Annotated in this window: 113 protein-coding genes and 1 tRNA gene (2 of these 114 running past the window's edge); 62 read left to right on the forward strand and 52 right to left on the reverse strand. The window is 70.7% G+C overall.

Features of this window, described 5'->3' with window-relative positions; all coding sequences use genetic code 11:
• Both FM051_RS33540 and FM051_RS33545 read left to right on the forward strand, forming a co-directional pair.
• Nucleotides 1–579: the final stretch of an MFS transporter gene (locus FM051_RS33540; protein WP_158850501.1), read on the forward strand. It extends 645 nt beyond the left edge of the window; 579 of the gene's 1224 nt are visible here — the last part of the coding sequence; its start codon lies beyond the left edge, outside the window; its stop codon occupies nt 577–579.
• Nucleotides 580–595: 16 nt separating this feature from the next.
• On the forward strand, nt 596–1381 hold the full coding sequence (locus FM051_RS33545; protein WP_238412834.1) for an SDR family NAD(P)-dependent oxidoreductase: 786 nt from the start codon (nt 596–598) through the stop codon (nt 1379–1381).
• A gap of 304 nt (nt 1382–1685) precedes the next feature.
• On the opposite strand, the gene FM051_RS52225 is transcribed toward FM051_RS33545, so the two are convergent.
• Nucleotides 1686–2048 (reverse strand): hypothetical protein, encoded by a 363-nt coding sequence (locus FM051_RS52225; RefSeq protein WP_158850505.1) that lies wholly within the window; start codon nt 2046–2048, stop codon nt 1686–1688.
• A gap of 13 nt (nt 2049–2061) precedes the next feature.
• Nucleotides 2062–2409, reverse strand: coding sequence for a hypothetical protein (locus FM051_RS33555; protein ID WP_238412835.1), 348 nt, complete (start codon nt 2407–2409; stop codon nt 2062–2064).
• Nucleotides 2410–2661: 252 nt separating this feature from the next.
• On the opposite strand from FM051_RS33555, the gene FM051_RS33560 reads away from it, so the two are divergent.
• The 3 genes from FM051_RS33560 (at nt 2662) to FM051_RS33570 (ending at nt 5282) form a co-directional block, all read left to right on the forward strand.
• The gene (locus FM051_RS33560) at nt 2662–3984 is read left to right on the forward strand and encodes a helix-turn-helix domain-containing protein (protein WP_238412836.1); all 1323 of its coding nucleotides are present in this window, start codon (nt 2662–2664) and stop codon (nt 3982–3984) included.
• 19 nt (nt 3985–4003) lie between these two features.
• Nucleotides 4004–4894, forward strand: a complete 891-nt coding sequence (locus FM051_RS33565; RefSeq protein WP_158850737.1) for a phosphotransferase family protein — start codon at nt 4004–4006, stop codon at nt 4892–4894.
• Between the two features lie 67 nt (nt 4895–4961).
• Nucleotides 4962–5282 (forward strand): hypothetical protein, encoded by a 321-nt coding sequence (locus FM051_RS33570; protein WP_238412837.1) that lies wholly within the window; start codon nt 4962–4964, stop codon nt 5280–5282.
• Nucleotides 5283–5537: 255 nt separating this feature from the next.
• Here the strand turns inward: FM051_RS33570 and FM051_RS33575 are convergent, their stop codons facing one another.
• The 6 genes from FM051_RS33575 to FM051_RS33600 all read right to left on the reverse strand — a co-directional run bounded on the left by FM051_RS33575 (nt 5538) and on the right by FM051_RS33600 (nt 10295).
• Entirely contained in the window at nt 5538–6332 is a 795-nt protein-coding gene (locus FM051_RS33575) for a CHAP domain-containing protein (RefSeq protein ID WP_158850509.1), read from the reverse strand.
• Nucleotides 6333–6371: 39 nt separating this feature from the next.
• Nucleotides 6372–7274 (reverse strand): hypothetical protein, encoded by a 903-nt coding sequence (locus tag FM051_RS33580; protein ID WP_158850511.1) that lies wholly within the window; start codon nt 7272–7274, stop codon nt 6372–6374.
• Between the two features lie 123 nt (nt 7275–7397).
• Complete coding sequence (locus FM051_RS33585; protein WP_158850513.1) at nt 7398–8420, reverse strand: copper resistance D family protein; 1023 nt, start codon at nt 8418–8420, stop codon at nt 7398–7400.
• Nucleotides 8417–8971, reverse strand: a complete 555-nt coding sequence (locus FM051_RS33590; protein ID WP_158850515.1) for a copper resistance CopC family protein — start codon at nt 8969–8971, stop codon at nt 8417–8419. Before FM051_RS33590 ends, FM051_RS33585 begins: the two co-directional genes overlap by 4 nt.
• Nucleotides 8968–9723, reverse strand: a complete 756-nt coding sequence (locus FM051_RS33595) for a YcnI family copper-binding membrane protein (protein ID WP_158850517.1) — start codon at nt 9721–9723, stop codon at nt 8968–8970. Before FM051_RS33595 ends, FM051_RS33590 begins: the two co-directional genes overlap by 4 nt.
• Nucleotides 9724–9770: 47 nt before the next feature.
• A complete protein-coding gene (locus FM051_RS33600; RefSeq protein WP_158850519.1) occupies nt 9771–10295 on the reverse strand; it encodes a hypothetical protein in 525 nt (174 codons plus the stop codon).
• Nucleotides 10296–10421: 126 nt separating this feature from the next.
• Here FM051_RS33600 and FM051_RS33605 point away from each other — a divergent pair, with 126 nt between their 5' ends.
• Nucleotides 10422–12056, forward strand: coding sequence for a BCCT family transporter (locus FM051_RS33605; RefSeq protein WP_238412855.1), 1635 nt, complete (start codon nt 10422–10424; stop codon nt 12054–12056).
• On the opposite strand, the gene FM051_RS33610 is transcribed toward FM051_RS33605, so the two are convergent.
• On the reverse strand, nt 12037–12468 hold the full coding sequence (locus tag FM051_RS33610; protein WP_158850523.1) for a DUF6474 family protein: 432 nt from the start codon (nt 12466–12468) through the stop codon (nt 12037–12039). The genes FM051_RS33605 and FM051_RS33610 overlap by 20 nt on opposite strands.
• A gap of 104 nt (nt 12469–12572) precedes the next feature.
• On the opposite strand from FM051_RS33610, the gene FM051_RS33615 reads away from it, so the two are divergent.
• Entirely contained in the window at nt 12573–14207 is a 1635-nt protein-coding gene (locus FM051_RS33615) for a TM0106 family RecB-like putative nuclease (RefSeq protein ID WP_158850525.1), read from the forward strand.
• Between the two features lie 52 nt (nt 14208–14259).
• Here the strand turns inward: FM051_RS33615 and FM051_RS33620 are convergent, their stop codons facing one another.
• A complete protein-coding gene (locus tag FM051_RS33620; RefSeq protein WP_158850527.1) occupies nt 14260–15012 on the reverse strand; it encodes an SDR family NAD(P)-dependent oxidoreductase in 753 nt (250 codons plus the stop codon).
• Nucleotides 15013–15293: 281 nt separating this feature from the next.
• Between FM051_RS33620 and FM051_RS33625 the strand changes: the two genes are divergently transcribed.
• Together FM051_RS33625 and FM051_RS33630 are read left to right on the forward strand one after the other, a co-directional pair.
• A complete protein-coding gene (locus FM051_RS33625) occupies nt 15294–16598 on the forward strand; it encodes a UDP-glucose dehydrogenase family protein (RefSeq protein ID WP_158850529.1) in 1305 nt (434 codons plus the stop codon).
• Nucleotides 16599–16674: 76 nt separating this feature from the next.
• The gene (locus FM051_RS33630; RefSeq protein WP_158850531.1) at nt 16675–18465 is read left to right on the forward strand and encodes a gamma-glutamyltransferase family protein; all 1791 of its coding nucleotides are present in this window, start codon (nt 16675–16677) and stop codon (nt 18463–18465) included.
• Between the two features lie 158 nt (nt 18466–18623).
• Here FM051_RS33630 and FM051_RS33635 read toward each other — a convergent pair whose 3' ends face one another.
• The gene (locus FM051_RS33635; protein WP_158850533.1) at nt 18624–18950 is read right to left on the reverse strand and encodes a hypothetical protein; all 327 of its coding nucleotides are present in this window, start codon (nt 18948–18950) and stop codon (nt 18624–18626) included.
• A 65-nt stretch (nt 18951–19015) separates the two neighbouring features.
• A complete protein-coding gene (locus tag FM051_RS33640; RefSeq protein WP_158850535.1) occupies nt 19016–19273 on the reverse strand; it encodes a hypothetical protein in 258 nt (85 codons plus the stop codon).
• A 99-nt stretch (nt 19274–19372) separates the two neighbouring features.
• On the opposite strand from FM051_RS33640, the gene FM051_RS33645 reads away from it, so the two are divergent.
• From FM051_RS33645 to FM051_RS33660, 4 genes are all read left to right on the forward strand, one after another.
• The gene (locus tag FM051_RS33645; protein ID WP_158850537.1) at nt 19373–20191 is read left to right on the forward strand and encodes a helix-turn-helix domain-containing protein; all 819 of its coding nucleotides are present in this window, start codon (nt 19373–19375) and stop codon (nt 20189–20191) included.
• A 16-nt stretch (nt 20192–20207) separates the two neighbouring features.
• Entirely contained in the window at nt 20208–20384 is a 177-nt protein-coding gene (locus FM051_RS33650; RefSeq protein ID WP_158850539.1) for a DUF397 domain-containing protein, read from the forward strand.
• 64 nt (nt 20385–20448) lie between these two features.
• Nucleotides 20449–21351: a sensor histidine kinase gene (locus tag FM051_RS33655; protein ID WP_158850541.1), complete on the forward strand. Its 903-nt coding sequence runs from the start codon at nt 20449–20451 to the stop codon at nt 21349–21351.
• Nucleotides 21248–21907 (forward strand): response regulator transcription factor, encoded by a 660-nt coding sequence (locus tag FM051_RS33660; protein WP_158850543.1) that lies wholly within the window; start codon nt 21248–21250, stop codon nt 21905–21907. Before FM051_RS33655 ends, FM051_RS33660 begins: the two co-directional genes overlap by 104 nt.
• A gap of 127 nt (nt 21908–22034) precedes the next feature.
• Here the strand turns inward: FM051_RS33660 and FM051_RS33665 are convergent, their stop codons facing one another.
• The gene (locus FM051_RS33665; RefSeq protein ID WP_077010558.1) at nt 22035–22409 is read right to left on the reverse strand and encodes a hypothetical protein; all 375 of its coding nucleotides are present in this window, start codon (nt 22407–22409) and stop codon (nt 22035–22037) included.
• A 364-nt stretch (nt 22410–22773) separates the two neighbouring features.
• Between FM051_RS33665 and FM051_RS33670 the strand changes: the two genes are divergently transcribed.
• Nucleotides 22774–24066, forward strand: coding sequence for an alginate O-acetyltransferase AlgX-related protein (locus FM051_RS33670; RefSeq protein WP_158850545.1), 1293 nt, complete (start codon nt 22774–22776; stop codon nt 24064–24066).
• Between the two features lie 265 nt (nt 24067–24331).
• Here FM051_RS33670 and FM051_RS52230 read toward each other — a convergent pair whose 3' ends face one another.
• The 6 genes from FM051_RS52230 to FM051_RS33700 form a co-directional block, all read right to left on the reverse strand.
• Complete coding sequence (locus FM051_RS52230) at nt 24332–25990, reverse strand: acyltransferase family protein (RefSeq protein WP_238412838.1); 1659 nt, start codon at nt 25988–25990, stop codon at nt 24332–24334.
• Between the two features lie 138 nt (nt 25991–26128).
• Nucleotides 26129–27232 (reverse strand): acyltransferase family protein, encoded by a 1104-nt coding sequence (locus FM051_RS33680; RefSeq protein ID WP_158850547.1) that lies wholly within the window; start codon nt 27230–27232, stop codon nt 26129–26131.
• Complete coding sequence (locus FM051_RS33685) at nt 27229–28197, reverse strand: hypothetical protein (protein ID WP_158850549.1); 969 nt, start codon at nt 28195–28197, stop codon at nt 27229–27231. Before FM051_RS33685 ends, FM051_RS33680 begins: the two co-directional genes overlap by 4 nt.
• On the reverse strand, nt 28190–28828 hold the full coding sequence (locus tag FM051_RS33690) for a hypothetical protein (RefSeq protein ID WP_158850551.1): 639 nt from the start codon (nt 28826–28828) through the stop codon (nt 28190–28192). Before FM051_RS33690 ends, FM051_RS33685 begins: the two co-directional genes overlap by 8 nt.
• Nucleotides 28829–28925: 97 nt before the next feature.
• Nucleotides 28926–32651, reverse strand: coding sequence for an FkbM family methyltransferase (locus FM051_RS33695; protein ID WP_158850553.1), 3726 nt, complete (start codon nt 32649–32651; stop codon nt 28926–28928).
• Nucleotides 32644–33756 (reverse strand): hypothetical protein, encoded by a 1113-nt coding sequence (locus FM051_RS33700; RefSeq protein WP_158850555.1) that lies wholly within the window; start codon nt 33754–33756, stop codon nt 32644–32646. The genes FM051_RS33695 and FM051_RS33700 overlap by 8 nt, the downstream gene beginning before the upstream one ends.
• A gap of 149 nt (nt 33757–33905) precedes the next feature.
• On the opposite strand from FM051_RS33700, the gene msrA reads away from it, so the two are divergent.
• Together msrA and FM051_RS33710 are read left to right on the forward strand one after the other, a co-directional pair.
• Complete coding sequence (gene msrA / locus FM051_RS33705) at nt 33906–34589, forward strand: peptide-methionine (S)-S-oxide reductase MsrA (protein ID WP_158850557.1); 684 nt, start codon at nt 33906–33908, stop codon at nt 34587–34589.
• A 604-nt stretch (nt 34590–35193) separates the two neighbouring features.
• Nucleotides 35194–36135 carry a glycoside hydrolase family 6 protein gene (locus FM051_RS33710; RefSeq protein ID WP_158850559.1) on the forward strand — a complete coding sequence of 314 codons (942 nt, stop codon included), beginning with the start codon at nt 35194–35196 and terminating at the stop codon, nt 36133–36135.
• Between the two features lie 138 nt (nt 36136–36273).
• Here FM051_RS33710 and FM051_RS33715 read toward each other — a convergent pair whose 3' ends face one another.
• The 5 genes from FM051_RS33715 to FM051_RS33735 form a co-directional block, all read right to left on the reverse strand.
• Entirely contained in the window at nt 36274–36795 is a 522-nt protein-coding gene (locus FM051_RS33715; protein WP_158850560.1) for a hypothetical protein, read from the reverse strand.
• A gap of 158 nt (nt 36796–36953) precedes the next feature.
• Complete coding sequence (locus tag FM051_RS53350) at nt 36954–37358, reverse strand: hypothetical protein (RefSeq protein ID WP_158850561.1); 405 nt, start codon at nt 37356–37358, stop codon at nt 36954–36956.
• Nucleotides 37359–37501: 143 nt separating this feature from the next.
• Nucleotides 37502–37927, reverse strand: a complete 426-nt coding sequence (locus tag FM051_RS33725) for an OsmC family peroxiredoxin (protein ID WP_158850562.1) — start codon at nt 37925–37927, stop codon at nt 37502–37504.
• A 131-nt stretch (nt 37928–38058) separates the two neighbouring features.
• A tRNA-Gly gene (locus FM051_RS33730) sits at nt 38059–38131 on the reverse strand.
• Nucleotides 38132–38144: 13 nt separating this feature from the next.
• Nucleotides 38145–38555, reverse strand: coding sequence for a DUF7674 family protein (locus FM051_RS33735; protein WP_158850563.1), 411 nt, complete (start codon nt 38553–38555; stop codon nt 38145–38147).
• A gap of 206 nt (nt 38556–38761) precedes the next feature.
• Here FM051_RS33735 and FM051_RS33740 point away from each other — a divergent pair, with 206 nt between their 5' ends.
• The 5 genes from FM051_RS33740 to FM051_RS33755 all read left to right on the forward strand — a co-directional run bounded on the left by FM051_RS33740 (nt 38762) and on the right by FM051_RS33755 (nt 43395).
• Complete coding sequence (locus tag FM051_RS33740) at nt 38762–40132, forward strand: sigma-70 family RNA polymerase sigma factor (RefSeq protein WP_238412839.1); 1371 nt, start codon at nt 38762–38764, stop codon at nt 40130–40132.
• Between the two features lie 86 nt (nt 40133–40218).
• Nucleotides 40219–40653, forward strand: a complete 435-nt coding sequence (locus tag FM051_RS33745) for a DUF983 domain-containing protein (RefSeq protein WP_158850564.1) — start codon at nt 40219–40221, stop codon at nt 40651–40653.
• Between the two features lie 27 nt (nt 40654–40680).
• Nucleotides 40681–41544, forward strand: a complete 864-nt coding sequence (locus FM051_RS33750) for a DNA-formamidopyrimidine glycosylase family protein (RefSeq protein ID WP_158850565.1) — start codon at nt 40681–40683, stop codon at nt 41542–41544.
• A gap of 294 nt (nt 41545–41838) precedes the next feature.
• Nucleotides 41839–41961 (forward strand): hypothetical protein, encoded by a 123-nt coding sequence (locus FM051_RS53355; protein ID WP_274383819.1) that lies wholly within the window; start codon nt 41839–41841, stop codon nt 41959–41961.
• 174 nt (nt 41962–42135) lie between these two features.
• Complete coding sequence (locus tag FM051_RS33755) at nt 42136–43395, forward strand: sensor histidine kinase (RefSeq protein WP_158850743.1); 1260 nt, start codon at nt 42136–42138, stop codon at nt 43393–43395.
• Nucleotides 43396–43415: 20 nt separating this feature from the next.
• Here FM051_RS33755 and FM051_RS50840 read toward each other — a convergent pair whose 3' ends face one another.
• On the reverse strand, nt 43416–43583 hold the full coding sequence (locus FM051_RS50840) for a hypothetical protein (protein ID WP_202919154.1): 168 nt from the start codon (nt 43581–43583) through the stop codon (nt 43416–43418).
• Nucleotides 43584–43636: 53 nt separating this feature from the next.
• Here FM051_RS50840 and FM051_RS33760 point away from each other — a divergent pair, with 53 nt between their 5' ends.
• The 8 genes from FM051_RS33760 to FM051_RS33795 all read left to right on the forward strand — a co-directional run bounded on the left by FM051_RS33760 (nt 43637) and on the right by FM051_RS33795 (nt 51393).
• Nucleotides 43637–44503, forward strand: a complete 867-nt coding sequence (locus tag FM051_RS33760) for a S49 family peptidase (RefSeq protein ID WP_158850566.1) — start codon at nt 43637–43639, stop codon at nt 44501–44503.
• Between the two features lie 63 nt (nt 44504–44566).
• Nucleotides 44567–45436 carry a LytR/AlgR family response regulator transcription factor gene (locus FM051_RS33765; protein ID WP_420803644.1) on the forward strand — a complete coding sequence of 290 codons (870 nt, stop codon included), beginning with the start codon at nt 44567–44569 and terminating at the stop codon, nt 45434–45436.
• On the forward strand, nt 45433–45873 hold the full coding sequence (locus tag FM051_RS33770; RefSeq protein WP_158850570.1) for a hypothetical protein: 441 nt from the start codon (nt 45433–45435) through the stop codon (nt 45871–45873). The genes FM051_RS33765 and FM051_RS33770 overlap by 4 nt, the downstream gene beginning before the upstream one ends.
• Before the next feature lie 35 nt (nt 45874–45908).
• Nucleotides 45909–47678: a sodium/solute symporter gene (locus FM051_RS33775; RefSeq protein ID WP_420803647.1), complete on the forward strand. Its 1770-nt coding sequence runs from the start codon at nt 45909–45911 to the stop codon at nt 47676–47678.
• Between the two features lie 405 nt (nt 47679–48083).
• Nucleotides 48084–48434, forward strand: coding sequence for a DUF485 domain-containing protein (locus FM051_RS33780; protein WP_158850574.1), 351 nt, complete (start codon nt 48084–48086; stop codon nt 48432–48434).
• On the forward strand, nt 48431–50017 hold the full coding sequence (locus FM051_RS33785; protein ID WP_158850576.1) for a solute symporter family protein: 1587 nt from the start codon (nt 48431–48433) through the stop codon (nt 50015–50017). The genes FM051_RS33780 and FM051_RS33785 overlap by 4 nt, the downstream gene beginning before the upstream one ends.
• Nucleotides 50018–50144: 127 nt before the next feature.
• Nucleotides 50145–50483: a rhodanese-like domain-containing protein gene (locus tag FM051_RS33790; protein WP_158850578.1), complete on the forward strand. Its 339-nt coding sequence runs from the start codon at nt 50145–50147 to the stop codon at nt 50481–50483.
• A gap of 1 nt (nt 50484) precedes the next feature.
• On the forward strand, nt 50485–51393 hold the full coding sequence (locus tag FM051_RS33795) for a DUF4328 domain-containing protein (protein WP_158850580.1): 909 nt from the start codon (nt 50485–50487) through the stop codon (nt 51391–51393).
• A gap of 73 nt (nt 51394–51466) precedes the next feature.
• Here the strand turns inward: FM051_RS33795 and FM051_RS33800 are convergent, their stop codons facing one another.
• Nucleotides 51467–51712 carry a hypothetical protein gene (locus FM051_RS33800; protein WP_162470764.1) on the reverse strand — a complete coding sequence of 82 codons (246 nt, stop codon included), beginning with the start codon at nt 51710–51712 and terminating at the stop codon, nt 51467–51469.
• Nucleotides 51713–51749: 37 nt separating this feature from the next.
• Here FM051_RS33800 and FM051_RS33805 point away from each other — a divergent pair, with 37 nt between their 5' ends.
• The 3 genes from FM051_RS33805 to FM051_RS33815 are packed head-to-tail and all read left to right on the forward strand — an operon-like array spanning nt 51750 to nt 53693.
• Nucleotides 51750–52553 (forward strand): Scr1 family TA system antitoxin-like transcriptional regulator, encoded by an 804-nt coding sequence (locus tag FM051_RS33805; RefSeq protein ID WP_238412840.1) that lies wholly within the window; start codon nt 51750–51752, stop codon nt 52551–52553.
• Nucleotides 52475–52642 carry a DUF397 domain-containing protein gene (locus FM051_RS33810; protein WP_238412841.1) on the forward strand — a complete coding sequence of 56 codons (168 nt, stop codon included), beginning with the start codon at nt 52475–52477 and terminating at the stop codon, nt 52640–52642. The genes FM051_RS33805 and FM051_RS33810 overlap by 79 nt, the downstream gene beginning before the upstream one ends.
• Before the next feature lie 25 nt (nt 52643–52667).
• A complete protein-coding gene (locus FM051_RS33815) occupies nt 52668–53693 on the forward strand; it encodes a glycerophosphodiester phosphodiesterase (protein WP_158850584.1) in 1026 nt (341 codons plus the stop codon).
• A gap of 7 nt (nt 53694–53700) precedes the next feature.
• Here the strand turns inward: FM051_RS33815 and FM051_RS33820 are convergent, their stop codons facing one another.
• Entirely contained in the window at nt 53701–54933 is a 1233-nt protein-coding gene (locus FM051_RS33820; RefSeq protein WP_158850586.1) for a cytochrome P450, read from the reverse strand.
• Nucleotides 54934–55027: 94 nt separating this feature from the next.
• On the opposite strand from FM051_RS33820, the gene FM051_RS33825 reads away from it, so the two are divergent.
• From FM051_RS33825 to FM051_RS33850, 6 genes are all read left to right on the forward strand, one after another.
• Complete coding sequence (locus FM051_RS33825; protein WP_202919156.1) at nt 55028–55735, forward strand: glycerophosphodiester phosphodiesterase family protein; 708 nt, start codon at nt 55028–55030, stop codon at nt 55733–55735.
• A gap of 15 nt (nt 55736–55750) precedes the next feature.
• Nucleotides 55751–56722 (forward strand): DUF5926 family protein, encoded by a 972-nt coding sequence (locus FM051_RS33830; protein ID WP_158850590.1) that lies wholly within the window; start codon nt 55751–55753, stop codon nt 56720–56722.
• Between the two features lie 60 nt (nt 56723–56782).
• Nucleotides 56783–57106: a DUF952 domain-containing protein gene (locus tag FM051_RS33835; RefSeq protein WP_158850592.1), complete on the forward strand. Its 324-nt coding sequence runs from the start codon at nt 56783–56785 to the stop codon at nt 57104–57106.
• 151 nt (nt 57107–57257) lie between these two features.
• Nucleotides 57258–57782 (forward strand): SigE family RNA polymerase sigma factor, encoded by a 525-nt coding sequence (locus FM051_RS33840; RefSeq protein WP_158850594.1) that lies wholly within the window; start codon nt 57258–57260, stop codon nt 57780–57782.
• Nucleotides 57779–58453 carry a hypothetical protein gene (locus FM051_RS33845; RefSeq protein ID WP_158850596.1) on the forward strand — a complete coding sequence of 225 codons (675 nt, stop codon included), beginning with the start codon at nt 57779–57781 and terminating at the stop codon, nt 58451–58453. The genes FM051_RS33840 and FM051_RS33845 overlap by 4 nt, the downstream gene beginning before the upstream one ends.
• Nucleotides 58453–58959, forward strand: coding sequence for a hypothetical protein (locus tag FM051_RS33850; RefSeq protein WP_158850598.1), 507 nt, complete (start codon nt 58453–58455; stop codon nt 58957–58959). Before FM051_RS33845 ends, FM051_RS33850 begins: the two co-directional genes overlap by 1 nt.
• A gap of 62 nt (nt 58960–59021) precedes the next feature.
• Here the strand turns inward: FM051_RS33850 and FM051_RS33855 are convergent, their stop codons facing one another.
• Complete coding sequence (locus tag FM051_RS33855) at nt 59022–59585, reverse strand: ferritin (protein WP_158850600.1); 564 nt, start codon at nt 59583–59585, stop codon at nt 59022–59024.
• A 106-nt stretch (nt 59586–59691) separates the two neighbouring features.
• Nucleotides 59692–60945 carry an arginine deiminase gene (locus FM051_RS33860; RefSeq protein ID WP_420803645.1) on the reverse strand — a complete coding sequence of 418 codons (1254 nt, stop codon included), beginning with the start codon at nt 60943–60945 and terminating at the stop codon, nt 59692–59694.
• 199 nt (nt 60946–61144) lie between these two features.
• Between FM051_RS33860 and FM051_RS33865 the strand changes: the two genes are divergently transcribed.
• Both FM051_RS33865 and FM051_RS33870 read left to right on the forward strand, forming a co-directional pair.
• Nucleotides 61145–61504: a hypothetical protein gene (locus tag FM051_RS33865; protein WP_158850602.1), complete on the forward strand. Its 360-nt coding sequence runs from the start codon at nt 61145–61147 to the stop codon at nt 61502–61504.
• 1 nt (nt 61505) lies between these two features.
• A complete protein-coding gene (locus FM051_RS33870) occupies nt 61506–63569 on the forward strand; it encodes a caspase, EACC1-associated type (RefSeq protein WP_158850604.1) in 2064 nt (687 codons plus the stop codon).
• A gap of 86 nt (nt 63570–63655) precedes the next feature.
• Here FM051_RS33870 and FM051_RS33875 read toward each other — a convergent pair whose 3' ends face one another.
• Complete coding sequence (locus FM051_RS33875) at nt 63656–64426, reverse strand: CPBP family intramembrane glutamic endopeptidase (protein ID WP_238412842.1); 771 nt, start codon at nt 64424–64426, stop codon at nt 63656–63658.
• 42 nt (nt 64427–64468) lie between these two features.
• On the reverse strand, nt 64469–65227 hold the full coding sequence (locus FM051_RS33880) for a DUF2470 domain-containing protein (protein WP_158850606.1): 759 nt from the start codon (nt 65225–65227) through the stop codon (nt 64469–64471).
• A gap of 259 nt (nt 65228–65486) precedes the next feature.
• Here FM051_RS33880 and FM051_RS33885 point away from each other — a divergent pair, with 259 nt between their 5' ends.
• On the forward strand, nt 65487–65960 hold the full coding sequence (locus tag FM051_RS33885; protein ID WP_238412843.1) for a hypothetical protein: 474 nt from the start codon (nt 65487–65489) through the stop codon (nt 65958–65960).
• Nucleotides 65961–66020: 60 nt separating this feature from the next.
• Nucleotides 66021–66485 (forward strand): hypothetical protein, encoded by a 465-nt coding sequence (locus FM051_RS33890; protein ID WP_158850608.1) that lies wholly within the window; start codon nt 66021–66023, stop codon nt 66483–66485.
• A gap of 58 nt (nt 66486–66543) precedes the next feature.
• Here FM051_RS33890 and FM051_RS33895 read toward each other — a convergent pair whose 3' ends face one another.
• From FM051_RS33895 to FM051_RS33920, 6 genes are read right to left on the reverse strand one after another with little or no spacing between them, the layout of a single operon-like run.
• Nucleotides 66544–67722 carry a VWA domain-containing protein gene (locus FM051_RS33895; RefSeq protein WP_238412844.1) on the reverse strand — a complete coding sequence of 393 codons (1179 nt, stop codon included), beginning with the start codon at nt 67720–67722 and terminating at the stop codon, nt 66544–66546.
• Between the two features lie 52 nt (nt 67723–67774).
• Nucleotides 67775–69982 carry a DUF5682 family protein gene (locus FM051_RS33900; protein WP_158850610.1) on the reverse strand — a complete coding sequence of 736 codons (2208 nt, stop codon included), beginning with the start codon at nt 69980–69982 and terminating at the stop codon, nt 67775–67777.
• Nucleotides 69982–71070: an ATP-binding protein gene (locus FM051_RS33905; RefSeq protein WP_158850612.1), complete on the reverse strand. Its 1089-nt coding sequence runs from the start codon at nt 71068–71070 to the stop codon at nt 69982–69984. Before FM051_RS33905 ends, FM051_RS33900 begins: the two co-directional genes overlap by 1 nt.
• Complete coding sequence (locus FM051_RS33910) at nt 71067–72494, reverse strand: DUF5691 domain-containing protein (protein ID WP_158850614.1); 1428 nt, start codon at nt 72492–72494, stop codon at nt 71067–71069. Before FM051_RS33910 ends, FM051_RS33905 begins: the two co-directional genes overlap by 4 nt.
• Nucleotides 72491–73768: an SWIM zinc finger family protein gene (locus FM051_RS33915; protein WP_158850616.1), complete on the reverse strand. Its 1278-nt coding sequence runs from the start codon at nt 73766–73768 to the stop codon at nt 72491–72493. Before FM051_RS33915 ends, FM051_RS33910 begins: the two co-directional genes overlap by 4 nt.
• Before the next feature lie 39 nt (nt 73769–73807).
• Nucleotides 73808–74983 carry a homogentisate 1,2-dioxygenase gene (locus tag FM051_RS33920; protein ID WP_158850618.1) on the reverse strand — a complete coding sequence of 392 codons (1176 nt, stop codon included), beginning with the start codon at nt 74981–74983 and terminating at the stop codon, nt 73808–73810.
• Nucleotides 74984–75051: 68 nt separating this feature from the next.
• Between FM051_RS33920 and FM051_RS33925 the strand changes: the two genes are divergently transcribed.
• From FM051_RS33925 to FM051_RS33935, 3 genes are read left to right on the forward strand one after another with little or no spacing between them, the layout of a single operon-like run.
• Complete coding sequence (locus tag FM051_RS33925) at nt 75052–75918, forward strand: hypothetical protein (RefSeq protein WP_274383821.1); 867 nt, start codon at nt 75052–75054, stop codon at nt 75916–75918.
• Nucleotides 75915–77090, forward strand: coding sequence for a fumarylacetoacetate hydrolase family protein (locus FM051_RS33930; RefSeq protein ID WP_158850620.1), 1176 nt, complete (start codon nt 75915–75917; stop codon nt 77088–77090). Before FM051_RS33925 ends, FM051_RS33930 begins: the two co-directional genes overlap by 4 nt.
• Before the next feature lie 4 nt (nt 77091–77094).
• Nucleotides 77095–77763, forward strand: a complete 669-nt coding sequence (locus tag FM051_RS33935) for an IclR family transcriptional regulator (protein ID WP_158850623.1) — start codon at nt 77095–77097, stop codon at nt 77761–77763.
• Between the two features lie 24 nt (nt 77764–77787).
• Here the strand turns inward: FM051_RS33935 and FM051_RS33940 are convergent, their stop codons facing one another.
• Nucleotides 77788–78378 (reverse strand): TetR/AcrR family transcriptional regulator, encoded by a 591-nt coding sequence (locus FM051_RS33940; RefSeq protein WP_158850625.1) that lies wholly within the window; start codon nt 78376–78378, stop codon nt 77788–77790.
• A gap of 78 nt (nt 78379–78456) precedes the next feature.
• Between FM051_RS33940 and FM051_RS33945 the strand changes: the two genes are divergently transcribed.
• A complete protein-coding gene (locus FM051_RS33945) occupies nt 78457–78849 on the forward strand; it encodes a nuclear transport factor 2 family protein (RefSeq protein ID WP_158850626.1) in 393 nt (130 codons plus the stop codon).
• On the opposite strand, the gene FM051_RS33950 is transcribed toward FM051_RS33945, so the two are convergent.
• A complete protein-coding gene (locus FM051_RS33950; RefSeq protein ID WP_158850627.1) occupies nt 78846–79445 on the reverse strand; it encodes a TMEM165/GDT1 family protein in 600 nt (199 codons plus the stop codon). The genes FM051_RS33945 and FM051_RS33950 overlap by 4 nt on opposite strands.
• Before the next feature lie 354 nt (nt 79446–79799).
• Between FM051_RS33950 and FM051_RS33955 the strand changes: the two genes are divergently transcribed.
• The 5 genes from FM051_RS33955 (at nt 79800) to FM051_RS33975 (ending at nt 87680) form a co-directional block, all read left to right on the forward strand.
• Nucleotides 79800–81302 (forward strand): cytochrome ubiquinol oxidase subunit I, encoded by a 1503-nt coding sequence (locus FM051_RS33955; RefSeq protein ID WP_158850628.1) that lies wholly within the window; start codon nt 79800–79802, stop codon nt 81300–81302.
• Between the two features lie 11 nt (nt 81303–81313).
• Nucleotides 81314–82315, forward strand: a complete 1002-nt coding sequence (cydB, locus tag FM051_RS33960; RefSeq protein ID WP_158850629.1) for a cytochrome d ubiquinol oxidase subunit II — start codon at nt 81314–81316, stop codon at nt 82313–82315.
• Nucleotides 82312–85407 carry a thiol reductant ABC exporter subunit CydC gene (gene cydC / locus FM051_RS33965; RefSeq protein WP_158850630.1) on the forward strand — a complete coding sequence of 1032 codons (3096 nt, stop codon included), beginning with the start codon at nt 82312–82314 and terminating at the stop codon, nt 85405–85407. The genes cydB and cydC overlap by 4 nt, the downstream gene beginning before the upstream one ends.
• A gap of 11 nt (nt 85408–85418) precedes the next feature.
• Entirely contained in the window at nt 85419–86540 is a 1122-nt protein-coding gene (locus FM051_RS33970; RefSeq protein WP_158850631.1) for a GAF domain-containing sensor histidine kinase, read from the forward strand.
• A 333-nt stretch (nt 86541–86873) separates the two neighbouring features.
• Nucleotides 86874–87680 (forward strand): endonuclease/exonuclease/phosphatase family protein, encoded by an 807-nt coding sequence (locus tag FM051_RS33975; RefSeq protein WP_158850633.1) that lies wholly within the window; start codon nt 86874–86876, stop codon nt 87678–87680.
• Nucleotides 87681–87734: 54 nt separating this feature from the next.
• Here the strand turns inward: FM051_RS33975 and FM051_RS33980 are convergent, their stop codons facing one another.
• On the reverse strand, nt 87735–88364 hold the full coding sequence (locus FM051_RS33980; protein ID WP_202919158.1) for a response regulator: 630 nt from the start codon (nt 88362–88364) through the stop codon (nt 87735–87737).
• A 60-nt stretch (nt 88365–88424) separates the two neighbouring features.
• On the opposite strand from FM051_RS33980, the gene FM051_RS33985 reads away from it, so the two are divergent.
• A complete protein-coding gene (locus tag FM051_RS33985; RefSeq protein ID WP_158850635.1) occupies nt 88425–88907 on the forward strand; it encodes a GNAT family N-acetyltransferase in 483 nt (160 codons plus the stop codon).
• Nucleotides 88908–88989: 82 nt separating this feature from the next.
• Here FM051_RS33985 and FM051_RS33990 read toward each other — a convergent pair whose 3' ends face one another.
• Entirely contained in the window at nt 88990–89592 is a 603-nt protein-coding gene (locus FM051_RS33990) for a macro domain-containing protein (RefSeq protein ID WP_158850637.1), read from the reverse strand.
• A 114-nt stretch (nt 89593–89706) separates the two neighbouring features.
• On the opposite strand from FM051_RS33990, the gene pheA reads away from it, so the two are divergent.
• Both pheA and FM051_RS34000 read left to right on the forward strand, forming a co-directional pair.
• Nucleotides 89707–90600, forward strand: a complete 894-nt coding sequence (gene pheA / locus FM051_RS33995) for a prephenate dehydratase (protein WP_158850639.1) — start codon at nt 89707–89709, stop codon at nt 90598–90600.
• A complete protein-coding gene (locus FM051_RS34000; RefSeq protein WP_158850641.1) occupies nt 90597–91211 on the forward strand; it encodes a histidine phosphatase family protein in 615 nt (204 codons plus the stop codon). The genes pheA and FM051_RS34000 overlap by 4 nt, the downstream gene beginning before the upstream one ends.
• A gap of 52 nt (nt 91212–91263) precedes the next feature.
• On the opposite strand, the gene FM051_RS34005 is transcribed toward FM051_RS34000, so the two are convergent.
• Complete coding sequence (locus FM051_RS34005) at nt 91264–91614, reverse strand: metallopeptidase family protein (protein ID WP_158850643.1); 351 nt, start codon at nt 91612–91614, stop codon at nt 91264–91266.
• A gap of 4 nt (nt 91615–91618) precedes the next feature.
• A complete protein-coding gene (locus FM051_RS34010; protein ID WP_238412845.1) occupies nt 91619–92689 on the reverse strand; it encodes a septum formation family protein in 1071 nt (356 codons plus the stop codon).
• A gap of 336 nt (nt 92690–93025) precedes the next feature.
• Here FM051_RS34010 and FM051_RS34015 point away from each other — a divergent pair, with 336 nt between their 5' ends.
• The 5 genes from FM051_RS34015 (at nt 93026) to FM051_RS34035 (ending at nt 99122) form a co-directional block, all read left to right on the forward strand.
• Nucleotides 93026–93511 (forward strand): hypothetical protein, encoded by a 486-nt coding sequence (locus tag FM051_RS34015; protein ID WP_238412846.1) that lies wholly within the window; start codon nt 93026–93028, stop codon nt 93509–93511.
• The gene (locus FM051_RS34020; protein ID WP_158850647.1) at nt 93512–94675 is read left to right on the forward strand and encodes a glutathionylspermidine synthase family protein; all 1164 of its coding nucleotides are present in this window, start codon (nt 93512–93514) and stop codon (nt 94673–94675) included. It begins immediately after the preceding gene.
• A 91-nt stretch (nt 94676–94766) separates the two neighbouring features.
• Entirely contained in the window at nt 94767–95219 is a 453-nt protein-coding gene (locus tag FM051_RS34025) for a DUF350 domain-containing protein (RefSeq protein ID WP_158850649.1), read from the forward strand.
• Nucleotides 95220–95376: 157 nt separating this feature from the next.
• Nucleotides 95377–98043: an HAD family hydrolase gene (locus FM051_RS34030; RefSeq protein ID WP_238412847.1), complete on the forward strand. Its 2667-nt coding sequence runs from the start codon at nt 95377–95379 to the stop codon at nt 98041–98043.
• Nucleotides 98040–99122, forward strand: a complete 1083-nt coding sequence (locus FM051_RS34035; RefSeq protein WP_238412848.1) for a class I SAM-dependent methyltransferase — start codon at nt 98040–98042, stop codon at nt 99120–99122. The genes FM051_RS34030 and FM051_RS34035 overlap by 4 nt, the downstream gene beginning before the upstream one ends.
• Before the next feature lie 219 nt (nt 99123–99341).
• Here FM051_RS34035 and FM051_RS34040 read toward each other — a convergent pair whose 3' ends face one another.
• Entirely contained in the window at nt 99342–100883 is a 1542-nt protein-coding gene (locus FM051_RS34040; RefSeq protein WP_158850651.1) for a DUF2142 domain-containing protein, read from the reverse strand.
• A 131-nt stretch (nt 100884–101014) separates the two neighbouring features.
• Here FM051_RS34040 and FM051_RS34045 point away from each other — a divergent pair, with 131 nt between their 5' ends.
• Both FM051_RS34045 and FM051_RS34050 read left to right on the forward strand, forming a co-directional pair.
• Nucleotides 101015–102214, forward strand: coding sequence for a glycosyltransferase family 2 protein (locus FM051_RS34045; RefSeq protein ID WP_158850653.1), 1200 nt, complete (start codon nt 101015–101017; stop codon nt 102212–102214).
• A 90-nt stretch (nt 102215–102304) separates the two neighbouring features.
• Nucleotides 102305–102901: a class I SAM-dependent methyltransferase gene (locus FM051_RS34050; RefSeq protein WP_158850661.1), complete on the forward strand. Its 597-nt coding sequence runs from the start codon at nt 102305–102307 to the stop codon at nt 102899–102901.
• A 187-nt stretch (nt 102902–103088) separates the two neighbouring features.
• On the opposite strand, the gene FM051_RS34055 is transcribed toward FM051_RS34050, so the two are convergent.
• Nucleotides 103089–104240 carry a glycosyltransferase family 4 protein gene (locus FM051_RS34055; RefSeq protein WP_158850663.1) on the reverse strand — a complete coding sequence of 384 codons (1152 nt, stop codon included), beginning with the start codon at nt 104238–104240 and terminating at the stop codon, nt 103089–103091.
• Between the two features lie 403 nt (nt 104241–104643).
• Here FM051_RS34055 and serS point away from each other — a divergent pair, with 403 nt between their 5' ends.
• Nucleotides 104644–105894, forward strand: a complete 1251-nt coding sequence (gene serS, locus FM051_RS34060) for a serine--tRNA ligase (RefSeq protein WP_158850665.1) — start codon at nt 104644–104646, stop codon at nt 105892–105894.
• Nucleotides 105895–105916: 22 nt separating this feature from the next.
• Here the strand turns inward: serS and lhgO are convergent, their stop codons facing one another.
• The 7 genes from lhgO to FM051_RS34095 all read right to left on the reverse strand — a co-directional run.
• Complete coding sequence (gene lhgO / locus FM051_RS34065; protein ID WP_158850667.1) at nt 105917–107104, reverse strand: L-2-hydroxyglutarate oxidase; 1188 nt, start codon at nt 107102–107104, stop codon at nt 105917–105919.
• A 50-nt stretch (nt 107105–107154) separates the two neighbouring features.
• Nucleotides 107155–108075, reverse strand: a complete 921-nt coding sequence (locus FM051_RS34070; RefSeq protein WP_158850669.1) for an NAD-dependent epimerase/dehydratase family protein — start codon at nt 108073–108075, stop codon at nt 107155–107157.
• Nucleotides 108059–109093 carry a GDP-mannose 4,6-dehydratase gene (gene gmd, locus FM051_RS34075; RefSeq protein ID WP_158850671.1) on the reverse strand — a complete coding sequence of 345 codons (1035 nt, stop codon included), beginning with the start codon at nt 109091–109093 and terminating at the stop codon, nt 108059–108061. The genes FM051_RS34070 and gmd overlap by 17 nt, the downstream gene beginning before the upstream one ends.
• 78 nt (nt 109094–109171) lie before the next feature.
• Nucleotides 109172–110422 (reverse strand): lipopolysaccharide biosynthesis protein, encoded by a 1251-nt coding sequence (locus FM051_RS34080; protein WP_158850673.1) that lies wholly within the window; start codon nt 110420–110422, stop codon nt 109172–109174.
• Nucleotides 110419–111513, reverse strand: a complete 1095-nt coding sequence (locus FM051_RS34085) for a glycosyltransferase family 4 protein (protein WP_158850675.1) — start codon at nt 111511–111513, stop codon at nt 110419–110421. The genes FM051_RS34080 and FM051_RS34085 overlap by 4 nt, the downstream gene beginning before the upstream one ends.
• Before the next feature lie 5 nt (nt 111514–111518).
• Nucleotides 111519–112697: a glycosyltransferase family 4 protein gene (locus tag FM051_RS34090; RefSeq protein ID WP_158850677.1), complete on the reverse strand. Its 1179-nt coding sequence runs from the start codon at nt 112695–112697 to the stop codon at nt 111519–111521.
• 195 nt (nt 112698–112892) lie between these two features.
• Nucleotides 112893–113694, reverse strand: the 3' portion of a protein-coding gene (locus FM051_RS34095) for an LLM class flavin-dependent oxidoreductase (protein WP_158850679.1). The gene runs 83 nt beyond the window's last position; 802 of the gene's 885 nt are visible here — the last part of the coding sequence; the start codon falls outside the window, past its right edge; the stop codon is at nt 112893–112895.

A 113694-nucleotide genomic window follows, 5' to 3' on the forward strand; every position in this document is an offset into this window, starting at 1 on the left:
TGGGTGTCACCGCGGAAGCACCCGGACTTCGCCTGGGCGTGGGGTGCGCACTTCATGATCAACCTGGGTAACGCGTTCGGGACGCTGTACCTGCTGTACTTCCTCGACGACGTCGTGCGGCACCCGTCACCCGAGGACGGCCTGCTGGTGTTGATGCTGCTCTACGGGGTCGCGCTGGCGATCGGCGCGTTCGTCGTCGGCGCACACTCGGACCGGTCCGGTCGGCGGAAGCCGTACGTGCTGATGTCGGCCGGCGTGATGGCGGTGGCGGCGCTGCTGCTCGTCGCCTGGCCCACGTGGACGGCGGCGCTGATCGCGGCGCCGTTGCTCGGGGTCGGGTTCGGCGGGTACTGGGCGGTGGCGCTGGCGCTGTTGACGCAGGTCCTGCCCGCCGCGTCGGACCGCGCCAAGGACCTCGGCGTGCTGAACATCGCCAACGCGCTGCCCCAGGTGCTGGCGCCGTTGCTGACCACGTTCGTGCTGGCGTCACTCGGCGGGTACCGGGGGTTGTTCGCCGTGTCCGCGATCGCCACGCTGTGCGCGGCGGTGCTGGTGACCCGGGTTCGATCGGTGGCTTAGGGGGAGTTCGTTGCGGTTGGCGGGTAAGACGGTCGTGGTGACCGGTGCGTCGCAGGGCATCGGTGCGGCGACGGCCCTGACGCTCGCGGGGCGTGGTTCGGTTGTCGTGCTCGTGGCGCGCAGCGGTGAAGCGCTGGATGAGCAGGTCGAACGGATCACGGCGACCGGCGGGCGTGCGGTCGCGGTACCGGCGGATCTCGCGGACGTCGACCAGATCCACGCGCTTGCCGAACGGGTGGTCGCGGAGGTCGGCGTGCCGGACGTGCTGGTCAACAACGCCGGTGTCGGCCGCTGGTTGTTCCTGGACGACACCCCGTCGCCCGAGCTGGCCGGGATGATCGCCCTGCCGTTCACCGCGGCACTGCACCTGACCAGGGAGTTCCTGCCGGGGATGCGGGCGCGCGGCTCCGGCCGGGTGGTCAACGTGAACTCGCCGGTGTCCCGCCTGCCGATCCCGGGCGCGACCGGGTACGCGGCGGCCCGTTACGCGTTGCGCGGGATGACGGCGGCATTGCGGCTGGACCTGCGCGGCACCGGGATCGGGGTGAGCGAGGTCGTGCCGGGCAAGGTGAGCAGCCGGTACTTCGCCAACAACCCCGGCGCGGAAGAGCGGATCCCCGCCGTGGCCAGGCTCATCCCGACGGTGACGCCGGACGACGTGGCGGCGAAGATCGCGTGGGCGGTCGAGCGGGAACGGGACGAAGTGGTCTTCCCGTGGCAGCTCAAGGCGTTCGAACTCGGCGGCCGGCTCTTCCCCGGCCTGACCGGCTACCTCAGCTGGCGCACCGGCACCCACCGCTGAGCCCGAGCCGCTGAGTCCCGGCCGCTGACTTCGCGAAACGACGCGAAACGACGCGAAACGGCCCCGATGTCCGCGCGGGAGGTGCGGACATCGGGGCCGAAGTGGTGCCCGCGGACCAGTGTCGGTCGGGGAGGGAAGGTGTGCACAACACCGGCCCGCGGATGTCTGTGTGTAGTTGTCGTGCGGTTTTAGCTGGCCGGCGGTCCGTTCGTCGCGGTCGGGGGTTCGCACGTCCCGGACCGCCGGCCAGTAGGCGGGAGCTCGACCTCGTCGCGTCGGGGGAACGACAGGTCGGGGCCGCCCGTTAGCGGGCTCGAGCCACCACTCCTCGTCGCGTCCGGGTGACAGGAGGAGTCACCGGCGCCGATCGGAGGTGTCGAGCCGGGCGCGGGGCCAAACCGCCCGCGACCAGGTGTTCGTACGCGGCGCGCCACACCGAGCACGGGCTCTTCTGCTGCCGCCACCGACCGGAGCACTCGGGGCAATTGCCCTTTTCATCCGGTTCGTGCGCGGCGAGCAGTGCCCGCCAACCCTCGGTCAGCCGAGGGAGCTCGGAACGTGCCACCGACAGGAGGGACGGGGCGTCGGCCTCGTTGGCCAGCTCTGTGAGCAGGTCCAACCGCTCCCACACCGCGTTGCGAAGAACTTGTCCGAGGATCTCGTCCACCGAAACGTCACCGTCACCTTTCCGCCTGCTCGGCGGCCTCACGTAGCGCGGCCCTGAGTTGTACGAGTTGGTCGGCCGAAAGGACCGCCGTCTCACCCGGCGGACCGACCAGGACCACACGGCCCTGGTCGACCAGCACGGTGAGGCAGCGCTCCCGGTCGACCACGTCGCTGCAGCGAATACGCCACCAACGACGCTGCCCGGTCGTGCCGCGCCATCCGGAGCCGAGGTCGGTCGACTCCTGGATAGACAGGGAAGCCGGAGTGGAGTCGACCGTGGTGACGGCAGGCGCTGCCGGTCCACCAGTGGTGGTCACCGCCCGCTCGATCAGATCCACAGCCAAGTTCCTCTCCGTGCTCACTCGCTTACCGGAACCTAGATTGCGATGATTCAACCCGGATCGGGACGTCATAGCGCTGGCCGGTGGCCGTTCCACGGTAAGCGGTCAGTGGAGTTCGGCAGGGCCGATCAGCCCCGCCGATCGGTACTTCTCGCAGTCGGGGGAGTGCCCCTACTCTGCCGTTGACGCCCAAAGGACTGTGAGGGGGCGCAATTGAACACCATCGGTTCGCCAAGCTCTCCTGTTACACCAGACGTCTGGGACCAGCAGGAGATGCGGGACGCGCTTGCCCGACGAGAGATCAGTGCGGTCTACCGCCTGCTCCGACGGCACGGCGTCTCGCAACGCCAGATCGCGGCGTTGACGGGCCAGTCGCAGTCCGAAGTCTCGGAGATCCTCAAGGGACGTCAGGTCATGGCCTACGACGTCCTGGCCCGGATCGCCCAGGGCTTGGGTGTACCGAGGGGGTACATGGGTCTCGCCTACGACGAGGCCACGGCAGTGAGGGTGGCCGCCACGGCGGAGGCCCCCCATTCTGAGGAGGACGAGTCGGTGAAGCGAAGGAAGTTCCTCGCGCACGCCGCCGCCATCACCGTCGGCGCGGCCGTGTTCGGTACGGACTCCGGGTCTTGGGCTTCATCGCCCGCGCAGACTCCGGCCCCTGGCCGCATCGGCATGACCGACGTCCGACAGGTCGAAGCGGCTACCAGGGCCTTGCGTACGTTGGACTACCAGTACGGCGGCGGCTCCTGCCGCGACGCGGTCGTGGCCCAGCTCTCGTGGGGCCAGCAGATGCTCGGCGCGAACGCCACCGACCTGGTCAAGGAGCGGCTCTACGTCGCGCTCGCAGACCTGCACAACCTGGCCGGCTGGACCTCGTTCGACACCGGCTTGTACGACTCGGCCCGCAACCACTTCGGCCAGGCCCTCGGGCTCGCGAAGCAGGGGCGCAAGGAAGAGCTCGTGGCGAACATCCTGTACCGGATGGGTCGCGTCTACCTGCACCAGAACGCCCCGGACGACGCGCTGAAGGTGTTCCAGCTCGGCCAGCTGGCCGCGCAGAACTCCGGCTCGGAACTCGCCGTCGGCATCCTGTGCGCCAACGAGGCGTGGGCCTACGCGAAGATGGGTTCCGACGACCAGGCGTTGAAGCTGCTCGGCCGCGCGCGCGACGAGTTCGCCCGCGCGAACATCAGCGAGGCGCCCGCCTGGGCGAAGTTCTTCGACGCCAACGACCTGTCCGCGATGATCGGCACGGTGCACACCGAGCTGGCGCAGACCGTGGACGCGAAGTACACCCGCACCGCGGTGCCCGCGCTGACCAAGGCCATCGGCGGTTACGGCGAGGACATGACCCGGAGCCGGTCGTTCAACCTCACCTCCCTGTCGATCAACCACCTGCTGGACGGCGACATCGACCACGGCGCCCGCCTCGGCCGCCAGGCGATCGAGCTGTCCGAGGGCCTCAAGTCGGTCCGCACGAAGGACCGGATGAAGCCGCTCCAGCACGAGGCGGAGAAGCGCCGCAACAACCCCGACGCCCGTGAGCTCGCCGAACGCCTTGCCAAGTTCACCGGCAACGACAGCGCGGCCTGAGCCGCGGGGGGTCGGGCTCCTGAACGGCAGGTTCACCCCGGCCGCGTTGACCGCCGTGCTCCAGCGGCTGTGCGCTCAACTGGGGTTGACGCACCACGGCGCGCGGCTCGTGAAGTTCACCAGCAACGCCGTGTTCGACCTGCCCGTCGACCGGGTCGTGGTCCGGATCGTCGGTTCGATGAACCTGCGCCACCGGGCGCAGAAGGTGGTCGAGGTCGCGCGGTGGCTCGCCTCGCACGACGTGCCGGCCGTTCGGCTGGTCGAGGACGTGCCCCAGCCGTTGGCCGTGGGCGAACACCTGGCCACCGTGTGGCACACGGTGCCGTCCGGCGGCAGGCCTGTCGACGGCCGTGACCTGGGGCGGGTGTTGCGCCAGGTGCACGCGCTGCCCGTGCCGGAGTTCGAGTTGCCGCGGTGGGCGCCGTTGGACGACGTCCGGCGGCGGATCGCCGACGCCGAGGAGCTGTCCGCGCCGGACCGCCGGTTCCTGGAGGACCGGTGCGCCGAGGTGGACCGGGACCTGGCCGGCCTGCGGGCCGTGCTGCCGCTGGGCGTGGTGCACGGCGACGCGCACCTGGGCAACCTGATCCCCAGCCCGGACGGCCCGGTGATCTGCGATTTCGACTCCACCAGCCTCGGGCCGCGCGAGTGGGACCTGAGCACCCTGCCGGTCGGCGTCGCCCGCTTCGGCCACCCCGTCGAGTGGTACCGGCAGCTGGCCGACGAGTACGGCTTCGACGTCACCCGGTGGGCCGGTTTCCCGGTGTTGCGCGAGGTCAGGGAGCTGAAGCTGACCACGAGCGTGCTGCCGATCATGCGCAGCCACCCCGACGTGCGGGACGAGCTGCACCGCCGGCTCAAGGCGCTCCGCGCGAACGACACCACGACCCGCTGGGCCCCATACCGCTGAACTAAGGGGTGTGGGAGAACGAACCGGTAACACCCGTCGCGCGTCCAACGAATGAGGCATCGACGGGATGCGTGACGGGTCGGGCGAGGTGCGCGTGGTGGGGAACCTGCTGGGTGTGAAGCGACGCCGGGTGAGGCGTGCCATGAAGGCCGCCCGGATGTTGGACGAGGTCGTGGACACGCAGCTGCCGCTCTTGGCGTCCTTCGACGAGCAGCGCCGCCGCCGTTCCGCGAACTACCTGGCCGAACTGGTGAAGCTGGCCCAGGACTACCGGTACTTCGCCAACGGTTGGATCGACGCCAAGGAGCTCGAACGGCGGGGCCAGGACGCGATGTCGGAACTCACCCGACTGCGTGAAGACCCTTCCGCCCGACTGGTCACCGACTAGGACGTTCGGCGCAGCTCGTCGCACCGAACGGACCACTCACCGACACCTGGCCGCGCCAGGCGCCCCTCTCCCAGGCCTGCACCGCGTAGTCGTGAAAGCTCTTCGGTTCGCGTCCGGTGACCTGCGCCACAGTGTCGGTCGGTTCGGTTGGGCTCGACGCGTTCCACCTCGTGCTTGGTGACCCCGGTGATCACGGCCGGCTCGGGCCGCGTCCGGTGGTGCACCGGACGCGGCCCGTGGCCAGGTGTCGCAGGATCAGCCGATGACGCCGGGGGACACGGACACCTGGGCCTCCGAGAGGATGACCGGACCCTCGGGTTCGACCTGGCCGGGCTTGGTGTCCTGGGTCTTCTTCTTGGACTTGGGCTCCTGCGTCTTCTTCTCCGCCGACTTCTTGCCGGGGTTCTTCTTGTCCGGCTCGGCGGACTTCTTCGGCTTCGCGTTCTTCTTCTCGACCGGCGAGGAGTAACCGGTCACCTGCGACTTCTTCGGGTCGATCGTGATCTTCCGGATCTTGTCGCCGCTGTTGCCCGAGATCACCGTGATCTTGCCGGTCTTCTTGTTGACCTTGGTGACGATGCCGACGTGGTCGTTGTCGAAGTTCTTGTCGTTGAGCCGGTAGGTCACGGCGTCACCGGGCTTCACGTTCTTGACGCCCGCGCCGCTCTTCCACGTCTTGTTCTTCTGGCCGTAGTCGCGGAAGCTCTTGGCCGCGGAGTTGACGCTGTCGGTCTTCGCGCCGCCCTTGTTCCACACGTACTTCGCGAAATCCGCGCACCACGCCTGGCACTTCCCACCCGGGCTGTAGGAGTTGCAGTTCTCGCCGGTTTCCCGGTTGCGGTCGCTCTTCATCTCGTTCTCGGCCGCCTCCACGATCTTGCGGCGGGTTTCGTCGTCGGCCGGCGTGGTCGTCTTCTTGGCGGCGACGAGTTCCGGCGCGGCGGACATCGGGCCGTTTTCCGTCGACATGCCGAGCAAGGCCACGCCGACCACCGCGGCGGTGGCGACGAGAATGCGGGTGACCGTGTTCTTGAGCAGGGTCGATTGCACTGGATCTCCTTGTGTGCGGACCTTTTCGGGCGAACGGGCTCAGACGCCCGCGGGCAGGATCGTGAACGGGCAGTCGGTGTCCGGGACGCTCGGGACGAAGGGCTCCGACGGCTCCACCGGCAGGATCCTGATCGGCTCGGTGTCCACCGGGAGGGTGGGTTCGACCGGCTCGACCGGCAGGGTGGGCAGCACCGGACGCGTCGGCTCGACGGGCTCGATCGGCGCGATCGGCTCGACCGGTGCGACCGGTGCGACCGGTGCGACGGGTTCAACGGGCTCGTAGGGCAGCGTCGGGACGACCGGCGGCATCGGATCGGTCGGCTCGTACGGCGTCCCGTACGGCTGCGGCGCCTCGTACGGGGTGGGCTCGGACTCCGTGTACAGCTCGACCGGCTCGGCGGGCTCCGGTGCGGTGGTGGGCTCGGGCGCGGCGGGCGTCTCGACCGGGGCCTGCTGCTGGGGCTGGTCGGCCATGACCTCGACCGCCTGCGGCGTCTGGGGCTCCGGGGCCTCGGTGGGCTCCTGCTCGGCGGGCGCGGTGTCCTCGGCCGGCTCCTCCGACTCCTGCGGCTCCTCCGACTCTTCCGGCTGGGACTCTTCGGGCTGCGACTCTTCCGGCTGCTCCGACTCCTCCGGCTGGTCAGCGGGCACGGACTCGGCGGGCGTCGAGTCCGACGGCGCGGGCGACTCCGGGTCCTGCTCCGGATCCAGCTCCGGGTCCTGCGGCTCGTCGATCAGGTCCGTCGGCGCCTCCGCCACGGGCGGCTCGGCGACGGTCGACTCACCGCCCTGCTGGTGGCCCAGCAGGAACGCCGCCACCAGGGCCACCCCGAACGCGGCGAACACGAGCCACGTCTTCGCCGGGTTCGCCCGCGCCGGCGTCTTCGCCGGGTGTTCACGCGACGGCGCCGTACGGCGGCCGTGGATTTGTCGGCGTGGCATCGGAGGCCCTCTTTCTGGTCGGAATCGCTGGACCAGAGGCAAGCCGTCCGAACAGGGGGCCGACAAGAGATCAAGGTGACCGGGACAGTCCCGCACGCCCCGACAGAGCAGTCGGCGCCCGCGTCAGGCGACGGGGGCGCGGGAGAGGATTACCGCCAGGCCGAACGCGATACCCATGATGGTCAGCTCCACCGCCGCCCAGCCGACGATCGCCGTCGTCTTGTGCTGCGCGATGTGCGGGAGCAGGCGCCAGCGGATGTTCGCGCCCAAAGCCGCCAAGAGCCCGGCGCACACGACTTTACCCAGCAGGACCAAGCCGTACGACGTGCTGAAAATCGAACCCGGCAGCCCGACGACCGGGTTCAGCGCCAGTTCCAGCAAACCGTTGAACAATCCGGTCACCGACACCAGGATCAGCGCCACGGTCGCGAGTTTCGAGAACTTCGGCAAAGCCTCGGCCAGCAATCCGCGCCGGTGGGCCACCAACACCACCAACGCCGCCAGACCGCCCGTCCACGCCGCCGCACCGAGAATGTGCAGCTCCATCGAGATCATCGAGTAGTCGTGGTACTTCCAGTTCGACGCGTGACCGGTCACCGGCAACGGCAGCAGGCCGAACATCGCGATCAGGATCCGCAACTCCGCCGGCACCGATTCGCCCCGGCGCACCGCCATCACGCCGACCCACAGGTACACCAGCGCGCACACCGCGCTGAACAAAAGCCCTTGGCCGGCACCGACGCGTTGCACGTAATCCACGACCATCGGCATGGTCAGGTTCGCGTCCGGTCGCGTCTCGTAAGCACGGATCACGATCGACAGCAACGCGGTGAACGCCCACACCGCCGCCGCGATCACCGCGGCCGGCCGCGCGATCCGCATCACCGGTTCGGTGAGCGCCGGCCGGCTGAACCCGAGCAGTTTCGGCAACAGCGACAGACCCACGACGATCGTCGCGGCCAGGTCCAGCAGCGTCCGCACCAACGGGTGGGCGAACCGGACCACCACCCCCGGGTCGGCCACGCCCACCGCTTCCGGTGTGGTGGACAGACCCAGGCCCAGGAACACGCCGACGGCTCCGCCTGCCAGCAGGCCGCCGACGATCCAGTACCTGTTCGTGGAGGTGGTGGTCCGGTTCACCGTCATCGCCTGGTGTTCTCCTTGGCCCCGCCGCGCAGGGCGAGGAACGCGCCGCCGCCCAACAGCACGGCGGCCGCCGCGATCCACACCCAGATGGGCACGCCACCACCGCCGGACGGGTCCGCCGCCGAATCGACCGCGGCCGACGACGTCGCCGGCGCGGGCGTGCCGTTGCCCGCCTTGGTGAGGGTGAACTTGAGCGAACCCGTGACCGGGTGCCCGTCCGCCGAGAGGACCCGGTAGCCGATCGTGTACTCGGCGGCCGGTCCCAGCGGGCGGACCGGGAAGACGACGCTGTTGTTCGTGACCGTCGGCTCGCCGTCCGCTTCCCAGCGCGTGCCCTCAGGGCCGTTGACGACGATCGTGTTGAACTTCTCCCCGGCCTGCACGGGCTGGTCGAAGGTCAGCGTGATCGCCGTCGGCGCGGTCTCCAGCTGCGACCCGTCCTTCGGATCGCTGCTGATCAGCACGTTGTGCGCGAACGCCGGTGTGGCCGTGCCGAGCACGACCGCGCCCGCGACGAGGCTGGTCAGCAGCAGCGAGACGACGCGCCTCATGCCGTCGGCTTGCCCGCGCGACGGGACCGCAGCACGGTGCCCGCACCCAACCCGAGACCCAGCGCGCCGACCGCGAGACCGGCGCCGCCCAGCCAGCGGGCGGTGTCGTCGGTGGACGCCGCCGCCGTGCTGTGGCTGTGGTCCACGTTGGCGACCGCCGTGGCGGTGCCGTGGTCGTCGCCGCCCGTCTTCGCGACCAGGTTCAGCACGGGCGCGGGGCGTTCCGGCTCCTCGGCGCCCTCGGCGGGCGGCGGGGCGTTCCAGTCGACGACCTCACCGCTGTCGTAGGTCTGCTTGGTCGGCAGGACCAGCTTGTCGGTGTTGTCCGGCAGCGGCCCGATGGACAGGTCGAACTCGTTGAACTGCCCCGGCTCGATGCGGGTGCCCGCGTCCGCGGTCCACGTGACGGTGCGGACGGTCTCGGTGACGTCGCGGCCGTGGCTCTTGACCGGCGTGGCCAGCTTCTCCTTGATCGCCTCGACCTTCCAGCCGGGCGTCGGCTTGGTGCTGACCGACGCGAGCGGGTACTCGGCGGGCAGGGTCAGTTCGAGCTTCACCGTGCCCGCGTCGGGGCGTTCGTTGGGCACGCGCAGCGTGACCTTGGTGTACCCGCTTTGCACGGCGTCCTTCGGCGTGGACGCGGTGACGTGCGCGAACGCCAGGCCGGCGGTGCTCAGCGCGAGGATTCCGGCGGTCGCGAGCACGGCGCCGCCCTTGGCGAGCGTGCGCACGCCAAATTGATTTGTCGACATGAAGTTGTTGGCTCCTGAAACCTGAGTGTGTCGGGGGACTCGGGTGATCAGGAACGAGGAGGACCACGGCGACCGTGCACCCGCCGCAACAGCACGTCGACCAGCGTGTTCGCGGACGGCGCCGGGATGAGCGCCCACAGCGCCCCGGTCGGCACGACGGGCGCGAGCGGCGGCGGCAACAGCCGGGAGACGGCCGTGACCAGCGCGTGCAGCGTGGCGTCCGCCCTGGCCAGCAGCAGGCCGGTGAGCAGCGCGGCGACCACGTGCGCGGCGGTCATGGCGGTCGGGCTGAACCCGAGGCCGGGGCCGTCGGCGGTGTGGTGGCCGAGGTTGAGCAGCGAGTGCTGCCCGAGTTGGGCGACGCCGAGCGTGGCCAGGATCGTCCACGGGCGGCGTCCGCGATCGGCGACGGCGGTGCCCGCGAACGCGATGAGCAAAGTCAGCGGCAGAGCCGGCGCGAACTCGGAGACCTCACCACCCGCGACGCCGTGCGCGGTGACGCTGAGTGCGGCGGACGTGACGGCCAGCAGCACGGCCCGCGCGAAGCGGGTCGGGGCAGGCCGTCTGGTCACAACCCAGAGCGTAGGAGGTCGCAGCTCACACGTGTGAGACCCCACGGTTAAGTATGAGTTTGGCGTACTCCGATCGGGGGTACGGGCTGATCCGTGACGACCGAGAGTGAACCTGTAAACGAATCCCTGCCAGGTGATCCCAAAACCGACCGTCCAGGCCGAACCGACCACGTCGTGTTCGGCGCCGCCGCAGCCATCACGCTCGCGTTCGCCGGCTGGGGCATCTTCGGCACGGCGTCCCTCGCCACCGCCTCCGCGACCGCCCTGAACTGGGTGATCGGAAATCTGGGCTGGGCCTTCGTGCTCACCGCGTCCGGGTTCGTGGTGTTCGCCCTGTGGCTCGCGGTGAGCCGCTACGGCCGCATCCCGCTCGGCCGCGACGACGAGCCGCCGGAGTTCCGCACGGTCTCGTGGGTGGCGATGATGTTCAGCGCGGGCATGGGCATCGGCCTCATGTTCTACGGTGTGAACGAACCGCTGTCGCACTTCGTGACCCCGCCGCCCGGCACCGTCGACGGCGGCACGGACCAGGCGGTGCAGACCGCGATGGCCACCACCCTGTTCCACTGGACGCTGCACCCGTGGGCGATCTACGCGGTCGTCGGCCTGGCCATCGCCTACGGCAGCTTCCGGCGCGGTCGCAGCCAGCTGATCAGCGCGGCGTTCGCACCCCTGCTCGGGCGGCGCCGGGTCGAGGGCGCGGCCGGCCGGGCGATCGACGTGCTGGCGATCTTCGCCACCCTGTTCGGGTCGGCCACCTCGCTCGGCCTCGGCGCGTTGCAGATCGGCAGCGGCCTGGAGGTCGCGGGCTGGCTGGGCGAGGTCGGCAACGGGGTGCTGGTCGGCATCATCGCCGTGCTGACCGTGGTGTTCGTCGCGTCGGCGGTGTCCGGCGTGGCCAAGGGCATCCAGTGGCTGTCGAACACCAACATGGTGCTGGCCCTGGTGCTCGCCGCGTTCGTGTTCGTGGTCGGGCCGACGGTGTTCGTGCTGAACCTGGTGCCCGCCGCGATCGGCGACTACTTCCGCGAGCTGGCCGACATGGCGGGCCGCACCGCCGCCTCCGGTGGTGACGCGACCGAGACGTGGCTGTCCGGCTGGACGATCTTCTACTGGGCGTGGTGGATCTCGTGGACGCCGTTCGTCGGCATGTTCATCGCCCGGATCAGCCGCGGCCGCACGATCCGGCAGTTCGTCGCGGGCGTGATCGGCGTGCCCAGCCTGGTGAGCCTGGGCTGGTTCTGCGTGTTCGGCGGCACGGCGATCTTCCTGCAGCGGTCCGGCACGGACCTGGCGGGCACGTCCTCACCGGAGGGGCAGCTGTTCGGGCTGCTCGACCACTACCCGCTGGCGGCCGTCGCCGGAGTGGTGGTCATGTCGCTGGTGGCGATCTTCTTCGTGTCCGGCGCGGACGCCGCGTCCGTGGTGATGGGCACGCTGTCGCAGCGCGGCTCGATCCGGCCGTCGAAGGGCGTCGTCGTGTTCTGGGGCGTGCTCATGGGCGTCGTCGCGGCGGTGATGTTGCTGGTCGGCGGTTCGAGCGGGCTGACCGGGCTGCAGAACCTGACGATCATCGCCGCGCTGCCGTTCATGGTGGTCATGGTGGGGCTGTGCGTGTCGCTGGCCCGCGACCTGCGCAGCGATCCGCTGATCCGGCGCGAGGAACGCGTCGCCGAGGTGATGGAGGAGGTCACCGCGCAGTACGGACCCGAGGAGACCGCCTACCGGGCGGTCGAGCAGCTCACACGCCGAGGCGTTTGAGCAGGTCCGCTTCCAACGCGTCCAGATCGGTCGAGACGGCGCGGTGTGCGGCTTTGCGCCGTGGTGCGGGCATGCGTTCGGACGCCCGCACCGCGGCCAACAGCTGCGCCAGCCGCTTCTCGGTGCTCTCGACGTAGGTCCGCTCGGTCTCCCGCAACTGGTCGAGCGCCTCGCTGAACCCGGCGATCCGGGCGTGCAGGCTCGCGCCCTTGCCCGAGTACCGCGTCAGCTCGTCCACCGGCACACCGAGCCGTGCGGCCCGGTAGTGGTCGTAGCGGTCGCTCAGGAGTGCGGCGGCACGTGCCGCGATCGGCGCCACCACCGGGATCAACGCCGGCGCCAGCACCTTGGCCACGCCGACGAGGTTCTTCGCCCTGCCGGGGGTGAACCCCTTGCTCTTCTCACGCGCCATGGCCGTACCTCCTGGGCAGACCCTAGAGCCGTTCCGGGAAAAGATCGACTCGACTCCGCGAGGTTGCCGGTACAACTGCCCACCCGTCGTCATACGCTGCACTGGTGACTTCCCAGGTGCAGCTCGACGCCGGTGTGGTCACTCGTTGCCGGCGGCGGGTGCACCTCGAACACGATCCGACCATGCGCGACGTGCCCAGACTGCCGCCGGACCCCACCGGTCAGCAGCGCAAGGCCGACGCGAACGAACACCGGCGCACGGTCGCCACCGCGTTGGGCCGGGCCGCCGGATCCGACCTGATGGAGATCCCGCAGGACGTCCCGGCGGCCGATCGCGAACGCGTGACGGCCGCCGCGATGCAGGCCGGTGTGCCGTTCATCTGGGGCGCCGCCCTGCCGCGCGACCCGCTCGGCGGCCGACGCGGCGGCATCGACCTGCTGGTGAAGGAGACCACCGGGTACGTGCCGGTGCTCGTGGTCCGGCACAAGGTCAGCGACCCCGGGCAGGGCGCGCGCACGTCACCGCTGTCCTACCCGCTGCCGGGCAACGCGCGCGTCGACCCGCTGCGCAAGGTCCGGCCCCAGCCCCGCGACCAGCTCCGGTTGGCGCACGCGCAACGCCAGCTCCAGGCGTCCGGCTTCGCCGCGCGCGGCCGTGCGACCGGAGGCGTGATCGGCATGGACGCCGACGTCGTCGTGTGGCACGACCTGGAAGCCCCGACCTGGCCGGGCGGCAAGACCGCGCTCTCCGAGTACGACACCCGGTTCTCCGACCGGCTGGCCGTGGCGGCGGCCGCCGCCACCGGCGCCGACCCGCTGGCCCGCGCCTCCCGCATCGTGGAGTGCCGCAGCTGCCCGTGGTGGACGGTGTGCGAAACCGACCTGAAGGCCGCACGGGACGTCAGCCTCGTCGTGCGCGGTGAGGACGCCGTGGCGCTGCGCAAGGTCGGCGTCGGCACGGTCGACGACCTGGCCGCGCTCGACCCGGACGAGCAGGTGATCCCGCTGGTCGGGATGCTGCACGCGGACGCCGTCATCCTCGCCCGCGCCTGGCTGCGCGACCTGACCGTGGTCCGGCGGGTGTCGAGGATGGACGTGCCGCGCGCCGACGTCGAGGTCGACGTGGACATGGAGAGCTTCGGCGACCTCGGCGCGTACATGTGGGGCTGCTGGCTGTCCGGGCAGGACGTCGGCGAGGAGCACGGCTACCGGGCGTTCGCCACCTGGGACCCGCTGCCCTGCGCGGACGAGGCCCGGTCGTTCGCCGAGTTCTGGGGCTGGCTCACCGGCATCCGGCTGCGGGCCCGTGCGCGCGGCCTGTCGTTCAAGGCCTACTGCTACAACGAGCTCGCGGAGAACCGCTGGCTGCTCGGGTCGGCCGAGCGGTTCAAGGGGCAGCCCGGCATCCCGACCGTGGCGCAGGTGCGGGAGTTCATCTCGTCCGACTCGTGGGTCGACCTGTTCGGCATCGTGCAGGAGCAGTTCCTGTGCGCCCACGGCAAGGGCCTGAAGACGATCGCCCCGGTCGCCGGGTTCCGCTGGCGCGACCCCGAGGCGGGCGGTGAGAACTCGATGCGCTGGTACCGCGACGCGGTGGGCATGGACGGCCAACCGCCGAACCCCGCCCAACGCCGACGGCTGCTGGAGTACAACGAGGACGACGTCCGCGCCACCCACACCCTGAGGGTGTGGATGACCTCGGACGCCATGGACGACCTACCGTTCGCCGGCGATCTGTGACACGGCCGCTGCTCCGCAGACGGCGATCCAGCGCCGGACTTCTTGAGGCGGTCTACCTCGGCGCCATCCTCAGGGCTCCATCCATGCGGATGACCTCGCCGTTCAGGTAGTCGTGCTCGACGATCGACACGGCCAGCCGCGCGTACTCCTCCGGCTGCGCCAGCCGCTTCGGGAACGGCACGCCCGCCGCGAGACCCGCCCGGAACTCGTCCGACACGGTCGCCAGCATCGGCGTGTCCACGATGCCCGGCGCGATCGTCATGACCCGCACCCCGACCGACGACAGGTCACGCGCCGCCGGCAGCGTCATCCCGACCACCGCGGCCTTCGACGCCGCGTACGCCACCTGCCCGATCTGCCCGTCGAACGCCGCGATCGACGCCGTGTTGACCACGACGCCCCGCTGCCCGTGCTCCAACGCCTCGGTCTCGCCCATCGCCGTCGACGCCAGCCGCAGCACGTTGAACGTGCCCACCAGGTTGACGTCGATGACCTTCCGGTACAGGTCGAGCGGGTGCGGGCCGGACTTGCCGACCGTCCGCGCCGACGGGGCGATACCCGCGCAGTTCACCGCGATCCGCAGCGGCGACCCGGAGCCGGCGGCCGTGTCGACGGCGGCCTGGACGTCCTGCTCCGAGGTCACGTCCGCGGCCAGGTAGGTGACGCCCTCGACCTCCGGGGCGTTCTCGATCGAGAGGTCCAGCGCGAACACCGCCGCACCACGTGCCGCCAGTGCCCGCGCGGTCGCGTTGCCCAGACCGGACGCGCCGCCGGTGACGATCGCCGTGGTACCCGAGATCTCCATACATCCTCCTGTCCTGGGGACAGGAGGTTAACGGTCGTTCAGCCCCCGGTGCTCGGAGAAGTGGAGCAATGCGACCAACGGCACGGCCGCCAGCAGCGCCAACCCCACGAACAGCAGTGAGAACAAGACGAGTTCCATACCCACGACCTTGCCCCTGTCCCGCCGAAACCGCGTCCGCCGCGAGAGGTGTTTCCACGTACACCCAGGGGACTACCCACCTCACTCTCCGCATACAGCTGTTGTTTGACCCACGGCAAACTTCGGCTGACACCGTCACCAGCATGTTCGTCCGACGGATCGCGGTCGTGGGAACCGGTTACGTGGGCCTGACGACGGGGGCGTGCCTCGCCTCCCTCGGTCATCGGGTCGTGTGCGCCGACGTGGACGCGCTGAAGGTCGCCCGGCTGCGCGCCGGGCAGGTCGACATCCTCGAACCAGGTCTCGCCGACCTGGTCGTGGCAGGCCAGTCCGCGGGTCGGCTGGAATTCGTGGAAGGGGCGCGGCACGCCGTGGCCGACGCCGAGGTGGTGTTCCTGTGCCTGCCGACGCCCATGGGCGCGGGTGGCGCGGCGGACCTGAGCGCGGTCGAGGCGGTGGCTCAAGAGATCCGCGACGTCCTTCCTTACGGCGCGGTCGTCGTGTGCAAGTCCACCGTGCCGGTCGGGACGTCCCTCAGAGTCGCGGCCTTGCTGGGGCGGGACGACGTCGCCGTCGTCTCCAACCCCGAGTTCCTGCGCGAGGGCAGTGCCGTGCGCGACTTCCTGCACCCCGACCGGATCGTCGTCGGCTCGGACTCGCCGCAGGCCGCCGAACGCGTCGGGGCGCTGTTCACCAAACTCGGCGCGCCCACCGTGCTCATGGACGCGGCCAGCGCCGAGATGGTCAAGTACGCGGCCAACTGCTTCCTGGCGATGAAGCTGTCCTACGTCAACGCGGTCGCCGAGCTGTGCGAACTGGTCGGCGCGGACGTCACGTCGGTGACCGAGGGCATGGGGTACGACCGGCGCATCGGCCAGTCGTTCCTGAAGCCCGGACCCGGCTGGGGCGGGTCGTGCCTGCCCAAGGACACGCACGCCATGGTGCGGATCGCGGACGCCGTCGGCGTCGACTTCTCGCTGATCAAGGCCACCATCGAGACGAACGCGCGGCAGCAGCAGCGGGTCGTGGAGAAGGTCCGGCGGGCCGTCGGGTCGTTGGCCGGGGCGCGGATCGGTGTGCTCGGGCTGGCGTTCAAGGCGGGTACCAACGACCTGCGCGACTCGCCCGCGTTGGCGGTGGCGGAGCTGCTGGCGTTCGAGGGCGCGGAGCTGGTCGCCTACGACCCGCAGATCACCCGGCCGTTGGTGGGGATGACGGTGGTCGACTCGCCTTACACGGCGGTGCGCGGGGCGGACGCCGTGGTGCTGCTGACCGAGTGGCCGGAGTTCCGGACGCTGGACTGGGCGCTGGTGGCGTCCGCGATGTCCGGTTCGACCGTTCTGGACACGCGCAACCACCTCGATCCGGACGCGTTGGCGCGGGCCGGCCTGGTGCTGCACGGGCTGGGACGTGACCTCCGGGTGCCCCTGCCCGACGAGGCGGCGTGAGGGTTCAGCCGAGCTTCGGCACACAGTCTCGTTAGCAGGGGTAACAAAAACGGGTGCGTGCACGTAGGTTGGCGAAATGTTCACCACCCGTCCTGAACTAGTCGGCACGCACGGAATGGTCGCGTCCACGCACTGGCTCGCCTCCAGCACGGGCATGGCGGTCCTGGAGGACGGCGGCAACGCGTTCGACGCGGCGGTCGCCGTCGGTTTCGTGCTGCAAGTGGTGGAGCCGCACCTCAACGGGCCCGGCGGCGAGGTGCCCGTGGTGTTCGCGGCGGCCGGCGAGTCCGTGCCGCGGGTGCTGTGCGGACAAGGTGTGGCTCCGGCCGGCGCGACGATCTCGCACTACCGGTCGCTCGGGCTGGACCTCGTGCCGGGCAGCGGGCTGCTGGCGGCGACCGTGCCGGGCGCGTGGGACGGCTGGCTGACGTTGCTGCGCGACTACGGCACCAAGACGTTGCGCGAGGTGCTGGGGTACGCGATCGGGTACGCGCGGGACGGGTTCCCGCTGTTGGAGCGGGTGTCGTTCACGATCTCGACGGTGGCCGACCTGTTCCGGGACCACTGGACGTCGTCGGCGGCGCTGTGGTTGCCGGGTGGGACGCCGCCGGAGGCCGGGGCGCGGTTCCGCAACCCCAAGCTGGCGGACACGTGGGAGTGGTTGCTGGCCGCCGCGGAGGCCGCCGGGTCTTCTCGTGAGGCGCAGATCGAGGCCGGGCGGCGGGCGTGGTCGCAGGGGTTCGTCGCGGCGCAGGTGGAGGAGTTCTCCCGGATCGCGCACCGGGACGATTCGGGCGCCGATCACGCGGGCGTGTTGACCGGTGAGGACATGGCGTCGTGGGAGGCGACCTACGAGGACGCCGTGTCGGTGGACTTCGGGTCGTGGAGCGTGGTGAAGCCCGGGGCGTGGACGCAGGGGCCGGTGCTGTTGCAGCAGCTGCTGCTGTTGGAGGGGTTCGCGGATCGTTTGTCCTATGTGGACGGCGTGCCTACGGCGGAGACCGTGCACCTGGCGGTGGAGTGCGCCAAGCTCGCGTTCGCCGATCGGGAGGCTTGGTACGGGGACAGCGGTGACGTGCCGTTGGACGTACTTCTTTCGAGGGAGTACGCGGACGAGCGGCGGCAACTCGTTGCCGATCATGCTTCACTCGAACTGCGACCCGGATCACCCCAACGCATGGACATCCGGCTCCCGGGGCACGTTTTGCGCGGTCCGAGCGTTGCGAGCCAAAAAGACGGCGGCGGCGCGCTCGGCGAACCGACCGTCTCCGGCACGGGTGCGGTCAGGGGAGACACGGTCCACGTGGACGTGGTCGACCGCTGGGGGAACATCGTGTCCGCGACCCCGTCCGGCGGCTGGCTGCAGTCGTCGCCGACCATCCCGTCGCTGGGCTTCTGCCTGGGCAGCCGGGCGCAGATGTTCTGGCTGGACGAGGGCCTGCCGAACTCCCTCGCCCCCGGCAAGCGCCCCCGGATCACCCTGTCCCCGACCCTCGCCCTGCACGACGGCCTGCCCGCGATGGCCTTCGGCACCCCGGGCGGCGACCAGCAGGACCAGTGGCAGCTCGGGTTCTGGCTGGCGCACACCGTCGGCGGCATGAACCTGCAGGCCGCGATCGATTCGCCGATGTGGCACAGCAACGCGTTCCCGAGCTCGTTCTACCCCCGGTCGTGGACGCCCGGCGAGGTGGTGATCGAGTCCCGCTTCGGCGGCATGGACGAACTGCGCGAACGCGGCCACACCGTCGTGGACGCCGGCCCCTGGACCCTCGGCCGGATGTCGGCCGTGGCGCGCGACTCCCGCGACGGCCTCCTCCGCGCCGCCGCCAACCCGCGCGGCGCCCAGGGCTACGCCGTCGGGCGTTGAGAGCTGGGCCATCGGGCGCTGAGAACCGGCCCAGGGCTACGCCGTCAGGCGGCCGTCGGGCGGTGAAGCTGGTGGTTGGAAACGTTGAGAGCCGGTGGTTGGAACGGCCCCGGCCCGAGGGGGAGGGGCCGGGGCCGTTCCGGCTCGGGGGTGGCTCGTCAGGAGCCCAGGCTGAGGCCGGTCTCCACGGTCGGCACGTGCCTGGCCGTCTCCCGCAAGAGGTCGCGGACGGGGCCCTTGAGGGTCCGGGCCAGCGACTTGGGGTCGTCGGGGTCCAGCTCGAAGCGGCTGACGTGGCCGGCCAGTTCCTCGGTGTCGACGCGGACGAGGTCGCCGACGGTGGCGACCTTGCCCGGCTCGGTGTCGATCTCCGGCCTGATCTCCGCGCCGGCGTCGGCGGCCTGCGCCGTGCCACCGAGGCCCAGCATGACGGCGGTGCTGCCGAGGGTGACCGCGACCCCTGCGATGGTCTTCCTGACGTTCATGGGCGGGAAAGTTGCGCAATCGGCGGGTCCGGGACAAGCTCGCTAACTCGTGCGGGTGGGATAGTTCACCCGCTCCAGTGGAGTCCTACCGTGCAGACCCGCGTCGGACCCCGCCACACGGCCACCGAGTACACGCCCTGCGGAGCCTTCGCCCGAGCCAGGAACTCCTCCGCGCAGCCCCGCGTGTACCGCGCCTTCCACTCCTTGCCGCGCTCGATGTACCAGCCGTGGTCGTCCACAGTTTCGACGTGCTCGCACACCAGCGAGCCGTTGCCCTGACGCCGGAAGTACTCGATCCGGTGCAGGTAAGCCGTGTCCGTCATGGAGTCACGGTCCGCGGCGGAAGCCCCGGTTGGGATTCTCATCCGCTGCTTCCACCGCCGTAGCGTTGCGCGGTCAGGTGATCACAGGAGGTGGTGCGGGTGAGCAGGAACGAGCCGACCCATCGCATGCGCAGGCTCGGCGAGGTGCTGCGGGAACTCCGCCAACGCGCCGGTCTTTCGCAGCAGGAAGCGGCCGACCGGTTGAACTACGACCACCGCAAGATCAGCCGGATAGAGAAGGGCCAGAAGCCGGACTACCACGGCATGCGCGCCATGCTCGACACGTACAGCGTCCCGGTCTCCCAGTGGGAGCCCTACATGGAGATGTACGCGCGGGCGTTGGAGAAGGGCTGGTGGTCCAAGTACGACCTGGACGATCAGGGCTACATCAGCCTGGAGCACGACGCCTCGAAGGTCTGCGACTACCAGATCGCCTACGTGCCCGGCCTGCTCCAGACCCCCGACTACATCCGAGGCGTGTTCACCGCTGCGCGGGTGCAGCGGTCGAAGAGGTGGATCGCGAACCAGATCGAAGTGCGGCTGCTCAGGCAGGAGCGGCTGCTGGGCGACGAACCGCTGCAACTGCACGCGATCGTTCTGGAGAGCGCACTCGCCCAGGCGTCGCATGCGCAGTTGTTGCACCTCGTAGAGCGCCAGCGGTTGCCCAACGTGACGCTCCAGGTCCTGTCGCACGCGGCAGGGTTCAACGAAGGGCAGTACGGGGCGTACACGCTGCTCGACTTCCCGGCGAAGGCCGACCGATCAGTGCTGTACGTCGAGCACGCCGCCGGCTCGCAACACATCGAGGATCCGTCGAAGGTCAAGGTTGCTAGGCTCACTTTCACCCACCTCTCGAAGTTGGCGTTGACCCCCGTGGAGTCCGCCGAGTGGATTGGGAGGCTGGCCGCTGATCGATAGAGATCGAGGTGTCACCGTGTGGCGCAAGAGCAGCCGTAGCAACGGAGGCGGCAACGGCAACTGTGTGGAGGTCGCCCTGGCGGGCCGCTCGGCGCGGGTCCGCGACTCGAAGAACCCTGGCGGGGCCACCGTGGCGCTCCCCGATTGGGCGGGCTTCCTGGCGGCGGTCAAGAACGGTGCGTACGACAGCTGACGTACGGGCGTGAACCGCCTTTGAGCCGACGCTGACCTGCGCCGGACTCCCGTACCGTCATCCCATGGCGTGGTTGGCGTGGGTCTGGTTCGCGGCGACGTTCGTGCCGCTGATCTGGCGCAAGCGCTTCCCCGTCGCCGTCATCGCGGTGACCGGGGCGTCCACCTGGCTCTACTACATCACCGGCCACTGGGGTCCGCTGATCGCCGCACCCGCCATCGCCGTGCTCTCCCTGCGCCGCACCCGGGTCGTCGAACAGCGGAGCCGCCAGGTGGAAGAAGAACGGCTGCGGATCGCGCGTGAGGTCCACGACGTCGTCGCGCACAGCCTCGCCATGATCAACGTCCAGGCCGGCGTCGCCGCGCACGTCGCAGACCGCCGTCCCGAAGAGGCCGTCAAAGCCCTCAAGGCGATCAAAGAAGCCAGCGGCCACGCGTTGGACGACCTGCGGGCGACCCTCGGCGTGCTGCGAACCGGGGAGGGCACCACGCCGGTGCCGAGCCTGGACCGGCTCGACGAGCTGGTGAAACCGGTGCCGCACGCGAGGGTCGTCGGCACGCCGGGCACGCTGCCGGCCTCGGTCGACGCCGCCGCGTACCGGGTGGTGCAGGAGGCGTTGACCAACGCGATGCGGTACGCGCCGAACGCGTCCGAGATCGTCATCTCGTTCGAGCAGACCGAGGACGCCCTGGTCCTCACCATCACCGACGACGGCGCCGACGACGGCGACCAGCCGCCGCAGGGCGCGGGCACCGGCATCCGGGGTATGCGGGAACGGGTGGAAGCGCTCGGCGGCACGCTGGAAGCGGGACCGTCACCCCAGGGCTTCACAGTCAGGGCAGTCCTACCGTGGGAGGTTCGTGGTGATCAGGGTGGTGCTGGCCGACGATCAGGCGTTGGTGCGCGCGGGTTTCCGCCTGCTGCTCGACACCGAGGACGGGTTCGAGGTCGTCGGCGAGGCCGGTGACGGTGCGGAGGCCGTTCGGCAGGCCCACGAGCACCGGCCGGACGTCGTCGTGATGGACATCCGGATGCCGGGGACCGACGGTCTCGTCGCCACCCGGCAGATCTGCGCCGAGCTGCCGGACGTGAAGGTCCTCGTCCTGACGACCTTCAACGTGGACGAGTACGTCTTCGAGGCGTTGCGCAGCGGCGCGTCCGGTTTCCTGCTCAAGGACACCGACCCGGTCGAGCTGCTGCACGCCCTCACCGTGGTCGCGGAGGGTGAGGCACTCCTCGCACCGAGTGTCACCCGGAAGTTGATCGAGGAGTTCGCGAACCGACCGGAGCACCGCCGTCCGGACCCGAAGGCCCTCCGCGAGCTGACCGCGCGCGAGCGCGAGATCCTGGCTCTCGTGGCCGCCGGTATGTCGAACGAGGAGATCGCCGAGCACCTGGTGATCAGTCCGGCGACATCGCGTACTCACGTCAGTCGCGTCATGACGAAGCTCGGTGCGCGGGACCGGGCACAACTCGTGGTGCTCGCCTACGAATCAGGATTGGTCTCCCCGAAGCGAGGGTGAATATTCACGGTTGAACACGGATTGGCATCAACGAAACATTGCGAAAACTGACAAAAATTACGGACAGTGACCAAACGCCGATACCCGCCGCATTATGTGTGCGGCGGGTGACGTTAACGGCACGTGTCTAGGCGATAGCGCCCGGCGGGATCTTCAGCTTGAACGGCAGCGTCGTCACGACCGCGAGGTCCGATGCCGTCCGCTTCATCAACGACGGCGCGTTGCGCGTGCCGGGCTCCGGCAGGTCGAGCAGCCGGTCCACGGCTTCGACCAGCGGTCCTTCGTAAATCCACACGGCCTGGGCGGCGCGCTGGCTGTCCCGGACGGCCGGCAACCGGCCCGCGCGGGCCTCGGTCTCGGACCAGAACAGGATCGAGTCGATGAACCCTCTGCGCTGCTTGAACGCCATGATGCGGTCGAGCTGCCCGTCCTCGTCCCGGAGGTGGAGGAACTGGAAGCCGCTTTCGCGCAGCTCGATGACCTTGCTGAGTGCGAGATCCATGACGCACCTACCTCTGTTCTGAGGTCCCCATCAGGCACAGGCCCGTTCGACCCGGAAATGATCGTACGGCAAGTGGACAAGCCACCATAGGGACTAGACCGGCGGGGCGGTCTCAATACGCGGCTCGCCACCGTCGGATTTCGATACGGATCGCAGGACCCGAACGGTTCGCACTAAAAACGCCAGTGCCCCCAAAGTGACCAGACTCACAGTGGGCCACATCCCGTTCCTCCGGTGCGTCGCGTGCCTTGTCACCATGAAGACGTCCACCACGCGTGCTGGGTTGCACTCGCCACACCTCGTGAATCCCCACCTTGAGGTGAACCTCGAACAGGTGACTCGTCCGCCGGCTACGCTGTCCGGCGTGAGCATCGACCCGCCCAAGAGCCTCCCGGCGGTGCCCGAGTCGTTGCTTCCCCGCGAGCACGCCCTCTACCGGCCTCGGCACAGCAGCCGCCAGCGCACCGCGCTGACCCTCGCCGTCCTCTTCCTCTGCGCGCCGGCCCTGCTGCTCATCGTCGGCGTGCGGCCGGCGGAGTTCGAGAACCGCAAGCTCGCCGCGTTCCCGTCGATCACCGACGGCTGGGGCTTCTTCACCGGGCTCAACTCGTGGGCCAACGACCACATCCCGTTCCGGGACAAGGCGGTCGCCGCGGCCGGCGGCATCAGCCTCGGCCTGTTCGGCGAACGTCCGCCGGTCGTCACCCAGCCCCCGCAGGGCACGCCGGGCGGCCCGATCCCGCTGCCGCCGAAGGACCCGTCGCTCGACCAGCCCGAGCCGACCGCGTACGTGCGGGCGCTGGAGGGCAAGGACGACTGGCTCTACCTCGGGTTCGACATCGAGGACGCGTGCGAGCCGACGTTGAAGACCGACGAGGTGTTCAACCGGCTGGCGCGGCTGCGGCAGGTGGTGGAGGCGTCCGGTCGGCAGTTCGTGCTGACCATCGCGCCGAACAAGAGCACGATGATGCCCGAGTACCTGCCGTCGCGGTACTACGGGAAGGTCTGCTTCGAGCGGGCGAGCGAGTACTTCTGGGACCGGGTCGTGAGCAAGACCGGCGCGCTCGACGTGCGTTCGGGGATGCGTGAGGCGGCGAAGCAGGTCGGCGCGCCGGTGTACACGAAGTACGACAGCCACTGGACGCACGCCGGTGGTCTGGTGATGGCGCGTGGGGTGGCGGAGGCCGTCAAGCCGGGCGGGACCGGGAGCTGGAAGGTCGATCCGTCGTCGAAGGTGGAGCGGCAGGGCGACCTGGCGCCGTTGCTCGGGCGGGTGGAGAAGGAACAGCTCCAGGCGTACGAGGTCAAGCCGGACGGGTCCACGGTGCGCAGCCGTGCGGTGAATGGTGATTCGAAGCAGCCGCAGCGGTTCACCCAGCCGGCGGCCGAGGGCGTGGTGAACGCCAAGGTGGCCATGCTGGGCGACTCGTTCCTGTTCTACGTCGCGCAGTACGTGGTGGCGGGGTTCAGCGACATCACGTTGCAGCACGTGGACGGTGCCGTGGCCGATGCACACGCGGTCGGCCGGATGCTCGCGGCCAACGACGTCGTGATCCTGGAGGCGGCCGAGCGCAACCTGGTCGGCGGCATCAACCCGATGCTCGACACCAAGGTCATCGACGCCATCGCCGAGGAACTGGCCAAGGCCCCCCGCTGACCGGTCCAGCCGGCCGACCCGCACCTCCCGAACGTTCAACTCGGGTGTCCTGAACGTAGGACACACCCACCGCGAACGTAGGACACACGCGTTCTGAACGTAGGACTCTCGCGAGAGTCGAACGTTCGCATGCCGAGAGTCGAACACTCGGGGAGGCCGAGTTCAACGCTCAGGTTTCGGTCGCGCGCTCCTGAGTGTTGAACTCACGGCACTTGAGCGTTCGACTCTCGCTACCTGGAGGTTCGACTCTCGCGGGGAGTTGGGGTCAGGGGTGGTGGGGGTTGCGTTCGCGGGCGTGGTCGGCGAGTAGGGAGGCGACGGTTACGGCGGTGCCGCTGTCTTCCAGGCGTCTGCGGCGGCGGGGTGGTTCGGTGCCGTTCGGTTCGTCTTCGTCGTTGACCACTGGGATGTGTTGGGTCAGCTCTTCGGGTGGTGGCGGGGGTGCGGGGGCGGGAGTGCGCGCGGGGGCGGGCTGTGGCGGGGGTGGTGGGAGCGGCATGGGGCGGCGGGTGCGTGGTGGCGGCACGTCCGACCGGGGTTGGGGGGCGTTTGGCCGGGGTTGGGAGGCGGTTGGCCGGGGTTGGGGGCCGGTTGGCCGGGGTTGGGGGCCGGTTGGGCGGGGTTGGGGCAGGGCTGCTCGGATCACCGGGATGGCGGTGGTCGTCTCTTCGCCGGCGGTTGGGCGCTGGGGCGAGGGGGCGTCGTCGAGGTCGTCGTCCTGCTCGTCGTCCCAGCTGTCGTCCCAGTCGTCGTCCGACGGCTCCAGGTCGGGGTCGACGTCCGGGCCCATCGCGGCCTCGACTTCGGCTTCCAGCTCGGCGTCCACCTCCGCCTCCGGCTCGACGGGCTCGGGGGCCGGCTTCGGGGCGGCACGGCGGGCCAGGCGGCGCGCCAGGACGTGGCTCGGCTTCTCCACGTACCGGTAGCTCAGCTCCACCACGCCGAACGTCACCGCCACCGCGATCGGCATGGCCGCGAACAGCGGCACCGCCGGTCGCAGCAGGTCGAGCACCGCGAACCCGACCACGCCGTGCAGCAGGTAGATCGAGTAGCTGCGCTCCGACAACCCCACCCAGATCCGCCGCTCCACCAGCCGGGGCTCGGCGAACATCCCCATCAGGAAGCACAGCACCGCGAACGCCAGCGCCAGGTTGTACGACGTGTCCCCGCGCCCGAAGTCCCGGTGCTCCGCCAACACGTACAGAGACCAGGCCAGACCGACGAACACCCCGCCCAGCCACAGCGGCACCTGCTTGGTCGTCGTCGCCCAGATGATCTGGCCGATGAGCGGGATCACCAGGTACGACACGTTCACCGCGAACAGGAACCACGACGCGCCGAACTGACGGGCGCTCATCATCACCACGAAGATGAAGACCAGCTGGATCGAGATGGCCATCCACGGCATGCGCCGCAGCACCGGCAGCAGCGCGATGAGCAGCATGTAGAAGATGATCTCGACCACGAGCGTCCACGCCACGCCGACCAGCACGATCTGCGGCACCATCAGGTAGTTGATCACCAGCGCGTTGGTGATCACGGTCCACCACGTGACGATCGGTTCCTTGCTGCCCGCCAGCGAGTCGACGCCGAGCAGGATCACGCCCGCCGTCAGCAGCACGACGAACGTCATCGGCACGTACACCCGCACCAAGCGGTTGAGGCCGAACCCGCGGGCGCCCTGGCGCAGCGCGACCGGCGTCACCACGTACCCGCTGACCAGGAAGAAGAACGGCACCGCGACCTGACCGATGCCCTGGAGCCCCATGTGCATCGGATCACTGGTCAGCCCGTCGACGAAGTCGACGACGGGCGTCGGACCCACCTCGCGCTTGGCGACCCACTGCTCAGCCAGGTGGCTGTAGAAAACCAGCAGCGCGGCGAGCCCGCGGCCGATGTCGATGAACGCGATGCGGGTCTTCACGCCGGGCTCCCGCCCGGTCGCTGAACTCCGGCCGTCCAGGGGCTCTACCCTTCCAATAACCGCCAGCCAATAACCGCCAGTTCCGGGCGTATGGTAACGAACGGTCGTCGTTCGTGTCCTCGTTGTGACTCAACTCGACTAACCCGTTCGCTCGCGCCGCTCCCACCTGCGGATGGCCCGGTTGGCGGGCATCTCGACCAGACGGTGCAGCACTTCCGCCGCCAACGCGGTCATCACCAGCCCCATCACCGCCACCAGGGTGCGGTCCAGGTGGGGCATCAGGGTGTCGTACAGGGGGTACATCGCGCTCAGGTGCACCAGGTAGATCGCGTACGTCCGCTTCGCCCAGCCGCGGATGAACGCCGACCGGCTCACCGGCCCGCTCGCGGACACCAGCAGCACGGTCAGCAGCACGGCGAACAGCAGCGTGCGCGGCACCGCGTCGCCCTGGAACGTGTAGCCGCCGACCTTGTCCTGCCAGACGAACAGCATGAAGTGCACCGAGCCGATGGCCGTGCCCGCGACCGGGTGCACCTTGCCGGAGTGCACCAGCGAGATCAGCTGCCCGATGCACAGCACCGACAGGTACACGCCGAACTCGCCGAGCATGCGGCCCATGACCGTGTCCGCGCCCCTGGTGAGCAGCAGCACGGTGAAGCACAGCGGCGCGAGGGCCAGCGGCGGGATCCACGGGCGCTTGCGCAGGATCGGGATGGTCAGCGCGACGTAGCAGTAGAAGACGATCTGCACCTGCAGCGTCCACGTCACCGCGACCAGCGCGACCTGCGGCGTCTGGAAGAAGTTGACCAGGAACATGCCGCTGATCAGGTCACCGACACTCAGGTCGCTCTCGCGGGCCGAGGACACCCGGAACCCGAGGTTGATCAGGATCCACACGATGATCGTGACGACCCACAGCAGCGGCACGAGCCGCACCACGCGGCGGCGGAGGAACTGCACCGGGCGTTCACGGTTCGCCACGTGCGTCACCACGACGCCGCTGACCACCAGGAACAGCGCGACGCCGAAGAACGACAGGCGCGGGTTGAGGTGCAGCGGCTCGACGACGCCGCGTTCCACCGCGGTCGCCAGCCAGAACTCCTGCTGGTTCAACGCGAACCAGGCGACCAGGTGCGTGAGCACGACCGCGCACGACGCGACGACCCGCAGCAGGTCGAGCCCGTGCAGGTAGCCGGTGCCCTTGGCGGCGACCTCGGGCCGTTCCAGCGTGGTCGCCGTCATGCCACCTTCTCCAGACCCCGGTGCAGGCCTTCCGCCGCCGCGCCCGCGCACAGCGTCCCGACCAGCAGGGCGAGCACCAGCGGAACGCCCTGGGCCAGCACACCGGTCACCGCGTACCCGACAACCGGGATGAACACGTACAGCGGCACCGCCCGGCTGCTCAGCCAGCGCACCGGCCGGGTCGCCGCGATCGCCGCGCCGCGCGGCAGCGCGATCAGGAACACCAGCAGCGCGAGCACGCCGCCGAGCGGGTGCCAGTACCCGGCCAGTTCGGGCGCCATCCGGTCGGCCACCACCAGCAGCGCCACCGCGACAAAGCCGAGCCCGACGCCGTGCGCCGCCGTCAACCGCCCGGCGCGCACCAGCCAGGCCACCTGGCCGAGCGCGATCAACGGCCCGAGCCCGGCGACCAACCCGAGCAGCCGCAACACATCCGGCCCGCCCGCGTCGGTCGCCCAACCTCCGACCATCACCAGCACACAGATGATCTCCAGCTGCACGAGCACCGCGACCCACGGCGCGCTCCGCTCCAACGGCCGCAGCCCGACCACCAGCAGCACCGCCAACACGACCGCCGCGACCGGTGTCGTCACCGCCGCGTCCGTCAACGGCTCCGCGCCGGCCAGCAGGAGCAGCGCACCCACCGCCACCGCGCACACCACCGCCGGCACGACCCGGCGCAGCAGCCGGGCCGCCACCGACCACCGGTCGACGCCGGCGATCGCGTGCCCGGCGGCCATGAGCAGCAGAGCCGTGCCGAGGAAACCGAAGTCCTCGCCCAGCCCGGTCGGCTGGTTGACCCAGCTCCGGACCGCGACGATCGCGTCGGCCGGGTACCCGTGCCGGCTCGGCCACAGGCCGAACAGGTAGCTGTAGGCGAGCAGGCACACGGCGGCGGCGGTCACCACGCGCACACCGGGCAGGGTCGTGCCGCCCGCTTCGACGGGCGTCGCGGTCTCAGCCATCGGCGGGCAGCACCTTCAACTGCGCGGCCAGGATCGGCCCGAACCGGGACATGAGGTCGACCGACTTGGCGTTCAGCTGGACCCGCACCAGCAGGTCGCCGTGCACGTAGTGGGCGCGGACCGTGGCCCGCGCCGCGGGATCGCGGTCCGGCCGCACGGCCGTCTGCGCCACCCGTGTGACGCCTTGCTCGGGCGGGTGACGAGTCAGGCTGAGCGCGAACTGGAACGCGTCCAACCGGTCGGCGGCGCGCAGCGCGGCGTCCCGGTCGGCCATCCGGACCACCGCGACGAGCACCTGGCCCTCGGGCCGCTTCGACGACACGGTCAACCGCGCCGCACCCGCGCCCTCCTGGTTGTAGGCGGCCACCTCGGAGTCGTTGAGGAACTTGAGCGCCAGCAGGTCCGAGAACGCGCGCACGTGGTCGTAGGACTCGGTGCCCGCGTCGAAGTCCGCGAGCGCCAACGGGTCGGCGGCCAACCGGCCCGCCTCACCCGTCGGCGGCACGTTGCGGGCGCTGGCCGGCAGCGGCTGGCCGCCCCACAGGCTCCACGCCCCGAAGGCGACGGCCGCGAGCACACCGATGACGACCAGGGTGCCGAGCACGGAGGTGCGCGTCGGTACTTCACTCACGCGGCGCCTACCCCCACACACTCGAGCCCTCAACCAGCCCTCAACCGGAATCGGGCTCGAGTGTCGCAGGACGACCCCTACATGTCACAGCGGAAGCTCAGCCCAGAGGCCTAAGCCACAGTGTGATGAAGCCCGTGTCGGCCGACTCGGCCTGCTTCACCAACTCGTCGTCGGTCGGCTCACCGTCCGCGTCGGCGCCCAGCGGCACCGGCGCGTAGCCGAGCTTGCGGTAGCCGAGGAGCACCTGGGCCGGGTCGTCGCCGAGTTCGACGATCGGGCCGGGGCTGAACTCGCACACCACGTGCGGGCGGTCCCGTTCCAGCACGGCGGTCAGCCCGGCGAGCGCGCGGTGGTCGCGGCCCTGGAGGTCGACCTTCACCAGCGTGATCCTGCGGTCGACCACCTCGGGCCTGCCGTCGAGCCGGACCGCGGGGATCACCACGCCGCCCGCCCGCTCGTCGGACATGTCGTGCGCCCGGTAGTCGCCGCTGTTGCCGTCCTCGGCCTGCGCGAGGCGGATGCTGCCGTCCTCGTCCCACGCCGCCATCGGCAGCACCTCGACGATCTCCGCGCCCTCGGGGCCGAGGTTCGCGACGACGTTGCGGCGCAGGTAGTCGGCGTTGACCGGGTTGGCCTCCACCGCGACCACCGACGCGACGCCGTTGGTCTGCTGGAGCAGCCGCAGCGTGTGGTAGCCCACGTGCGCGCCGACGTCGAGGAACGTGCCGTCGCCGACGAGCCCGGCCATCAGTTCGGCCTCCTCGACCTCCCACGACCGGTGGTAGGCCAGCCACGGCAGCATGACGCGGTCGACGGGCATCAGCAACGCGCCCGCGTCGCACACCACCACTTCCGCGCCGGGAGGCACCGGCGCGTGCCGCAGCCGGGCCGTGTCCTGCACCGCGGACAGGTGCTTGACCAGCTCGGTGATCCGCCGCTCGTCGGTGTCCAGGCGCTGGTCGCGTTCGACGAACCGGTCGAACGTGGTGCGCGCCTCGCCGTCCAGCCGCGACCACACCCGCTCCAGGCTGGTGTCGAGCTGCTTCTCCAGGCTCGTCGCGCTGTCCCGCACGGCGGCCTGGACGTCGTCCTGTACGGCGGACCGCACCTCGTCCGGGATGGCGGCGAGGCGGTTCTTCAGGCCCTCGCTCACCCAGCGCGTCGACTCGACGTTCGCCTCGACCGCTTCCAGCCGCGCGACCACGCCGTTCAACGTGTCCTCGACGCCGCCGACGAGCGTGCCCATCACCCGGCGCTGGTGCACGTCGTAGTGGTCGATGGCGCGCAGCACGGCCCGCCGCATGGCGGGTGCGAGCGGCGTGCGCGACGGTGCGCCCGCCTCGGCCCGCCACAGCAGCGCCTGCTTGGACTCGCGCAACGGCCGCAGCAGGTCCGCGCCGGGCAGTTCGGCCCGGTAACCGGCGCCGCCGCTGCCCTTCCAGCTCTCGTGCGCCGCGCGCAGCTGCTCGCCCATCCACGCGGCGGCCCTCGTCATGGACCGGGTGCGCAGGATGTGCTCACGTGCGGCGCGACCGCGGCGGGCGGCCTCGGCCGGGTTGTCCGCGACCTCGCGCATGGCGGCCGCGGCGGCGTCCAGGTCCGGGTCGGCCCAGATCGCGTCCGCCGGGTACGGGTGGTTGCCCGGACCGACCGGCACCAACCGGTACGGCACCGGCCAACCGGTCTTGTCGTCCAGGAACTCCGTCGTGCTGGAGTAGTCGGTGGAGATCACCGGCATGGCCCGCGCCATCGCCTCGGCCACGGTGAGGCCGAAGCCCTCGCTGCGGTGCAGCGACACGTAGCAGTTGCTCGCCGCGTACAGGTCGTCCAGCTCCCGCAGGGACAAGTAGCGCTCGACCAGCTCGATCCGCGGGTCGTCCATGGCCTTCACCCGCAGCCGCTCGGCCACGCGCGAGTTCTTGTCGCCGTTGATCGCCTTGAGGACCAGTCGCACGTCGTCGCGGCCCTCGAAGGCCCGCTGGAACGCATCGACCAGGCCCCACGGGTTCTTCCGCTGCCCGATGCTGTTGAAGTCGAACGCGAACAGGAACTGCACCGGGTCACCGGGACGGCGCTCCGGCCGGGCCACCACGCCGGGGTCGCGCACCGGCAGCGGGACCGCCTTCACCGGGATCGACGTGTGCTTGGCGATGGCGTCCCGGCAGAACTCGCTGATCGTCCACACCTCGTCGACCAGGTCGAACGCGTGGTGCAGCTCGCCGGGGAACTCCTCCAGCTCCCACGCCCACAGGCCGATCCGGTAGCGGTGGTGGCCGACCTGCGGCTGGCGGTCCAGCACCGCGCGCGTCTGGTCGGCGTTCACGGACAGCAGGCTGACCGGGAACCTCGGGTCGCCGACCGTGCCCGGCTTGGCCAGGTCCGTGCGGTTGGCCACCAACCGGTCCTCGACCACCGAGACGACCGGCACACCGGACTCGCGGATCGCGTCGTGCACCAGCCGGGCCAGCTCACCGACGCCCAGCTCGGCGGTCAGGTAGCCGATCACGTTGACGCCGAACGCGTCCGACGGCTCGGACAGCTCGACCGGCTCGGCGGGCAGCGCCCACGACGGCAGCGCCGCCTCCGTCACACCGGAACCCTCGCACCACGCGCGGAACGGCGCGGCGTCCCGGCTGTGCGGCAGCGGGAACGCGGTCTTCAGGTCGGCACGCGACTCCCACACCGCGTGCACGAGACGGCTCATCGTGGAGCCGACGGGTGCGTCGTCCGGCGGACCGGCGAGCCACCGGCGCAGCGCCGCGCCACCGTCGGAACCGAAGGCGTGCGGGGGCGCGACCGCTGCCCGATCACCGGCTCCGGCGGCGGTGCCCTTGCGCTCGGCTTTCACCCACGCGTCCCGGTACATGGAGCGCATGGCCGAGCTGATCTTCGTGCCGTCGGCCATCTCCGCGAAGCCGTACGGGATCGACTCCAGCGTCTCGGCGTAACCGTTGCCCTGCAGGGAAACGCGGTAGCCGTCGCACAGCTCGCGGACCGTCGGGTGCTGCGACAGCACCACGCGCGGCCGGTTCGGCGTGTGGGACGACAGCAGCCACGGGTGCTCCGGCCGGTAGCCGCTGTAGTGGAAGAACCGCAGCGGGTGGCCGCCCGCGGTGAGCACGCCGTCCGCGTCGCGTTCGACCGGGCGTTCGTGGATGTTCCAGTAGGCGACGTTGAAACCGGGGTCGCGCAGCACGTGGTTGCCGAACAGCGCGGGCACCTGGTCCACCCACCGCTGGTCGGTGAACAGCTGCCGCTCCGGCGCCACGATCGCGTCGTGGCGCAGCCGTTCGGCCCAGAAGTCCAGGAACGGCCCGGAACCGGGACCGGTGGCCACGAAACCGAGGTTGAAGATCCCGGCGCCCATGATCGCGGCTTCGCTCGGGTCCTTGCCGTCACGCGGCAGCGGGTTCAGGAAGTGCGGCGTGAGCACGATGCCGTGCGCCAGCGCCAGTTCCTCCAGCTCCGGCATCGGGGCGAAGACCTCGATGTCCGGGTCCAGGTAGATCACCACGTCGGACTGCGCGCGCAGCTCCCGCAGCAGGTACGGCTTCACCGCGGTCGCCAGCTCGGTGACGTTGTAGGCCGTGGCCATGCGCAGGTAGTCGTCCGCGTCGATACCGGTGGCCTCCGGGCCGACCGTGCGCAACCCGCCCTGCCGCTCACCCGAGCCGCGCGGCGCGTCGATCACCGCGATCACGAACTCGTGACCGGGGTGGTGCTTCAGGTAGGACGCGGCGAGGACGCGTGCCGCGGGCATGTAGTTACGAGCGACGACGGTGCACGCGGTCACGGCACCGCCGTCGTTGTTTCGATCAGCCATCTGCGGGCAGCACCTCGAGCTGGGCGGTCAGCGCCTCGTCGAAACCCTTGCGGGCGGCGGCGAGCGTGGGCGCCGCGACGTCGACGCGGATGATCAGGTCCTTGCTGCTGTAGTGGCCGCGGACCCGGGCCTTGTCCGCGCCCTTCGCGTCGAGCTGGCCCGCCATCACGCCGGCCGGGCCGTCCGTGATCTGCGTCATGCCGTTGTTGAGCTGGGTGTTGTGCAGGCCGAGCGCGGCAGCGGCGGCGGCCGTGGCGTCCGTGCCCTGCACGATCAGGATGACGCCCTGCGAGCCGTCGTCCAGGGTGAACTGGGCCAGCTTGGTCTTGGAGGCGCCGGCCGTCGTGTAGAGCGCGCTCTCCGACTCCAGCAGGTACTTGAGGCCGGGGACCGCGGTGAACTCGGTCACCGCCTTGTTCGTGCTGACCTTGCCGGGGATCTCGCCGACCGGCAGCGGGTCCGGCGGCGCGCTCGGGGTGGTGCTGGTCGTGGACGCGGGCGCCTGCGTCGTGGTGCCGCCGGCCGTGGTCGAGTCGCCGCGACCCCAGATCCAGTAGGCGCCGAACGCGATGCCCGCGAGCAGGACGACGGCCACGACGATGCCGATGACCTTGCCCTTGCCGCCGCCGCTCTCGTCGAAGACCTCGGGGCCCTGCGCGATCCAGCTCGGGTTGGCGTCGCCCACCGGGCTGTAGCTGTCCCCGCCCCACGGCGGCGAGCTGGACGGCGGGCCGGACTGCCAGCCGCCCTGCTGCTGCGGGGGCATCTGGTTCTGCGGGTGCGCGACCGGGGTCACGTACTGGGTGCGGTCGGCGTCCGCCGGGCGCTGGCTCACGACCTGCGTCCTGTCCGGGTTCTGCTGCTGCTGCTGCGCGCCGGGCGTCACGATCTGGGTGGCGTCCGGGTTCTGCTGCGACGACGGCGGCACCGCGTCCCACCGGACCGGCGCCGCGAACGGGCCGCTGTTCGGCGTGCTGGGCGCGGCCGGGGCGCCACCGGAGGCGGCGGCGAGGAGCTCATCCCGGCGACGGCGGTAGTCGTCGGCACTGATCCGACCCTCCGCCAATGTGCGGTCCAACTCTGCCAGGTCCTCTTGCCAGGACATTCCGCTCCTCCAGGGGTTGCCGCGCGAGCGCCATTGTTGCTTATGGTCCCGTGGGCGGTGACGGCATCCGGCACTTGTGATGCGGTCGTTGCCGGCGGTTGGTTCCTCCGGTCGCCGCGGGCCGCCCGAACAGCACGTAGATTGGGGTCATGGCCTGGTTCGGACGTGACAAAACGCAGCTGATCACTCCAGCCGACGCCCTGCCGGGCCGAGCCGAACCGCTGGACGTGCCCGACCGCCACGCGGTGTTCACCGACCGCGGCATCAAGCCCCCGTTCCCCGAGGGGCTGGAGACGGCCGTCTTCGGCATGGGGTGCTTCTGGGGCGTGGAGCGGATCTTCTGGCGGACCGACGGCGTCCACACCACGGCGGCCGGGTATGCGGGCGGTCACACCCCCAACCCGACGTATGAAGAGGTGTGCTCCGGCCTGACCGGGCACACGGAGGTCGTGCTCGTGGCCTACGACCCGGCGGTCGTGTCGTACGAGGACCTGATGCGCGTGTTCTGGCAGGGCCACGACCCGACGCAGGGCATGCGCCAGGGCAACGACCTGGGCACCCAGTACCGGTCGGCGGTCTACTGGACGTCGGACGACCAGCGGCTGATCGCGGAAACGAGCCGGAAGGTCTACCAGGAGGCGCTGAACGACGCCCGCCTCGGCGAGATCACGACCGAGATCGCGCCCCTGCGCGATTTCTACTACGCCGAGGACTACCACCAGCAGTACCTCTCGGACGCCAAGAACCCGAACGGCTACTGCGGTGTCGCGGGCACCGGCGTCTCCTGTCCGGTGGGTTTGAACCTGAGCGGCCTGAACCCGAGCGGGGAGTGACCGACCCGTAGGCAGACGACATCTGCTTCGGAGTCCCGCAACGAGAGCTGCGGAAACGCCTGCCGGGTGAGTTCTCCTCCGTCTGCACGGCGGTCCTCCCGCGCCCGGCACGCGAATGTGATGAAAGCTCCGTTCTGCCGTCGTCGCGTTCGGTGGATTGGAAACCGGATTCGCTATCACTGTGTTAGGAATTCCCGAGGGCTCGCCCCGGGGTGGTCCACAGCGGACCTGCGGTGATCGGGTCCGGGCCAGGGCGGGTCGGCTGCTGCCGTCACCTGGTTGCGCCCGACTGGCGACCACCTCGTCGTCGTGATCGCTCTGCGCGGCTCGGTCGGAATTCTGAGGTTATCTCCGACAATATCTCAACGCCCACATCGGGAATATTGGTAATCGACTGGGGAAATTAATCGGTGCGGTGGTTGCCGAGTTCCCGAAGGCGTGCACGCGCGGTCTGGTTCCCTACGCCGATGTCGGAGGTGGGGCAGTCCTCGTCGCAGCGTCCGTAGCAGGGCATTTGGACGACTGTCGAATTCGGTGCATTGACGGAACTGGTTATATGAGTCGGCACGTTCCCGCTTGTTCCCGGTAACTGAGAGGATCGTCAATGCGCGTGACCGCGACAGTGCTCGCCCTGCTCGCAGCACTGGTCGTCCCGGGCCAGGCAAATGCCGCCAGCCCGATCGGGATGACCAGCGGTTTCTACGTCGACCCCAACTCCAACCCCGCCGTGTGGGTGCGCGAGCACCCCACCGACGGCCGCATGCCAGACATCCGGGCGTCCATCTCCACCAAGCCGATGGCCAGATGGTTCGGCAGCTGGAGCGGTGACGTCCGGTCGGCCGTCAGCGGTTACGTCGCCGCCGCCGACGCGGCCGACAAGCTGCCCGTGCTGGTCGCGTACAACATCCCCGGCCGCGACGCCTGTGGTGGGCACTCCGGTGGCGGTGCGGGATCGCCCGAGGCCTACCGGACCTGGATCTCGAACTTCGCCGCCGCGATCGGCACCCGGCCGGCCGTCGTGGTGATCGAGCCCGACTCGCTCGCCGACTTCAACTGCATGACGCCCGAGGCGGTCACCGCGCGCAACGCGATGATCCGCTACGCCACCGAGCAGTTCCGCGACCGCGCGCCCAACACGTGGGCGTACCTGGACGCCGGAAACGCCCGCTGGGTGCCGGCGAACACCATGGCCGGCCGGTTGGACGCGGCCGGTGTGCGGAACGTCCGCGGGTTCGCGATCAACGTCTCCAACTACCACACCACCTCGGAGTCGACGTCCTACGGCAACTCCGTGAACGGGTCCCTCCCCGGCTACGCGAAGACGTTCGTCATCGACACGAGCCGCAACGGCAACGGCTCCAACGGCGAGTGGTGCAACCCCGGCCAGCGCAAGCTCGGCACGACCGCCCAGACCGGTGGCGGCGCCGAGATGCTGCTGTGGGTGAAGGTCCCCGGTGACTCGGACGGCAACTGCGGCACCGCGCCGAACACGCCCGCCGGCCAGTTCGACCCGGAGATCGCCTTCCGGTTGGTGTTCGGCTACTGAAGCCCTGAAGTGCCGACTCACTGGGTACTGGGGTAGCGACTTGCTGAACCGCTGATGTGCCGGGCGGGTGTCCCACGACACCCGCCCGGACCGCGGAAATCCGGTGGACCCGCCGGTTCTCGGCTCTGGGGGACGCCCTCAGCCCTTCCTGGTGAGCAGCGTGGGTCCGACGATGCGGCGCGCGAGGCGGCGGAGCCGGGTGCGCGGCTTGGCCGGCGGCGTCGGCTTGGCCGCGGCGGGAGCGGGGGCATCGGTCGGTTCCGCAACGGGTGCGCCGGCCGGGGGTGCTGCGGCTGCGGGTGCTGCGGTAACGGGTGCGGCGGGCGTCGTGGGAGCGGTCTGGCCGGGGGCGGCGGGCGCGCCATTGGCTGCGCCGTTGAGTGCCCCGTTCGCAGGGCCGGCAGGCGCGCCGTTGAGCGTGCCGCTCAGTGCACCGTTGGCTGCGCCGTTGACCGCACCGTTGGTCGCGCCGTTCGGTTTGCCGTTGAGCGCACCGTTGACCGTGCCGTTGGCTGCACCGCCGTTGACCGCACCGCCGTTGGCTGCACCGTTCGAAGCGGCGGCCGGGGTGTCGAGCGGGAGTTGGCCGTTGACCGGCACGGCCACCGGTTCGAACTTGGTGGTGACGGCCGCGACGGGGGTGAGGTTGGTCGCGGTCATCGGCTCGGTGGTGGGCCAAGCGGGCTCGGACGTGGCGGCGACGGGCTGGATGCGGACCGTGGGGGTGTCGTTGCTTCGCTGGGGCTGGGTGGGCACCTGGCTGGACGTCACGCCTCGATCTTGCCAAAGCACGCTGGGTGATGAACCGTGCCGGGGGATCAGCAGAAGAGCAGCCCGCAGGGCCTGGTGGTCGTGGTCGTCGTGGTCGTCGTGGTGGTGGGCCGCCGGGTGGTGGTGGTCGTGGTCGGCCGGGCCGTGGTGGTGGTCGTCACCGCGGCCGTGGTGGTGGTGGTCGTGCCCGTGGTCGTCGTCGTGGTGGTCGTGGTGGACGACGTCGTGGTCGTGGTGGCGGAGCCGGCGCTCGACGCCGTCGTGCCGGTCGTGGTGATCGTCCGGCTCGGTTGCTCGCTGCCCTTGACGACCACGATGTCACCGCCGTCCGACGGGAGCAGGCCCTGCGGCGGCTCGACAACGGCACCGTGCGACACCAGGAGGGCGGCCACGGCCGCACCGATCAAGGCGCCGAAGGCGAGCCGGCGGGAACCACCCAACGCCGTGAGCATTCACAACGAGTACCCGGACCCACTCGTTGGGGTCAAATCTTTGGGGACATCTGGTACCGGCCTGACACTTTGGGGTATCAGACCGGCACCGGAGTCATCCCATCACCGGATCGGAGCCGGATCAGTACCGGATTAATACCGGATCACGCGAGGTTGGCGGTCAGCGTGATCGGGGTGGCCGCGAGCGCCTGGCTGACCGGGCAGTTCTTCTTGGCGTTCTCGGCGGCGGCCGCGAAGCCCTCGGCGTCCAGGCCGGGCACGATCGCGGTGACGGTCAGGTGGATGCCGGTGATGCCGGTACCGGGCTGGAACGTCACCTCGGCCGACGTGTCGACCTGCTGCGGCGGGGTGCCGGCCTGCGCCAGGCCGTGCGACAGCGCCATCGAGAAGCAGGACGAGTGCGCGGCGGCGATCAGCTCTTCCGGGCTGGTCTTGCCGTTCGCCTGCTCGGCCCGGGACGGCCAGCTCACGTCGAACGTCCCGATGCCGGACGACTCGAGCGCGACGCTGCCCTTGCCCTCCAGCAGGTTGCCTTCCCAGTGCGTGGTCGCCTTGCGGGTGGTGGCCATATGTCTGCAACTCCGTCTTCGACGAGGAAACCTTCCGCATCAACCTATACGGGGTCTGATCGCCGAGCCCCGAAGCAGTGGCCGACAACGTGCAAAAGGCCCCCGGTGCGAACACCGGGGGCCTTGCGGAGAGCGGATGACGAGACTCGAACTCGCGACCCTCACCTTGGCAAGGTGATGCGCTACCAACTGCGCTACATCCGCCTGTTGGGAAGAACTATAGCCCACTCTCGAAGCGGGTTTCGACCGGGGGGCCCGGTTCGGCCAGCAGCCGGTCGACCTCGGACAACCGCTCCTTGGACCAGCGCCACTCCCACAGGGGTCTGACCCGGTCGACGACTTCGGCGGGCAGCCACGGCGCCACCTCGTCCCGCAGCTCCCACTCGTCGAACACGTGCTCGTAGAAGCTGACCACGGACGCGTCGGACAGGAACCGCTCCGGCTGCTGGAAGCACCAGTGCGCGAACCCGTACACGCGGCCGAGCACTTCGCGGTCGCCGTCGCGGTGCGCCTCCAGCGCGAGTTGCCACAACTCGCCCAGGAACACGTGACATGACCAGGACTCGCGCTCGACAACGGCGCTCAGCTCGGGGAGGAGGGCGGAAGCCCTTGTGCGCCAATCGACCACGCGGCAGGAGACTACCCGTCACCGGCGCGGCTGCCGCCCGGTCGCCCACCACCTGACGCCTTCCCGTGACCGGCTCGTCACCGACCGCGAGCGGGCTTGATCCGGTAGGCAGGTGCGCTGATTAGGCCGAACAGCTCACGCCGTCCGGCGGGTCTTCGGTATCGGCTCGCTATCACTTCGGGTCGCGACCAGCCGAATGTGGCATCTTGACCACTGGACCACAGGCGGGGCGGGAGGTGCCGGGCGGGATGGCCGGAGATGCCGATTTCGACCGGGAACTGCTCGCCAGGGTCAGAGCGGGTGACGACGCCGCGTTCGGCGAGCTGTTCACCCGTCACGCCGACGCCGTTCGCCGGTTCGCCCTCCGGCACGTGCGTGAACACGCCGAGGCCGACGACCTGACCGCGGAGGCGTTCTTCCGGGTGCTCCAGGCGATCCGCCGGGGCAACGGCCCGACCGACCACGTCCGCACCTACCTGCTGACCGTCGCACGCCGCGTGGCGTGGGAGTGGAGCGGGCGGCGGCGGGACGTGCCGGTCGAGGACGAGGAGCTGAGCCGGCGCGTCGAGCCGTTCCCGGACGTCACCGCGCGCCGGCCGGAGCACACGCTGATCTCCCGCGCGTTCACCAGCCTGCCGGAGCGGTGGCGCACGGTGTTGTGGCAGGTCGAGGTGGAGGGCGAGCGGCCGGCGGCGGTCGCGCCGAGCTACGGCCTGACCCCGAACGCGATGGCGGCGCTGGCCCGTCGTGCCCGCGAAGGGCTGCGCGCGGCGTACCTGCAGGCGCACCTGGCCGAGGACACCGGGCCGCGCGCGTGCAGCTCGGTGGTGGCGAAGCTGGGCGCGTACACGGCGGGCGGCTCGCAGGGCGCGGAGCAGAAGCGCATCCGCAAGCACCTCCAGACGTGCTCCTCGTGCAACGCGCTGCACGCCGAGCTGGCCGAGGTGTGCTCGACGCTGCGGGCGCACGCGGCGAGCATCGCCGTGCCGGTGGCCGCGACTGCGTTGCTCAGCCCGGCGCTGGTCGGGCCCGCGGTGATGGGCAAGGCCGCGTGGCTCAGCGGACGGGTGAAGTTGGTGCTCGCGTCCGCCGCTTCGGCCGCCGCCGTGGGGTTGTTCGGGGTGTTGGCCGGGACGTTCACCGGCGCGCCCGGTCCGGCGCTGGTCCAGTCCGGTCCCGACGGCGCGCCCGGCGAGAACGTGCTGGCGCTGGGCACGACCACGACCGCCACCGGCACGGCGACCAGCGAGACGTCGCCGTCCGCCGCCGCGGGGAAGGTCGTGCACCCGAAGACGGAGCAGGAGGCGCAGTCCGCGTCGCCGACCACGTCCACCGACGTGCCGGGCACGCAGGCGGACGGGACCACGACCGCACCGGCCGAAGAGCGCGCTCTGCCGGTCGACACGACGTCGACCCCGGTCACCACGACGGAGTCCGGCTCGATACTCCTGATCACCACGACGCCCACGACCACCGAGGTCACCACGACCCCGACGTCCAAGGGGGCCGGGATGGCCGGGACCCTCACGCCGACGACCGTGACGTTCCGCCCGACGCCGAGCCTCGCGCCCGCGTAACCGCGGCTTTTCACCCACGAGGTGCAAGACTTTGCCGGTAGCGTGGGAAACGCTGAGTGATCGCTCGACGTCTTGAGGAGACGGTGATGACGCGGCTGGTGCGCGGAGCTGACGGCCGGATGTGGACGGTTCGCAGTCAGATCGAGTGGCGCAACCCGTCGGCCGATGCCGATTTCGAGCACGACGTGAGCGGTGGTTACGGTCCGGGCGTGCTGATGCTCGCGATCGTCATCGTGATGGGCGTCGTGCTGGTGGCGTGGACGCCGGCGGAGGTCGTCGTGCCGGCGTGGCTGATCGTGGCGCTGATCCTGGTGTTCCTGTTCTTCCCGGTGCGCTGGGCGGTGCGGCGGCCGTGGCTGGTGGCGGCCGAGTCGAAGAAGACCGAGGAACTGCCGCCGGAGCGGTGGGTCGGCTCGGTGCGCGGCTTCCTGACCGTGCGCAACGAGGTCGCCAACGTGGCCCGCAAGATCGAGATGTACTCGCTGCCCGACCTGGACGGTCCGCTGCAACCGGTCGACTGATCGCCTTCGGCGGGTGACACTGGTCCGGTGCCGGAACTCCCCGAGGTCGAGGCGCTCGCCCACCACCTGCGCGAACATGCCGTCGGACGGCGCGTGCACCGGGTGGACGTCGCGTCGTTGCAGGTGTTGAAGACGTTCACGCCGCCGTGGACCGATCTCCAGGGTCGCGAGGTGACCGGCGCGGGCCGGTTCGGCAAGCACCTGGACCTGGACTGCGACGGCCTGCACCTGGTGGTGCACCTGGCGCGGGCCGGGTGGCTGCGCTGGTCGGAGCACCTGTCCGCGGCGCCGCTCAAGCCGGGCAAGGGGCCGTTGGCGCTGCGCGTGCACCTGGGTCCGCCGGGCGAGGGGCCTGGCTTCGACCTGACCGAGGCGGGCACGAAGAAGGGCCTGGCCGCGTGGGTCGTGAACGACCCGGCGGACGTGCCGGGCATCGCGCGGCTCGGGCCGGACGCGCTGTCGGTGACGCGCACCCAGCTCGAGGACCTGTTCGCGGGCCGCACCGAGCGGCTGAAGACCGCGTTGACGGACCAGACGGTGCTGGCGGGCGTCGGCAACGCGTACTCCGACGAGATCATGCACACGGCCCGGCTGTCGCCGTACGCGACGGCGGGGAAGCTGCCCGCGGAGGCGTTGGACCGGCTGCACGAGGCGCTGGTGGGCGTGCTGACGGACGCGGTGACGCGGTCGGTGGGCCAGGCGGCGGCGACGCTGAAGGGCGAGAAGCGGTCCGGGCTGCGGGTGCACGCGCGGACCGGTCTGCCGTGCCCGGTGTGCGGTGACACGGTGCGCGAGGTGTCGTTCGCGGACAAGGCGTTCCAGTACTGCCCGACGTGCCAGACCGGCGGCAAGCCGCTGGCCGACCGGCGGATGTCCCGGCTGCTGAAGTAGTTCACCCCTGCTGGAGAAGTTCACACCTCCGGGTGGGCTTCGGCTGGTCGCGGCGTCACGGGGAACTCCTCCTGGTGTCCGACCGACCACCAGGAGGAGTTATGAGGACCCGTATCGCGGCGGCGCTGACCGGTCTCACCCTCGCCGCGGGCCGCTCGTCGGCACGGCCGTCGCCGCACCGGAGGAGAAGAAGGACCCCAAGGCCGAGATCGCCGACACGTTGCGGGAGGTGATCTGCCGTGTCTTGAAGGATCTCGACCTGCCTGAGCTGGACGATTTGATGGAGAAGCTGGGGTGCAAGGACGACCCGACCAGGACCACGACTTCGACGACGAGAACAACGACGACAACCCCGTCACCGACACCTCGCGCCGGGAACGGTGGGCGCTGACGAGGGGTGAGCGCCGACCGCGGTGACCGCCGGGACCGTGGGGTGCGGCCCGAGTGATCGGGTCGCGCCCACTCTCCGTGATCGAGAGTGCTTCTGATCGTCCAATTGGGTAAGCGCTCTGCCACGGTTGCCCCCAATTCATCGGATGTGCACGTCTCACGAGGGCCATCCCCTTGCCTATGGAGCCACCACAGCACAGCATGGACGCCGTGCTGGACCTCTTCACCGAGCGCGCTGTGCTCGGACTCATCGCGACCTTGGCCGTTCTGGGCCTCTTCGTGATGCTGTGCCGTGCCCGCCGCGTCAGCACGTCGGTCGAGGACGCCGTGATGGACATGCTGCACCGCATGTCGAAGGCGTCGGCCGACCTGCGCGAAGGCCTGACCGAGGACGCGGCGAACAAGGCCACCCCGCACCTGCGGGAGATGCTGCGGTGCGTCGCGGTCGGCATCACCGACCACGAGGGCACTCTCCTGTCGTGGGACGGCGGGGCCAACGACCACTACGAGTTCCTGCGCACCTACATCGAGCGCGCCATCGGCGAGGGGCACAAGGAGCACGTCGAGCACCGCAAGCTGGACTGCGAGCTGCCCGGCCCGTGTTCGCTGCACAGCGCCGTGATCGTGCCGCTGGTGGTGGAGAGCGAGGTCGCCGGCACGCTGATCGTGGTCAGCGGCGTGGCGAACAAGCGGCAGATCCGGATGGCCGAGGAGACCGCGCGGTTCGTCTCCACGCAGCTGGAGCTGGAGGTGCTGCAGAAGTCCCGGCAGGCGTTGGCGCAGGCGGAGGTCCGGGCGCTGCGGGCGCAGATCTCGCCGCACTTCGTCTACAACGCGCTGAACACGATCTCGTCGCTGATCCGCACCGACCCGGGGCACGCGCGGGAGTTGTTGCAGGAGTTCGCCGAGTTCACCCGCTACTCGTTCCGCACCGACGGCTTCTTCACCACGCTGGCCGACGAGCTGACCAACATCCACCGCTACCTGACCATCGAGCAGGCGCGGTACGGGCCGAGGCTGAACGTGCGGCTGAAGATCGCGCCCGAGGTGCTGCAGGTCGTGCTGCCGTTCCTGGTGTTGCAGCCGCTGGTGGAGAACGCCGTCCGGCACGGGCTGGCGAAGAAGCCCGGCGGCGGTGAGCTGACGATCATCGCCGAGGACAACGGCGCGGAAGCGCTGATCTCGGTCGAGGACGACGGCGTCGGCATGGACCCGGACCGGCTCTTCGAGGACCTGAAGGACGCCCACCAGACCGGGGCGCACGTCGGCCTGGGCAACATCAACCACCGGATGCGCGCGGTGTTCGGCGACGATTACGCGCTGGTCGTGGAAACCGCGCCGGACGCGGGCATGAAGATCATCCTGAAGATTCCCAAGTACAGCCGGGGCGTGCGCACCAACCTGCCGCTCGTGCCGCCGCGGCTGGAGGACACGACCGAGCAGCCCGCCATCCGCGCCTGATAATCAGGGGGCGCTGACGATCAGGCGGCGGCGACCGCCAGCACCGTGACCATCATGACCGCGCACACGCCCCACGAGATCCACATCCAGTAGACGTGCATGGCGGTCGGGCCGTCCGCGTTCTGACGGCCTCGGTCGTCCCACCACTCGACGTAGCGTTCGAGCCACCGGATCGGGTTGAACGTCACCGCTCGATGTTAGCTGTGCCACTCGACCTCCGAGCACACGTAAGGTCGGAGGCATGAGCGTCACGGACAAGATCGCGGCCCGGCTGCCGAGGATCGTCAGCGAGCGGACCGAGCGCGGACCCGTGGTGGCCGCCGTCCGCCTGCACGGCGTCATCACGCCGACGCCGACGCCGATGGCCCGCAACACCATCAACATGCAGAACGTGGAGAGCGCGCTGAACCGCGCGTTCGAGCACGACCGGCTGGTCGCGGTCGCCCTGCTGATCAACTCTCCCGGCGGCGCGCCGACCCAGTCCGCGCTGATCGGCGAACGGGTCCGCGAGCTGGCCGCCAAGAAGAAGGTGCCGGTCCTGGCGTTCTGCGAGGACCTGGCGGCCTCCGGCGGCTACTGGCTGGCCTGCGCGGGCGACGAGATCTACGCGCACGGCACGTCCCTGGTCGGCTCGATCGGCGTGGTCAGCGCGGGTTTCGGCCTCGACGGCCTGATCGAGCGCTACGGCGTCCAGCGGCGCGTGTACACGGCGGGCGAGAACAAGGTCCGCCTCGACCCGTTCAGCCCGGAGAAGCCGGAGGACGTCGAATGGCTCAAGGGCCTCCAGGCGCAGCTCCACGAGCAGTTCGCCGACTGGGTGAAACAGCGCCGCGGCGCCAAGCTCAAGGCCACCGACGACGAGCTGTTCAACGGCGAGGTGTGGACCGGGGCGAAGGCGCTCGAACTCGGCCTGGTGGACGGCATCGGCACGCTGCGCGGCGTCGTGGCCAAGCGCTACCCGGACGCGGACATCGCGATCGCCGAGCCGCGCCGATCCCTGCTCGCCCGCCTCGGACTCGCCGGCGCGACCACCCGATCGGGCGACTTCTTGGTTGAGGGGTTGGCGGCGCTGGAGGAGCGGGCGCGCTGGTCGCGATTCGGCTTGTGAGGTCGTCGCGGGGTCACAGCCGCGCGACCGTCCGGCAACCGGCGTAGACAGCGACCCCGGTGGATGGGCAAGATGCGCGACACAGTGAGTACCCCAGTGAACACTCGCACGGACAGCACCGGCCTCCTCGTTCTGGCGGTGGACGACGAGGCACCCGGTCTGAGCGAGATCAAGTACCTGCTCGAAAGCAGCCCGCACATCCGACGCGTGCTCACGGCCTTCGACGCGGCCGAGGCACTGCGCATCCTCCGGGGTGACTACGACGTCGAGGTGATGGACCGCACCCGGGCAGGGCTACCGCCGGTCGACGCCGTGTTCGCCGACATCAACATGCCGGGCCTGAGCGGCACGGATCTCGCGCGCGTGCTCGGCGCGTTCCGCGCGCCACCGGCGTTGGTGTTCGTCACGGGAGTCGAGCACTCGGAGGCCGTGGTGGCGTTCGAGGTGGGCGCGTTGGACTTCGTGACCAAGCCGATCAACGAGGACCGGATCAACAAGGCGATCTCGCGGGTCGTCGAACGGGTCGCCGCGACACCGGCGGTCACCCCCGAGCCGGCCGCGGCGGAACCTCAGGACGACGAGGTGATCCCGGTCGAGCTGGGTGGCACCATCAAGCTCGTGCCCAGGGCCACCGTCCGCTACGTCGAAGCGCAGGGCGACTACGCGCGCCTGCACACCAGCGACGGCGCGAGCCACCTGGTGCGGATCCCGTTGGCGCAGCTCGAGGAGCGCTGGGAGAACGCCGGGTTCGTGCGCATCCACCGCTCGTTCCTGGTGGCGCTGCCGCTGGTGACCGAGCTGCGGATGACGTCGAACGGGTACGCGGTGGTGATCGGCTCCGGTGAGGGTGCGAAGGAGCTGCCGGTCAGCCGGCGGCACACGCGTGAGCTGAAGGAGCGGATCGTGCGTCCCCCCAAGAGCAGTTGGGGATGACCAAGCACTCCGGCCCCCCCGGCCAACCGGACCAGCCGCAGCCGGCCGAACGCGACGCCTGGCCGTCGACGCCGGTGCGCAAGAACCGCCGCCGGCGGGTGGTGCTGGCGGACCCTCGTGGCCGCGGGCGGGTGCTGCGCACGATCATCGAGCTGGAGGAGCAGACCAGCGTCGGCGAGAAGCTGATCCGCGACCTGATCCGGACGCAGTTGCGCACGGGTATGGCGTTGGGCGGCGGCACGCTGCTGTTCCTCGCTCTGCTGCCGGTGACGTTCTACCTGCTGCCGTCGCTGTCGGAGGTGCAACTGGTGGGTGTGCGGCTGCCGTGGCTGCTGCTGGGCCTGCTGCCGGCGCCGTTGTGCTACGCCGTCGGCTACACGTACCGAAGACTCGCCGAGAGGCATGAGCAGGACTTCGTGAACTCGGTGGACCGGTGATCCAGAACCCGTGGAGCCTCGTGCTCGTCGGCGTGATGGCGGTGCTGACGTTCCTGTTGGGCTACGTGGGTTCCCGCCGGGCGAACACGACGCCCGACTTCCTGGTGGCCCGCCGCGCCGTGCCGGCGACCCGCAACGCCGCCGCGATCTCCGGCGAGTACCTGTCCGCGGCGTCGTTCCTGGGCGTGGCGGGGCTCGTGCTGAAGGACGGCATCGACGCCCTGTGGTACCCGATCGGCTTCACCGCCGGGTACCTGGCGATGATGCTGTTCGTGGCCGCGCCGCTGCGGCGGTCCGGCGCGTACACGTTGCCGGACTTCGCCGAGGCGCGGCTGGGGTCGTCGAACCTGCGGAAGTTCTGCACGTTCTTCGTGATCTGCATCGGCGTGCTGTACCTGGTGCCGCAGTTGCAGTCGGCCGGGTTGACGTTGAACACGATCACCGGCCTGCCCGTGTGGCTGGGCGGCGCGGTGGTGACCGTGATCGTGGTGGTGAACGTCCTCGGCGGCGGGATGCGCGCGATCACATTGGTGCAGGCGTTCCAGTACTGGGGCAAGCTCTTCGCGATCGCCGCGCCGACGTTCGTGCTGTTCACGATCTTCCTGGCCGGGCCGGGCAACGGCGCGCAGCCGGTGGACTCGGCCGGTGTGCTGCGGTTCCCCGAGGACGTGGAGGTGATGACGGTCGACCCGGTGCGGGTGCGGGTCGACGTGGCGATGGAGCTGTCCGCGAGCGGGCAGATCGACGGGTCGCGCGTCAACGGCGCGGTGTACTGGACGCCCCGCCTGTACGAGGTGGGGGCGGAGACGAAGCTGTGGTTCAAGGCGGGCTCGCCGGTGCCGGTGGTCGAGGGTTCGCCGACGTCCAACCACGACTGGCTGCGGCCCCAGACCGAAGGGCTGTCGGGGCTGTTCGAGACGTACTCGCTGATCTTCGCGACGTTCCTGGGGACCATGGGGCTGCCGCACGTGCTGGTGCGGTTCTACACGAACCCGGACGGGCGGGCGGCGCGGCGCACGGCGTTGCACGTGCTGTACCTGCTGGGGTTGTTCTACCTGTTCCCGACCGTGCTGGGCGTGATCTCGCGGCAGTACCTGCCGCAGTTGCTGGCGACGGGGAAGACGGACGCGGCGGTGCTGCTGCTGCCGAGCACGATGCAGCCGAACCTGCTGGGGCAGGTGCTGGGCGCGATCGTGGCGGCGGGCGCGTTCGCGGCGTTCCTGTCCACGTCGTCGGGGCTGGTCGTGTCGGTGGCCGGGGTGGTGTCGACGGACATCCTGCCGGGCAAGGTGCGTGATTTCCGGTGGGCGACGGTGTTGACCGGCGCGGGGGCGATCGGGCTGGCGCTGGTGCTGCCGACGTCCGACGCGTCGTTGACGGTGGCGATGTCGTTCGCGCTGGCGGCGTCGACGTTCTGCCCGTTGCTGCTGCTGGGGATCTGGTGGCGCGGGCTGACGTGGGTCGGCGCGATGGCCGGGCTGGTGGTCGGCGGCGGGCTGGTGATCGGGGCGCAGGTGGTCATGGTGGTCAGCTCGTACACCGGGCGGTGGGCGCCGTCGGTGTTCTCGCAGCCGGCGCTGGTGACCGTGCCGGTGGCGTTCCTGACCATGGTGATGATCAGCAGGCTGACCGCGCGCCGCAAGCCCGACGACGTCAACCAGATCCTGCTCCGGTTCCACGCGCCCGACCCGCTGGGGTTCATGCGGGACCGGGACGTGCAGCGGTTCGGGACGGCGGAGGAGAAGGCGCGTCTCGAAGACGGCAAGTACCGCGACGGCACTCCGCCGTCACCGCCGGCGTCCTGAGGTCCGTTGGTCCGAGTGGTCGCAAGGCTGTGACTTCAGGCACAGTCGCGGCTAGGCTTTCCGGTGGAGATCCGGACCGCCCACCGGCGTTACCACCACGCTTCACCCTCGTTGACCAGGGCGGAACCCGTTCGGTCCGGTCACTTGGTATCTGTGGGCGGAGATAGATCTCGATCGGGTGAAGATAAGCACACCGATCCGGTTACCGGTGATTTCGATCACCCGAGTGGCTGCTCGTCTCAGCATTCCTACCGCTCATCGCATCACTCGACTGTTGAGCGCACGGCAACCCGAAAGGTCTTTCAGGCGTGAGCCGGGTCTCCCTACGGTGCACGGCGTATCAGGAACGCACCAGGAGGACTTACGTGCCGTTCACACCGTCGTCAAGTACGCGAGGAGGGGACCGTGAGCACCTCTGAGCAGCACACCCCAGCCGAAGCCCAGGGCAGTCACGACTGGGTCGAAGTGCAGGACAGCCCCGATTTCCGGGAGCTCCGCCGCCGGCTGCGCAGTTTCGTGTTCCCCATGGCCGGCCTCTTCCTGGCTTGGTACCTGATGTACGTGCTCCTCGCCGACTACGCCCACGGCTTCATGTCGACGAAGGTCATCGGAAACATCAACGTCGGCCTGATCCTCGGCCTGCTCCAGTTCGTCTCGACGTTCGCCATCACCACGCTGTACGTGCGGCACGCGAACAAGAACCTCGACCCCAAGGCGGAGAAGCTCCGCAACGAGCTGGAAGGGGGTCAAGCGTGAACGGCAACGCCCTGCTCAACATCGGCATCTTCGGCATCTTCGTCGCGGCAACCCTGGTCGTCGTCATCCGGGCCAGCCGCAACACCAAGACGGCCGCCGACTACCTCGCCGCGGGCCGCGCGTTCACCGGGCCCCAGAACGGCATCGCGATCGCGGGTGACTACCTGTCCGCCGCGTCGTTCCTCGGCATCGCGGGCGCCATCGCGGTCAACGGCTACGACGGCTTCCTGTACTCGATCGGCTTCCTGGTGGCGTGGCTCGTCGCGCTGCTGCTGGTCGCCGAACTGCTGCGCAACACCGGCAAGTACACGATGGGCGACGTGCTCGCGTTCCGGATGCGGCAGCGCCCCGTCCGCGCGGCGGCGGCCACGTCGACGATGGCCGTGTCGTTCTTCTACCTGCTGGCCCAGATGGCGGGCGCCGGCGGTCTCGTCGCGCTCCTGCTGGGCATCACCGGCAAGGGCGGCCAGGCCGTCGTGATCGTCGTGGTCGGCGCGCTGATGATCGCCTACGTGCTCATCGGCGGCATGAAGGGCACCACCTGGGTGCAGATCATCAAGGCGGTCCTGCTGATCGTCGGCGCGGGCGTGATGACGGTTTGGGTGCTCGCCAAGTACGGCCTGAACCTGTCCACCCTGCTCGGCGCGGCCGTGGACAACGCGCCCAAGGCCGGCGAGAAGCTGCTCGGTCCGGGTCTGCAGTACGGCGCGACCGGCACGTCGAAGCTGGACTTCCTGTCGCTGGCCCTCGCGCTGGTGCTGGGCACGGCCGGTCTGCCGCACATCCTGATGCGCTTCTACACCGTGCCGACCGCCAAGGAAGCACGTCGCTCGGTGGTCTGGGCGATCTGGTTGATCGGCCTGTTCTACCTGTTCACGCTGGTCCTGGGCTACGGCGCGGCGGCGCTCGTCGGCCCCGACAAGATCAACGCGGCACCCGGCAAGGCGAACTCGGCGGCTCCGCTGCTCGCCGAGGCGCTCGGCGGACCGCTGCTGCTCGGCCTGATCGCGGCGGTCGCGTTCGCCACGATCCTCGCCGTGGTGGCCGGGTTGACGATCACCGCGTCGGCGTCGTTCGCGCACGACATCTACGCCAACATCATCAAGAAGGGTGAGGCGGAGGACAAGGACGCCGAGGTCAAGGTCGCCCGGCGGACCGCGATCGTGATCGGCATCGTGTCGATCGTCGGCGGCATCGCGGCCAACGGCCAGAACATCGCGTTCCTGGTGGCCCTCGCGTTCGCGGTGGCGGCGTCGGCGAACCTGCCGACCATCCTGTACTCGCTGTTCTGGAAGCGGTTCAACACCTCCGGCGCGCTGTGGAGCATCTACGGCGGTCTCGCGGTGACGATCACGCTGATCGTGCTGTCGCCCGCGGTGTCCGGCAAGGCGACGTCGATGTTCCCGACCGCGGACTTCGACCTGTTCCCGCTGTCCAACCCGGGCATCGTGTCGATCCCGGTGGCGTTCATCCTCGGTTACATCGGCACGGTGATGTCGAAGGAGGACGACAAGGAGAAGTACGCGGAGATGGAGGTGCGGGCGCTCACCGGCGTCGGCGCCGAGAAGGCTGTCGCCCACTAAGGGTCATCAGTCCATTCCGCTGGGGAACCACGCCGGCCGCCATCCCGTTGAGGAACTGTCCACCTCCGGGAAGGCGGTCGGCGTGCTCCTTATCCCCGGTTTATGACCCACGTGGCAGCATGGACCCGTGACCGTTCCCAGCGTTGAAGTGTCCGAGGTGCCGGCGGACCTGCCGGCGGGCAAAGTGCTGCTCGACGTCCGCGAGGCCGACGAGTGGGCGGCGGGCCACGCCCCGGGCGCCCTGCACATCCCGATGAGCGAGCTGGCGGGCAGGCTGGGCGACCTTCCGGGCGACAGCGAGTTCTACGTCGTGTGCCGCTCCGGCGGCCGTTCCGCGCGGGTCACGCAGTACCTGAACGCCAACGGCTGGGACGCGACGAACGTCGACGGCGGCATGCAGCTGTGGTCGGCGGCAGGCCGTCCGCTGGTCGGAGAGGTCGAGGGCGCGGAGCCCGAGGTCATCTGACATGGCAGTGCTGCGACCGATGCGCGTGGACTGGGTGGCGACCCCGCCACCCGGCGCCTACCCGCACCGTCGCCCGGGTGCGCCGAAGCGCGGCTACACCGGCCCGCCGTCGTACCCGGTGCCACCGCGCTGGGGCTTCCCGCTGCTGGCGTGGCGCTGGCCCACGTCCGTGGCGATGGAGCACGACCAGCCCGCCGACACGGTCGACCAGGCCCAACGCCTGGCCAGGACCGCCTCGCACGCCCTGGGCCTGGCCGCGCTCACCGCCGTGTGGGCCGCGGGCAGCGAGATCTGGCGTTACGTGCTGCTGCTGCTGAGCCGCTACGGCGCCCTCTCCTCGACCACGGTGGGCGTGTCGGACGCGATGGTCGTGGCCTCGTCGGTGGTGACCGTCGTGGCGTCCGCGACGGCCCTGGTCTTCACCCTCCTGTGGCTGCGCCGGGCCAGGAACGCGGCCGCCGCCGAAGCCGGCTACGGCCCGTCCAGGTCGGACCGCGAGGTCCTGATCAGCCTGGTGATCCCGGGCGTGAACCTGGTGGTCCCGGGTTCGGTGCTGGCAGAGCTGGAACACGCCGCGCTGCGCGAACCAGCCACCACCCGCCCCAAGCCCTCCAAGCTCATCCGCTGGTGGTGGGCCCTGTGGGCGTTCACCGGCGTGTTCACCCTGTTCACGTTCGTGTGGTCGTTCCGCTCCAGCGTCCAGGCCCTGGCAGACGGCGTCCTCTTCCACGCACTCGCGGACCTACTGGCCGCCGCCGTGGCGATCCTGACGGCCGTCGTGGTCCGCCGCATCACCACCTTGCTGCTCCCGGTGGACGCGGGCGCCATCCGCCGCATGAGGGTCGTGGACGTGAAAGACGCCCCGCCGCCCACCCTGCGCCCCGTCCGCACCTCAGGCTCCCCGCGCTAGCCGCGGAGCCGTCCACCCCGCCTGTTCCGGGAGCCCGACCGCGCAGGATCAGGCGCAGACGGTGGCGTGGAGGTCACGCGGGTTGATCCTCGAAGTCCCGGTCCTCGTAATCCCAGACGAGCGCCAGGGGAACACGCCTGCCGTAGCGGTTGAGGGCCGATTCGGCGGAGGCGTGCTGCCCGATGAACGTCTTACCCGTGTCGGGATCACGCCGGTAGGTGATCGCGTTCGTCGTCTCCTCCTCGATGACCTCCATGCCCCACGCGAAGATCCGGTTGCGGTCGGTCTGGTCCACCAGGCTGAAAAGGTTCGCTTCCACGGGACCGACTGTCCCGCCGGGAGATCCACTCCATGCGGTGAAGCGCGGCGGGAATCCCGGTTTCACGCGTCCCGGCGGATCATGCTGCCCTGTGCCCACTCCGCCACCGTTCCGCCGCCGTCGGTTGGGGAAGAAGCTCGCCCGGATGCGGGCCAAAGCCAAGATGACCCTCGATGACGCCGCCAAAGCCCTCTACCGGACCAAGTCCACCCTCCACCGACTGGAGAAGGGCGAGACGATCCTGGACGTCCACCTCGCCAAGTCGATGATGGACCTCTACGACCAGTACGACCCCGAGCTCCTCGACCAGGCACTGCGAGCCCGTGAACCCGGTTGGTGGACCACCTTCGGCATCGAGAACCAGGGCTACATCGACGTCGAAACCGAGTCCTCCGATGTGCGGGACCTTTCGCCGCTGATCATTCCTGGTCTGCTCCAAACGACGGGCTACGTGCGGGCCATGTTCGAGGCGCACCGGCTGAAGCGGACCAAGCGGTGGTTGGAGAACGACATCCGCGTCCGCCGGATCCGGCAACAGCGATTGACCGACCCGGACGACCCGCTTCGGCTGCACGCGATCATCGAGGACATGGCCGGCGCGGTGCACATCGAGGATGAGCAGGGGCTCCGGGAAGCTGAACTCATGTTCGAGCACTTGGCTTCCCGAGCGTTGAGCCCGGAGGAGTCGATTGCGCTGGTTGAACGGGTCCTGGCCGAGTGGAAGAGGCGATGGCTGTGTCCACTGTGGACCTCTCCGGTGCCGTGTGGCGGAAGAGCAGCCGTAGTGGTGGGGCCAGCAACACCAACTGCGTCGAAGTCGCGTTCACCGGTCCCGCCGTAGCCGTCCGGGACTCGAAGAACCCGGACGCCGCAACGCTCGCGTTTCCCGCTGTTCAATGGTCGTTCTTCTTGCGGCAGTTGGGCTCCTGACGACTGCGTGCCAACGTGAAACCCCATGCGGGCACTTGCGGCAGCTTTGGTTCTTTCTGTCCTGCTCCCAGGCGTGGCGAATGCGCACGGCGGCGGTGGTGACCGGAAGTTCGACCTCCAGGCCCACCGGGGCGGGATCGGGCTGACCGTCGAGAGCACGTTGGCGGCGTTCGCCAAGGCTCTCGAACTGGGCGTCACGACCCTCGAACTGGACGTCCAGATCACCAAGGACGGCCGCGAAGTCGTCACCCACGACCGCAAGACGAACCCCGCGAAGTGCGTCGACACGGCACCCGCCGTCCCCGGCGACCCGGCGTTCCCCTACGCGGGCAAGTACGTGAAGGACCTGACGTTCGCCCAGGTCAGGACCCTGGACTGCGGTTCGCGGCGCTGGTCCCAGTACCCGGACCAGGAACTCTCGCCTGGCGCGAAGATGCCGACCCTGGCCGAGGTGTTCGCCCTGGCCCGTCGCTACCGCGCCTTCAACGTCAAGTTCAACATCGAGACCAAGGTCGAAGCCGCCGCACCGCACGAGACCGCACCCCGCGAGCAGTTCGTGGAGGTCACCGCCCGCGAGATCCGCAAGTCCGGCTTCTACCGCAACGTCACCGTCCAGTCGTTCGACTGGGGCACCCTGATGCTGTGGCGCAAGGCCGAACCGCGCCTCCCGCTGGTCGCCCTCACCCAACCGGAATTCCTCCGCCCCGGCTCCCCTTGGACGGGCGGCCTCAAGCTGGAGGACTTCGGCGGCAGCGTCGTCAAGGCCGTGAAGAGCTTCGGCGCCTCCGCCCTCTCCCCGGTCCACGGCAACCCGCAGAACGGCAAGGTCGGCGACCCGAACTACGTCCCCTTCACCACGAAAGCCCTGGTGGACGAGGCACACGCACACGGCCTGAAGGTCGTCCCGTGGACCGTCAACGACCCCGCCACCATGCACAAGCTCATCGACGACGGCGTGGACGGCATCATCACCGACTACCCGGACCGCCTCCGCACCGTCATGGCCGAGCGCGGCTTCAAACTGCCGAAGAAGTACACGATCAAGCGATAGCCAGGGACTACGCGCTCGTGAGCGGTAGGTCGTGGAGGCCTCGGATGACGAACTCGGCTCGGCGGCGGGGTTCGGCGGCCAGTTCCGCGCCCGGCAGTTTGCGGGCCAGTGACGACAGGGCCGCCTCCACCTCGATGCGGGCCAGCGGCGCGCCCAGGCAGTAGTGGATGCCCATGCCGAAGCCGAGGTGGGGGTTGGGGTTGCGGGCGATGTCGAAGGTGTCCGGGTCGGTGAAGACCTCGGGGTCGCGGGCCGCCGCGCCGAGCAGCGCGGCGATCTTCTGGCCTGGCTCGACGGTGTGGCCGGCGATGGTGACGGCCTCGGTGGCGGTGCGTTCGAACAGCTGCAACGGCGAGTCGTAGCGGATCAGCTCTTCCACCGCCGTGGGCAGCAGAGCGTGGTCGTTCACCAACCGCCGCCACTCGGACGGGTGGTTCATCAACGCCTGCACGCCGTTGCCGATGACGTTGACCGTCGCCTCGTGACCGGCCATGAGCAGCAGCACCGCCGTCGCCACCAGCTCGTCCTCGGTCAGCTTCGCGCCGTCCGCGTCCGTCACCGCGACCAGGTCGGACACCAGATCACGACCCGGCGACGTGCGCCGCAGCGCCACCAGCTCCCGCAGGTACGCGACGAACTCCGTGGCCGCGTGCTCGGCCGCCGCCTGCTTCTCCTCGGCCAACCCGTACTCGTACATCTTCACGATGGCGTTGGACCACGGCTGGAGCAGTGCACGGTCCGCCGCGGGCACGCCCAACAGCTCGGCGATCACCTCGACCGGCAGCGGTGCGGCCACGTGGGACAGCAGGTCCGCCTGCCCCTCCGAGGAGATCTTGGCCACCAGCTCGTCCACCAGCCGGTCCGCCAGGTCCGCGATCCACGGCCGCAACCGCTCCACGTGACCGCGGCCGAACGCGGCGGCGACGAGCCTGCGCAGGCGGCTGTGCGTGGGCGGCTCGTTCTCCAGCAGGGAGTTGCGGTGCAGCAGGTTGAACGAGGTGAACCGCTCGATCGGCTTCGCGTCGGTCCAGATCCGGCCGAGCGACCGGTGCCTGAGCACGGCCGACGCCGCCGCGTGCGACACCGCCAGCGCGATGCCCATCTCCTCGTGCCAGTGCACCTCGCCTTGCGCGCGCATCGCGGCGAACGCGGCGTAGGGATCGGCGATGAAGGCCGGATCGTGCTGGTCGAAGGAGGTCACGGTCACGGACGGTAGGTCTTCGTGGATGCTCACGTCCATCCGGGTGTGGTTGTTGTGGCAAATATTCACCCGAGCTGTGACATGGCGTAGTCGAGTTGACCCGATCCGTACTCCACCAGGAGCATTCCCAGTCGTGTCACCTGAAGTCGTCGCCCACCGCGGTGCGTCCACCCGCCGCCCCGAGCACACCCTCGCCGCGTACGAGCTGGCCCTGCGACAGGGCGCGGACGGGCTGGAGTGCGACGTGCGGCTCACCAAGGACGGGCACCTCGTGTGCCTGCACGACCGCACGATCGACCGCACCAGCGGCGGATCGGGCGTGGTCAGCGCGATGACGCTGGACGAACTGCGGCGGCACGACTTCGGCAGCTGGCACGGCGGCGAGCCGGCCGAGGTGCTGACGCTGGAGGCGTTGCTCGGGTTGGCGGCCGACCACGGCACGCGGTTGTTCATCGAGACCAAGCACCCCGTCCGGTACGGGAGCCTGGTGGAGCGCACGCTCGCCGGGCAGCTGGACCGGCACCGGGTCGACGTGGTGATGATGTCGTTCTCCGTGTTCGCCGTGCACCGGTTCAAGAAGCTCAAGCCCGAGGTGCCGACGGTCCTGCTCTACGACCGCCTGTGGCCCAAGACCCGACCCCGTTTCGCGGATTACGCGGGACCGGGCGTTCACCTGCTCAGGCGTCACCCGGACCGGGGGCAGGGTGTCTACACGTGGACCGCGGACGCTCCGGCCGACATAGCGTTGTGCCGTGAGCGCGGCGTCCGGTTCCTCGCCACCAACAACCCGGACGAAACGCGCGGGCACCTTGCGGATAACTTGACGCCCGATCAGCCCTGAGACCGAGGAGGCGCGGTGGCGAAGCGGACGGCCGTGAAGAGCAAGCCGGCGGACGGCGTCAACCCGCGGCAGCCGTGCCCGTGCGGCTCCGGCAAGCGCTACAAGGCGTGCCACGGTGCGGCGGGCGGTGCGGCGGACGTGATCGTCTCCCGCCCGTTCGAGGGCTTGGCCGCCGAGGCCGAGCTGATCGCGCTGCGCGAGTTCGTGCCGTCGGCGACGGTGAAGCTGCCGCTCGCCGTCGGCGGAGCCGACAATCAGACGACAGACGGCACCCGTCCGATCATCCTCGCCACCGTGCTGCCGATGGCCGCCGCCGGCCTGATCCGCGCGGACGGCACCGCGTTCGTCGGCCTCCAGGTGCAGACCCGGTCCGGCGACCTCAGCCGCGACCTGGCCCGCGCCGTGCAGTGGGCGCTGACCGCCGAGACCGGTGACGCCCTCGCGGTCGTCGGGCCGGACGACGGCGCGAACCCCGGCCGGCTCCAGGACCTGCTCGACCCCGAGGCCGCGTTGAGCCCCGAGCTGCACCCCGACTTCGCGTGGTGGCTGCCGCCGGACAACGAGCCCACCGGCGACGTCGCGCTGTCCCTGGAACGCGCCAACGCCGCCATCCTGCCCACCGAACGCGTGGAAGCGCCCGGTGTGGAGGCCGCCTACTGGGTCGACGCGGGCGACAAGGCGCACCTGCGCTGGGTCCGCCCCGAGCCGGAGGAGACGCTGCTCGCGGCGCTCGCCCGGCTGTCCGTGCGCGGTGAGCTGGACCTCGGCGAGGGCTCCCGGTACGCGGGCTCGTTCCGCGCGCACGGCCTGCTCGTGCCGGTGTGGGACCTGGACCGCGAGCTGCACTCCAGCGAGTGGGCGCCCGGCGCGGAGGCGTTGAGCAAGCGTTTGCAGGATGCTCTGACCAGCCTCGACACCGAACCGCTGACCGAGCCGGAGCGGCGTTCGCGGGACGGCCTGCGGGGGCGGCAGATCACCCTGCGCTGAAGCTGTCCACAGGTATCCCCAGCTTTGTCCACAGGCTCCTGTGGACAACTAGGAGGCGGAGTGATCCTGCGGATCAGCCCCAAGGCCGACTGGAGGCGTGCCCGCGAGGACGGCGCGATCCCGCTCGACCCGGACGGGTTCGTGCACTGCTCGGACCCCGGCACCGTGCACCTGCCCGCCAACCGCCTGTACCCGAACCGGCACGACCTCGTGCTGCTGGTGGTCGACCCGGAAGGCCTGCCGGTGCTGTGGGAGCCGGGGGAGACCGAGGACGGCCCGTGGTTCCCGCACGTCTACGGGCCGATCCCGGCCGACGCGGTGGTGGCCGTGCACGAGTTCACCCCGGACGCCGACGGCGCGTTCCGGCCGCTGCCCGTGCTGTGACGTTGCGCGTGCCGTGACGTGGCCTGTGCTGTGCCGCTGCCTGTGCCGTGACGTTGCCCGATTCGTGACCTTGCCGGCGACAACCGACGACCCCCTTCGCGCGTGAACACCTCGACGGCGGTCGGGAGGTCGCGGGAAGGGGGGCAACGAGGTGACGGCGGTCTTGCCGGTCGAGTGGGTGGACGTGGATGTCGACGTCGACGTCCGGGCGGATTTCGGGGAGTTCGTCCGGATGTCGCTGCCCACGCTGCTGCGGTACGGCCACGCGTTGACCGGCAACCAGCACGACGCCGCCGACCTGGTGCAGACCGTGCTGGAGAAGCTGGGCTCGCGGTGGGCGTCGCTGACGCGCAAGGGGTTCGAGCCGCTGGCGTACGCGCGGCGGTCGATGGCGAACACGCACATCAGCTGGTGGCGCAGACACCGGCGGGAGAGGCTTGTCCCCGACCTGCCGGACGCCATCGGCGAATCGGGGGTCGACCGGCTGGAGCACGAGCCGCTGTGGCAGGCGCTGCGCTCCCTGCCGCCCCGGCAGCGGGCGGTGGTCGTGCTGCGGTTCTACGAGGGTCTGTCGGAGCTGGAGATCGCGGCCACCCTCGGCATCTCGCCGGGAACCGTGAAGAGCCAGAACAGCAGGGCGATGGCGACGTTGCGCAAGAGGCTGGAGGAGGGGTGACGACGGTGGAACTGGACGACCGGCTGCGGGAGCTGTTCGCCGACGAGCGCCTCGACCTGCCCGCACCGCCGGACGCGGCCGAGACGATCGTGGAGGGCGCACGTCGCCGGCGGCGGGCGCGGGTCGCGGTGGCGGCGACGTTCGCGTTGACCGCGCTGGTGGCGGGCGGTGTCGCGGTGAACGGGGTCGGGAGGCTGGTCAGCGAACCGGCGGGTCCCGCCCCGTCCGCGGTGGTCGAGACGGTGACGGTGACCGTGCCCCGGCCGGTGGTGGAGCCCAACGGTTACGCCACCTACCGGCTGGGCATGACCGGTGAGGAGGTCCGGGCTTCGAACCCCCAGCTCATGCCCATCCGGACCGGTCCCGACAAGTGCACGAGCTACAGGTTGGCCCACATGCCGGGCGACCGCGTCGTGGTGTCCCCGGACGACGGCACCGTCGTGCGGATCGAGCTGCCGCCGATGGCCGTGACGCCGTCCGGGGTGGGCGTGGGGTCCTCGGTGGACGACGTGCTGGCCCGGTACCCGAAGGCCGAGCGGCACGGCGACCGGCTCACCGTCGGCATGTCCGGCCCGCCCGAGTGGCGGTACACGTTCCCGCTGGACAACGCTGGGAAGGTGTCGGCCGTGCGGATGGAGTCGACCGGCTCCGACTGCGACTTGGGGGACTGATGAAACGGGTGGTGATCGCGGCGCTGCTCCTGCTGACCGCGTGCGACCCGGCCCCCCGGCCGGCCACGCCGCCCACCACGATCACGGTCAGCGAGACGGTCGAGGTGGACAACTCGCCGGTGATCGACTCCCGCGGTATCGGCGCGGTGCGGCTGGACATGGCGTTGCCGGAACTCCAGGCCACCGGCGAGGTCGGCGACCGGGTGGACGGGCTGGAGTTCTCGTGCCCGGTCTACGAGCTGAAGGCCGTGCGGGGCTGGATCGGCATCGAGGACGGCGTCGCGGTGGAGATCCGGGTCGAGTCGAACGCCCGCACGCCCGAGAACCTGCGCATCGGCGACTCGCGGGCGCGCATGCACGAGGTCTACCCGGACGTGTCGCAGAACCCGCACGGGTTCATCCAGGAGTTGGACGCCGACACCCGGTACAAGTTCATCTTCCAGAACGCGGGCGACACGCTCACCGGCATCAGCCTGACCAAGGTCGACCGGGGCTGCCTGACCTAGCCCCGGAAAGGCCGGAACGCCCGCCGCCACTCGTGCGGACGGGCGTTCCGGATCGCGCCGTTCTACAGGGCGCCGCCGGCGACCCTGGGCGCGGTCGGGTCGGAGCCCTCCTCGCCCACGCTCTCGCGGATGAGGAAGTTCTCCACGTGGAACAAGTTCCCGTCGGCGCGGTCGATCACGGTGAGCAGCGTGCTCATCGACGCGACCTCCTCCACCTGCTCCTTGAGGAACCACTGGAGGAACTGCTCGCCGAGGTAGTCGCCCTCGTCGCGGGCGGCCTTGGCGAGGGCCACGATCTGGGCGGTGACCGTCTTCTCCTGCTCCAGCGCGAGCGCGACCGGCTCGCGCGGACCGGCGAAGTCGTTGCGCACGTCGTCCACACCCGGAATGGCCGCCGGGAGGCCGGTGTCCATCAGGTAACGCACGATCATCATCGCGTGGTTGCGCTCTTCCAAGGCCTGCTTGTAGAAGTGCGAAGCGAGCCGCGGGAGGTCATTGGCGTCGTACCAGACCGCGACGGCCACGTACTGCTGCGAGGCCGTGAACTCGTTGCGGACCTGCTGCTGGAGCAGGTCGTGGAACTTCGAAGCACGCGCGGGAGAAATCTTCTTCAGGTTGACCGCCATGCTTCGAGAATAACCGAATGTGCGGTTTAATGCATTTCAGGTAAGGCTATCGAAGCCAAGGAAAGGGTTACCGAAGAAAGCTTAGGCAACCCTTTCCCGGCGTATTTCACACGAGTGGGGCGCGGTCGATCGGGCAGGACATGCAGCGCGGCCCGCCCCGGCCCGAACCCAGTTCCGAGCCGCTGATCCGGATCACCTCGACGCCCGCGTCCTCCAGGCGCGCGTTGGTCTCCACGTTCCGCTCGTAGGCCACGACGAGACCGGGCCCGACGGCCAGCGTGTTGTTGCCGTCGTCCCACTGCTCGCGTTCCGCGGTCACCGGGTCCAGCCCGGTGTCGATCACGCGCAGCTTCTCGATGCCCATCGCGTCGGCCGCCGCCTCCAGGAACGGACGCCGGTCGTCGACCACGACGCCGCCCGCACCGTCCGACCGGACCGGGAAGGCGAACAGGTTGTCCCGCACCGCCGGGTACATCACCACGGCGTCCCGGTCGACCATCGTGCACACCGTGTCCAGGTGCATGGTCGCCCGCTCCTGCGTGATGGGCACCGCCAGCACGGTGTGCGCCAGGCCGTCGGCCAGCGCGGACCGGGCGAACGACTCGGCGCCCGCCGGCGTGGTCCGCTCGCCGACGCCGATCGCCAGCACGCCCGGCGCGAGCAGCAGCACGTCACCGCCCTCGACCGGCGCGGAGTGCGCCCCGTACGCGCGACCCGTCTTGCGGAACCGCGGGTGGTAGGCGTAGATCAGGTCGGTCAGCGCCGTCTCCCGCTCGCGGGCGGGCAGCGCCAGCGACGTGATCGCCACCCGGTCGCCGACCCACACCGACGAGTCGCGGGTGAACAGCAGGTTCGGCAGCGGGGCGACGGCGAAGTCGATCGGGTGGTGCATCTTGCGCACCAGCGACGCGCCCTCGGCCGCGGGCAGCTCCTCGAACGTCATGCCGGTCATCAGCGCGGTGGCCAGCTGGTCCGGGCTGATCGACGCGAGGTGCGAGCGCAACGCGTCGGCCAGGTCGATGCCCAGCCGCCGTTCGTTGACCGCGCTGTGGATGCCCGCGATCCGGGCCCGGTCGTCGTGCAGCGCCGCGACCAGCAGGTCCGACAGCAACAGCACCTCGACGCCCCGACCGCGCAGCAGCTCGGCGAACGCGTCGTGCTCCTCCTGGGCGCGGTCGACCCACGGCACGCCGTCGAACAGCAGCTGGTCGTTGTTGCGCGGGGTGAGCCGCTTGAGCTCGGCGCCGGGCCGGTGCAGCAGCACCGTGCGCAGCGGACCGACTTCGCTGTCGACTCTGGGCGCCGGTGCCGGCACGCCGTCGGCGGACGTGGACGCGGTCTGGGCTATGTGCGCAGTCACGGGACCGAGAGTAACCCGAGACCGGTTATTTCAGCAGCTCAGAGTGGCCTATTCCAGCGAAGCTCGATCGTGTGGCCGCTCCGGAATGACGATTCGTTGTGTGATTGGCGGTGTTGGGCGTTTGAACGTTGCGTTGTCACGTGGACTGCCGGTCCGGCCATGCCGTTGCGGGATGATCGTGTTCTACAGGGGAGGATCAGTGGCGGACTTCCGCTTGTTCATCGACGCGCCGGGCCGAGCCACCTCGGCGACGAGCCAGCTGCTCCAAGAGCTGGTCAGGGCCGCCAAGGCCGATGCCCGTCCCGCACCCGCCGAGGCGCCGAGCGGCTCCAAGAGCGGCGCGGGCGCCACCATCGCCGAACTCGTCCTCAACGGCGCCCTGCCCGCCGCCGTGGCCGCCGCCGTCGCGTCCGTGGTCACGTCGTTCGTGCAGCGCGGCAGCGCGCGCAAGGTGACGATCAAGACCGGTGACGACGAGATCACCGTCGAGGGCGTGGACGCGCGCTCGCAGAAGGCCCTGGTGGAGAAGTGGCTGCGCGAGCACGAGAGCGAGGGGTGACGTGGGTCGGTACGCCCTCCTGGTCGCCACCGGCGAGTACGAGGACGTCCGGCTGAGCAGGCTGCGCGCCCCCGAGCAGGACGTGGAACGGCTCGCCGCCGTGCTGGAGGACCCGGACGTCGGCGGGTTCACGTCGGTCGAGGTGCTGCGGGACAAGACCGACTACGAGATCCGCCGTGCGGTCGAGGAGGTGCTCGCCGCGCGGGAGGCCGAAGACCTGGTGCTGCTGTACTTCTCGTGCCACGGCCTCACCACGCCCGCGCGTCGGCTGTACTTCGCCGCGTCCAACACCGTGCAGGACCGGCCCGCCGGCACCGCCATCCCGCGTTCGTTCCTCAACGAGCAGTTGGAGGACTGCCGCGCGTCCGGGCGGTTGCTGCTGCTCGACTGCTGCTTCAGCGGCGCGTTCGTGGAGGGGTTCAAGGCGGCCTCCGACATCGCCGTGCTGGACGACGCCGTGCTGGACGACGTCGGCACCGGGTACGTGGTGATGACCGCGTCCAACGCCTACGAGTACGCGTTCGAGCAGGACTCGTTGTCCCTGGACGCACCGCGGGCGTCGCTGTTCACCGACGTGCTGATCGAGGGCCTGGCCAGCGGGAACGCCGACCTCGACGGCGACGGGTGGATCGACGTCGACGAGCTGTTCAAGTACGCGCAGGGCGAGGTGCGCGGCAGGCGTCCTGATCAGACGCCGCAGTTCTTCGCGCACGGGTCGTCCACGCCGCTGAGGATCGCGCGGGCCGGTGGTGCGCCGGGTCGGCGGTTGCGGCGCACGGCCTCCTACACGTCCGGGCAACTGCTGGTGGCGCGTGGTTTCCGGGCCGCCGCCGAACCGGTGTGCCGGACGTTGGGGCCGATGGGACGGCGGGCCGTGGTGTTCGTGGACCGGCGGCCGGTGGAGCTGTCCGACGCGTCGGCGATCGCTTCGGCGCTCCAGCCCGACGACCCGCGCGACTCGCTCGGTGCGGAGTACGTGCGGGACCTGGTGCGGGAGGTGCGGCGGGACGCCGGTGACGGCGCGGCTTCGGCGGTGGCCGTGGCGCGCGCGGCGATCGGCGGGCTGATCGAGGCGATGCGGGACGGCCACAACCCGGTGCGCCTGATGCGTGGGGTGCGGGCGGCTGCCGCCCGTGCCGTGGAGTTGATCGCGGAGGCGGCCGTGCCGCTGAAGATGCGGGCGGTGGAGGGGTTGGCCACGGCCGCGTCGGGCGATAGGGAGATCGGTGCTCTGGTCCGGGACGTGGTCGGAGTGACCGGGCGGCGCGGGCCGATCCTCGTGGAGGAGAGCAAGGGGTTCGGCCTGGAGCACGAGATCGGCCGCGGCGTGCGGTTCGATCGCGGCTACGCGTCCAGCCTGTTCGTGATCGACGCGGCGCGGCGCGAGGCGGTCCTGGTGAATCCGGGGGTGTTGCTGGTGAGCGGACACCTGCCCGAGACAGTCGGCGAAGCGATCAAGAACGTCCCCGGAGACCTGCTCGTGGTGTGCGAGGAGTTGCCGCACGAGGCGCTTGCCGAGCTGCTGGAGGCTCAGCGGCCTGTGATCGCGGTCGTCGTCGACGAGGATGGGTTGAACCAGCTCCAACGTGCGGTGGGCGGCACGGTTCTGGACGCGGACCTGCTGCTGTCGGCGAAGCTGCGGTCGTACGGGCGGGCGAAGAAGATCGTGGTGACCGAACGCGAGACCGTGGTGTTCGTCGGGCGTACGTCGGTCGGTGGTGGGCCCGCCGGTCTCATCCGGGCAGGGGCTTCGGAAATCGCCAAAGTGGAGCGCGCTGTGCGTGCCGTGCGCAGTGCGGCGTACGAGGGCGTCTTACGCGGTGGCGGAGTCGGGCTGGCCGAGGTTGGCGCGCGACTGGCCGCCGATGCCGTCGGCACACTCGAGGAGATCGCGGGCTGGCAGGCGTTCGCCGCCGCGTTCGCGGAACCGGCGCGCCTGGTCGCGGAGAACGCGGCGCTCACCGTCGAAGACCTCGACCCGTCGTTGCTCGACTCGGCGGGCGTGGCACGTGTGGTGGTCAACGCCGCCGCCGGTACCGCGTCACGCTTCCTGCTGGTCGGTTAGCGTGGGAGTCCGACAGCGTGGGAGTCGCCTGGCGCACGAGGTGTCCGGGACCACGGATGAGCGGCGGATACCTCGCGAGAACTGCGTCACGGCAACCAGGACACGTGGCCGCGCAACGCCGTGTAGCCGACGAACGCGACCACGTCGAGCAGCGCATGCGCGACGACCAGCACCCACAGCCGGTTCGTGCGCTGCCACACCTTGCCGAACACCAGGCCCATCACCAGGTTCCCGACGAACCCGCCGAACCCCTGGTACAGGTGGTACGAACCGCGCAGCACCGCGCTGGCCAGCAACGCCGTGTTGTCGCGCCAGCCGAGCTGCTTGAGCCGGGTGATGAAGTACCCGACGACCAGCACCTCCTCCGCCCACGCGTTGCCCACGGCGGAGAGGATCAGCACGACACTGCGCCACCACGACTGGTCCAACGTGGACGGCAGCACGGCCAGGTTCAGGCCCAGGTTCCACGCGACCAGGTAGAAGATCAGCCCGGGGATGCCGATCACGGCGGCCAGGCCGAGGCTGCCCAGCGCGTCCGGGCCGATCCGGGTGCGGTCCAGCCCCAGCGCCTTCAGCCTGATGCCGCCGCGCCACAGCAGGTACAGGCCGAGCCCGCCCCACGCGGCGAGCTGCACGACGCTCAGCAGCTGCGCGATCAGGTCGAGCAGGTCGAACCGCGCCTGCGGGACGTTGATCGCGACCTTCTGCTCGTTCAGCGGCACCGGCTGGAGCAGGCTGTCCAGCAGCCGCACCAGGCTCCGCGCCCCGGACAGCCCGAGCGTCACGGCGAAGACGAGCAGCAGTTCCAGCTGGTAGCCGCGGCGGGACGGGGCGTCGAGGTCCTGGGCTTCGATCACCCCATTACGTTAACCGCGCGCTCGTCGACGGCCGCGCGCTCGTCAACGGCGTTGCGCCAGGAACGGGCAGCCCATCAGGCGACGCAGCTCGACGGCCAGCTCCTGCGACGTGCTCACCGGGTGGGAGAACGCGATGCGCACGTCGTGGTCCTCGTCCGACATCTCCACCCGCAGCCGCAGGCCGAACCGGTCCAGGCCGAGCGGCCGGACGTGACCGCCCTTCAGGTCGTCCGGCAGGTGCTTCGCGAGCAGGCCGACCACGTCCCGGTGCGACAGCTCCAGGTGGCGCAGCCAGTGGTCCTCGTACGCGGCGAACGGGTCCGGCTCAGCCTGCGCGAACAGCTCGGGCCGCAGCGACGTGGTGCCCTCGGCGTCGGCCACCACCAGCGAGGCGGGGAACAGCCTGAGCGCGGACGCGCCGTGCCCGACGTCGAGCAGTCGCGGGTCCGGGCGCGTTTCGGCGACCCGGAGGGTGGCCTCGCGGGCTTCCGCGGGGTCGAGCGTGCGCAGCCAGCCGGTGATCCAGAGCAGGCCGCGGACCGGTTCGCGCAGCTGGACGGGCGCCTGGTCGGCGAGTTCCAGCATGGCGGTCAGCTCGGTCCGGCGGGCGGCCTCGACCAGCGGGTGATCGTCCGGCAGCACGATGGTCGCGTCACCGTGCCGGTGGACGTGGTGCAGCACCGGGGTGATCCGGTTCTCCGTGCCGTCGGACGGCAACAGGGCCGCACGACCACCCCGGGCGGCGATGGTGCGTGCCCGCTCCGCCGGATGCGGTGCCGGCGGTCGACGTGTCTCGTTCAACCGCTCACCTCCCAACTTAGGGCAGCCTAACTTGGCGGAGCCCGGCGGCGGTAGTCCCACGACCGGTCTTCCGGTCACGATTCCCCGCACGTCGGAATCGTTCCCGCAGGTTAGGGCGTCCGCAAGCGGCACGCCGAGCGGGGTCGGGTGATGAGTGGGACGGTCGAGCGCGGCGGATCGGACCGGTTGGCCGATTCCAGCGGGGTGCGCATTCGTCGTAATCTGGGCTCGATCTGGGCTCGCCTGGTGGAGGTGGCTCGTGGTCGTGCCGAACAAGCCGTCCACCGAAGGTGCGGCGCTCGACGACGTGTGGACGCAGTACTGCCTGGAGATCGCCAGTCGACGGGCGTTCGGGTGGGTCGTCCTCGGCGCGCTCGCGTTCGTGCTGCAGCTCGCGTTGATCTTCGTGTTCGCGGTGTCGTCCGCCTTGCCGCTCTTGCTGCTGCTGTTCTCCGTGCTGGTCCTCGGGTTCGGGCTCACCCGGCGGCAGCCGTTCACCCGGGTCATGGGCGATCACGCGTGGGTTTACGTGCGCATCCACTGGCGCGGGGGACGGCTCGTCGTGCACGGCGTCCGGCCCCTCGTGCTGGACGTCAGCGCCGGTCCCGTCGTACGGGGGCGGATCAGCCGACACCGGCGCGCATGGGTGGTGTCACCCGACAGTGGGGGGAACACCGTGGTGACGTTCCGTGGCGTGCCGAAGCTGTTCCCGGCGAAGGTCGTGCGCCGCTGAGTTTGGTGATCATCTTTTTGGCTACCCACGGGGTGGACTTCTGGTTTGCTGGGAGCAGTGGTGGGTGAGGCTTGGGTGGACAAGTGCCTGACCAGTGCGGATCGCCGCGCGGTCGGGTACATCGTGCTCGCGCTGCTGGCGTTCCTGGTGCTGTGGCTGGTGTCGGAGTGGATCGGGTCGCGCTGGGTGTTCGTGCTGACGCCGTTGTGCGTCGAGTTCGCGGTGCCCGGGTTGCGGCACTTCTGCTCGCGGCGCAGCCTGCGGCGGTTGCTGGCGACCTATCCCCGGCACGCCGTGTCGGTGCACTTCGTGCCGGGGCGCACGCGGGTCGGGCGGCAGACGTACCTGGAGACGGACGGATCGGACCGCACGTTCCTGCGGCTGTCCGAGATCCCGGAGCGGGTGCGCGAGAACATCCGGCGCGGTGGGCGGGTGTGGCTGGCCGGGCCCGACCCGCGCGGCCGGACAGCGGTGCTGACCCGGGGCGCGCCGTTCCTGACCCTCGGACGGGTGGTCATCCGGTGAGCCTCGCCCACTCCGGGCTCGGGCTTCTTCAGCGTTTCACCGGTCAGCGTCCCACCGGTCAGCGTCCCACCGGGATGCCGCTCTGCTCGGCCCACGCGGCGACGTCCTCCCGCCGCAACGCCGTCGCCAGCAGGTCCGGGAACCGGTCGGGCGTGCAGGCGAACGCGGGCGCGCCCAACTCGGACAACCTGGCGGCCAGTTCGTGGTCGTAGGCGGGCGTGCCGCTGTCGGACAACGCCAGCAGGACGACGACCGTCACCCCGCTCTGCACCAACTCCCGCACGCGCCGTTGCAACTCGCGCGCCACACCGCCCTCGTACAGGTCGCTGATCAGCACCATCACCGTGTCGGTCGGCCGGCGGACCAACGACTGGCCGTACGCCACGGCCCGGTTGATGTCCGTGCCGCCACCCAGTTGGGTGGCGAACAGCAGGTCGACCGGGTCCTTCAGCTGCTCGGTCAGGTCGACCACCTCGGTGTCGAACACGACCAGCTTCGTGTCGACCGCCTTCAACGAGGCGAGCGACGCACCCAACACCGCCGAGTACACGACCGACTCGGCCATCGACCCGGACTGGTCGACCAGCAGGATCACGTCCCGTAGCGAGGCCTGCCTGCTGCGCCGGCTGTTGCCGACCAGGTCCTGCACGACGACCGTGCGCTGGTCGGGCTGGTAGTGCCGGAGGTTCTTCCGGATCGTGCGATTCCAGTCCACATCGGACAGGCGTGGCCTGCTCGTGCGCCGGGACCGGTCGATCGCGCCGTGCACGGCGGCCAGCAGCCGGTCGGCGAGCTTGCGCTCGATGTCCTCGACCACCTTCCGCACCACCGCGCGGGCGGTCTCGCGGGTGCGTTCCGGGATGGCGCGCGACAGCGAGACCAGCGTGCCGACCAGGCTCACGTCCGGTTCGACACCGGACAGCAGTTCCGGTTCCAACAGGAGCTGACGCAGCCCCAACCGCTCGACCGCGTCCCTCTGCATCACCTGCACGACCGAACTGGGGAAGTACGTCCGGACATCGCCCAGCCACCGGTGCAGCACCGGTGACGACCCGCCGAGCCCGGCACTCCGCTTGCCCCCGCCGGCAGGCGCGTCCTCACCGCCACCGCCGTACAACCCGGTCAACGCGGCATCCCGCCGCTGGTCGTCCTCTCCGAGCGGCCCCAGATCCCCGGCCGCCCCACCCAGCAACAACCTCCACCGCCGCTGCCGCTCGGCCGCGATGTCGTGCGTCACGCGAACACCCCCTCCCGGTAAGCCGTGGCCCAATTGGTCATGCGCCGGCTGGTCATGTGCCCGCGCCCAGGAGCGCGCGCACGTGACCGACCAGCCGTGCCGCCAGTTCCTCGTCCCAGTCGCTCGACGCCGCCGTGCCGCCCGCCGTGCCCTTGACCCGGTCGCCGAGCATCCGGCGTTCCGCCGGGCTGAACTCGCCCACCGCCCGCCGGAGCAGTGGCAGGGCCGCCGCGAAATCCGGGCCCGACAGGCCGGTCAGCCACTCGTCCACCACGCTGAACAGGCGCGGATCGGCGGTGAGCAGGGCCGCCGAGCCGCGCAGGAAGCCGGCCACGAACGCTGTCGCGCCGGCGGCCAGGGATACCGCGCGGTGCAGGCGGGCGGCTACTTCGTCCGAGGTCAGGGCCCCTGTTTCCCACAGCAGGCGCGTTGCCCGTCCGGTCGGGAGGCCGTGCGCGTCGGGCATCGCGACCAGCGATTTCAGCGCCCGTTGCCACGTGTCCCGGTGGTCCTCGTCGGCTGCCAGGCGGACGGCGTCGTCGGCGCCTTCCAGGGCCTTGACCGCTCGTTCCGCCGTGTCCTCGTCAACGCCCCGGCACGCCAGCGGCAGCCCGACCGCGCCTCGGGCCAACAACCCGTGCAGGGCCACGCGCAGCAGCTCCGGGTCTGTGCCGCGCACCGAGCCGTAGCGGACCGTGGTCGCCAGGTCGGGTAGGGCGGCCAGCAGTTCCAGTGCGTCGGTCGCCGCCGCCGCGCACCGGTCCAGGGCCTGACGTGCGGCAGCCACGGCTTCCGGGAGTTCGCAGCCGACCGATTGGCTAAGAGCCTCGGCGGCGTGGACCACACGGGTGGCTTCCGCGGCACGGGTGACCAGCACCGTGCGGGCGGCGGCCTCGACCGTGGTGCCGTGTCGGGCGGCCACCGCGAGCGCGACCTCGAACTCCGGCTTCCAGTGCAGCTGCCACGCCTCGGCGAACGTCCCCAGCGTGCGGGTCGTGTCCGGCGTGCCCCACGGCACGTCCAGCACCTCCAGCCGGCGCAACAGCTTCGACCGCTCGCGATCGGTGTCTTTGCGCAGGTCGAGGCGTATCGGCTTGGCGAACGCGCTCGGCGGCATCCGCAACCGTTTGCGCAACCGCGCCAGGTCCGCCGCCAGCGGTGACGTCGGCACGTCGTCCCCGACCTCGCCCAACCGCTCACCGACGACCAACTGCTCGTGCACCAGCCGGAGCGGGGTCGCGTCACCGCCGCACAGCACCGCCAGCGACGCCTCCATCACCTCCGACAGGCCCGGTGACGGGCGCCCGCGCATCGCGGCCAGGGTGTCGGCCAGGCGCACGGCCTCCACCGCGCTCGCCGTGGACGCGGGCAGGTCCTCCGCCCGCAACACCGCGCACGCCTTCGCGAACCAGCGCGGCACGGCGTCGCCGCGTTCGGCGCACTCCCACAGGTGCGCGTACCAGCCGGGCGAGTCGACGCCCGCGCCGTAGCCGGACGACGACGCCAGCCGGCCGTGGCTCCAAGGCACCCACGTGCCGGAGACCTTCTTGCGCGGCAGGCCTTTCAGCGCGGCGGCGTCGACCGACGCGGGCGGCAGGGTGCGCAGCGCGGGCACGTGCCACGCGCCGGCCACCACCGCGACCGGGCCCTCGACGTCCTTCAACGCCTGCCGCACGTTCTGCCGCATCGCGGCTTCCCGGCGCAACGTGCGGGCGTCCACCTGGTCGGCGAACTCCTCGCGCAACGCGCCCATCGCCTCCGCGACCGCCTCGGCCAGGTCCCGCGGGTCGGTGTGGTGCTCGACCACGTCCTCCCACCAGCGTTCCGGGTCGTCGAACCCGGCCGCCTCGGCGAGCGTGCCCAGCGGGTCCAAGGCGGCACGAGGTGCCTCGTCCGGGGAGTCGGGGGATTCGGGGGATTCGTCGTCGCCGAGGGACGCGGCGGCCGGCAGGTCGAAGAACCGCACCGGGACACCGTTGGCGTGCGCCCACTTCATCGCCCGCCACTCCGGCGAGAACTCGGCGAACGGCCAGAACGCGGCCCGCGCCGGCTCCGCCTCGTCGTGCAGCAACAACGCCACCGGCGGGGTCAGGTTCGGCACGTGCGGCAGCAGGGCGTCACCCTCCGGCGGCCCCTCGATCAGCACCACCTCCGGCCGCACGGCCTCCAGCGCCGCCGCGACCATGCGCGCCGAGCCGGGACCGTGGTGCCGGATGCCGAGCAGCGTCACCCGCTCGGGCAAGGGCTGTTCGCGCGTCATCAGCCCACCGCGTCCTGGCACGCCCGGTACAGGTCGCGCCACTCGGACCGCTCCTTGACCACCGCTTCCAGGTACTCCCGCCACGCCGCCGCGTCCGACACGCGGTCCTTCACCACCGCGCCGAGCAGGCCGGACGCCAGCTCGTCGGCGGTGATCGTGCCGTCGCCGAAGTGCCCCGCCAACGCCATGCCGCTGGTCACCACCGAGATCGCCTCGGCCGTGGACAGGCTCCCGCTCGGCTTCTTCAGCTGCGTGCGGCCGTCCACGGTGGACCCGTTGCGCAGCTCGCGGAAGATCCGCACCACCCGGCGCACCTCCTCCAACGCGGGCGGCTCGGCGGGCAGCTGCAACGCGCGGCCGAGCTGCGCGGCGCGGGCCGAGACGATCTCCACCTCGGCGTCCTCGGTCGCGGGCGGCGGCAGCACGACCGTGTTGAAGCGGCGGGCCAGCGCGGACGACATCTGGTTCACGCCGCGGTCGCGGTCGTTCGCGGTGGCGATCACGGTGAAACCGGGGACGGCCTGGACCTGGATGCCCAGCTCCGGCACCGGCAGCGTCTTCTCGGACAGGATCGTGATGAACGAGTCCTGCACCTCGGCGGGCATCCGGGTCAGCTCCTCGATGCGCGCCACCGCACCGTTGCGCATCGCCGTCATCACCGGGCTCGCCACCAACGCCGCCTCGGACGGACCCTCGGCGATCAGCCGGGCGTAGTTCCAGCCGTAGCGGACCTGGTCCTCGCCCGTGCCCGCGGTGCCCTGGACGGTCAGCATCGAGTTGCCGCTCACCGCCGCCGCGATGTGCTCCGACAGCCACGACTTCGCCGTGCCCGGCACACCCACCAGCAGCAACGCCCGGTCGGTGACGAGGGTGCCGACGGCGACCTCGACCAGCCGCCGGTCGCCGACGTACTTCGGCGTGATCACCGTGCCGTCCGGGAGCCTGCCGCCGAGCACGTAGGTGACCACCGCTTGCGGCGACATCCGCCACCGCGGCGGACGCGGTCGGTCGTCCGCCGCCGCCAAGGCCGCGAGCTCGGCGGCGTACTGCTGTTCCGCGGCGGGCCGCAGCACGGATTCGGTGGTCACTGGACTTCCTCCCGTTGGTTGAACGCCTCGCGCAGCTGCATGCGCAGGCGCAGGACGTCGAGTTCGAGGGTGTGCTCGGGCCAGCGCTCGGTGATGCGGGCCCAGTTCGCGCCGAGCACCTCGGCATCGCCCCTGGCCAGGAGCACGGCGGGCGGGCGGCCGGCGCGCCACCTCGGGTCGCGCATCCCGGCGTAGCGGTCGAGCAGGTCGGCGGTGGCCCGCGCGCTCCACGGCGCGGGCAGCTGCGAGCACGCGTGGTCGAGCAGGTCGTAGTTCCACTGCCGGGACACCTCGACCACGGTGCGCGCGGCCAGGTCGGCGGGCAGCCCGCCGAGCATCTCCAACTGCTCCATGCCGGTCAGCGAACGGGTCGCCGCGACCGCCCACGGCCGGGCGTCGTCGGCGAGCTTCAGGTTCTGCGTCACGCCGCGCAGCAGCGCGCTCGCCCACGGGCCGCGGGCCAGTTCGGCGGCGGCGCCCTCGTCGTCGATGTCGAGGCGGCTGGTCCAGTGCTGTGGCGGCACGCTCGCCGCCGCACCCCGGATGCGGCCCGCGACACCCGTCTCGGAACCGTCTTTCATCAGGTCACGGGCCTCGTCCGGCTCCGGCGCGGAATCGGCCCACAGCTCCTCGCTCTGCACGTCGAACCCGTCGGCGGTCAGCCACAGGCCGCGGTGCAGGCGTTCGGCGGCTCGTTCGGCCAGGTTCGACGTCGGAAGGGTGCGCAGGAGGCGCAACGCCTCGTCGTGCACGCCGATCGCGCGGTCGTCGAGGGCGCGTTCGAGCAGCGGTTCGTCGTCCGGGCCGAGGTTCGCTTCGAGGGCGCTGATCAGCACCTGGCGGTCGGTGGCGCGGCGCTGGACCTCGAACTGGGCGGCCAGGAACTCACGGGTCTTCGCCGGGTCCTGGTTGCGGGCGCGGCGCAGCGCGGCCAGGCGGGACGTGCCGGGCAGGTCGAGGGCCTCGTCGAGGTCGACCTCCTCGGGGGTGGCGCCCGTCGCGGCCCACGACCAGGCCGGCCGGATGCCCGCCAGCCACCGGCCGCGGGCGCCGAGGACGGCGGTGACGGCCGGGCGCAGGCCGGGGTGCGCGGTGCCCAGGCCCAGCAGGGCGGGCAGCTCGCGGTGGTCCGCGACGACGCGCGCGGCCTTGGCCATGCCGCACCACTCGGTGAGCAGGATCTGGTCGTCCAGGGCCAGGATCTGGACCAGCACGGACCTGGCCGCCGGGTGGGCCCGCACGTCGTCGGACCCGGGCGCGGGCGGAAGCAGGGGGGCGTCGGCGGTCGGCGGTAGCTGCGCGCCGTGGGCGGCGACACCCAGAGCGGCGACGCGGTCCAGCAGAGCGGTCGGCGTGGTGCCTGCCCGGTGCGCGCCCACCAGCGCGGCCTGGACGGCCTCGTCCCATTCGCCGTGGAGCGTCATCCCACCACCTCCGGTGCCCGGCCGGGCTCGGCCACCGCGCCCAAGCGCAGCTCACGGCCGTTCCACAGCCCCCACGCGTCGAACGGCCCACCGCCCGTCAGAGCCAGCGCCTGGTCCAACGCCAAGTCGACCCGCACCCGCACGCCGTGCCCCGTCGCGTCGACCAACTGCCGGGTGTCCTCGGTGGCCCGCACCGACGCACACCCCAACGGGTGCAGGCGCTGCCACGGATCGGCCTTCAGGTGCTCCTCCAGCCCCGCCAACGCCGCACGCCACGACTCCGGCGCGGGCACCGGCTCCGGCGGGCGCTCCACCAGCAGCTCACCCACCGCCACCCGGTGCGGCGGCACGCCGGGGTACGGGTGCAACACCCCCTGCACCTGCACCCCGTGCGTCAACGGCGGCACGGGACGGGCGCCGCCACCCGCGTGCCGCATCGCCACCACCCACCCGTGCGACCGGCCCCACGTCCACTGCCGCACGGTCCGCACCAGACCGTCGTCGGATTCCAGCTTCAGCAGCGGCACCCAGTGGTCCGACCAGCCCGGACCGCCGCGCACCTCCTCCTCGGCCACGGAGAACCCCAGCCGCCGGCGCACCACCGCGTCGGGCGACTCGGCCAGCCGCGCCAGCAGGTGCAACCCGCCCAACCGGTCGGCCGCGTCGTGCGCCCAGTGCGGCCCCCCGGCCGCGACGATGTCGCGCACCTCCTCCACCGCCGACGCCAACCCCTTGGCCTGCGCGTCGACCATCCGCGCCCCGATCGAGTGCCACCACGCCGCGTCACGCGCGGGCAACCCCGCGATACCCGCGCCCGCCACGTCGGCCAGCCAGTCGGTCAGCCCCGCCACCCCGGCCCGCACCGCGTTCTGCCTGGCCAGGGCCGTCTTCTCCTTGGCCTTCGCACGGCGCTCGACCGCCTCCGGCGAATCGTCCGGAGCGGCGGCAGGGGTGGCGGCGCGGTTGCGCCGGGACAGCCACTCGTCCACCCAATCGGGTGTCGCCGCGACGGGCAGCGGCTCACGCGCGTCGCGCAGTTGCAGCGCCAACGCGTGCTTGCACGGGAACTTGCGCGACGGGCACGAGCACTTCGTCGCCCGGTCGCCCAGGTCGACGCACACCTGGTACGGGTTCTTGCCGCTGCCCTTGCACAGGCCCCACAGGGCGGTGTCGCTGCGACCCGTCCCCTGCCAGCCGGAGGACCCCGCCAGCCGGGTGGCGCTGCTCGCCACCCGGCCGTCCGGGGCCTGCTCCAGAACCGCTTGTGCGTCCATGCCGGCAGACGTTAGAGCCCACCACCGACAAAAAGTGGATCAATCCAGGTCAGGACCGCGACGGGCCCAGGACCAGGCGTACTTCGGGTCCTCGGACGCCAGCGCGGCCTCGCCCAGCCCCAGCGGCCGGAAGGTGTCCACCATGACCGCGGTCTCGTCGAAGTGGTCCACGCCCAGCGACGCCTCGACCGCGCCCGGCTGCGGTCCGTGGGTGCAGCCGGAGGGGTGCAGGGACAGCGAGCCGATGCCGATGCCCGAGCCCTTGCGGGCCTCGTAGTTGCCGCCGACGTAGAACATCAACTCGTCGGAGTCGACGTTCGCGTGGTTGTAGGGCACCGGGACGGACAACGGGTGGTAGTCCACCTTGCGCGGCACGAACGAGCACACCACGAAGTTCGGGCCCTCGAACGTCTGGTGCACGGGCGGCGGCTGGTGCACGCGGCCCGTGATCGGCTCGAAGTCCCGGATGTTGAACACCCACGGGTACAGGCAGCCGTCCCAGCCGACTACGTCGAACGGGTGATTGGCGTAGGTGAACCGGGTGAGGCCGGTCCGGTGCCGCACGAGCACCTCCACGTCCTCGCCGTCCACCAGCAACGGCTCCACCGGCCCGCGGAGGTCGCGCTCGCAGTACGGCGAGTGCTCCAGGAACTGGCCCTTGCCCGACAGGTACCGCTTCGGCGGTCCGATGTGACCGGTGGCTTCGAGCACCAGGATGTTCATCGGCTGACCCGGGACCACGCGGTAGGTGCACGACGTCGGCAGCACGACGTAATCGCCCTCGGCGACCGGCAGCGCGCCGTAAATGGTCTCCACGACCCCCTCGCCGGACTGCACGTACAGCAGCTCGTCGCCCGCCGCGTTGCGGTACAGCGGGCTGGGCGCGGTGGCCGTCACGAACCCGATCACCACGTCGGGGTTGCCGAGCAGGGTTCGGCGCCCGGTGACCGCGTCCACCTCGCCGTCCCAGGTCAAGGCCGGTGTCTTGAAGTGCCGCGGCTTGAGCGGGAGGTTCGGCGCGAACGCGCCGCGCGCCTCCTCGACGGTGACCGCGTCCACGATCGCGGTCGGCAGGTGGCGGTGGTAGAGCAGTGCCGAATCGGCCGAGAAGCCCTCGACTCCCATGAGCTCTTCCGCGTACAGCCCGCCCTCCGGTGTGCGGAACTGCGTGTGGCGCTTTCGGGGGATCTCACCCACCTGGCGGTAGTACGCCATGGCTCTCTCCGGGCGTTCGATAGTCGGACATCTTTGTTCAGGGACCGGTCGCCACTAGCGTGTCAGCCGTGTCAAGCGCCTTCGAACTCCGTGCGCCCGGTCCACGCGGCACTCCGCCCCTGCTCGCGAGGCTTGTCGACGACGCCGCCCTGTTCCCGCCGGGCAACGCGTCCATGCCCGATGCGGTCCGCGGCCACCTCGACGCACGTGCCGGGGAATGGGCGGGTGCCGTGGGGTTGTTCCTGTGCCCCGCGTCGCGACTGGCCGAGCTCATCACCGAGTTGATCAAGGTCAAACCGGTGAAGCCGATCGCCCTGTCGCTGGTCATCGACACGGGCCTGGGCGGTGTGCCCAAAGCCGTGTCGATCGTCGAATCCCGCAGCGAGCTGCTCGCGCTGCGGATGGTCGAGATGCCCGCCCCGTCCGATGTGGACGAGGTGTGGCTCGAACGCGTCTCGGAGTTCGTGCCCGAGGACGTCATCAGGGTTGTCGAGCCGCGGCGGGGCGGTGCCGAGTGGCTGGACGGCGTCCGCCGCGTCATCGAGCACGGCAGCTGGCCGAAGCTGAGGTGCGGCGGGGTCAGCAAGGAGAACTTCCCCAGCGTCGACGAGGTCGCCGACTTCCTGGCGGTGGTGAGCAGCGGCGGCGTGGCCTTCAAGGCGACCGCCGGCCTGCACCACGCCGTCCGGCACACGGACGAGGAGACGGGGTTCACCCACCACGGGTTCCTCAACCTGCTCGTCGCAACCGCGCGGTCCCTGTCCGGCGGTGACGTGCGCGAGGCGCTGTCCAGCACGGACGCGGTCGCGCTCGGCGAGGAGGCCAACGGGCTGTCCGACCAGGCCGCGCACGCCGTCCGCGGCGTGTTCGCCTCCTACGGGTCGTGCTCGCTGGACGAGCCGATCAACGACCTGGAGGAGCTGGGTCTGCTGTGAGCTGGATCGACGACCCCGCGTTCACCGCCGACGCGCCGTTCGGGCCGCAGACGCTGCCCTACGGCGTGCTGCCCGGCGGTGGCGTCGCGGTGCGGGTGGGCGACCAGGCCCTGTTGCTGCGCGGGCTGGCCCTGGGCGAGCGATTGGGGCACCTGGTGGCCACCGGGACCCTGGACGCCCTGCTGGCGGCCGGACGGCCCGTGTGGAGCGAACTGCGGGCGCGGATGGTCGAGATCGTCTCGGCCGCCTCCGCGCCGCGCGGTGCGGAGCTGGTGGGGCTGGACGGCGCCGTGCTGCCGTTCACCGTCGCCGACTACGTGGACTTCTACTCGTCGCGGCACCACGCGGAGAACGTCGGCCGGATCTTCCGGCCCGACGGCGAGGCGCTGACGCCGAACTGGACGCACCTGCCCATCGGCTACCACGGCCGGGCCGGGACGGTCGTCGTGTCCGGCACGCCGGTCGTCCGGCCGCACGGTCAGCGGCGGTCGTCGTCCGGGCCGGTCTTCGGGCCGACCGGGCGGCTGGACGTCGAGGCCGAGGTCGGGTTCGTGTGCGGCGGGCCGGTCGCGACGCGGCTGCGCCCGTCCCAGGCGGCCGACCACGTGTTCGGCGTGGCGCTGGTCAACGACTGGTCCGCGCGGGACATCCAGGCCTGGGAGTACCAGCCGCTCGGGCCGTTCCTGGCCAAGTCGTTCGCCACGTCGATCTCGGCGTGGATCACGCCGTTGGAGGCGTTCGCGGTGGCCCGCGTCCCGCCGCCGCCGTTGGGCAACGACGTGCTGCCGTACCTGGTCGAGGAGCGGCCGTGGGGCCTGGACATCGACCTGGAGGTCGAGTGGAACGGCACGGTCGTGTCCCGGCCGCCGTTCCGCGAGATGTCGTGGACGTTCGCGCAGCAACTCGCGCACCTGTCGGTGAACGGCGCTACCGTTCGGCCGGGTGACCTGATCGCGTCGGGCACCGTGTCCGGTCCGGCCCGCGACGAGCGCGGCTCCTTCCTGGAGCTGAGCTGGGGCGGGAAGGAGCCGGTGGTGCTCGACGACGGCGAGCGGACGTTCCTGGAGGACGGCGACACGGTGCGGATCACCGCGACGGCCCCCGGTGAGAACGGCTCGGTCGTCGGGCTGGCCGAGGTGGTCGGCACGATCGCGCCCGCCGACGAGAGGTAGAGCGTTGGTCAGACCTGATCCCCGCGGCCGGCTGCCGGCGCCCGCGTCGAAGGAGAGCTCGCTGACCCTGGAGCGGGGCCTGGCCCTGCTCCAGGCGGTGGCCGACGCCGAGTCCGAGGCGCCGTCGATCAGCGAGCTGGCGGCGGCCATCGGCGCTTCGCGGGCGGCGGTCTACCGGCTGCTGGTGCCGTTGCAGTCGCGTGGGCTGGTGCGGCGCGAGGGGTCGAAGGTGCGGCTCGGGCTGGGGGTGCTGCGGCTGGCGTCGAACGTGCTGCCGCAGCTCCGGCTGGCCGCGCAGCCCGCGCTGCGGACGTTGGCGGAGACCGTGGGCGCGACCGCGCACCTGACCGTGGCCGACGGGACCGAGGCGCAGGCGGTGGCGGTGGTCGAGCCGTCGTGGACGGCGTACCACGTGGCGTACCGGGTCGGGTCGCGCCACCCCGTGCACCGGGGTGCGGCGGGCAAGGCCATCGGGTTGTCGCTGGAGGGGCGCCAGTGGGTGCATTCGACGGGCGAGCTGCAGCCGGGGGCGTTCGGGGTGGCGGCGCCGGTGCGCGGGGTGCCCGGATTGCGGGCCAGCGTGGGCGTGGTGGCCTTGGAGAAGCTGGACGGTGACGTCGTGGGGCCACAGGTGGTGCGGGCGGCTCAGGAGGTCGCTGACGCGTTGCGCTGAGGTTCGGCGGGGTGGGACTGCCGGTCACGTCGTCGGCGTGGGGGCGCCGATCACCCGGAGGATGCTGGTGTGGAGGGCTTGCGCCGCTTCCTCGTCCGACATGCGGCCGGCGTCGGCCTCCTCGCTCGCGGCGTGGCCGAGTTTCACGGTGACGGCGACCAGCCAGTCGATCGAGAGCCGGGCGTCGAACTCGCCGGTCTCCTGACCGCGCCTGATCACCCGCTTCAGCCGGTCGGTGACGGGCGCGTGGCGTTCCTGGTCGGCCTTCGGGTCGACCGGCAGCGAGGCGATCTTCCGCAGCAGGACGGGGTACCGCCCGCTGGTCCGGCGGCCCGCTTCGAGCAGGCGCAGCAGCGCGTCCGCGGCCGGTCCGGTGTCGAGGTCGGCGGCGTCCATCGCGGCGACGGCTTCGGCGGTGACCTGGTCGACGACGGCCGCCAGCAGGTGCTCGCGGGACGGGAAGTGGGCGTAGACGGTCTGGCGGGTCACGCCCGCGGCGGTGGCGATGGCTTCGACGCCGGTCTCGGGGTTGGTGTCGAGCAACCGGACCGCCGCGTCCAGGATCGCGGCCCGGCTGCGGCGGGCGTCGGCACGGCGGTTGCGGGCCTGGGTCATTTCTTACACCTTGTCAAGGTTGGTTGCGCCTGGATATCTTACAACGTGTAAACGTTCGCGTGACGTGACTGGAGCACCGTGAGCCGACTCGACAGCACCGATCCGAAGCAGTTCATCGCCGACTTCTTCACCTCCTTCACCGACGACCTCCTGAGCAGCGGCGAGGATGCCGAACTCATCGTCGACCGCTATCACACACCGGACGTCCTCCAGATCGCCGACGGGAACCCGATCGACCGCGACAAGCTCATCGCCCACGCCCGCCCGGTGCGCAAGAACCGGCCCACCGCACGCGTGGAGGTGCACGAGGCGCTGGCGGACGGGGACCGGATCGCCGCCCGGTACACCCTGCACGTGCTCAACCGCGGCAAGTCGCTGGCCATCGACGTGCACTTCTTCGGGCGGTTCACCCCGGACGGGCGGATGCGCGAGGCGCACCTGCTCACGCGCTCCACCAACGAGTCCGGCTAGCCGGCGACCGCCTGCCACAGGGCGACCAGGGCGAACGCGGTGAAGATGAAGCCGCTCACCCGCTGGACCAGGTGCGTCGGGATCCGGGTGGCGATCTTGCGGCCCACCAGGACCGCGATGGCGGCGACGGTGGTCAGCGCCAGGAACGCGCCCAGGCCCACGAACACCGGCGTGGCGTAGCGGGCGGACAGAGCGGCCGTCGCGAGCTGCGAGGCGTCGCCCCACTCGGCGGCGAACAGCACGCCGAACGACGTGAGCGCCGCACGCCAGAACGTCACCTGACCGGGACCGTTGCAAGTGGCGTCCGCGTCGGGGCCGTCCTGGGAGAAACCCTCCTTCAACAGCAGGAACGCGCCCACGCCGAAGAGCACCGCGACGACACCCGCGACCACCCGATCGGGTAGGAGGGTGAGCACGCCGCCGAACGTCGCGGCCACCACGCACTGGATCGCGAACGCCGCCGTGACGCCCGCGAAGACCGGCCACGCCCGGTACCGGGTGGTGAGGACGAGGGTCGCGACCATGGTCTTGTCCGGCAGCTCGGCCAGGAAGACGATCGCGAAAGCCGTCGCCAGGGCGATGAGTTCAGGTGCCACGGGAACCTCCGACGTCCGAATGAACCCGGACGGAGGCAGCACGACCCCGACCGGGCGTGGTGCACTGCCCGGCCGGAGGTCTCGTTCGCCCGCTCGGAAAGCGGGTGAGGGACCGGATCCGCGCGAAGGCGGATCAGTGTGTCGATCCTCTCGCCCCGGTCGTGGTGACCCGGGGGAACTACTCCCCTCTGGCGTCACCCATCGTAGTCGCCGGATGAGCCGGCGGGGTGTGACGGTGACCATCACGGCCGGCGGCGGCCGGCTCGGACGCGACTCGGACGGGACCTAGGTCCCGGTCCACAGGGGACCCTCGTACCTGAGGGGGACCCCCTCCCCGGCCCTACGTTCGACCACGTGGACGTCCTCGACCTGGCGCGGTGGCAGTTCGGCATCACCACCGTCTACCACTTCCTGATGGTGCCGCTGACCATCGGGCTCTCCCTGCTCGTGGCCGGGATGCAGACCGCGTGGGTGCGCACGGGTGATCGCAAGTACCTCGCGATGACCAAGTTCTGGGGCAAGCTGCTGCTGATCAACTTCGCCATGGGCGTGGTCACCGGCATCGTGCAGGAGTTCCAGTTCGGCATGACCTGGAGCGCCTACTCGCGCTTCGTGGGCGACGTGTTCGGCGCGCCGCTGGCGATGGAGGGCCTGGTCGCGTTCTTCGTCGAGTCGACCTTCCTCGGCCTGTGGATCTTCGGCTGGGACCGGCTGCCGAAGAAGGTGCACCTGGCGTGCGTGTGGGCGTTCTCGCTGGCCACGATCGCCTCGGCGTACTTCATCCTGGCCGCGAACTCGTGGATGCAGCACCCGGTCGGCGTCGAGTTGGTGGACGGGCGGCCGCGGCTCACGTCGATCTGGGCCGTGCTCGGCAACAACACCGTGCTGGCCGCGTTCCCGCACACGATCTTCGGCGCGTTCTCGGTCGCCGCGACGTTCCTGGTCGGCATCGCGGCGTGGCACCTGTGGCGGCGCAGCGACGACGGGCCGGTGTGGCGGGCGTCGGTGAAGTTCGGCACGTGGGTGGGTGTCGTCGCGTTCACCGGGCTCGCGATCACCGGTGACGTGCAGGGCAAGCTGATGTTCGAGCAGCAGCCGATGAAGATGGCGGCGGCCGAGGCGCTGTGCCACACGGAGTCGCCCGCGGCGTTCTCGGTGTTCGCGATCGGCGACGTGTCGCGGCCGGACTGCGAGAACGTCAAGAGCGTCACGGTGCCGGCGCTGCTGTCCTTCCTGGCGCACAACGACTTCACGACCGAGGTCAAGGGCATCGAGGACCTGGTGCCGATGTACCAGGAGAAGTACGGCGCCAACTACCCGGTCGACCCCCGGCTGGGTGAGCTGTCGGGCAAGCCGATCGACTACGTGCCGAACCTGCCGGTCACGTACTGGGGTTTCCGGCTGATGATCGGGTTCGGTGCGATCGCGGTCGGCGCGGGTCTGCTGATCCTGTGGCTGACGCGGGGCGGCCGGGTGCCGCGCGGGCGGTGGTTCGCTTGGCTGGCGCTGGGCAGCATCGCGACGCCGTTCCTGGCCAACAGCTTCGGCTGGATCTTCACCGAGATGGGGCGGCAGCCGTTCGTGGTGGTGCCGAACCCGAGCGGGGTGGACGGGGTGTGGATGTTCACCGCGCGTGCCGTGTCGTCGTCGACACCGGGGGAGGTGTTGACGTCGCTCATCGCCTTGACGCTGGTCTACGGGGTGCTGGCCTGCGTCGAGGTGTTCCTGATCCGGCGGTACGTCCGCGCGGGGGTAGCGGGCGTGCTGCCGGGTCCCCAGCCCGATGACGACAAGTCCGATGACCGCGGCGAGTCGGACAAGAAGTCCGACGAAGACGTCCTGTCGTTCGCTTACTGAGAGGGGGAGCCGTGGAGACGTTCTGGTTCTGCGTGATCGCCCTGCTGTGGCTGGGCTACCTGTTCCTGGAGGGGTTCGACTTCGGCGTCGGCATGCTGCTGCCCGTGCTCGGGCGGACGGAGGCCGAACGGCGGGTGCTGATCAACACGATCGGGCCGGTGTGGGACGGCAACGAGGTGTGGCTGCTGGTCGCGGTCGGCGCCACGTTCGCCGCGTTCCCGGCCTGGTACGCCGCGCTGCTCAGCTCGGTCTACCTGCCGCTGACGTTGTTCCTGCTGGCGCTGATCGGGCGCGGGGTGGCGTTCGAGTACCGGGGGAAGGTGAACTCGGCGCGGTGGCGGCGGGTGTGGGACGCGGTGATCGTCGCCGGGTCGTGGACGGCCGCGCTGGGCGTCGGGCTGTTGCTGTCGGCGAACGTGTTCGGGATGCCCCTCGACGCCGTCGGTGACCGCGTCGGGTCGCCGTTCGCGGCGATCCGGTTGGAGACGCTGCTCGGTGCGGTGGCGGTGGCCGGCTACGCGTTGGTGCACGGGGCGGTGTTCCTGTCCCTGAAGACCGAGGGCGAGGTGCGGGAACGCGCCCGTGCGCTGGCGTTGAAGGTCACGCCGTTCGCGCTGCTGCCGTTGCTGGTGCTGCTGCTGACCGTGCAGCTGCGGTTCGGGTCGGTGTGGACGTGGGGCGCGTCGATCGTGGTGGCGTTGGCGGCGCTCGGTGCGTACGGGCGGTTGGTGCTGCGGCGTGAGGGTCAGGCGTTCGCGTTGATGGGTGTTGCGGTGGCGGCCACGGTGGTCGCGTTGTTCGGTGCGCTCTACCCGGACGTGCTGCCGTCCACTTTGGACCCGGCGTGGTCGTTGACGGTGGCGGGCGCCGCGTCGAGCCCGTACACGTTGACCGTGATGACCTGGGTGGCCGCGTTCGGCACGCCCGCGGTGCTCGTCTACCAGGGGTGGACGTACTGGGTGTTCCGCAAGCGGATCGGTGTCAAGCACATCCCTCGGGTGCACGTTCCGTGAACTTCCCCGGAGCCCCTTCCGCCAAGAAGCCGGGGAATGGCCCGCTCGGCGCGCTGCCTGCGCTTTCGCGCTCGGCGCGCCGGGCGTTGGCCCTGTGTGCGGTGCTCGCCGGGCTGACCGCGGGCGCGTTGGTGTGGCAGGCCGTGGCGTTGGCGTCGGCGCTGGTGACCGGCGGGTCGTTGTGGGTGCCGGCGTGCGCCGTCGTGGTGCGGGCGGGGTTGGCCTGGGCGACCGAGTCGGTGGCGGCGCGGGCGGCGGCGGGTGCGAAGGAGGAGCTGCGGGCGGCGGTGCTGGACCGGGCGTTGGGGTTGGGGCCGTCGTGGATCGTGTCGCGCGGGCCGGCGTCGTTGGCGGTGCTGGCGACCAAGGGGTTGGACGCGCTGGACGCGTACTTCACCCGTTACCTGCCCGCTTTGGTCACGACGGCGGTGGTGCCGGTCGCGTTGGGGGCCTGGATCTTGTACACCGACCCGACGTCGGCGGTGTTGATCGCGGTGACGCTGCCGTTGATCCCGGTGTTCGCGATCCTGATCGGTCGGTTCACGTCGGCGCGGGTGGCCGAGGCGGCGTCGGCGCTGGAGCGGTTGTCGGGGCGGTTGGCGGAACTGGTGCGTGCGCTGCCGGTGCTGACGGCGTTCGGGCGTGCGGCGGCTCAGGCGTCGGCCGTGCGGGAGGTGGGTGAGCGGTACCGGCGGGCGACCATGGGGACGTTGCGGGTGGCGTTCCTGTCGGCGCTGGTGCTGGAGATCGTGGCGTCGCTGTCGGTGGCGTTGATCGCGGTGGGGATCGGGCTGCGACTGGTGTCGGGGGAGATGACGCTGGTCACGGGGCTGGTGGTGTTGATCCTGGCGCCGGAGTGCTACCTGCCGCTGCGTGCGGCCGGTGCGGCTCACCACGCGTCGGAGGACGGCGTCGAGGCGGTGCGGCGGGTCGCGGAGATCCCCACCCCGGGTGTTCCGGCGGTTCCTGGTGGGCCGGTTACGGGGGTGGAGGTCCGTGATCTCCGGGTGCGGCGGCGGGAGCGGTTCGCGCCTGACGGGGTCAGCTTCCGGGTTCGGCCTGGTGAGGTTCACCGGTTGGACGCGCCCAGCGGTGCGGGCAAGTCGACGCTGTTCGGGGTGTTGTCGGGGTTCGTGCAGGCCGATGGTGGGTCTGTTCTGGTCGACCGGTCGTCCATCGCCTGGGTGCCGCAGCGGCCCGCGTTCGCCGGGCGGACGGTCGCCGACGAGTTGGAGCTGACCACCGGTCGGGTCGATCACGACGTGTTGGTGTCGGTGGCGGCCGATCACCTCGTGGCACGGCCGATCGCGGAGTTGTCGACCGGTGAACGGCAGCGTGTCGCCGTCGCCCGTGCGCTGACGCGGGTTCGGGATGGCGCGACGGTGTTGTTGCTGGACGAACCCACCGCGCACCTCGATCCGGCGACGGCCGCCAAGGTCATGAGCGCCGTGCACCGGGCCGCTGCCGAGGGGGCTGCGGTGGTGCTGGCCACGCATCGGCTGGTCGGTGAGCAGTCTTCGGGCGTCGCGGCGGCTCGTGAGGTCGAGTCGGTGGCCGACCGGTCGGCTGCTCCGCGCTCGCCGCGTCCGACCCGCCGGGTGTTGGCGGGTGCGTTGTTGGGCACGGCGGCTTCGCTGAGCGGTGTGGCGTTGACGGCGCTGGCGGCTTACCTGATCGCCAAGGCGGCTACCCAGCCGCCGATTCTGACGCTGTCCGTGCTGGTGGTGGGCGTGCGGACGTTCGCGCTGGGCAAGGGGGTGCTGCGGTACCTGGAGCGGTTGGTGTCGCACGACGCCGCGTTCCGGTACGCCGAGTCGTTGCGGGTCCGGTTGTGGCGGAGCCTGCGTCCCGGACAGGCCGAGTTGACGAAGCTGGTGGACGACGTCGACACCGTCCGCGACCTCGTGCCGCGCGTGCTCCAGCCGCCGTTGGTCGCGGTGGGTGTGTCGGTCGCGGCGGTGGTGTTGTTCGCGTTGATCCAGCCGATGGCCGGCCTGGCGTTGGCGGTGGCGCTGGTGGTCGGTGGGACGTTGGCCCCGGTGGTCGCGGTGCTCACCGAACGTCGCGCCACGGCGGTGCTCGCCAGGGGACGGCGGCAGGTGTCGGAGCAGGTGTTGACGCTGCTCACCGCCGCACCGGACCTGATCGCGTTCGGGGCGGACGGCAAGGTGCGCGCCGAGTTGGCCCGTCAGGACGCCGGACTCGCCCGGCTGGCCCGCCGACAGGCCCTCGGCGCGGGCGCGGCGATCGGGATCGTGCACCTGACGACCGGGTTGGCGTCGGCGGTCTGCATCGGCCTGGCCGGTGGCGTCGACCCGCTGCTGGTGCCGGTCCTCGGCCTGGTGCCGCTCGCGTTGGCCGAGGTGCTGAGCGCACTGCCCACCGCCGCGCAGCACCGCGCCGCGCTGCGCGAGTCCTACGGCCGGATCGTTGAACAATCGCTCGCTGTGGATGCCGGGTCGGCGCGGGTCGAGCAGGCGGCGGTCGGCGGGGCGGTCGGGCTGGAGGGCGTGACGGTGCGGTGGCCGGGAAGTGCGGAAGCCGTGCTGGAGCGGGTGTGCGTCGACCTGCCGGCCGGCGCCAAGGTGGCCGTGGTCGGGCCGTCCGGTGCGGGCAAGTCGAGCCTGTTCGCGTTGTTGCTGGGGTTCCTCGAACCCGAACGCGGGCTGGTGTGGCGGCCGGAACGGGTGGCGTGGTGCCCGCAGGAGCCGATGCTGGTGTCGACCACGGTCCGCGAGAACCTTCGACTGGGTGACCCCCGAGCGGATGACGCACGGCTGCTGTGGGCACTGGACGTCGCGGGCGTCCGGCTCGACCTCGACACCGTGGTCGGCCCGACCCTGCTGTCCGGCGGTGAGGCCCAGCGGGTCGCGTTGGCCCGTGCGCTGCTTTACGACGCCGATCTCGTGCTGCTGGACGAGCCCACCGCACACCTGGACGAGCCGACCGCGCGGGCGTTGCTGGCCCGGCTGGACGACGTGCTGCGGGACAAGACCGTCATCCACATCACCCACCGGCCGGAGGAAGCCGACCGGGCCGACCTGGTGCTGGAAGTCGCCGAGGGGCGGATGCGGGCCAGGGCCCACCGTTGACTGGCCTACCGTTGACCACCGTGGACCCCGCCCGCGTGCTCGCCGCGTCGACCGAGATCACTTCGGCCGCCCTCGCGGGTGACGACCCGGACGCCGTGCTGCCGCTCGTGGTGCGCAGCGCCGTCGAACTCGCCGGGGCCGACCTCGGGTTGGCCATGGTCACGGCGGACGACGGCACGTTGACCGTCGAGGCGTCCTCCGGTGGCGACGACCCGGTCGGGATCGTGCTGTCCAGCCGTTCGTCGGCGGCACGGGCGGCGCGGACGGGCGTGCCGGTGGTCGCCGACGACTTCACCACCGACCCGCGCACGGCGCCGTTCGTGCCGAAGGCGCTGCGGGGTTACGGGCCGTTCGCGGTCGCACCCTTCGGCACCAGGGAGCGCAAGATCGGTGCGCTCGCCGTCTACCGGCGCAAGGGCGCGCAGCCGTTCAGCCCGGACACCGTCGAGGTGCTGGCCGCGTTCGCCGCGCAGGCCGGTCTGGCGGTGGTGCTGGCCGAGGGCTCGACGGCCCGCCAACGGGTCGCGGTCTACCAGGAGCGCGAGCGCATCGCCCGCGACCTGCACGACGTGATCATCCAGCGGCTGTACGCGACGGGCGTGCAGCTCGACCTGCTCGACCGCCGGCTCAAGCTCGAAGGGCGGGAGGCCAAGCGGCTCGCGGACGCCGTCGACCAGCTCGACCAGACCATGGCCGAGGTCCGCGCCACCGTCCGCGCCCTGCGCAGCGCCGATCCCGGCAAGCCCGCCGACGTCGACCTCAGGGGTTCGGTGCTGGCGGAGGCCCGGACGGCGGGCGAGCTGCTGGGGTTCGAGCCGGAGGTGCGGACCGAGGGCGACGTGGCGGACGTGCCCGCGGACCTGGCCGACCACGCTCGGGCGGCGTTGCGGGAGGCGTTGTCGAACGTGGTGCGGCACTCGGGGGCTCGGCACGTGGGAATCGCGCTGCGCAGGACACCCGATCGGCTGGACCTGGAAGTCACCGACGACGGCTGCGGCATTCCGCGCGGGGTCGCCAAACGGGGTTTGCGGCACCTGGAGGAACGGGCGTTGGCCGCCGGTGGCGGGTGTGAGATCACGTCGTCACCGCGTACCGGCACGACGATCACGTGGCACGTGCCGTTGACCGGCTGAGCCGCTGCACGGCCTCCGACAACCCTGGCCGAATCCGGCGGCGGGGCTGTCCAGAGGGGTTATCCACAGGCGACGCTCGGGGCGCGGAAATTGTCGGTCCCTTGTGGCAGGGTTAAAGCAGGGGTCCCCTTGGCGGGGACGCCTGCGTAGCTGTCACCGCGCCTCCCAGGGGTGATCAGCGCTGGTGAGGCGCGGGTTGCGCGCTGTCCGGGTGTGTCCGGAATTGGTCGGACCACTGTCCCGCACACATTCGTACAGCGTTTTCCTTGCCCGCGTTGCGCGGCGACCACCACCCTCGACGCTGTTGGCACAAGCCACCACCGAGGAGGGGAAATGAGTTTGCCCAAGAAAGGGCTGTCGCTCTTGCTGGGACTGCTGGCGGCACTCGGCACGGTTTCGGCACTGGGGATCGGTTCCGCACAAGCCGCGACGTCGGTAAAAGTCATGACGTGGAATTGGGAGATCCCGAAGAGCCTCTCGTACCAGCGGGGCTGGACGAATGTCGTCAAGAACCAGAAACCGGACATCCTCGGGTTGCAGGAGATCTGCGTCAAATGGGTCCAGCAACTGGTGGACGACATGAAGAACGAGGCCGGTGTCGACTACGACGTCGTCTACGGCACCTGGCGGACGGATCGGCGGTGCGGCGGCACGCCCGGCACCGAAGGGGCCAACGGCGACGCCATCCTGGTCAAGCGGAAGACCGCTTCGATCGTCGGTAAAGGCAGCTTCCGCCTGCCCGTCGTCGCCAAGTCGAAGGACAAGGAGGAGCGCGGTGTCGTGTGGGCGAAGGTCAAGGTCGGCAGTCGGGTGATCCCGGTGTGGAACACGCACATCGGCATCAAGAACTCGCAGACCGAGCAGATCGCGGCACTCGCGAACGCCACCGGGAAACCCGCCGCCGGCATCGTGCTCGGCGACTTCAACAGCACACCGGGCGACTCCGCGATCCGGCCGATGTGGAAGAACGGCTGGAAGGAGGCGGACGCCCGCTGCACACCCAGCGGCTGCCGGGGCACCCACGACAACGGGAAGAAGTTCGACTACATCTTCCTGCGCGGACTCCGGGGGTCCGCGCCCAAGAGCATCCCGACGCCCTCGTCCGACCACCACGTCGTGATCGCGTCCGTGAAGATCTGACACCGGCACGATCAGGGGTGGCCGGACGACCGACCGGCCACTCCCACGGACAGATCAGCGCGAACGGCGGGCCACCCACGCGGCGGCCTGGGTGCGGCGTTCCATGCCGAGCTTCGACAGCACCGCCGTGACGTAGTTCTTCACCGTCTTCTCCGCCAGGAACAGCCGTTCGGCTATCTGCCGGTTGCTCAACCCCTCCCCGATCAGGTCCAGCACCCGCCGCTCCTGCTCGGTCAACGCGTCCAGCACGTCCACCTCGACCGGCCGCCGCATCCGGTCCAGCACCCGCGCCGTCGTCTGCGGGTCCAGCAACGACCGCCCGGCCGCCACCTCGCGCACCGCCGTCACCAGGTCCTGCCCCCGCACCTGCTTCAGCAGGTACCCCGACGCGCCGGCCATGATCGCCCCGACCAGCGCCTCCTCGTCGTCGAACGCGGTCAGCACCAGGCACCTCGGCCCGTCCGGCAGCGCGCGCAGCCGCCGGCACAGCTCGACCCCGCCGCCGTCCGGCAGCCGCACATCCACCACGGCCACGTCGGGCCGCGTCACCCCCGCCCGGACCAGGGCCTCGTCCACCCCGCCCGCCTCGGCGACAACCGAGATGTCGTCCTCGTCCTCCAGCAGTTCGCGCAGCCCCCTGCGCACCACCTCATGGTCGTCTACGAGCAACACTCGCACCGGCACGAACCAACCATAGGTCGAATGCCGGTACCCACCGCGCCCGGTCGTCAAGACAGTGCAGGGATGCTCGTACGCCAGATCGAGGAAGCCGACCGGATCGTCGTCGGCAGGCTGGTGCTTGAACTGTGGGGCGCGCACACCGCGGTCGCGCACGGCCAGGTGTTCTTCCCGGCCAGCCTGCCCGGGTTCCTGGTCGAACAGCAGGACCAGGTCGTCGGACTGCTCACCTACGCCGCCACCGACGGCCACCTGGAGATCGTCACCATCGACGCGCTGCGAAGAGGCAGGGGCGTCGGCAGCTCGCTGGTCGACGCCGCGGTGCGCCGCGCCCGGCAGCTCGGCTGCTCACGGGTCCGGCTCACCACGACCAACGACAACCTCGACGCCCTGCGCTTCTACCAACGCCGCGGGTTCCGGCTCACCGCACTGCGCCCGGACGCGGTGCGCGAGGCACGTCGCCTCAAGCCGGAGATCCCGAGCATCGGCGACTACGGCATCCCCATCACCGACGAACTGGACCTGGAGCGTTGGGTCGCTCCACGCTAGTTGTCCACAGGCTCCACGCAGGCTGTCCACAAGTTGTGCACAACCCCGGCGCAACCACGCACAACCACGGCGCGATCACGGCCTAGCGGCTGGGCAGCGGGCTGAACACCTCGTCCCACGCCGCCGCGACCTGGCGGGCACAGGTGGCGGGCGCGACCCCGCCGACCCCGGTGCCGAGTCCGGGCATGGCGATCGTGCGGACGACGGCGCGCAGCGGGCGGCCGTCGTCGAGCCGCCCGCCCAGCCACAGCCGCAGCACGGCGCGCGCGGCCAGGTACGGGTGCACGGTGTCCTCGGGCAGCAGCTCACCGGGCTGCCGCATGGTCGGCGCGCTGATCAGCCACTCGGGTTCCGGCTCGCCGGTCGGCACGACCAGCGCCTCGCCCACCGGCAGCTCACCGCCGTGCAGACCGAGCACGGCACTGCGCACGTTGCCCTCGACCAGCGGGAACGCCCGCGCGTACACCGCGTCGATGCCCCCGCGCATCCAGCCGGAGGAATTGGCGGGACTCACCACGGCCTCGGCGACGATGTCGAGCACCGAGCCCCGGTGCACCTCGACGCCGGTCCGGCCCTCGGCCACCGCGAGCCAGGCACGGGCCAGCGGTTCGTCGACGGCGCACAACACCAGACGGGGAACTGCTGCGGGAGCGTTGATCTCACCCTCCGTATCGGCGGCGGACACGTCTCCAGCATTCCAGGAGAACCCGTTGCTGCGGAACGGGGGCGGGTACCAGCCAGGCGGGTGATCCTCGCCTCAACCGCGGTCACCGGACGTGCTCCTCGTATTGTTGCGGCCGTGCTCGCCTACTTGGGACCGCAGGGAACGTTCACCGAGCAGGCCGCACGCGGCTTCGCCACTCCGCAGCAGGAACTGGTGCCGTTCGACACGGTGCCCGCCGCCCTCGCGGCCACCCGCCGGGGGGAAACCCAGTCGTCGTGCGTGCCGGTGGAGAACTCCGTCGAGGGCGCGGTGCCCGCGACGATGGACGCGTTGACGGAGGGCGAACCGCTGATCGCGGTGGCCGAGGCGGTGCTGCCGGTGCGGTTCACCGTGCTGGTGCGGCCCGGTGGCGGGCCGGTGCGCACGGTCGCCAGCCACCCGCACGCGCTGGCGCAGGTCACCCACTGGCTGGCCGAGCACCTGCCGACCGCCGAGGTGCTCGCCACGACGTCCACGGCCGCCGCAGCGCGCGCTGTGGCGGAGGGCGAGTTCGACGCGGCTGTGTGCGCGCCGGTGGCCGTGCGGCACTACCCGCTGGAGGAGCTGGCCACCGACGTGGCCGACGTGCGGGACGCCAAGACCCGGTTCCTGCTGGTCCGCCCGCCCGGTACGCTGCCCGAGCCGACCGGCCACGACCGGACGTCCGTGGTGTGCACGGCGGCGGACAAGATCGGCGCGCTGTCGGAGCTGCTGACCGAACTCGCGCTGCGCGGCATCAACCTGACCCGCATCGAGTCGCGGCCGACCAAGGGCAGGCTCGGCCAGTACCGGTTCTACATCGACATGGACGGCCACGTCGCCGAGCCGCGGGTGGGTGACGCGCTGGCCGCGCTGCACCGGCACTGCCCGCAGACCCGGTTCCTCGGCTCGTACCCGAAGGCCGAGCCGAGCGGCCACGTGGCGGGCAACGAGGAGTTCGTGGCCGCCGTCGAATGGGTGGACAGAGTGCGGAGGGGGCAGGGCGCATGAGGTTGATCCTGGTCAGACACGGCGAGACCGCGTCGAACCTGAAGATGGCGCTGGACTCGCTGCCGCCGGGCCCGCCGCTGACCGACGCCGGCGTGGCGCAGGCCGCGGCGCTGGCCGAGGAGTTGACCGCCGAGCCCGTGGTGGCCGTCTACGCCAGCACGGCGGTGCGCGCGCAGCAGACCGCCGCGCCCGTGGCGCTGGCGCACGGCCTGGACGTCGAGGTCGTGGAGGGCGTGCAGGAGATCTTCTGCGGTGACCTCGAAGGGCGGCACGACCGCGAGGCGTTCGAGATCTTCATCGCCACCGTGAAGCAGTGGGCCGAGGGCGACCTGGACGTGCCGCTGCCCGGCGGCGAGAGCGGGCGCCAGGTGCTCGACCGGTACCTGGCCGCGGTGGACAAGATCACCGCGAAGCACGAGGACGACGACACGTTGGTGCTGGTCAGCCACGGCGGGTCGCTGCGGATGGCGGCGCTGGCACTGGCCGTCAACGTGACGCCCGCGCTGGCCGAAGCCGGCCTGCTGCCCAACACCGGCCGCGTGGTGCTCGAACGCGCCGCGAACGGCTGGCGCTGCACGTCGTGGACCGGCGTGGACGTGGTCGAGGGCTAGCTCCCAGCCGCCAGCCCTCAGCCGCCAGCCGCCAGCCCCCAGCCGCTAGCCGCTAGCCCCAGCCCAGCTCGTGCAGCTTGGCGTCGTCGATGCCGAAGTGGTGCGCGATCTCGTGGACCACGGTGACCACGATCTCCTCCACCACGTCGTCCTCGTCGCGGCAGATGTCCAGGATCGCCTCGCGGTAGATGGAGATGCGGTCCGGCAGGACGCCGCCGTAGTCGCTGGTCCGGGCGGTCAGCGCGATGCCCTGGTAGAGGCCGAGCAGGCTCGGTTCGTCCGGGTTGCGGTCCTCGACCAGGACCACCACGTTGTTCATCGCCGCCGCGAACTCCGGCGGGATGAGGTCCAGCGCCTCGCCGACCAGCTCCTCGAACCGCTGACGGGTCATCTCCACCGGCACGTCGTCACCTCGATGGCGTAGTCGTGGTCACGGCGGTCGTCGACTCGTCCGGCTTGCCGGAGGGCTTCTCGCCGGACGACGAGGGCGCGGCCGAGCTGCTGTTGGACTGCGAGTGCAGCGGCGCGCCGGTCGCCTCGTCCTGCTGCACGGCCGTCGTCTGCGGCGGGTTCGACGTGGTCAGCGGCGGCGCGTTGGGGTTGCGCACGCTGCCTTCCCACGCGGTCAGGCTGTTGTCCGTCGGCGTCGCGCCGATCTTGCAGTTCGCCAGCCTGGAGCCCGCGGCCCAGCTCTCCGGCGCCCTGGTGTCCCAGGCGACGATGAGCCCGCGGGCCTGCAGGTCGGCGCCGCCGGTGTACTCGGCGGTGATCCGGGCGCACTCGCCGACCATGATGTTGTCCTGCTGCTCCAGCGGCGGGAAGTCGCCCGGCGGCAGCGTCACCACGCCGGTGATCTCGAACGTGTGCGGCTTCACGCACTCCACCGGGTCGGCCACCGACCGGGTCTCGGTGATGCCGAGGCACACGCCCGGGTCGTACACGTCGGACTGGTCCTGGGTGCGCGCGGTGCCGTAGGACGGGAGCAGACCCCCCGCCGGACCGGCCACCTGCAGGCCGCAGCGGATCGTGCGCTGGCCCTCGCGCCACAGCCGTTCACCGGGGCTGAGCGGACCGACCGTGTACTTGCCGAACGGGTCGAACTTGCCGCCCAGGTAGTCCAGCGACATCTTCCCGCACTGCTCCTGGCTGATCTGCTGCCACTGCGCGTCGTCCGGGAACGGGGCCTGCGGGCCGTGCGCGGCGGAGATGTCCGCCACTCCGGTCACCTCGAACAGGTGCTGGCTGGTGCAGTCGACCTTCGCGACGTCCGACAGGTCCTTCTTGGTCCAGTTCAGGCAGTCACCCGCCTGAGCGGCCATAACGGGGTTCACCGTGGTCGTTCCGGCGGCGCCGAGCCCTCCCGCGCCCACCGGCCACGACGTGAAAGTGCTCAGGGCGAGCAGCAAGAACGCGCCAGCGAACGCGCCGAGCATGACCAGGTGGTCACCACGACGAAACCAGCGCGCGGTCATGGACATCTACTCCATGATGCCTGTGTAGGCCGACGAACCCTTCGGGCGGGTCGAGTGTGTTGCTTTTAGGCCACTCGTCACCCAATCGGCGGCCGATCTCTGTACCGTGCCCGCCGGGAGTGGCTGATGACTGAGAACGACAACACCGGGAACGCCGCGACACCAGGCGCTGGTGGGCCGGGTGGACCGAACGGAGCAGGTGGACCGGGGCAGCAGGGCGGTGGCGCGACGCCGCCGCCGTACGTGCCGCCGACACCTCAGGGACCGCAAGGACCGCCTCAAGGACCGCCTCAAGGGCCTCCGCCGGGTGGACGCGGTCAGATCCGCAGCCAGGAGCCGGGCGTGACCAAGCCCCGGCCGCCGACGGTGGCCGAGCAGCGTGCCCGCGCCCAGGCGATCGAGCAGCAGCGCGAGCAGCAGCTCGTCCTCGAAGCCGAGGAGCAGCGCAAGAAGAAGCTGCGCAAGCGGCTGCTCATCGGCGGTGGCGTGGCCGTCGGCGTGGTGGGCGTGGTGGCCATCTGGTACGCCGTGTCCAGCCCCGACGACGTCGAGGCGCAGTGCACGCGTGACGACGTCGTGGTCGAGGACCAGTACTGCGACGAGGAGTACGCGCGCTCGCACGGCGGGTACGTCAGCAGCGGCTTCATCTACATCGGCGGCAGCTCCTACCGCTACCACTACGGCGGCTCCAGCGTGCCCGTCGGCCAGAAGGTCAGCGGCGGCAGCTACACCATGCCCAAGGGCGCGAACATCAGCACGAAGTCCGGCACGGTCATCCAGCGCGGTGGCTTCGGCGTGTCCGGCGGCAGCAAGAGCGGGGGCAGCTGAGTGCGTCGGGAGTCCTCCACGCCCCGGCCGAACTGGCAGCGCACCGTCTCCGACCAGGGGCTCGTGTTCGGCGCCCCGGCCAGGGCCGCGGACGGCAGCCCGCGCCCGTACTGGGACGAGTCGGCGCACTACGTCTTCGAGATGAGCGACGTGCTGTCGCTGGAGGCGGACGTCGAGCTGCTGCACAGCATGTGCCTGGAAGCCGTCGACAACGTGGTGCTCACCGAGCGCTACCGGGACTTCGGCATCCAGGAGTGGCTGTGGCCCGCGATCGGCGAGTCGTGGAAGCGCCGCGACCCGCACGTCTACGGGCGGTTCGACCTGCGCTACGACGGCCGCGGACCGGCGAAGCTGCTGGAGTACAACGCGGACACGCCCACGTCGCTGCTGGAGGCCTCGGTCGTCCAGTGGAACTGGAAGACCGACGTGTTCCCCGACGACGACCAGTGGAACTCCATCCACGAGAAGCTGGTCGAGCGCTGGGCCGAGATCGGCGAGCGGCTGCCGTCGAACGAGCTGCACTTCACCTGGTCCGGCGCGGACCCCTCCGGTGAGGACCACGTCACCGTGGCCTACCTCCAGGAGACCGCGGCCGAGGCGGGCATGAACACCGTCGGCCTCGCCATCGAGGAGATCGGCTGGGACTCGCTGCTCAAGCGGTTCGTCGACCTCGAGGACGCCCCGATGGCCACGGTCGTGAAGCTCTACCCGTGGGAATGGGTGGTGGACGAGCAGTTCGGCCGCTTCGCGGTGGAGAGCCTGCCCGGCACCCTGTGGGTCGAGCCGCTGTGGAAGATGCTGCTGTCCAACAAGGCGCTGCTGGCCGTGCTGTGGGAGATGTACCCCGGCCACCCGAACCTCCTGCCCGCGTTCCTGGACGAACCAGGTCTCCTCACGGAGTACGTGCGCAAGCCGCGGTTGGGTCGGGAAGGCGCGAACATCCAGATCGTCGCCCCCGGCTACGAGACCCAGACCGGCGGGGTCTACGGCAAGGAGGGCTTCGTCTACCAGCTGTTCGACCCGCTGCCCGAGTTCGACGGCTACCGGCCGGCGCTGGGCGCGTGGATCGTCGGCGACACCGCGGCGGGGCTCGGCATCCGCGAGACCGTCGGCCTGGTCACCGACGACGGCGCGGCGTTCGTGCCGCACAGGATCGTCGAATGAGACTCCCCACCCCGGACAACGCACCACTCACGTCGTCACCGGCTCCTTCACCGGCGGCACAACCGATCAACCTGCACACCATGGAGGGTCTGTGATTCCCAACCTCGCGTTGGACCCCGGCTTCGGCGCCGCCATCGGCCAGGGCGTCGGCGCGATCGCGCTCTACGCCGTCGTCGGCCTGGTGCTGATGGTCGTCGGCTTCTACGCCATCGACTGGACCACCCCCGGCAAGCTCAGCGCGCTCGTCCGCGGCGGTGCGCCGAACGCCGTCATCGTGACGTCGGCGGGCCTGGTGAGCATGGCGCTGATCGTGGTCGTGGCGATCTACAGCTCGGCGGGCAAGCTGGACGAGGGCCTGCTGTCGGCCCTGATCTTCGGGTTCGTCGGGATCATCGTCCAGGTGCTCGCGGTGCGGCTGCTGGAGTGGGTGACCAGGCTCGACATCGGCTCGCTGATCGAGTCGGACCGGTTCGCCCCGGCCAGCGTCGTGGTCGCCTCGGCGCACGTCGCGCTCGGCCTCGTGGTGGCCGTCGCAATCTCCTGACCGTCCCGCCGGCGGGCCGGTACCCTTCCGTCCCGCCGGCGGCCGTGGCGCCACAGGTATGGTGACCGCCAGGTCGGCACAAGACACCCGTGGGCGTTCGCGGCGCGGCGCCGCCCCCGGTTTTCGCCGTGAAGCACGGAACTACACGGAACTACAGATGGGGGTCGCCGCGATGGCCGAGGCCGCGGGCAAGCGCACTCACGCGCTGCTGGAGGATGTCCACCGGATAGTCGCGGACCGGTCGTGCGCTGTGCTGTCGTTCGACGTCTTCGACACGATCCTGTGGCGCAGGGTGCCCCGCCCGGCGGACGTGTTCGGCATCCTCGGGTCGCGCCTGCGCGCGGCCGGGCTCGCGCCGGCGTGGATGACCGACGCCACGTTCCGGCGGATGCGGATCGCGGCCGAGGCCAAGTCCCGCGGCGACCGCGGCGACCTCGGCCCCGAGGTGTCGCTGTTCGACATCTGGCGCGCCATGCCGTCCGACCTGTTCGACGGCGCGCTGCTGGACAAGCTGGTCAAGGCCGAGGTCGAGGTGGAACGCGAGTTCACCGTGGTCGACCTCGACATGGCCGAGGTGATCCGCGAGGCGGACCGCAACGACGTGGACATCGTGCTCGTCTCGGACACGTACTTCACCGAGGAGCAGCTGTCCTACCTGCTCGACCGCCCCGAGCTGGACGGGCTGCGCAAGGCCCGGGTGTTCCGCTCGCACCAGCACGGCACGGACAAGGCGAACGGCCTGTTCGAGATCGTGCTCAACGAGCTGAACCTCAGCCCCGAGCAGATCGTCCACATCGGGGACAACGAGGTGGCCGACATCGAGGTCCCGGCCGAGCTGGGCGTGCGCGTGGTGCACTACCGCCGCGTCGACCAGCCGCTGGCCGTCGTGCTGGAGCGCGAGGGCGAGCCGGACGACCCGTTCGGCCGGTACGCGCCGTTCCTGGACGAGGAGCACGGCGACTTCGGCATCACCAGCCTGCGCGCCAAGGTGCTGCAGGCGTCCGGCGCGGACAGCGAGTCCGGCCGCGACACCGCGTGGCGGTTCGGCGCCGCCGTCCTCGGCCCCGTGATGACGGGTTTCGCCGAGTGGGTCGCCTGGCGCGCGCACGAGGCGGGCACCAAGGTGCTGTGGTGCCCGATGCGCGAGGGCGAGCTGCTGTCCACGCTGGTCAACAACGCCGCGCGGGAACGCGGGTGGGACGTCGAGGCCCGGCCGATCTGGCTGTCCCGGCACGTCACCTCGCTCGCCGCGCTGGACAAGTTCGACGTCGACTCGGTGCACGAGTTCATCCGCCGCAGCTACAAGCTGTCGATCCGCGAACTGCTGTCCGTGCTGCACCTGCGCGCGGGCGAGGTGCCGAGCCTGGCCAACGAGCTGGACACGGTCGTCGACAACGGCGACATCGCCGAGCGGGTCAGCATCGCGCTCACCGAGTCGCCGCACCTGCAGAACCGGCTGAAGGCCACCGTCACCGCCGCCCGCGAGCGGATGATCCGGTACCTGCGCGCGGCCGGCGCGCTGGACAGCCCTGACCTCACCCTGGTCGACCTCGGCTGGGGCGGCACCATCCAGCGCCAGCTCGCCCAGGCGCTGAAGGTCGCCGACATCGACATCAAGCCCGCCGGCCTGTACCTGGCCACCGACGACCGGTCCGTGCGCGCCTACCTGGCCGGCCTGCGCGCCGAGGGCTACCTGGCGCAGGCGGGCCACCCGGTGGACATCGCGTCGACCATCGTGCGCAGCCCCGAGGTGCTCGAGCAGTGCGTCAACGCGCTGTGCGGGACGCTGGTCGGCTTCACCGAGGACGGCGCGCCCGTGCTGGGCCGCGTCACCGAGTCGAGCTCGCAGAACGCCGAGCGGCTGGCCGCGCAGGAGGGCATGCTCGCGTTCCAGAGCATCTGGAACAGCTACGTCCGCGCGTCCGGCGGCACGTGGTCCGACCTGGCCCGCCCGCAGGCGGCGAAGGACCGGCTGGCGAACATCGTGGTGTCCGCGCTGAAGGCGCCGACGCCCGGTGAGGCCGCCGTGTTCGGCAGCTGGGCGCACGAGGACAACTTCGGCTCCACCCTGGTCACCAAGGTGGTGCCGGACGACCTGGTGGCGGCCCTGCCGTACCTGTCGCCGCTCGACCTGGACGACCTGGGCATGCGCGACTCGTTCTGGCCCGCGCTGCTCGCCGCCTCCGACACCGGGCTCGCCTCCGCGAGCAAGGCGCTCACCGCCGGGTTCGTCGACCGGAACGTGTTCGAGCCGTCCGGTGAGCCGTTCGAGACCGCGCTGCACTACCGCACCGGCGCCGACGAGTGGGAGAAGGCCGGTCGCCGCCGCGTCCGGATCAACCGCAACGGGCTGTCGTTCGCCCGGCTCGACTTCGAGCACCACGACATCATCGACCTGTCGCTGGCCATCCCCGGCCGGCCCGCGATCGTGCGGGTCGACTGGATCGAGGTCCGGGGCAACGCGGGACGTCGTCCGCTGCCCGAGCCGCTGCGCTGGGAGACGCCGGAGGACTTCGCCGGCCTGACCTACGCGGGCTGCCGCTGGCTCGGCGGCAACATGATCGAGTTCGGTGGGCCGGAGTCGGTGCTCGTGCTGCGGGTCGCCGGACGCGCCGGCGCGCCCATGTCGTCCGGCCAGGTCACCGTGGCGTTCGCGGTGCTGCCGCAGTCGTTGTCGAACCTGTCCGCCCGTCCGCCGTCGGCCGCCACCAAGGTCGCGCGGATCAGCGGCAGGCTCCGTGAGGAGTACCGGGCCCGCGGGGCCACGGGTGTGGCCGCGGGCGCCGCCCGGGTGGCGATCCGCAAGCTGGGAGGCGCTTCGTGAACCAAGGTGTCGACGTCATCGGGAGCCGGGAAGACCCCCACGCCCAGATCAGGGCGGCCCGCGCGCTGCCGGTGATGTTGCACTCCCTGTCGGTGCTGCGCGAGCAGTTCGCGATCATCTTCGCCAACCGGAAGATCGAGACGGTGGTGGAGGTCGGCGTCGAGTCCGGCCAGGTCAGCTCCATCTACACCGAGCTGGGCGCGTCGGCCGTGCACTGCGTCGACCCGTTCCCCTCGGACGAGCTGCGCGCCACGCTGGCCAAGAACCCGGCGTTGCACCTGGTCGAGGGCCACTCGCCCGCCGTGCTCGCCGAGCTGCCGATCGCGGACCTGTACGTGCTCGACGGGGACCACAACTACGCGGTGGTCCACGCCGAGGTGACGTGGATCATGCAGAACGCGCCGGACGCCGTCGTCGTGCTCAACGACGTGCTGTGGCCGTGCGCGCGGCGGGACCTGTACTACGAGCCCTCGCCGTTGACCGGGGACGACAAGCACGAGTCGTCGTCCGACGGGCCGACCGTGTGGCACGACGAGCTGACGCCGGCGGGCCTGGTCGGGCTCGGTGCGTTCACGTGGGCGGTCGAGGCAGGCGGTGAGCGCAACGGCGTGCTCACGGCCGTCGAGGACGCGGTGGCCGAGGCGGGCGCCGCGGACTGGCTGCTCGAAGTGGTGCCCGCGGTGTTCGGCATCGGGTTCCTGATGCGCAAGGCCGCGCCGGGCGCGAAGAAGATCATGGACCAGTTGCGGCCGTTCACGTCGTCGAAGCTGTTGGCGACGATGGAGGGCAACCGGATCGCGCTGTACACGCGGGTGCTCCAGATGCAGTTCGAGGCGGTCGCGCACGCCGACGACGCCGACCGGCTGGCCGAGACGGTCGCGAAGCAGCGGCACGAGATCGAACACCTGCGGGCCGAGTTGGAGAAGCGCGAGAACCAGGTGCACGAGCTGAGACGGGCGAACCAACTGCTGGAACAGCAGCTGCGCGACCCCCTCTCCGTCGCACCGCCCGACCTGGGCTCAGCGGTCAACCACCTGGGCCGAGCCGCCGCGGCCCGCCTGCGCAAATCCCGCCGCTAACCCCCAACTACGCGGAAGGCCCGGCCACCAGGCCGGGCCTTCCGCGTCTCCAACACTCAAACGCGAGAGTCGAACCTCCAGGTAGCGAGAGTCGAACGCTCAGGTGCCGTGAGTTCAACGCTCAGGACGCGCGTGGCCGGAACCTGAGTGTTGAACTCGGCCTACCTGAGGGTTCGACTCTCGGGACGAGAGCGTTCGACTCTCGCGTGAGTTCAACGCTCAGGAACGGCCCACGCCCGCCGGAACCGGCCCCTGCGCCACCTCGGGCGCCGACTCCGCCTCCGGAGCGTCCTGCGCCACCTTGGGCGTCCGGGAAGCCACCCAGTACATCGCCGCCAGCACCACCACACCCAACGCGCCGAACACGAGCGGCAGGACGGACCCGTACGGCGGGCTCCAGCTGCCCTTCAGCGGGTTGTAGATGGCCAACCCCGACTGCCACCGGATCATCGTGAACGCCAGGCACACGAGGTGGATCGGCAGCAGCAGGAACGCCAGCAGCCGCGTCATCGACCGGAAGTGCTCGGCGGTCAACGCCCGGTGCGCCAGGATGTGCGCGGCCAGCAGCGGGATGCCCACGGCGCCGGGCAGGAAGTACCGGCCCTGGTTGAACCAGCCGGTCTGGTTGATCAGCAGGATCTCCATGCCGACGTACGGCACGAACGTGCCGATGAAGTACGCCGTCATCCGCCACCGGTCGACCAGCTTGCCGACCACCAGCGCACCGAGCACGAGCACCCCGAGCGCGGCGAACCACACCACGTACACCAGGCGCGGCATCAGCGTCTCGGCCCAGCCCATCACGCCGACCATCTGGTTGGCGATGTTCGGCCACATGTCCATGAACGCGCCCCTGAGCACGTCCTTGAGCAGGAACCCGTTGTCCCGGTCCGCGACCTCGGCGGTGTTCATCAGCACGGTCCACGCCGCCGAAGCGAGCGTCGCCAGCGCCACCACACCCATCCAGACCTTCACCACACGGGTCTTGAGCAGCGTCTTCACCCGCTGCCACGGCGCGGGCACGAGCATCACGCCGAGGATCACGCACAGCCACATCACGCCGCTGAACCGGGGCGTCACGAGCACGCTCGCCGACACACCCGCCAACGCCACGGCGGCCCGGTTCACGTCCTCTCGCCGTTCGTGCAGCAGGGCGATGAGCGAGATCGCCAACGTCAGCCCGGCGGTGATCTCGATGCCGTTCGGGTTGATCGCGCCACCGAGGTGGGCCGTCATCGGCGTCACCGCCGCGACCAGGCCCGCGAGCGCCGCCTTGTGCCGCGTCCACCGGGACGCCGCCACCACCGCGAACGCCAGCATCGCGGCCATCAGCGCGCCGTTGATCATGCGGGACAGCACGATGCCCTTGTAGTCCGGCCACAGGCCCAACGGCCAGCCGACCGTCGCGTAGTACACGGGGTTGAACCGGGCCTCGGTGACGTAAGTGCGCACCAGGGTCGTGTCGCCGCCGGGCTGGTCGGCGCAGTTCGCCGGGACGGTCACGTGCTGTGGGAAGCACGACTTGTGGATCGTCGTCCCGTCGACGACGACGTTGTTCTTGTCCAAGCTCTGCGGAACCGTCTGGAACCGGTCCTCACCTGCGATGATTTCGCCTTGGGTGATCCCCGCGGCGCGCAGTGCGTGCTGTTCCTCGTCGGGTGGCCCGTCGTAGGGCGAGGCGAAGGCCCAACCGGCGTGCAACAGGCAAAAGCCGATGAAGGCGACCAGCCAAAGCCGTGCACCCGAACGTCGGTTCGTCACGGCCGCGTATCTTATGCGACGGTGGTGGACTCTCTTGGGGCAGTCCTATCTCGACCAGGGCCGGAGCGCGGCTAGGGTCGAACCGGCCAACAACCTCACCCGTAGATCCCGGCCTAGGGAGCACGCGCAGCATGACGGTGTCGAACCAGTTCGCGCAGGCCGAGGCTCCGGCGGAAGCCGAAGTCTTGGAGTTGTCCATCGTCCTGCCCTGCCTGAACGAGGCGGAGACGTTGGAGATCTGCGTGCGCAAGGCGAAGCAGTCCCTAGAGCGACTGGGGGTCGCGGGCGAGGTCGTGGTGGCCGACAACGGCTCCACGGACGGCTCACAGGACATCGCACGGGCCAACGGCGCCCGCGTGGTGGACGTGCCCCGGCGCGGCTACGGCGCGGCGCTGATGGCGGGCATCGAGGCCGCCGGCGGCAAGTACGTGCTGATGGCCGACGCCGACGACAGCTACGCCCTGGAGGACATCGAGGGCTTCCTGGTCAAGCTCCGCGGTGGCGCGGACCTGGTGATGGGCAACCGGTTCCAGGGCGGTATCGCGCCCGGCGCCATGCCGTTCCTGCACCGCTACCTGGGCAACCCGGTGCTGTCCAAGCTCGGCAAGTTGTTCTTCCGCATCCCGGTAGGCGACTTCCACTGCGGCATGCGCGCGTTCCGCCGCGACCGGATGCTGGAACTGGGCCTGCGCACGTCGGGCATGGAGTTCGCCAGCGAGATGGTGGTCCGCTCGGCGCTCAACCACCGCCGCATCGAAGAGGTGCCGACCACCCTGCGCCCCGACGGCCGCAGCCGCGCGCCGCACCTGCGGACCTGGCGGGACGGGTGGCGCCACCTGCGCTTCCTGCTCGCGTTCAGCCCGCGGTGGCTGCTGTACTACCCGTCGATCGCGCTGAGCGGCGTCGGCCTGCTCGGTCTGCTGTGGCTGTCGTTCGGCCCGCAGGAGGTCGGCGGCGTCGGCTTCGGCCTGCAGTCCATGCTCGGCTTCGCCACCATGTTCATCCTCGGCACGCAGGGCATCGGCCTCGCCGTCGTGGCCCGCTCGTACGCCGCGCACCTCGGCCTGCTGCCACCCCCGTCCGGCCGGATGATCCTGCGCATCGCGCGGGCGTCGCTGGAACGCGGGCTGTGGATCGGCGGTCTGCTCATCCTGCTCGGCATCGCCTGCTTCCTGGGCGCGGTGCTGACGTGGGGTGCGACCGGCTTCGGCGCGCTGGACGTCGTCGACACCATGCGGGTGCCGATCCTGGGCATGGTGTTCATCGTGTCCGGCTTCCAGATGATCAGCGTCAGCTTCACCCTCAGCCTCACCAAGATCGGCGAGGACTGAGCACCCGTTCAACCCCGTTCGACCCCGTTCCCGCTTTGCCGGTGAACGCCCTGTCCCGAACCTACGGCCGAAAGTCGGTTGGACCTTTCGATGGGTTACCACGAGTGGCACGCCAAGCCTGGCTATTACAACGACGTCGTCCGGCACTTCGCGCCAGGCTCGCGCATCCTCGACGTGGGGTGCGGCACGGCCTGGGTGTCCGAGTTCTTCCCCGACTACGTGGGGCTGGACAACTTCGAGTCGACCGTGAGCAAGGCCAAGGAGAAGGGCATCGACGTCCGCCTGGCCGACCTGGAGCGGGAACTCCCGGTCGGTGACGCGGAGTTCGACGGCGTGATCCTGAAGGACGTCCTGGAGCACCTGCTCGACCCGGTCACCCTGGTGCAGCAGGTCCACCGCGCGGTCAAGCCCGGCGGCCGGGTGTTCGCCTCCTCGCCGGACGCGCAGCGCTGGGCGTGGAACGACTACACGCACCGCCGGCCGTGGACCCGCGCGTCGATGCGGCGGCTGTTCGAGGACCAGGGCTTCGACGTGAAGACGGTGTCCTACGAGTCCGTCATGCCCGGCTCCAGCATCCTGTCCGGCATGCTGCCGGCCAAGCGCCGCCCCGCCCCGCTGCAGGTGGCGACGTGGCTGCCCGGCTGGCGTCGAAACGTGTGGGCGCTGGCGTTGCGTCCGAAGTCCTGACTCCGCGTCCGGAGCCGTGGGCCGGCGGTGAGCTGATCGCCGCCGGCCGCGTGCTCAGCCGACCTGGACCGTCCCTGGCCACGACGTGCGGGTGCCCGGTGGCATCCGGGGTGCGCCGCACCTGGAACCGGCCGCCACGACCGCCGGGGCCGCGCCGACCGCAGTACCCGCGGCCGGGATGACCTGATCACCTCGGGGCGGCGGCCCGCGTCAGCCGGTCGAGGATCTGCCTGGCCGTGGCCTGGATGGTGTTCGTCTTGCTCACCTGCGTGTACCAGTCGTGGGTCGACTTGCGCAGCGGCTCGCCCGCCGAGACGACGTCCACGATCGCCGCGCCGAGGTCCGCGGTCGACCTGGCCACCTGGCCGTTGACGCCCGGTTCGACCAGTTCGACGGACGCGTTGTCGTCGCCCTCGACCAGGACGACCGGTGTGCCGGCCGCGCACGCCTCGACCACGACCAGGCCGTAGCCCTCCCGCCGTGACGGGTTGACCAGCACCGAGGCCGTGCGGATGCCCTCGTCCAGCTCCTCCTGGCTGACGAAACCGGGGGTGCTGATGACGTCACGCAGGCCGAGGCGTTCGATCTCGGCGATCACGGTGGCCCGGGACGGCCCGTCGCCGAAGATCGTGGCGGTGAGGTCGGGGATCTGCTCGCGGGCCTCCGCGATGGCCGCAGGCAGCACCTCGACCCGCTTGTCCTGGATGTGCCTGCCGACGTAGATGACGCGCGGCGGTGACGTGACGTCCGGGTTCGCCTCCACGTCGCCGCGCGGGTCGATCAGGCCGAGGCCCACGACCACTTCGCCGCGCAGGCCACCGGCCTGGAGCCGGCGGGCGTGCAGGTGCGAGTGGCACGAGGCGATCGGGCTGAGCTTCGCGGCGACCCACTGGAGCAGGCCGGCCACCCGGCCGATGACCGGGCCCGAGTACTGGCGCCACTGGTCCGGCCGCCACACCTCCAGCCAGTCGACGCCGACCGCGACCTTCGAGCCGATCAGCGCGGCGCGCACGGCCGGCACGTTCGTGCTCGGCACGGCGGCCACCAGCACGGCGTCGTAGTTCTTGCGGTTCGCCACGAGGTGCTTCGCCAAGCCGTAGGCGTAACGCAGGGCGGGGCCGATGGTGCGCACGCCGTTCCCGTCGTACAGGTTGCGGTCGTTGCTCACCGCCTTGACGGTGATCCCCTCGACCACCGGCTCCTCGTCCCACTGCACGCGGGTCAGGTAGGTGACCTCGTGGCCGGCGGCGGCGAATTCCTCGGCGAAGCGTCGGTACTGGCGTTCGCCACCGCCCTTGGACCAGGGGAACAGGCAGTCGTAGGCAATGGCGATGCGCACTAGCGCTCCTCCGTCTGACACTTGGGGTGGTGGCAATGGTTATCGGCGGCGGTTCGACGTTCGACGTTCGGCGGTCCGGTGGTTCGGCAGTGGGTCGGCAGTGGTTCGGCGGCGGTTCGACGGCCAGGCCGAGGAATCACCGGTTGCGGAACCCTACGCAGCCGCTGTAACGGGCGTGGGTCGCGCAGTTGTCCACAGTTTGTCCACAGTCACGTTGTCCACAGTCGCGATCTTGACCGCCGGGATTGTCGGTCCCCGCCGGCAGAATCAAAACAAGGGATCCCCTTGGCGAGGACCCCTGCGTAAGCATGGCGGCTGAGATGTCGGCCCTGGGTGTGGTGCCGGCCGGTTCGGGCGCGTACCACCACGAAAACGGCTGGGTGAGGGGTACTACCCTGACCTTGTGATTGACCTCAAGGCACTGCGCGAAAACCCGGAAGCCGTCCGTGCATCGCAACGCGCGCGTGGCGAGGACGAGACCGTGGTCGATGCGCTGCTGTCCGCCGACGAGCGCCGCCGGGCCGCCATCGCCCGCGCCGACGCGCTGCGCGGTGAGCAGAAGACGTTCGGCAAGCAGGTCGGCCGGGCCAAGGGCGAGGAGCGCGACGCGCTGCTGGCCAAGGGCAAGGAACTGGCCGCCGAGGTCAAGGCCGCCGAGGCCGAGCAGTCCGCCGCCGAGGCCGAGCTTACCGAACTGCACCGCGCCATGCCGAACGTGGTCCACCCCGACGCACCCGCCGGCGGCGAGGACGACTACGTGGTCGTCAAGCACGTCGGCGAGAAGCGCGAGTTCGACTTCGAGCCGCTCGACCACCTCGACCTGGGCATCAAGCTCGGCGCGATCGACATGGAACGCGGCGCGAAGGTGTCCGGCTCGCGCTTCTACTTCCTCACCGGCGTCGGCGCCCAGCTCGAACTCGCCCTGCTGAACATGGCCGTCGCCCAGGCCACCGCGGCCGGGTTCAAGCTCATGATCACGCCGACCCTGGTCCGCCCGGAGATCATGGCGGGCACCGGTTTCCTCGGCGCGCACGCCAGCGAGATCTACCGCCTCGAAGCCGACGACCTCTACCTCGTCGGCACGTCGGAAGTGCCCCTCGCGGGCTACCACGCCGACGAGATCCTGGACGGCCCGAAGCGCTACGCCGGCTGGTCGTCGTGCTACCGCCGTGAAGCGGGCTCGTACGGCAAGGACACCCGCGGCATCATCCGGGTGCACCAGTTCAACAAGGTCGAGATGTTCTCCTACGTGAAGCCGGAGGACGCCGAGGCCGAGCACACCAGGCTGCTGGCCTGGGAAGAGGAGATGCTGGCCAAGATCGACGTCCCGTACCGGGTCATCGACACGGCCGCGGGCGACCTCGGCATGTCCGCCGCGCGCAAGTTCGACTGCGAGGCGTGGGTCCCGACGCAGCAGGCGTACCGGGAGCTGACCTCCACCTCGAACTGCACCACGTTCCAGGCCCGCCGGCTGAACGTGCGCTACCGCGACGAGAACGGCAAGCCGCAGATCGTCGCCACGCTCAACGGCACCCTGGCCACCACCCGCTGGATCGTGGCCATCCTGGAGAACCACCAGCAGGCCGACGGCTCGGTCGTCGTCCCCGAGGCGCTGCGCCCGTTCCTGGGCCTGGACGTGCTCAAGCCCAGCTGAGTGCTCAAGGCCGGCTGAGTGCTCACGACCAGCTGAGTTCGACCTCGCCGGCCACGTGCCGGCCGATCTCCAACGCCGACGTCGCGGCGGGTGAAGGTGCGTTGAGCACGTGCACCTGCCGCGGCGCGGTGTCGATCAGGAAGTCGTCCACCAGCGACCCGTCGGCGCGCATCGCCTGCGCCCGCACGCCCGCCGAAGCACGCACCAGGTCGTCCTCCCGCACCGCGGGCACCAGCCGGACCAGGCTCGCCGCGAACCGCTTGCGCGACATCGACCTCAGCACCTCCTCCGCACCGGTGCGGGCGAACCGGCGGGCCAACCGCCACGTGCCGGGGAACCGCGCCACGTCCAGCGCGTCCGCCGCCGAGAAGTCACGCCACCGGTAGCCCTCGCGGCGCAGCGCGAGCACCGCGTTCGGGCCCGCGTGCACGCTGCCGTCCAACATCCGGGTCAGGTGCACGCCCAGGAACGGCAGCGCCGGGTCCGGCACCGGGTAGATCAGCCCGCGCACCAGGTGCCGCCGGTCGTGCCGCAGCTCGTAGTACTCGCCCCGGAACGGCACGATCGCCGCCGACGGCGTCACGCCCGCCAGCCGCGCCACCCGGTCGCTGTGCAGGCCCGCGCAGTTCACCAGGGCGTCCGCCCGCACCACCCCGCCCGGCGTGGCCACCTCGACGCCACCACCGCTGAGCGCGCGCCGGATCGCCAACGCGGGCGTGTGCAGCCGCAGGTCGTGGCCGTTCAGCTCACGCACCAGAGCCGCGCACACGGCCGGGAAGTCGATGATCCCGGTGCTCTCCACCCGCAACGCGGCCACCGCCGCCACCTGGGGCTCGTACTCGCGCGCCTCGTCGACACCGATCCGCCGCGCCGGCACCCCGTTGGCCTCGGCCCGCTCCGCCAGCGCGTCCAGCCTCGGCAACTCGTCGGCCGAGGTGGCGACGACGAGCTTGCCGCACACGTCCACCGGCACGCCGTGCTCGCGCGCGTACGCGACGATCGAGGCGTTGCCCGCCACCGACATCCGCGCCTTCAACGACCCCGGCTTGTAGTACAGGCCCGCGTGCACCACGTTGCTGTTGTGCCCGGTCTGGTGCGCCGCCCACTGCGGCTCCTTCTCCAGCACCACCACGTCATGGCCACGCCGCGCCAACTCCCGCGCGGTCGCCAAGCCGACGATCCCGCCACCGATCACCACGACTCGTCGCACAGCCGCAGAGACTAGTGCCGCGTCGGGATCAGTGCGCCGTCAAGACCGGATCACGCCGAGTACATCCACTCCAGGGTCTTGGCGAACGGGATCACCGGCTCGTCACCGAGGGTCTCGACGAGCCGCTGCCGGCTGCCGACCAGGCGGACGACCTCGTTCGGCCGGACGAAGGCCGGGTTCACCTCGACCTCGATCTCGTACCCGGCGATGGACGCCATCATGTCCAGCACCTCCGCCAGGGAGTGCGCGACCCCCGAGCACAGGTTGAGCGTGCTGCCCGCCGGGGCGACCTCGACCAGCCTGCGGTAGTAGCGGGCCACGGTCCGGACGTCGCCGAAATCGCGCCAGACCTCGGTGTTGCCGAGTTCGATCTTCCGCTCGCCCCGGCGGAAGTGGTCGACGATCTTCGGGATCAGGAACTTCGCGTCCTGACCCGCACCCGTGTAGTTGAACGGCCGGGTGATCGCGATCGGCAGCCGGTCCGCCCACAGCTTCGCCATGTACTCCATGGCGAGCTTGCTGACCGCGTAGTCGTTCACCGGAGCGGGCGGGACGTCCTCGTGGATGGGCTCGACGGTCGCGTTGCCGTAGATGTTCGCGCTGCTCGCCAACGCCACGATGCGCGGCTGGTGCCGCGCATCGCTCAACGCGTCGAGCAGGTTGCGGGTGCCGACCACGTTCGCCCGGTACAGCTCGTCCGCGTCACCGTGCGCGACGAACGAGATGGCCGCCAGGTGCACCACGGCGTCCGGCCGGACCTCGGCGACCACGGACCGCAGGCCCTCGCGGTCGAGCAGGTCGGCCCGGTGGACGGCGACTCCGGGAACCGGGTTCCCCGACGAGTCGCGACCCGCGTGCGCCAGACCGACCACCTCGTGGCCCGCACCGATGAGCTCGGCGGCCACGTGTCGCCCGGTGAAGCCCGAGACGCCCGTGACCAGGACCCGCGTCGGTTCAGAAGGAGAACCCACGCTCGTTCCTCTCGATGTCCGCCTCCACCATCATCCGGGACAGCTCCTCGATGGTGGTCTTCGCCTCCCAGCCGAGCATGTCCCTGGCCTTCGACGCGTCGCCGATCAGCAGGTCGACCTCGGCCGGGCGGTAGAACTTGGGGTTGACGCGGACCAGCACCCGACCGGTCTCCGCGTCCAGGCCGCGCTCGGACTCGCCGGAGCCCTCCCAGCGCAGCTCGATGCCGGCCGCGCTGAACGACAGCGACACGAAGTCGCGGACGGTCACCGTGCGGTTGGTGGACAGCACGAACGTGTCCGGCTCGTCGGCCTGCAGCATCCGCCACATGCCGTCGACGTACTCCTTGGCGTAACCCCAGTCGCGCTTGGCGTCGAGGTTGCCGAGCTCCAGCACGTCGAGCTTGCCGAGCTTGATCTTCGCGACCGAGTCGGTGACCTTGCGCGTCACGAACTCCTGGCCGCGCAGCGGCGACTCGTGGTTGAACAGGATGCCGCTGGAGCCGAACAGGTTGTACGACTCGCGGTAGTTCACCGTCATCCAGTGCGCGAACAGCTTCGCGACGCCGTACGGGCTGCGCGGGTAGAACGACGTCGACTCGGTCTGCGGCACCGCCTGCACCTTGCCGAACATCTCGGAGGTCGACGCCTGGTAGAACCGCGCGTTCGGGCTCACCGTGCGCATCGCCTCGAGCAGGTTCAGCGCGCCGACACCGGTGATCTGCGCGGTCGTCGTGGGCTGGTCGAACGAGACGCTGACGAAGCTCTGCGCGGCGAGGTTGTAGATCTCGTCCGCGCCGGTGGAGTCCAGCAGCCGAATGCTGTTGCCCAGGTCGGTGAGGTCGTATTCGACCAGGTGCAGGTTCGGGTGCTCCTGGATGCCGAGCTCGGCGATCCGCCAGAAGTTGATGGAGCTCGTGCGCCGGTAGGCACCGTAGACCTGGTAGTCCTTCTCGAGCAGCAGCTGCGCGAGATAGGCGCCGTCCTGACCGGAAATGCCGGTGATGAGTGCGGTTCTCATGACGGCGGTTGACTCCTTGCTCTCGAATGCATCAGGCGACGCACGAATTGTCTTGGCGAACATCCCGCTCGCGGGAGTCTAACGCGGGCTGGCCACGGCCTTTGGCCTGCCCATGAGCATTCTGACAATCCCGCTGCCGGAACCGATCTCGATCGCCACCAGGGTGGCCACGATGACGATCGCGGAGCCGAGGATGATCTGCGTCGGCGAATCGTGCATGAATCCCAGCACGATCCAGTGCGCGATCGCCGCGACGACCAGCGCGGTGGTCATCCGCCTGCTCCGCTTGGCGATGGCGAAGGTCAGGTGCACCCACAGCATCGCCGCGGCCGTCATCACCAGCGCCAGCGGGGCGAGCAGCGGCTTGGCCATCGCGTACTCCGGGCCGAACGTCGCGGTCAGCAGCCACGGCGGCATGATCCACAGCAGCCCGGCGACGCCGAGGCTGAGCACGACCGTCAGACCCATGGTCATCAGCACCGCGCCCTCGGCGCGCTCACCGCGTTCCAACGCCGCGGTCGCCTTCGGCAGCAGCACGAACGCCAGCGCGGTCGGCAGGAACAACGCGATCTTGCCGAGGAGCACCGCGCTCGCGTAGTGCGCGCGGTCGGCTTCGGCCAGGCCCGCCTGGGCGACGAGCAGGTCGGCGTTGGTCAACGACGAGAACGCCAGCAGCGCGATCATCGCGACGACCGTGCTCGGCATCGCGGGTGTCGCGGTGGGCGCGACCCGCGCGATCTGCGCGGCCGGGCGGATCATCACCACGAGGCCGATGGCCGTGGCGGCGATCATCGCCCACATGCCGCCCGCCATGCCCGCCGCCAGGACGCACAGCGGCAGCAGCAGCGGGCGCAGCGCGCCCAGCGGGCCCGCCAGGGAGAACGCGACGAAACCGAAGCGCTCCATGCCCTGGGTGATGCCGGTGAGCACGTTCAGCAGCGCCGCGGCGGCGATCCACACGCCCGCGAGGACGACCGGCTGCGGCGAGCCGAGGTTCAGCCGGTCGCTGAGCAGCGGGCTCAACGGGATGATCACCAGCAACGTCACCAGGCAGGTGATGCCGGTGCGGCGGCCGAGTCGTCGCACGTAGCCGGACATCTCGCCCTCGGTGCCCGAGGTGCGCAGCACCGCGACGTCCCGCGCGACCGCCATCTGGACACCGTTGATCGGCATCATCGCGATCGTGCCGAACGCGATCAGCGCCGAGATCGCGGCGAACTCCGGCGGCGTGACCATCCGCGCGGCGATCACGTAGAACAGGTAGTTGCCCCCGTGCTGGGCGAGACTCGCGATCAGGACGATGAGGCCCATCCGCCTGGCATCGCTCATCGCGTTCGCGCCATGCGCCGGTACACCTCGGCGGTCGCGTCCGCGGTGCGCTGCCACGTGAAGGTGGCGGCGCGTTTGAGCCCGGCGGCCGCCATCGCGGTCTGCAGGTCGACGTCGCTCACGACCTTGCGGACCGAGGTGGCGATCGCCGCCGGTTCGCGCGGGTCGAAGTAGGCCATGTCGTCGCCGCCGACCTCGTGCAGCACCGGGATGTCCGAGCCGACCACCGGGCAGCCGCGCGCCATCGCTTCGAGCACCGGCAGCCCGAAGCCCTCGAACAGCGTCGGGAACGCGTACGCGCTCGCCCGGTCGTAGAGGTCGGCCAGCTCGTCGGCGGTCACCCACCCGCGCAGCTCGACGTCGTCGGTCAGCCCGAGGCGTTCCACGACCGGTCGCAGCGGGTCGTCGCCGTGGCTGCCGGTGATGATCAGCTTCGGGCGCTCGGCGGCCGGGATGAACGTCCACGCTTCGAGCAGCTTGTCGAAGTTCTTGTGCGGCATCCGGTTGCCGCCCGCCAGCACGTACGGCCGCCCGGCCGGCTCGCGGGTGCGCTCCAAGGCGTCGACCGGGTTGACGCCGAGGTGGATGACGTCGATGTCGGCCATCGGCCTGCCGAGCAGCTGGTGCACGTCGTCCGCGGAGGCCTGGCTGTCGGCGATGATCCGGCTGGCCGCCCGCACGCTCGCCTTGCTCAACGCCTGCACGCCGCGCGACCGCCCGCCCGGCACCCACTCGGGATGCCGGATCGGCAGGATGTCGTGCACCGTGACCACGGTCGGCAGCAGCCGGACGGCGGGCCCGAAGTTCGACGGGCAGTGCAGGATGTCGGCGCCGGTGGCGAGGGCACGCGGCCCGACGGCGAGCATTTCCGCCGCCGCCCACGCCACCCGGTTGTCCCCGGAGACCGGCAGCGTCACGATCTCGCCGGGGAACCAGTCCGGCGGCTGTTCGGCGAGCTCGCGGTTGCCGATGCCGACGAACCTGAGGTCGTCGTGCGCGGCGAGGGCCGGGAACATGCCGCGGGCGTAGCTCTCGGTGCCGCCCTTGCGCCCGGTGTAGAAGACGAGGTCGACCGCGATGCGGATGGGCACGGCGCTCATCGTAGGCCCGCCGCCGAGTGCCGCCCGACGGCCTCTTCCAGCCGCGCGAGGATCCGCTTGGCCGTCGCGGTGACCGTGTTCGTCCTGCTGACCTCGGTGAACCAGGCGTGCGTGGTCTTGCGCAGCGGCTCGCCCGCCGACACGACGTCGACGATGGCGGCGCCCAGCTCGTGCGGTGCGACGGACTTCGCGAGCCTGCCGTTCACGCCGTCCTCGATCAGCTCGACGGCCGCGTTGTCGTCGCCGTCCACGAGGACGACCGGCGTGCCCACCGCGCACGACTCGACCACGACCAGGCCGTAGCCCTCCCGGGCCGAGGGGTTGACCAGGCACGCGGCGGTGCGGATGCCGTTGTCCAACTCCTCCTGGCTGACGAAGCCGGGGGTGCTGACCACGTCGCCCAGGCCGAGCCGCTCGATCTCGGCGAGCACGGTGGGACGGCTGGGACCGTCACCGAAGATCGTCGCGGTGAGGTCGGGGAACCGCTCGCGGGCGTGCGCGATCGCGGCGGGCAGCGACTCGACCCTCTTGTCCGGGATGTGCCTGCCGACGTAGACCACCCTGGGCGGTGTCCGGACGGTCAGCTCGGGCTCGACCGCCTCGTCGAGGTCGATCAGGCCGGGGCTGACCATCGGCTCCGTCTTCACGCCGCTCGCGCGCAGCCGCCGGGCGGTGAGCTGCGAGTGGCAGGTGGAGATGGGGCTCAGGCCCGCCGTGACGCGCTGGATGGTGCTCGCCACCCGGCCCATGACCTGGCCGGAGTACTCGCGCCACTGGTCGGGCCGCCACACCTCCAGCCAGTCCACGCTGACGGCGACCTTGGTGCCGACCAGCGCGGCGCGCACCGCGAGCACGTTCGTCGCCGGGAGGGCGGAGACGAACACGGCGTCGTAGCGGTCGCGGTTCTTACGCAGGTGGTCGAACAGCCCGCGGCCGAAGTTGATCGCCGGTCCGAGCGTGCGGGCGCCGTTGGCGTCGTACAGCTCGCGGTCGGTGCTCACCACTTCGACCCGCACACCGTCGATGGCCGGGGCGTTGTCGTCCCACTGCAGCCGGGTGAGGTAGGTGACCTCGTGGCCGGCGGCGACGAACTCCTCGGCGAACCTGCGGTACAGGCGCTCGCCACCCCCCTTTGACCAGGGGAACAGGCAGTCGTAGGCAATGGCGATGCGCACCTGGGATGTCCTCCTGGGTTTTGCTTCTGTCCGTGTCCCGGCGACGGCGGTTCGGGCTCCAGCGCGTCGTCGATGACGTCTTCCGGACGAATCACCTGCTCAGTCCCGCAGTATCCGTCGAGGTCGACCAAGCCAGGGTAGGAGCATAGCGGGACCCGCGGGCCCGGCCCGTCAGCCCGGGGCAACGTGCGCAGGTCACCCCTGCCGGCTGCCGACGAGCTCCGGCAGCACGTCCGCCGCGACCCGCTCCAACACCGCCTCGCTGCCCGCGTACACGCCGTCCGCACGAGGCCAGTGCACGACCAGGTCCGTGAAACCGAGCGACCGCGCCCGGCCCGCCACGTCCCGGAAGTGCTCCACGCTGGTCAGCGAGTACACCGGCGACGAATCGGCGTTCAGGTGGAAGTCGGTGGATTCCTTGGCCCGCCCGATCCCCGCCAACGCCTCGCCGAACTGCTCGGTCATCCGGGCGACGCCACGCCACCACGCGGCCTCGTCGTCGGTGTCCGGCCCGGTGGTGACCCAGCCCGTGCCGTACTTCGCGGCGACCGCCATCGCCTTCGGCCCGTTCGCCGCCACCACGAACGGCAGCCGCGGCCGTTGCACGCAGCCGGGTGCGCTCCGGGCGTCCCGGATCTCGTAGTACTCGCCGCTGAACGTGGTGCGCTCCTGGGCCAGCAGCATGTCCAGCGCGGCGACGAACTCCTCGAACCGCGCCTGCCGGCTGCGCGGTGGCGTGGTGCCCATCACCTCCGTGTCGTACCCCACACCACCGGCGCCGACGCCGAGCGTGAAGCGGCCGTCGGAGAGGTCGTCGAGGGCCAGCAGTTCGCGCGAGAACGGCACCGGGTGGCGGAAGTTCGGGGACGCGACCAGCGTGCCGAGCCGGATCGTGCTGGTCGCCGCGGCCGCCGCGGCCAGCGTCGGAACGGCCCCGAACCACGGCCCGTCGACCAGCGAGCGCCAGCCCATGTGGTCGTAGGTCCACGCGTGGTGG

It is taken from the genome of Saccharothrix deserti, assembly GCF_009769385.1.
Classification (GTDB): domain Bacteria; phylum Actinomycetota; class Actinomycetes; order Mycobacteriales; family Pseudonocardiaceae; genus Actinosynnema; species Actinosynnema deserti.

What these genes read in the sequence shown, in the direction of transcription:
- FM051_RS33560 (WP_238412836.1), top strand. Translation starts at nt 2,662, where the DNA reads ATGCGGGACGCGCTTGCCCGACGAGAGATCAGTGCGGTCTACCGCCTG.
- FM051_RS33570 (WP_238412837.1), top strand. Translation starts at nt 4,962, where the DNA reads ATGCGTGACGGGTCGGGCGAGGTGCGCGTGGTGGGGAACCTGCTGGGT.
- FM051_RS33580 (WP_158850511.1), bottom strand. Translation starts at nt 7,274, where the DNA reads ATGCCACGCCGACAAATCCACGGCCGCCGTACGGCGCCGTCGCGTGAA.
- FM051_RS33585 (WP_158850513.1), bottom strand. Translation starts at nt 8,420, where the DNA reads ATGACGGTGAACCGGACCACCACCTCCACGAACAGGTACTGGATCGTC.
- FM051_RS33590 (WP_158850515.1), bottom strand. Translation starts at nt 8,971, where the DNA reads ATGAGGCGCGTCGTCTCGCTGCTGCTGACCAGCCTCGTCGCGGGCGCG.
- FM051_RS33595 (WP_158850517.1), bottom strand. Translation starts at nt 9,723, where the DNA reads ATGTCGACAAATCAATTTGGCGTGCGCACGCTCGCCAAGGGCGGCGCC.
- FM051_RS33610 (WP_158850523.1), bottom strand. Translation starts at nt 12,468, where the DNA reads ATGGCGCGTGAGAAGAGCAAGGGGTTCACCCCCGGCAGGGCGAAGAAC.
- FM051_RS33620 (WP_158850527.1), bottom strand. Translation starts at nt 15,012, where the DNA reads ATGGAGATCTCGGGTACCACGGCGATCGTCACCGGCGGCGCGTCCGGT.
- FM051_RS33625 (WP_158850529.1), top strand. Translation starts at nt 15,294, where the DNA reads ATGTTCGTCCGACGGATCGCGGTCGTGGGAACCGGTTACGTGGGCCTG.
- FM051_RS33630 (WP_158850531.1), top strand. Translation starts at nt 16,675, where the DNA reads ATGTTCACCACCCGTCCTGAACTAGTCGGCACGCACGGAATGGTCGCG.
- FM051_RS33635 (WP_158850533.1), bottom strand. Translation starts at nt 18,950, where the DNA reads ATGAACGTCAGGAAGACCATCGCAGGGGTCGCGGTCACCCTCGGCAGC.
- FM051_RS33640 (WP_158850535.1), bottom strand. Translation starts at nt 19,273, where the DNA reads ATGACGGACACGGCTTACCTGCACCGGATCGAGTACTTCCGGCGTCAG.
- FM051_RS33655 (WP_158850541.1), top strand. Translation starts at nt 20,449, where the DNA reads ATGGCGTGGTTGGCGTGGGTCTGGTTCGCGGCGACGTTCGTGCCGCTG.
- FM051_RS33665 (WP_077010558.1), bottom strand. Translation starts at nt 22,409, where the DNA reads ATGGATCTCGCACTCAGCAAGGTCATCGAGCTGCGCGAAAGCGGCTTC.
- FM051_RS33680 (WP_158850547.1), bottom strand. Translation starts at nt 27,232, where the DNA reads ATGACGGCGACCACGCTGGAACGGCCCGAGGTCGCCGCCAAGGGCACC.
- FM051_RS33685 (WP_158850549.1), bottom strand. Translation starts at nt 28,197, where the DNA reads ATGGCTGAGACCGCGACGCCCGTCGAAGCGGGCGGCACGACCCTGCCC.
- FM051_RS33695 (WP_158850553.1), bottom strand. Translation starts at nt 32,651, where the DNA reads ATGGCTGATCGAAACAACGACGGCGGTGCCGTGACCGCGTGCACCGTC.
- FM051_RS33700 (WP_158850555.1), bottom strand. Translation starts at nt 33,756, where the DNA reads ATGTCCTGGCAAGAGGACCTGGCAGAGTTGGACCGCACATTGGCGGAG.
- msrA (WP_158850557.1), top strand. Translation starts at nt 33,906, where the DNA reads ATGGCCTGGTTCGGACGTGACAAAACGCAGCTGATCACTCCAGCCGAC.
- FM051_RS33710 (WP_158850559.1), top strand. Translation starts at nt 35,194, where the DNA reads ATGCGCGTGACCGCGACAGTGCTCGCCCTGCTCGCAGCACTGGTCGTC.
- FM051_RS33715 (WP_158850560.1), bottom strand. Translation starts at nt 36,795, where the DNA reads ATGACCGCGACCAACCTCACCCCCGTCGCGGCCGTCACCACCAAGTTC.
- FM051_RS53350 (WP_158850561.1), bottom strand. Translation starts at nt 37,358, where the DNA reads ATGCTCACGGCGTTGGGTGGTTCCCGCCGGCTCGCCTTCGGCGCCTTG.
- FM051_RS33725 (WP_158850562.1), bottom strand. Translation starts at nt 37,927, where the DNA reads ATGGCCACCACCCGCAAGGCGACCACGCACTGGGAAGGCAACCTGCTG.
- FM051_RS33745 (WP_158850564.1), top strand. Translation starts at nt 40,219, where the DNA reads ATGACGCGGCTGGTGCGCGGAGCTGACGGCCGGATGTGGACGGTTCGC.
- FM051_RS33755 (WP_158850743.1), top strand. Translation starts at nt 42,136, where the DNA reads ATGGACGCCGTGCTGGACCTCTTCACCGAGCGCGCTGTGCTCGGACTC.
- FM051_RS33760 (WP_158850566.1), top strand. Translation starts at nt 43,637, where the DNA reads ATGAGCGTCACGGACAAGATCGCGGCCCGGCTGCCGAGGATCGTCAGC.
- FM051_RS33765 (WP_420803644.1), top strand. Translation starts at nt 44,567, where the DNA reads ATGGGCAAGATGCGCGACACAGTGAGTACCCCAGTGAACACTCGCACG.
- FM051_RS33770 (WP_158850570.1), top strand. Translation starts at nt 45,433, where the DNA reads ATGACCAAGCACTCCGGCCCCCCCGGCCAACCGGACCAGCCGCAGCCG.
- FM051_RS33775 (WP_420803647.1), top strand. Translation starts at nt 45,909, where the DNA reads ATGGCGGTGCTGACGTTCCTGTTGGGCTACGTGGGTTCCCGCCGGGCG.
- FM051_RS33795 (WP_158850580.1), top strand. Translation starts at nt 50,485, where the DNA reads ATGGCAGTGCTGCGACCGATGCGCGTGGACTGGGTGGCGACCCCGCCA.
- FM051_RS33815 (WP_158850584.1), top strand. Translation starts at nt 52,668, where the DNA reads ATGCGGGCACTTGCGGCAGCTTTGGTTCTTTCTGTCCTGCTCCCAGGC.
- FM051_RS33820 (WP_158850586.1), bottom strand. Translation starts at nt 54,933, where the DNA reads ATGGACGTGAGCATCCACGAAGACCTACCGTCCGTGACCGTGACCTCC.
- FM051_RS33850 (WP_158850598.1), top strand. Translation starts at nt 58,453, where the DNA reads ATGAAACGGGTGGTGATCGCGGCGCTGCTCCTGCTGACCGCGTGCGAC.
- FM051_RS33855 (WP_158850600.1), bottom strand. Translation starts at nt 59,585, where the DNA reads ATGGCGGTCAACCTGAAGAAGATTTCTCCCGCGCGTGCTTCGAAGTTC.
- FM051_RS33900 (WP_158850610.1), bottom strand. Translation starts at nt 69,982, where the DNA reads ATGACGCGCGAACAGCCCTTGCCCGAGCGGGTGACGCTGCTCGGCATC.
- FM051_RS33910 (WP_158850614.1), bottom strand. Translation starts at nt 72,494, where the DNA reads ATGACGCTCCACGGCGAATGGGACGAGGCCGTCCAGGCCGCGCTGGTG.
- FM051_RS33915 (WP_158850616.1), bottom strand. Translation starts at nt 73,768, where the DNA reads ATGGACGCACAAGCGGTTCTGGAGCAGGCCCCGGACGGCCGGGTGGCG.
- FM051_RS33920 (WP_158850618.1), bottom strand. Translation starts at nt 74,983, where the DNA reads ATGGCGTACTACCGCCAGGTGGGTGAGATCCCCCGAAAGCGCCACACG.
- FM051_RS33940 (WP_158850625.1), bottom strand. Translation starts at nt 78,378, where the DNA reads ATGACCCAGGCCCGCAACCGCCGTGCCGACGCCCGCCGCAGCCGGGCC.
- FM051_RS33975 (WP_158850633.1), top strand. Translation starts at nt 86,874, where the DNA reads ATGAGTTTGCCCAAGAAAGGGCTGTCGCTCTTGCTGGGACTGCTGGCG.
- FM051_RS33985 (WP_158850635.1), top strand. Translation starts at nt 88,425, where the DNA reads ATGCTCGTACGCCAGATCGAGGAAGCCGACCGGATCGTCGTCGGCAGG.
- FM051_RS34000 (WP_158850641.1), top strand. Translation starts at nt 90,597, where the DNA reads ATGAGGTTGATCCTGGTCAGACACGGCGAGACCGCGTCGAACCTGAAG.
- FM051_RS34010 (WP_238412845.1), bottom strand. Translation starts at nt 92,689, where the DNA reads ATGTCCATGACCGCGCGCTGGTTTCGTCGTGGTGACCACCTGGTCATG.
- FM051_RS34030 (WP_238412847.1), top strand. Translation starts at nt 95,377, where the DNA reads ATGGGGGTCGCCGCGATGGCCGAGGCCGCGGGCAAGCGCACTCACGCG.
- FM051_RS34045 (WP_158850653.1), top strand. Translation starts at nt 101,015, where the DNA reads ATGACGGTGTCGAACCAGTTCGCGCAGGCCGAGGCTCCGGCGGAAGCC.
- FM051_RS34050 (WP_158850661.1), top strand. Translation starts at nt 102,305, where the DNA reads ATGGGTTACCACGAGTGGCACGCCAAGCCTGGCTATTACAACGACGTC.
- gmd (WP_158850671.1), bottom strand. Translation starts at nt 109,093, where the DNA reads ATGAGAACCGCACTCATCACCGGCATTTCCGGTCAGGACGGCGCCTAT.
- FM051_RS34080 (WP_158850673.1), bottom strand. Translation starts at nt 110,422, where the DNA reads ATGAGCGATGCCAGGCGGATGGGCCTCATCGTCCTGATCGCGAGTCTC.